General features: G+C 72.5%; 100 protein-coding genes and 2 pseudogenes (2 of these 102 only partly in view). 51 read left to right on the top strand and 51 right to left on the bottom strand.

The features are described 5' to 3' along the window. The 3 genes in view from ACGFWJ_RS21490 to ACGFWJ_RS21480 are tightly spaced (at most 49 nt apart) and all read left to right on the top strand, a layout consistent with a single transcriptional unit that may run on beyond the window. A protein-coding gene (locus ACGFWJ_RS21490) for a pyridoxal-phosphate-dependent aminotransferase family protein (protein ID WP_392951869.1) crosses the window boundary here: on the top strand, window positions 1-923 show its 3' portion. Its footprint begins 160 nt before the window's first position; 923 of the gene's 1,083 nt are visible here — the last part of the coding sequence; its start codon lies beyond the left edge, outside the window; its stop codon occupies window positions 921-923. A gap of 49 nt (window positions 924-972) precedes the next feature. Then, window positions 973-2,319 (top strand): AAA family ATPase, encoded by a 1,347-nt coding sequence (locus ACGFWJ_RS21485; protein ID WP_392951867.1) that lies wholly within the window; start codon window positions 973-975, stop codon window positions 2,317-2,319. Continuing rightward, complete coding sequence (locus ACGFWJ_RS21480; RefSeq protein ID WP_392951865.1) at window positions 2,316-3,035, top strand: hypothetical protein; 720 nt, start codon at window positions 2,316-2,318, stop codon at window positions 3,033-3,035. Before ACGFWJ_RS21485 ends, ACGFWJ_RS21480 begins: the two co-directional genes overlap by 4 nt. Window positions 3,036-3,048: 13 nt before the next feature. Here the strand turns inward: ACGFWJ_RS21480 and ACGFWJ_RS21475 are convergent, their stop codons facing one another. Further along, complete coding sequence (locus tag ACGFWJ_RS21475) at window positions 3,049-3,726, bottom strand: SMI1/KNR4 family protein (protein ID WP_392951863.1); 678 nt, start codon at window positions 3,724-3,726, stop codon at window positions 3,049-3,051. Window positions 3,727-3,866: 140 nt separating this feature from the next. Between ACGFWJ_RS21475 and ACGFWJ_RS21470 the strand changes: the two genes are divergently transcribed. Further along, window positions 3,867-5,447 carry a TauD/TfdA family dioxygenase gene (locus ACGFWJ_RS21470; RefSeq protein WP_392951861.1) on the top strand — a complete coding sequence of 527 codons (1,581 nt, stop codon included), beginning with the start codon at window positions 3,867-3,869 and terminating at the stop codon, window positions 5,445-5,447. 90 nt (window positions 5,448-5,537) lie between these two features. Continuing rightward, window positions 5,538-6,122: pseudogene (locus tag ACGFWJ_RS21465) on the top strand (phosphatase PAP2 family protein); the annotation flags it as partial. Window positions 6,123-6,263: 141 nt separating this feature from the next. Here ACGFWJ_RS21465 and ACGFWJ_RS21460 read toward each other — a convergent pair. The 3 genes from ACGFWJ_RS21460 to ACGFWJ_RS21450 all read right to left on the bottom strand — a co-directional run bounded on the left by ACGFWJ_RS21460 (window position 6,264) and on the right by ACGFWJ_RS21450 (window position 10,853). Further along, entirely contained in the window at window positions 6,264-6,968 is a 705-nt protein-coding gene (locus ACGFWJ_RS21460; RefSeq protein ID WP_392951858.1) for a response regulator, read from the bottom strand. A 51-nt stretch (window positions 6,969-7,019) separates the two neighbouring features. Continuing rightward, window positions 7,020-8,414 carry a sensor histidine kinase gene (locus tag ACGFWJ_RS21455; protein WP_392951856.1) on the bottom strand — a complete coding sequence of 465 codons (1,395 nt, stop codon included), beginning with the start codon at window positions 8,412-8,414 and terminating at the stop codon, window positions 7,020-7,022. 123 nt (window positions 8,415-8,537) lie between these two features. Beyond that, window positions 8,538-10,853 carry a SpoIIE family protein phosphatase gene (locus ACGFWJ_RS21450; protein ID WP_392951854.1) on the bottom strand — a complete coding sequence of 772 codons (2,316 nt, stop codon included), beginning with the start codon at window positions 10,851-10,853 and terminating at the stop codon, window positions 8,538-8,540. Between the two features lie 116 nt (window positions 10,854-10,969). Here ACGFWJ_RS21450 and ACGFWJ_RS21445 point away from each other — a divergent pair, with 116 nt between their 5' ends. Then, window positions 10,970-11,173 (top strand): hypothetical protein, encoded by a 204-nt coding sequence (locus tag ACGFWJ_RS21445; RefSeq protein ID WP_387646310.1) that lies wholly within the window; start codon window positions 10,970-10,972, stop codon window positions 11,171-11,173. Between the two features lie 36 nt (window positions 11,174-11,209). Here ACGFWJ_RS21445 and ACGFWJ_RS21440 read toward each other — a convergent pair whose 3' ends face one another. From ACGFWJ_RS21440 to ACGFWJ_RS21430, 3 genes are all read right to left on the bottom strand, one after another. Continuing rightward, complete coding sequence (locus ACGFWJ_RS21440; protein ID WP_392951851.1) at window positions 11,210-13,759, bottom strand: ABC transporter permease; 2,550 nt, start codon at window positions 13,757-13,759, stop codon at window positions 11,210-11,212. A gap of 271 nt (window positions 13,760-14,030) precedes the next feature. Continuing rightward, the gene (locus ACGFWJ_RS21435; RefSeq protein ID WP_392951848.1) at window positions 14,031-14,435 is read right to left on the bottom strand and encodes a RidA family protein; all 405 of its coding nucleotides are present in this window, start codon (window positions 14,433-14,435) and stop codon (window positions 14,031-14,033) included. Between the two features lie 43 nt (window positions 14,436-14,478). Next, the gene (locus ACGFWJ_RS21430) at window positions 14,479-15,246 is read right to left on the bottom strand and encodes a GntR family transcriptional regulator (protein ID WP_387646318.1); all 768 of its coding nucleotides are present in this window, start codon (window positions 15,244-15,246) and stop codon (window positions 14,479-14,481) included. Window positions 15,247-15,558: 312 nt separating this feature from the next. Here ACGFWJ_RS21430 and ACGFWJ_RS21425 point away from each other — a divergent pair, with 312 nt between their 5' ends. The 10 genes from ACGFWJ_RS21425 to ACGFWJ_RS21380 all read left to right on the top strand — a co-directional run bounded on the left by ACGFWJ_RS21425 (window position 15,559) and on the right by ACGFWJ_RS21380 (window position 22,789). Beyond that, on the top strand, window positions 15,559-16,725 hold the full coding sequence (locus ACGFWJ_RS21425) for an ABC transporter substrate-binding protein (protein WP_392951845.1): 1,167 nt from the start codon (window positions 15,559-15,561) through the stop codon (window positions 16,723-16,725). A gap of 8 nt (window positions 16,726-16,733) precedes the next feature. Next, window positions 16,734-17,714 carry an ABC transporter permease gene (locus tag ACGFWJ_RS21420; RefSeq protein WP_392951843.1) on the top strand — a complete coding sequence of 327 codons (981 nt, stop codon included), beginning with the start codon at window positions 16,734-16,736 and terminating at the stop codon, window positions 17,712-17,714. Next, a complete protein-coding gene (locus tag ACGFWJ_RS21415; RefSeq protein WP_387646325.1) occupies window positions 17,702-18,529 on the top strand; it encodes an ABC transporter permease in 828 nt (275 codons plus the stop codon). The genes ACGFWJ_RS21420 and ACGFWJ_RS21415 overlap by 13 nt, the downstream gene beginning before the upstream one ends. A 22-nt stretch (window positions 18,530-18,551) precedes the next feature. Continuing rightward, window positions 18,552-19,631: an ABC transporter ATP-binding protein gene (locus ACGFWJ_RS21410; protein ID WP_387646327.1), complete on the top strand. Its 1,080-nt coding sequence runs from the start codon at window positions 18,552-18,554 to the stop codon at window positions 19,629-19,631. Between the two features lie 225 nt (window positions 19,632-19,856). Beyond that, complete coding sequence (locus ACGFWJ_RS21405) at window positions 19,857-20,525, top strand: HAD family hydrolase (protein WP_392951838.1); 669 nt, start codon at window positions 19,857-19,859, stop codon at window positions 20,523-20,525. Beyond that, a complete protein-coding gene (locus tag ACGFWJ_RS21400) occupies window positions 20,525-20,845 on the top strand; it encodes a DMT family transporter (protein ID WP_392951835.1) in 321 nt (106 codons plus the stop codon). Before ACGFWJ_RS21405 ends, ACGFWJ_RS21400 begins: the two co-directional genes overlap by 1 nt. Window positions 20,846-20,962: 117 nt before the next feature. Then, window positions 20,963-21,088: a DUF6584 family protein gene (locus tag ACGFWJ_RS21395; RefSeq protein ID WP_392951832.1), complete on the top strand. Its 126-nt coding sequence runs from the start codon at window positions 20,963-20,965 to the stop codon at window positions 21,086-21,088. 53 nt (window positions 21,089-21,141) lie between these two features. Next, entirely contained in the window at window positions 21,142-21,699 is a 558-nt protein-coding gene (locus tag ACGFWJ_RS21390) for a DUF6584 family protein (RefSeq protein ID WP_392951829.1), read from the top strand. Window positions 21,700-21,712: 13 nt separating this feature from the next. Beyond that, window positions 21,713-22,264, top strand: coding sequence for a DUF6584 family protein (locus ACGFWJ_RS21385; protein ID WP_392951827.1), 552 nt, complete (start codon window positions 21,713-21,715; stop codon window positions 22,262-22,264). 33 nt (window positions 22,265-22,297) lie between these two features. Then, complete coding sequence (locus ACGFWJ_RS21380; protein WP_392951824.1) at window positions 22,298-22,789, top strand: DUF6584 family protein; 492 nt, start codon at window positions 22,298-22,300, stop codon at window positions 22,787-22,789. A gap of 18 nt (window positions 22,790-22,807) precedes the next feature. On the opposite strand, the gene ACGFWJ_RS21375 is transcribed toward ACGFWJ_RS21380, so the two are convergent. The 4 genes from ACGFWJ_RS21375 to ACGFWJ_RS21360 all read right to left on the bottom strand — a co-directional run bounded on the left by ACGFWJ_RS21375 (window position 22,808) and on the right by ACGFWJ_RS21360 (window position 26,723). Next, the gene (locus ACGFWJ_RS21375; RefSeq protein ID WP_392951821.1) at window positions 22,808-24,022 is read right to left on the bottom strand and encodes a glycoside hydrolase family 3 N-terminal domain-containing protein; all 1,215 of its coding nucleotides are present in this window, start codon (window positions 24,020-24,022) and stop codon (window positions 22,808-22,810) included. A gap of 139 nt (window positions 24,023-24,161) precedes the next feature. After that, a complete protein-coding gene (locus ACGFWJ_RS21370; protein WP_392951818.1) occupies window positions 24,162-24,842 on the bottom strand; it encodes a phosphonatase-like hydrolase in 681 nt (226 codons plus the stop codon). Between the two features lie 24 nt (window positions 24,843-24,866). After that, on the bottom strand, window positions 24,867-25,988 hold the full coding sequence (locus ACGFWJ_RS21365) for a TIGR03364 family FAD-dependent oxidoreductase (protein ID WP_392951815.1): 1,122 nt from the start codon (window positions 25,986-25,988) through the stop codon (window positions 24,867-24,869). Window positions 25,989-26,084: 96 nt separating this feature from the next. After that, window positions 26,085-26,723: a phosphatase PAP2 family protein gene (locus ACGFWJ_RS21360; RefSeq protein WP_392951813.1), complete on the bottom strand. Its 639-nt coding sequence runs from the start codon at window positions 26,721-26,723 to the stop codon at window positions 26,085-26,087. Window positions 26,724-26,912: 189 nt separating this feature from the next. Here ACGFWJ_RS21360 and ACGFWJ_RS21355 point away from each other — a divergent pair, with 189 nt between their 5' ends. From ACGFWJ_RS21355 to ACGFWJ_RS21345, 3 genes are all read left to right on the top strand, one after another. Then, window positions 26,913-27,281, top strand: coding sequence for a BlaI/MecI/CopY family transcriptional regulator (locus ACGFWJ_RS21355; protein ID WP_392951810.1), 369 nt, complete (start codon window positions 26,913-26,915; stop codon window positions 27,279-27,281). Then, window positions 27,278-28,264 carry a M56 family metallopeptidase gene (locus tag ACGFWJ_RS21350; RefSeq protein WP_387862804.1) on the top strand — a complete coding sequence of 329 codons (987 nt, stop codon included), beginning with the start codon at window positions 27,278-27,280 and terminating at the stop codon, window positions 28,262-28,264. Before ACGFWJ_RS21355 ends, ACGFWJ_RS21350 begins: the two co-directional genes overlap by 4 nt. 183 nt (window positions 28,265-28,447) lie before the next feature. Next, entirely contained in the window at window positions 28,448-29,782 is a 1,335-nt protein-coding gene (locus tag ACGFWJ_RS21345) for a GAF domain-containing protein (protein ID WP_392951807.1), read from the top strand. Here the strand turns inward: ACGFWJ_RS21345 and ACGFWJ_RS21340 are convergent. Then, window positions 29,701-30,198: an SsgA family sporulation/cell division regulator gene (locus tag ACGFWJ_RS21340; protein ID WP_392951804.1), complete on the bottom strand. Its 498-nt coding sequence runs from the start codon at window positions 30,196-30,198 to the stop codon at window positions 29,701-29,703. The two genes, ACGFWJ_RS21345 and ACGFWJ_RS21340, sit on opposite strands and share 82 nt — an antisense overlap. 274 nt (window positions 30,199-30,472) lie before the next feature. Here ACGFWJ_RS21340 and ACGFWJ_RS21335 point away from each other — a divergent pair, with 274 nt between their 5' ends. After that, window positions 30,473-31,378, top strand: a complete 906-nt coding sequence (locus tag ACGFWJ_RS21335; protein ID WP_392951802.1) for a hypothetical protein — start codon at window positions 30,473-30,475, stop codon at window positions 31,376-31,378. A gap of 189 nt (window positions 31,379-31,567) precedes the next feature. Here the strand turns inward: ACGFWJ_RS21335 and pepN are convergent, their stop codons facing one another. After that, window positions 31,568-34,060 carry an aminopeptidase N gene (gene pepN / locus ACGFWJ_RS21330; RefSeq protein WP_392951799.1) on the bottom strand — a complete coding sequence of 831 codons (2,493 nt, stop codon included), beginning with the start codon at window positions 34,058-34,060 and terminating at the stop codon, window positions 31,568-31,570. 139 nt (window positions 34,061-34,199) lie between these two features. On the opposite strand from pepN, the gene ACGFWJ_RS21325 reads away from it, so the two are divergent. Together ACGFWJ_RS21325 and ACGFWJ_RS21320 are read left to right on the top strand one after the other, a co-directional pair. Beyond that, window positions 34,200-35,318, top strand: a complete 1,119-nt coding sequence (locus tag ACGFWJ_RS21325; protein ID WP_392952014.1) for a TerD family protein — start codon at window positions 34,200-34,202, stop codon at window positions 35,316-35,318. Next, a complete protein-coding gene (locus tag ACGFWJ_RS21320; protein ID WP_392951796.1) occupies window positions 35,237-35,722 on the top strand; it encodes a barstar family protein in 486 nt (161 codons plus the stop codon). The genes ACGFWJ_RS21325 and ACGFWJ_RS21320 overlap by 82 nt, the downstream gene beginning before the upstream one ends. 68 nt (window positions 35,723-35,790) lie before the next feature. On the opposite strand, the gene ACGFWJ_RS21315 is transcribed toward ACGFWJ_RS21320, so the two are convergent. Both ACGFWJ_RS21315 and pruA read right to left on the bottom strand, forming a co-directional pair. After that, window positions 35,791-36,720: a proline dehydrogenase family protein gene (locus ACGFWJ_RS21315; RefSeq protein ID WP_387646368.1), complete on the bottom strand. Its 930-nt coding sequence runs from the start codon at window positions 36,718-36,720 to the stop codon at window positions 35,791-35,793. 92 nt (window positions 36,721-36,812) lie between these two features. Continuing rightward, window positions 36,813-38,441 carry an L-glutamate gamma-semialdehyde dehydrogenase gene (pruA, locus tag ACGFWJ_RS21310; RefSeq protein WP_387646370.1) on the bottom strand — a complete coding sequence of 543 codons (1,629 nt, stop codon included), beginning with the start codon at window positions 38,439-38,441 and terminating at the stop codon, window positions 36,813-36,815. Between the two features lie 282 nt (window positions 38,442-38,723). Between pruA and ACGFWJ_RS21305 the strand changes: the two genes are divergently transcribed. Beyond that, on the top strand, window positions 38,724-40,316 hold the full coding sequence (locus ACGFWJ_RS21305; RefSeq protein WP_392951792.1) for a PucR family transcriptional regulator: 1,593 nt from the start codon (window positions 38,724-38,726) through the stop codon (window positions 40,314-40,316). Window positions 40,317-40,453: 137 nt separating this feature from the next. Here the strand turns inward: ACGFWJ_RS21305 and ACGFWJ_RS21300 are convergent, their stop codons facing one another. From ACGFWJ_RS21300 to ACGFWJ_RS21290, 3 genes are all read right to left on the bottom strand, one after another. After that, entirely contained in the window at window positions 40,454-41,947 is a 1,494-nt protein-coding gene (locus ACGFWJ_RS21300) for an alkaline phosphatase PhoX (protein ID WP_392951790.1), read from the bottom strand. A 144-nt stretch (window positions 41,948-42,091) separates the two neighbouring features. Further along, window positions 42,092-43,198, bottom strand: a complete 1,107-nt coding sequence (locus ACGFWJ_RS21295; protein ID WP_392951787.1) for a hypothetical protein — start codon at window positions 43,196-43,198, stop codon at window positions 42,092-42,094. Between the two features lie 153 nt (window positions 43,199-43,351). Further along, window positions 43,352-44,938 (bottom strand): hypothetical protein, encoded by a 1,587-nt coding sequence (locus tag ACGFWJ_RS21290; RefSeq protein ID WP_392951786.1) that lies wholly within the window; start codon window positions 44,936-44,938, stop codon window positions 43,352-43,354. Between the two features lie 376 nt (window positions 44,939-45,314). On the opposite strand from ACGFWJ_RS21290, the gene ACGFWJ_RS21285 reads away from it, so the two are divergent. After that, window positions 45,315-46,640: an MFS transporter gene (locus tag ACGFWJ_RS21285; RefSeq protein ID WP_392951783.1), complete on the top strand. Its 1,326-nt coding sequence runs from the start codon at window positions 45,315-45,317 to the stop codon at window positions 46,638-46,640. 171 nt (window positions 46,641-46,811) lie between these two features. On the opposite strand, the gene ACGFWJ_RS21280 is transcribed toward ACGFWJ_RS21285, so the two are convergent. The 8 genes from ACGFWJ_RS21280 to ACGFWJ_RS21245 all read right to left on the bottom strand — a co-directional run bounded on the left by ACGFWJ_RS21280 (window position 46,812) and on the right by ACGFWJ_RS21245 (window position 53,606). Beyond that, entirely contained in the window at window positions 46,812-47,099 is a 288-nt protein-coding gene (locus ACGFWJ_RS21280; protein ID WP_051055973.1) for a metal-sulfur cluster assembly factor, read from the bottom strand. A gap of 126 nt (window positions 47,100-47,225) precedes the next feature. Further along, window positions 47,226-47,678 carry a Fe-S cluster assembly sulfur transfer protein SufU gene (sufU, locus tag ACGFWJ_RS21275; protein ID WP_073814843.1) on the bottom strand — a complete coding sequence of 151 codons (453 nt, stop codon included), beginning with the start codon at window positions 47,676-47,678 and terminating at the stop codon, window positions 47,226-47,228. 9 nt (window positions 47,679-47,687) lie between these two features. Then, window positions 47,688-48,950 (bottom strand): cysteine desulfurase, encoded by a 1,263-nt coding sequence (locus ACGFWJ_RS21270; RefSeq protein WP_387646387.1) that lies wholly within the window; start codon window positions 48,948-48,950, stop codon window positions 47,688-47,690. Beyond that, the gene (gene sufC, locus ACGFWJ_RS21265; RefSeq protein ID WP_387646389.1) at window positions 48,947-49,711 is read right to left on the bottom strand and encodes a Fe-S cluster assembly ATPase SufC; all 765 of its coding nucleotides are present in this window, start codon (window positions 49,709-49,711) and stop codon (window positions 48,947-48,949) included. The genes ACGFWJ_RS21270 and sufC overlap by 4 nt, the downstream gene beginning before the upstream one ends. A gap of 7 nt (window positions 49,712-49,718) precedes the next feature. After that, the gene (locus tag ACGFWJ_RS21260) at window positions 49,719-50,042 is read right to left on the bottom strand and encodes a non-heme iron oxygenase ferredoxin subunit (protein ID WP_380365196.1); all 324 of its coding nucleotides are present in this window, start codon (window positions 50,040-50,042) and stop codon (window positions 49,719-49,721) included. Further along, entirely contained in the window at window positions 50,039-51,271 is a 1,233-nt protein-coding gene (gene sufD / locus ACGFWJ_RS21255; RefSeq protein ID WP_392951778.1) for a Fe-S cluster assembly protein SufD, read from the bottom strand. Before sufD ends, ACGFWJ_RS21260 begins: the two co-directional genes overlap by 4 nt. 60 nt (window positions 51,272-51,331) lie before the next feature. Next, window positions 51,332-52,744 (bottom strand): Fe-S cluster assembly protein SufB, encoded by a 1,413-nt coding sequence (sufB, locus tag ACGFWJ_RS21250; protein WP_363480938.1) that lies wholly within the window; start codon window positions 52,742-52,744, stop codon window positions 51,332-51,334. Continuing rightward, window positions 52,737-53,606 (bottom strand): helix-turn-helix transcriptional regulator, encoded by an 870-nt coding sequence (locus ACGFWJ_RS21245; protein ID WP_392951776.1) that lies wholly within the window; start codon window positions 53,604-53,606, stop codon window positions 52,737-52,739. Before ACGFWJ_RS21245 ends, sufB begins: the two co-directional genes overlap by 8 nt. Window positions 53,607-53,730: 124 nt before the next feature. Between ACGFWJ_RS21245 and ACGFWJ_RS21240 the strand changes: the two genes are divergently transcribed. Both ACGFWJ_RS21240 and ACGFWJ_RS21235 read left to right on the top strand, forming a co-directional pair. After that, the gene (locus ACGFWJ_RS21240) at window positions 53,731-54,648 is read left to right on the top strand and encodes an ABC transporter ATP-binding protein (protein ID WP_392951773.1); all 918 of its coding nucleotides are present in this window, start codon (window positions 53,731-53,733) and stop codon (window positions 54,646-54,648) included. Then, on the top strand, window positions 54,645-55,415 hold the full coding sequence (locus ACGFWJ_RS21235) for an ABC transporter permease (protein WP_387862772.1): 771 nt from the start codon (window positions 54,645-54,647) through the stop codon (window positions 55,413-55,415). The genes ACGFWJ_RS21240 and ACGFWJ_RS21235 overlap by 4 nt, the downstream gene beginning before the upstream one ends. A 31-nt stretch (window positions 55,416-55,446) precedes the next feature. On the opposite strand, the gene ACGFWJ_RS21230 is transcribed toward ACGFWJ_RS21235, so the two are convergent. Beyond that, a complete protein-coding gene (locus ACGFWJ_RS21230; RefSeq protein WP_392951770.1) occupies window positions 55,447-55,602 on the bottom strand; it encodes an LPXTG cell wall anchor domain-containing protein in 156 nt (51 codons plus the stop codon). Between the two features lie 167 nt (window positions 55,603-55,769). On the opposite strand from ACGFWJ_RS21230, the gene ACGFWJ_RS21225 reads away from it, so the two are divergent. Next, a complete protein-coding gene (locus ACGFWJ_RS21225; protein WP_392951767.1) occupies window positions 55,770-56,735 on the top strand; it encodes a heme A synthase in 966 nt (321 codons plus the stop codon). A gap of 69 nt (window positions 56,736-56,804) precedes the next feature. On the opposite strand, the gene ACGFWJ_RS21220 is transcribed toward ACGFWJ_RS21225, so the two are convergent. The 3 genes from ACGFWJ_RS21220 to ACGFWJ_RS21210 are packed head-to-tail and all read right to left on the bottom strand — an operon-like array spanning window position 56,805 to window position 59,044. Beyond that, a complete protein-coding gene (locus tag ACGFWJ_RS21220; protein WP_387646406.1) occupies window positions 56,805-57,137 on the bottom strand; it encodes a hypothetical protein in 333 nt (110 codons plus the stop codon). Window positions 57,138-57,146: 9 nt separating this feature from the next. Further along, window positions 57,147-58,448 carry an FAD-dependent monooxygenase gene (locus ACGFWJ_RS21215; RefSeq protein ID WP_392951764.1) on the bottom strand — a complete coding sequence of 434 codons (1,302 nt, stop codon included), beginning with the start codon at window positions 58,446-58,448 and terminating at the stop codon, window positions 57,147-57,149. Continuing rightward, complete coding sequence (locus ACGFWJ_RS21210) at window positions 58,445-59,044, bottom strand: chorismate pyruvate-lyase family protein (protein ID WP_392951761.1); 600 nt, start codon at window positions 59,042-59,044, stop codon at window positions 58,445-58,447. Before ACGFWJ_RS21210 ends, ACGFWJ_RS21215 begins: the two co-directional genes overlap by 4 nt. Window positions 59,045-59,180: 136 nt before the next feature. On the opposite strand from ACGFWJ_RS21210, the gene ACGFWJ_RS21205 reads away from it, so the two are divergent. Then, window positions 59,181-59,825 carry a DUF2461 domain-containing protein gene (locus ACGFWJ_RS21205; RefSeq protein WP_392951758.1) on the top strand — a complete coding sequence of 215 codons (645 nt, stop codon included), beginning with the start codon at window positions 59,181-59,183 and terminating at the stop codon, window positions 59,823-59,825. A 28-nt stretch (window positions 59,826-59,853) separates the two neighbouring features. On the opposite strand, the gene ACGFWJ_RS21200 is transcribed toward ACGFWJ_RS21205, so the two are convergent. Beyond that, window positions 59,854-60,795: a heme o synthase gene (locus ACGFWJ_RS21200; protein ID WP_387862759.1), complete on the bottom strand. Its 942-nt coding sequence runs from the start codon at window positions 60,793-60,795 to the stop codon at window positions 59,854-59,856. A 402-nt stretch (window positions 60,796-61,197) separates the two neighbouring features. On the opposite strand from ACGFWJ_RS21200, the gene tkt reads away from it, so the two are divergent. The 5 genes from tkt (at window position 61,198) to pgl (ending at window position 67,942) form a co-directional block, all read left to right on the top strand. Further along, window positions 61,198-63,294, top strand: coding sequence for a transketolase (gene tkt / locus ACGFWJ_RS21195; protein WP_392951755.1), 2,097 nt, complete (start codon window positions 61,198-61,200; stop codon window positions 63,292-63,294). A gap of 97 nt (window positions 63,295-63,391) precedes the next feature. Then, window positions 63,392-64,525 (top strand): transaldolase, encoded by a 1,134-nt coding sequence (gene tal, locus ACGFWJ_RS21190; protein WP_392951752.1) that lies wholly within the window; start codon window positions 63,392-63,394, stop codon window positions 64,523-64,525. A gap of 68 nt (window positions 64,526-64,593) precedes the next feature. Then, on the top strand, window positions 64,594-66,153 hold the full coding sequence (gene zwf, locus ACGFWJ_RS21185; RefSeq protein ID WP_387646672.1) for a glucose-6-phosphate dehydrogenase: 1,560 nt from the start codon (window positions 64,594-64,596) through the stop codon (window positions 66,151-66,153). Continuing rightward, complete coding sequence (opcA, locus tag ACGFWJ_RS21180; RefSeq protein WP_392951749.1) at window positions 66,150-67,208, top strand: glucose-6-phosphate dehydrogenase assembly protein OpcA; 1,059 nt, start codon at window positions 66,150-66,152, stop codon at window positions 67,206-67,208. The genes zwf and opcA overlap by 4 nt, the downstream gene beginning before the upstream one ends. Next, entirely contained in the window at window positions 67,205-67,942 is a 738-nt protein-coding gene (pgl, locus tag ACGFWJ_RS21175) for a 6-phosphogluconolactonase (RefSeq protein WP_392951746.1), read from the top strand. The genes opcA and pgl overlap by 4 nt, the downstream gene beginning before the upstream one ends. A 163-nt stretch (window positions 67,943-68,105) precedes the next feature. Here the strand turns inward: pgl and ACGFWJ_RS21170 are convergent, their stop codons facing one another. From ACGFWJ_RS21170 to uvrA, 11 genes are all read right to left on the bottom strand, one after another. After that, window positions 68,106-68,441 carry an RNA polymerase-binding protein RbpA gene (locus ACGFWJ_RS21170; protein ID WP_073814874.1) on the bottom strand — a complete coding sequence of 112 codons (336 nt, stop codon included), beginning with the start codon at window positions 68,439-68,441 and terminating at the stop codon, window positions 68,106-68,108. Between the two features lie 127 nt (window positions 68,442-68,568). After that, entirely contained in the window at window positions 68,569-68,802 is a 234-nt protein-coding gene (gene secG, locus ACGFWJ_RS21165) for a preprotein translocase subunit SecG (protein WP_392951742.1), read from the bottom strand. Window positions 68,803-68,890: 88 nt separating this feature from the next. Beyond that, window positions 68,891-69,676, bottom strand: a complete 786-nt coding sequence (gene tpiA, locus ACGFWJ_RS21160) for a triose-phosphate isomerase (protein ID WP_387862754.1) — start codon at window positions 69,674-69,676, stop codon at window positions 68,891-68,893. Between the two features lie 7 nt (window positions 69,677-69,683). Continuing rightward, complete coding sequence (locus tag ACGFWJ_RS21155; protein ID WP_392951739.1) at window positions 69,684-70,889, bottom strand: phosphoglycerate kinase; 1,206 nt, start codon at window positions 70,887-70,889, stop codon at window positions 69,684-69,686. Window positions 70,890-71,047: 158 nt separating this feature from the next. Then, complete coding sequence (gap, locus tag ACGFWJ_RS21150; protein ID WP_392951737.1) at window positions 71,048-72,055, bottom strand: type I glyceraldehyde-3-phosphate dehydrogenase; 1,008 nt, start codon at window positions 72,053-72,055, stop codon at window positions 71,048-71,050. 232 nt (window positions 72,056-72,287) lie between these two features. Beyond that, window positions 72,288-73,268: a DNA-binding protein WhiA gene (whiA, locus tag ACGFWJ_RS21145; protein ID WP_043910002.1), complete on the bottom strand. Its 981-nt coding sequence runs from the start codon at window positions 73,266-73,268 to the stop codon at window positions 72,288-72,290. Further along, window positions 73,259-74,317, bottom strand: coding sequence for a uridine diphosphate-N-acetylglucosamine-binding protein YvcK (gene yvcK, locus ACGFWJ_RS21140; protein WP_392951733.1), 1,059 nt, complete (start codon window positions 74,315-74,317; stop codon window positions 73,259-73,261). Before yvcK ends, whiA begins: the two co-directional genes overlap by 10 nt. Before the next feature lie 62 nt (window positions 74,318-74,379). After that, window positions 74,380-75,258: an RNase adapter RapZ gene (gene rapZ / locus ACGFWJ_RS21135; protein WP_052509189.1), complete on the bottom strand. Its 879-nt coding sequence runs from the start codon at window positions 75,256-75,258 to the stop codon at window positions 74,380-74,382. Window positions 75,259-75,260: 2 nt separating this feature from the next. Continuing rightward, entirely contained in the window at window positions 75,261-77,264 is a 2,004-nt protein-coding gene (gene uvrC, locus ACGFWJ_RS21130; RefSeq protein WP_392951730.1) for an excinuclease ABC subunit UvrC, read from the bottom strand. A 43-nt stretch (window positions 77,265-77,307) separates the two neighbouring features. Next, window positions 77,308-77,718 carry a Rieske (2Fe-2S) protein gene (locus ACGFWJ_RS21125; RefSeq protein WP_392951727.1) on the bottom strand — a complete coding sequence of 137 codons (411 nt, stop codon included), beginning with the start codon at window positions 77,716-77,718 and terminating at the stop codon, window positions 77,308-77,310. Between the two features lie 162 nt (window positions 77,719-77,880). Next, window positions 77,881-80,757 (bottom strand): excinuclease ABC subunit UvrA, encoded by a 2,877-nt coding sequence (uvrA, locus tag ACGFWJ_RS21120; RefSeq protein ID WP_392951725.1) that lies wholly within the window; start codon window positions 80,755-80,757, stop codon window positions 77,881-77,883. Window positions 80,758-80,997: 240 nt separating this feature from the next. Here uvrA and ACGFWJ_RS21115 point away from each other — a divergent pair, with 240 nt between their 5' ends. Both ACGFWJ_RS21115 and ACGFWJ_RS21110 read left to right on the top strand, forming a co-directional pair. Further along, window positions 80,998-81,747, top strand: coding sequence for a maleylpyruvate isomerase family mycothiol-dependent enzyme (locus ACGFWJ_RS21115; RefSeq protein ID WP_392951722.1), 750 nt, complete (start codon window positions 80,998-81,000; stop codon window positions 81,745-81,747). Between the two features lie 46 nt (window positions 81,748-81,793). Next, window positions 81,794-82,447, top strand: coding sequence for an MBL fold metallo-hydrolase (locus tag ACGFWJ_RS21110; RefSeq protein WP_392951720.1), 654 nt, complete (start codon window positions 81,794-81,796; stop codon window positions 82,445-82,447). A gap of 51 nt (window positions 82,448-82,498) precedes the next feature. Here the strand turns inward: ACGFWJ_RS21110 and ACGFWJ_RS21105 are convergent, their stop codons facing one another. The 4 genes from ACGFWJ_RS21105 to zapE all read right to left on the bottom strand — a co-directional run bounded on the left by ACGFWJ_RS21105 (window position 82,499) and on the right by zapE (window position 87,676). Beyond that, window positions 82,499-83,479, bottom strand: coding sequence for a TerC family protein (locus ACGFWJ_RS21105; RefSeq protein WP_392951718.1), 981 nt, complete (start codon window positions 83,477-83,479; stop codon window positions 82,499-82,501). 269 nt (window positions 83,480-83,748) lie between these two features. Beyond that, the gene (locus tag ACGFWJ_RS21100; protein WP_387646460.1) at window positions 83,749-84,327 is read right to left on the bottom strand and encodes a TerD family protein; all 579 of its coding nucleotides are present in this window, start codon (window positions 84,325-84,327) and stop codon (window positions 83,749-83,751) included. A gap of 173 nt (window positions 84,328-84,500) precedes the next feature. After that, entirely contained in the window at window positions 84,501-86,591 is a 2,091-nt protein-coding gene (uvrB, locus tag ACGFWJ_RS21095; protein ID WP_387862743.1) for an excinuclease ABC subunit UvrB, read from the bottom strand. A 35-nt stretch (window positions 86,592-86,626) separates the two neighbouring features. Next, the gene (gene zapE, locus ACGFWJ_RS21090; RefSeq protein ID WP_387646466.1) at window positions 86,627-87,676 is read right to left on the bottom strand and encodes a cell division protein ZapE; all 1,050 of its coding nucleotides are present in this window, start codon (window positions 87,674-87,676) and stop codon (window positions 86,627-86,629) included. A gap of 273 nt (window positions 87,677-87,949) precedes the next feature. Between zapE and ACGFWJ_RS21085 the strand changes: the two genes are divergently transcribed. The 5 genes from ACGFWJ_RS21085 to ACGFWJ_RS21065 all read left to right on the top strand — a co-directional run bounded on the left by ACGFWJ_RS21085 (window position 87,950) and on the right by ACGFWJ_RS21065 (window position 93,429). Then, entirely contained in the window at window positions 87,950-88,726 is a 777-nt protein-coding gene (locus tag ACGFWJ_RS21085; RefSeq protein ID WP_392951714.1) for a pyrimidine reductase family protein, read from the top strand. A 131-nt stretch (window positions 88,727-88,857) separates the two neighbouring features. After that, a complete protein-coding gene (locus ACGFWJ_RS21080) occupies window positions 88,858-89,322 on the top strand; it encodes an indole-3-glycerol phosphate synthase (RefSeq protein WP_387646470.1) in 465 nt (154 codons plus the stop codon). Window positions 89,323-89,419: 97 nt separating this feature from the next. Next, complete coding sequence (gene murC / locus ACGFWJ_RS21075) at window positions 89,420-90,826, top strand: UDP-N-acetylmuramate--L-alanine ligase (RefSeq protein WP_392951711.1); 1,407 nt, start codon at window positions 89,420-89,422, stop codon at window positions 90,824-90,826. A gap of 29 nt (window positions 90,827-90,855) precedes the next feature. After that, entirely contained in the window at window positions 90,856-91,260 is a 405-nt protein-coding gene (gene msrB / locus ACGFWJ_RS21070) for a peptide-methionine (R)-S-oxide reductase MsrB (protein ID WP_387646473.1), read from the top strand. Between the two features lie 39 nt (window positions 91,261-91,299). Then, window positions 91,300-93,429, top strand: coding sequence for a restriction endonuclease (locus ACGFWJ_RS21065; protein WP_392951708.1), 2,130 nt, complete (start codon window positions 91,300-91,302; stop codon window positions 93,427-93,429). Window positions 93,430-93,612: 183 nt separating this feature from the next. On the opposite strand, the gene ACGFWJ_RS21060 is transcribed toward ACGFWJ_RS21065, so the two are convergent. Continuing rightward, on the bottom strand, window positions 93,613-94,527 hold the full coding sequence (locus tag ACGFWJ_RS21060; RefSeq protein ID WP_392951705.1) for a GNAT family N-acetyltransferase: 915 nt from the start codon (window positions 94,525-94,527) through the stop codon (window positions 93,613-93,615). 207 nt (window positions 94,528-94,734) lie between these two features. On the opposite strand from ACGFWJ_RS21060, the pseudogene ACGFWJ_RS21055 reads away from it, so the two are divergent. The 3 genes and pseudogenes from ACGFWJ_RS21055 to ACGFWJ_RS21045 all read left to right on the top strand — a co-directional run bounded on the left by ACGFWJ_RS21055 (window position 94,735) and on the right by ACGFWJ_RS21045 (window position 98,031). Beyond that, window positions 94,735-95,998 (top strand): annotated as a pseudogene (locus ACGFWJ_RS21055) (DUF692 domain-containing protein). 59 nt (window positions 95,999-96,057) lie between these two features. Continuing rightward, window positions 96,058-97,191 (top strand): TIGR04222 domain-containing membrane protein, encoded by a 1,134-nt coding sequence (locus ACGFWJ_RS21050; protein WP_392951702.1) that lies wholly within the window; start codon window positions 96,058-96,060, stop codon window positions 97,189-97,191. Window positions 97,192-97,266: 75 nt separating this feature from the next. Further along, on the top strand, window positions 97,267-98,031 hold the full coding sequence (locus tag ACGFWJ_RS21045; RefSeq protein WP_387646487.1) for a TIGR04222 domain-containing membrane protein: 765 nt from the start codon (window positions 97,267-97,269) through the stop codon (window positions 98,029-98,031). 52 nt (window positions 98,032-98,083) lie between these two features. Here the strand turns inward: ACGFWJ_RS21045 and hemQ are convergent, their stop codons facing one another. Together hemQ and hemG are read right to left on the bottom strand one after the other, a co-directional pair. Then, on the bottom strand, window positions 98,084-98,794 hold the full coding sequence (gene hemQ / locus ACGFWJ_RS21040) for a hydrogen peroxide-dependent heme synthase (protein ID WP_387646489.1): 711 nt from the start codon (window positions 98,792-98,794) through the stop codon (window positions 98,084-98,086). A gap of 29 nt (window positions 98,795-98,823) precedes the next feature. Beyond that, window positions 98,824-100,278, bottom strand: a complete 1,455-nt coding sequence (hemG, locus tag ACGFWJ_RS21035) for a protoporphyrinogen oxidase (protein ID WP_392951698.1) — start codon at window positions 100,276-100,278, stop codon at window positions 98,824-98,826. A 100-nt stretch (window positions 100,279-100,378) separates the two neighbouring features. On the opposite strand from hemG, the gene ACGFWJ_RS21030 reads away from it, so the two are divergent. Beyond that, on the top strand, window positions 100,379-101,338 hold the full coding sequence (locus ACGFWJ_RS21030; RefSeq protein WP_392951695.1) for a DUF4349 domain-containing protein: 960 nt from the start codon (window positions 100,379-100,381) through the stop codon (window positions 101,336-101,338). 126 nt (window positions 101,339-101,464) lie between these two features. Here ACGFWJ_RS21030 and ACGFWJ_RS21025 read toward each other — a convergent pair whose 3' ends face one another. Continuing rightward, on the bottom strand, window positions 101,465-103,336 hold the full coding sequence (locus ACGFWJ_RS21025; RefSeq protein ID WP_392951692.1) for an FtsX-like permease family protein: 1,872 nt from the start codon (window positions 103,334-103,336) through the stop codon (window positions 101,465-101,467). 134 nt (window positions 103,337-103,470) lie between these two features. On the opposite strand from ACGFWJ_RS21025, the gene ACGFWJ_RS21020 reads away from it, so the two are divergent. Then, on the top strand, window positions 103,471-104,742 hold the full coding sequence (locus ACGFWJ_RS21020; RefSeq protein ID WP_392951689.1) for a sensor domain-containing protein: 1,272 nt from the start codon (window positions 103,471-103,473) through the stop codon (window positions 104,740-104,742). Beyond that, entirely contained in the window at window positions 104,709-105,383 is a 675-nt protein-coding gene (locus ACGFWJ_RS21015; RefSeq protein WP_392951686.1) for a response regulator, read from the top strand. The genes ACGFWJ_RS21020 and ACGFWJ_RS21015 overlap by 34 nt, the downstream gene beginning before the upstream one ends. A gap of 4 nt (window positions 105,384-105,387) precedes the next feature. On the opposite strand, the gene hemE is transcribed toward ACGFWJ_RS21015, so the two are convergent. Next, a complete protein-coding gene (hemE, locus tag ACGFWJ_RS21010) occupies window positions 105,388-106,476 on the bottom strand; it encodes a uroporphyrinogen decarboxylase (protein ID WP_387646495.1) in 1,089 nt (362 codons plus the stop codon). Window positions 106,477-106,642: 166 nt separating this feature from the next. On the opposite strand from hemE, the gene ACGFWJ_RS21005 reads away from it, so the two are divergent. The 5 genes from ACGFWJ_RS21005 to ACGFWJ_RS20985 form a co-directional block, all read left to right on the top strand. Continuing rightward, the gene (locus ACGFWJ_RS21005; RefSeq protein ID WP_387646497.1) at window positions 106,643-107,296 is read left to right on the top strand and encodes a DUF3000 domain-containing protein; all 654 of its coding nucleotides are present in this window, start codon (window positions 106,643-106,645) and stop codon (window positions 107,294-107,296) included. 396 nt (window positions 107,297-107,692) lie between these two features. Then, window positions 107,693-108,424, top strand: a complete 732-nt coding sequence (locus ACGFWJ_RS21000; protein ID WP_387646499.1) for a LuxR C-terminal-related transcriptional regulator — start codon at window positions 107,693-107,695, stop codon at window positions 108,422-108,424. 202 nt (window positions 108,425-108,626) lie between these two features. Then, window positions 108,627-109,862 (top strand): HRDC domain-containing protein, encoded by a 1,236-nt coding sequence (locus ACGFWJ_RS20995; protein ID WP_392951682.1) that lies wholly within the window; start codon window positions 108,627-108,629, stop codon window positions 109,860-109,862. 254 nt (window positions 109,863-110,116) lie between these two features. Then, window positions 110,117-111,334, top strand: coding sequence for a thiolase family protein (locus tag ACGFWJ_RS20990; RefSeq protein WP_387646502.1), 1,218 nt, complete (start codon window positions 110,117-110,119; stop codon window positions 111,332-111,334). A gap of 2 nt (window positions 111,335-111,336) precedes the next feature. After that, window positions 111,337-112,627, top strand: partial view of a 3-hydroxyacyl-CoA dehydrogenase NAD-binding domain-containing protein gene (locus tag ACGFWJ_RS20985; protein ID WP_392951679.1) — the 5' portion only. It continues 836 nt past the right edge of the window; the window shows 1,291 of its 2,127 coding nt (coding positions 1-1,291); it begins with the start codon at window positions 111,337-111,339; its stop codon lies off the right edge, out of view.

Here is a 112,627-nt window from a genome sequence, read left to right as displayed (position 1 = left end):
CCGCGCTGAACGTGATCACCGGCCCCTACGGCCAGACCTTCGGCGGCTGGCTGCGCGACGCGGGCGCCAAGGTCGTCGACCTGGCCGCGCCGTTCGACGCCGCCGTCACCGCCGAGCAGGTCGCGGACGCGCTGCGCGCCAACCCGGAGATCGACTTCGTCTCGCTGGTGCACGCCGAGGCCGCCACCGGCAACACCAACCCGGTCGCCGAGATCGCCGCCGTGGTGCGCGAGCACGGCGCGCTGCTGATGCTGGACGCGGTGGCCTCGGTGGCCGCCGAGCCGCTGCTGACCGACGCCTGGGGCATCGACCTGTGCGTGATCGGCGGCCAGAAGGCGATGGGCGGCCCGGCCGGCGTCTCGGCCGTCTCGGTCAGCGAGCGGGCCTGGCAGCGGATCGAGGCCAACCCGGCCGCGCCGCGCCGCTCCTACCTCTCGCTGCTCGACTGGAAGGCCCGCTGGACCGACGCCGGCCGCACCCAACTGCCGCACGCCCCTGCCCAGTTGGAGATGCTCGCACTCGAGGAGTGCCTGGACGCGATCACCGCCGAGACCCTCGACGCAGTCATCGCCCGCCACCGCGCCGCAGCCGCCGCCACCCGCGCGGGCGCCACCGCCCTCGGCACCCTCACCCCCTACGTCCGCGCCGCCGAGCACGCCGCCCCGGTCGCCACCACGCTGCGCACCGCCGACGGCCTCGACGCCACCGAACTCGCCGCCGAACTTCGCCGCCACGCCCCCCAGTTGCCCGTCCAGGCCGGCGGCGGCGCCCTCGCCACCACCATGCTCCGCCTCAACCACTACGGCCCGGCCGCCACCGCCGAAACGGTCATCGCCACCCTGGAAGCCCTCGCCCAGGCCACCGACGTCTCGGCCGCGGCAGCGGTGGCGGCAGCCACCGGGGCCTGGGAGCAGGCGATCTGACGCTGCGCCACAGCCTGCGGCGGCGGTCCGGGACGACGAGGGAGCACGGATGTACATCACCAGAGTCCAGCTCAGGAACGTGAAGGGCTTCACCGGGAAGCGCGCCGTGGACCTGCCGCTGGCGGGCGGCAGCGGCTGGACCGTCCTGGCCGGACGCAACGGCTCGGGCAAGTCCACCGTGCTCCAGGCGATCGCCCTGGCCGTGAGCGGCCCGAGCGTCGCCCAGGCCCTGGTGCCGGACTTCACCGGGTGGGTGACCACCGGGGCCAGGCAGGGGGCGGTGGACATCGAGGTGACCCACAAATCGCCGCTGGACAGTTTCGCGGGAGCAGGCAAGACCCCGCAGGGACCCATCTCGCTGGGACTGCGCTGGACACCTCCGCCCGCCGATGCCGATCACCCCGCCCGCCCCGCCCTGAGCGCCTTCCCCAGCACGACGAAGAGCGGCTCCCGGGGGCCCTGGGCGGAGAACTCGTTCGGCTGGTTCTGCGCCGGCTACGGCCCGTTCCGGCGACTCACCGGTGGGTCCAGCGAGGCCCAGCGCCTGATGATCAATCAGGGGCCTCGAGGTCGCCTGGCCACGCTGTTCCACGAGGACGCCTCGCTGGCCGAAGGCGTGGCCTGGCTCATCGACCTTCGGCTGCGGGCGTACGAGGAGGAGGACCGGCCGGGCGGAGCGGCGGCACTGCTCGCAAAGGTGCTCGGCCTGCTCCAGGACGGGCTGCTGCCGGACCAGTACCAGATCCAGCGGGTGACGGCCGACGGGCTGTGGGTCCGCGAGCACGGCCGGAACGAACGGGGCTTCCCGCTGCGGGAGATGAGCGACGGCTATCGAACGGTGGTGGCGCTGGTGCTCGACATCGTGCGCCAACTCCACAGCACCTACGGCACCCTGCTCTCCCAGCCGATCCCCGGCGGAGGCATCGCGGTCCACCTGCCCGGCGTGGTGCTGATCGACGAAGTGGACGCGCACCTCCACGTCACCTGGCAGCGCAAGATCGGCGACTGGCTGCGGCAGCACTTCCCGGCGATCCAGTTCATCGTCACCAGCCACAGCCCCTACATCTGCCAGGCCGCCGACCCGGGCAGCCTGATCCGCCTCCCGGGCGTCGACGAGCAGCAGCCCGCAGCGGTCGTCGACGACGACCTCTACCACCGGGTCGTCTACGGCAGCGGCGACGACGCCGTGCTCTCGGAGCTGTTCGGCCTGGAGACGCCCTACTCGAACCGCGCCGAACGGCAACGCCGGCGGCTGGTCGCCCTGGAACGCAAGGTGTACGCCGAAACGGCCTCCGCCGAGGAGATCGCCGAGTACCAGGAACTCGGCGAGCGGCTCACGAGCTCACTGAGCAGCAGGGTGGCCGAGGTGTCCGCCAGGCTGGAGCCGGACCGGTGATCCCGCTCCCCCGCACACCCCTGCCGGCCGACTCCGCGCAGTTGCTGACCAAGTGGACCGGACGCGTGGCGGCGGCCGGCGGCGACTCGAAAACGGCCCGCGACCACTGGAAGCGGGCCGCGGCACCCAAGCAGCACATTCACCGAACCCTGGAACCGATGGCCCGCGGCAACCTCCGGTGCATGTACTGCGACGACAGCCGGGGCACCGGCATCGATCACTTCCAGCCGATCGACAGCGCCCCGCTGCGGGCGTTCGACTGGCCGAACCACCTCTTCGCCTGCTCCTTCTGCAACAGCAACGCCAAGCGGGACGCGTACCCGGTCGACACAGACGGCACCTGCCTGTTGATCGACCCGACCGCCGAGGACCCCGCCGACCACCTGGTGCTGTTCCTGAGGAGCGGCGAGTACGAACCGGTCGTCGGGTCCAGGAAAGGCCGGCGCACGATCGAGGTGTTCGGCCTCAACCGGGGCGACCTGGTCAAGGGCCGCCTGGACGCCTTCCACCGCGCCTGCTCCAACATCCGCGACTGGTTCACCCTGGTCCAGGACGGCGACCCGCACGCGGACGAGGTGGCGCGGGCCCTGCTGGACTCCCCGTTCGTCGATGTCGTCCACGCGATGACCGGGCTGAAGCCGACGCTGGCACCGACCGTCGTCGGGCAGCGGACGGTGCCCGCGCTCGACGCCTGGCGGCTGGCGCACCGCCTCTGACTCGGTGTTCGAGTCAGGGCGCCGCCGGGAGCTCGTCGCAGATCGCGTCCAGGGCCTCCTCGTCCACCGCGCGCACGGCCAGCCACGCCCCCTCCTGAATCATCAGCAGGGCGTCCAGACGCGCGAAGAACCGGGTGTCCACACCGGGTGCGTGCACGCGCGGCAACTCCGTCCAGCCGGTCAGGTCGTTCGGGTCGACCTCGGCCCCGTCCACGAACGCGCTGTCGTCGAACAGCGGCTCGGCCAGCAGGATGCCCAGGCACTCGGCGGAGAAGCCGGCCGTCCACGGGGTGAGCTCCACCTGCACGGACGGTGCGACGTCCGGCCAGGCGACGGTCGGCGGGTCGTCCTGGTCGAGGGCGGCGAGTGGGATGCCCCAGTAGGCGCAGGACTGGTTCTCCACGCGATAGACCAGGCAGTCCTGGTCGAGGTAGAGCTTGTCCGGTGGCAGCAGGGTGTCCTGGTTGCTGGTCAGGTCGGGCCGGTTGCCGATCAGCCGGTACGCCTCGCGCAGCGCGGCGGGCAGGCGCAGCCCCAACCGGGCCTCCGCGGCGTCGAGTTCGGCATCGGTGCAGCCGCTGTCCGGGATCAGCGGGGCACCCCAGAAGGCGGCCAGGTCGGCGATCAGCCGCCACGCGGCGGCGCGGTCGGCGAGGGCGGCGGGCAGGTCACGGGCAAGGTCCAGCGTCATGCCTCGCACGCTAGCGGCCCCCACGGACAGGGTTCGGCTTCCGGTGGCCGACCGTTCACCGCCTGGGCAACCGGTGTACGCAAGCGCGGACTTGGCTGAGCAGCCCCGCGAAGTTGTCTGTACAACCGGAGGCTGCTCCCATGTCCGTCCCCAACCCCTACTGGCTGCGCGACAACTGTCTGTGCACCGAGTGCCGCAACCCGCGCAGCGGGCAGAAGCGGTTCCAGATCGGCGACCTGCCGGACGACCTGACCGCCAGCGAGGCGCACCGGGACGAAACGGGGCTGCACGTGCTCTGGTCCGACGGCCACCGCTCGCACTACCCGACTGGCTGGGACGCGCCCGAGGACGCGGCCGGCGACCACCGCACCGAGCACGGCAAGCGCCTGTGGGAGGCCGCCGACTTCGCCCGCGGCCTGCCCGAGGCCGACTGGTCGAGCTACCTGTCCGACCCGGAGGAGAGGATCGCCGTCCTCTCCGCCGTCCGCCGCTCCGGCTTCGCGGTGCTCCGCGGCGTCCCGGTGGAGGAGCGTCAAGTCCTCGCCGTGGCACGGACGTTCGGGTATGTGCGGGACACCAACTACGGCGAGCTGTTCGACGTCCGGGTGGAGCCCGACGCGGTGAACTTCGCGTTCACCGACGCCGCCATCGCCCCGCACACCGACAACCCGTACCGCGACCCCGTCCCCACCCTCCAGCTGCTGCACTGCCTGCGCAACGAGGCCGCCGGCGGCGACTCGGGCCTGGTGGACGGCTTCCGCGCCGCCGCGCTGCTGCGCGAGGAGGACCCGAAGGCGTTCGCGCTGCTCGCCCGCACCCCGGTGCCGTTCCGCTACCGGGACCGCACCGCCGACCTGGCCGCCGAGCTGCCGATGATCGGGCTCGACCCGCGCGGCGCGATCCGCGAGATCCGCTTCAACAACCGCTCCATCGACACCCTGCGGACGCTCGACGGCGCGGAACTCGACGCCTTCTACGCCGCGTACCGCCGCTTCGCGGCGATCACCCTCCGCCCGGAACTCCGGCTCGAGTTCCGGCTCGGCCCGGGCGACTGCCTGATCTTCGACAACACCCGCCTGCTGCACGCCCGCACCGCCTTCGAACAGGCCGGCGGCCGCCACCTCCAGGGCTGCTACGCCGACCTCGACTCGCTCTCCTCGACCCTCTCCGTGCTGCGCCGCAACGTCGCCGCGCTCGACGAGCTGGAGGCCCTGTTCGCGGGCGAGGGTGCCGGCGAGTACCTCGGCGAGGCCGTCACCATGGCCGAACACATGCTCCAGGCGGGCCAGTTGGCCCGGACGGCCGGCGCCCCGCCCGCGCTGGTGGCCGCCGCGCTGCTCCACGACATCGGCCACTTCCACGGCAGCGGCCTGAAGCTGATGGCCGGCACCGACAATCGCCACGGCGACACCGCCGCCGGCTGGCTCTCCCGGTACTTCCCCACCGCCGTCACCGAGCCCGTCCGCCTGCACGTCCCCGCCAAGCGCTACCTCTGCACCGCCGAACCCGACTACTTCGCCAAGCTCTCCCCCGCCTCCGTCCACACCCTCGGCCTCCAGGGCGGCCCGATGACCCCCACCGAGGCCGAGGAGTTCGCCGCCGGCCCGTTCGCCACCGCCGCCGTGACCGTCCGCCGCTGGGACGAGGCCGCGAAGGACCCTGCGGTCGGCACCCCGGCGTTCGCCGAATTCCGGCCGCTGCTCCTGGAGTTGATGAGCTGACACGCCGGTGTCAACCCTGACCATCGTCAGGGGTGCCGGTTGACTTTCGGGCCGGGCCACACGGGCACCCCGGCTCGTACCGTCCGGACCATGACGTACACGCACAGGAAATCCGGGACGGGGGCCAGGCCCGTCCTCGCCGCGGCCGTGCTCAGCGCGGGGGCCGCGGCGGTGGCGCTGCTGGCACCGGAACAGGGCGGCGGAACGGAACCGGCGCGGTGGTCGGCCGACGGTTACCGCCGGGTGGCGGAGGCCATCGGCGACGCCCCGCACACGGTGGCCGCGCTGCTGGAGCCGGCCACCGAGGCCGGGCTGCTGGTGCTGGGGCTGCTGCTGACCTACTGCTGGTGGACGGCCCGGGCCCGCCGGGCCGCCGAGGTGGTCGCGGGGGTGGCGCTGGTCGGGCTCGGCACGGTGCTGGCCTACGGGACGAGCGAGGTGCTGAAGGTGCTCCTCGACGAGGAGCGGCCCTGCCGGGCACTGTCCGGGCTGCCCGGCACGGCGGTCGGCGACTGCCCGCCGCCCGGCGACTGGTCGTTCCCCAGCAACCACGCCACCCTGGCGGTCGCGCTGGCGACGGGGCTGGTGCTACTGCGCCCGCGCTGGGCGCTGCTGGCCGTCCCCGTCGGCGGGGCCACGGCCGCGCTGCGGGTGGCGGCGGGGGTGCACTACCCGCACGACGTGCTCGCCGGCGCCGCGCTCGGCGGAACGGTCACGGCGGCCGTGGTCCTCGCCCTGCGGCCGGCGGCCACCCGCGCCGTGTCGGCCCTGACCGGGGTGCCGGTGCTCGGGTGGCTGCTGTCCGCCCCGCCCGCCTCATTCCCGCGGACCGCCCGCGCAGTTCGCGCCGAGGGTCAGCCCGGCCTCGTGCGCGAGGACGGCGGCCGCCGCCCGGTTGGCCACCCCCAACCGCCCCAGGATGGAGCTCACATGGGCCTTCACGGTGCCTTCGACCACGCCCAGCCGGCGGGCGATCCGGCCGTTGGACAGTCCGGCCGCGATCAGCGTCAGCACGTCCCGTTCCCGGGCGGTCAGGGCGGCCACCTGTTCCCGGGCCCCGGCACGCCGGTCGGCGGGGCCACCGGCCCCGGTGGCGGCCAGGTGGGCGACCACCCGGGCGGCCACCTTGGGTGAGAGGTAGGCCGCCCCGGCGGCCACCGCGTGCACCCCGGCGAGCAGTTCCTCGGGCTCGCCGGACTTGATCAGGAAGCCGTTCGCGCCCCCGCTGAGCGCGCGCAGGATGTAGTCGTCCTCGCCGAAGGTGGTCAGCATCAGCACCCCGGTGGCCAGGCCGCTGCGACGGATCTCGGCGGCGGCCGCGATGCCGTCCGTCCCCGGCATCCGGATGTCCAGCACGGCGACGTCCGGCCGGTGACGCCGGACCAGCTCGACGGCCTCCCTGCCGTCCCCGGCCTCGGCGACGATCTCGATGCCCGGGTCGGTGGTGAGCACGGCGCGCAGCCCCGCGCGGATCATCGGCTCGTCGTCGGCGAGCAGCACCCGGATCGGTGCGGGTGTCATCAGCAACTCCTGTCGGTCGTTCAGCACGTATTCAGCACGTATGGGGGATGGTCAGGAGACGAGCACGTCGCGCGAGACCAGCCGGGAGTCCTGGAAGCACAGCCGGTACGCGTCGTCCGCCCGGTCCACGAACAGCTGCGCGGTGATGGCGTAGTGCACGCACGAAACGCCCTCCCCCGACGGCGGCGCGGGAGTCGACGGCCCGCTCGGCACCTGGTACGGCAGCCGGTGGCCCGGCAGCACCCGCTCGACCGAGGCCTGGTCCTGCCCCACCTGGAGGGTGGCGTACACCTCCGGGTCCAGCACCGACAGGCTGACCACGTACAGCGTCCACACCCGCAGCGCCACGGTCAGCAGCACGGCCGTCACCAGCGGGACGAGCACCACGGCAGCCAGCGTCCGGCCGACCCTGCGCCGGGCGCGCCGCAGTTCACGCACCGGCGACGGCGGGGCGGCGGGCCCCGGCGGAACGGGCCCGGCGGGACGGCGCGGCAGCTCGGCCACCACCTCGAACCCGCCGTCCGTTCCCGGACCGTGCGCGAAGCTCCCACCCGCGAGCCGGACCCGCTCCGCCAGCCCGACCAGGCCACGCCCACCGCCCGCCGCCGGCACTCCCGGGGCGACGGGCGCCGGGCCGTTGGCCACCCTGACCCGGGCACCCTCGGACGCGTACGCCACCTCCACGGTGACGCCCGCCCCCGGGGCGTGCTTGGCCGCGTTGGTCAGCGCCTCCTGCACCACCCGGTACGCGGCGTGCTCGGTGGCGCGCGGAAACCCGTCCGGCTCACCGGTGATCTCCGAACGGACGGCCAGGCCGGCCGCGGCCGCCTCCGCCACCAGGTGCGGAATGTCCGCGTCGGCCGGCCCGCGACCCGCGTCGCCCTCGTCCCGCAGGATCCCGATCACCTCGCCCAGCCGATCGACGGCAGCGGCCGCACCCGCCCGGATCTCCTGGGCCGCCTCCCGGTGGGGCTCCGCAAGGTCGGGGGCGAGCTTCAACACCCCGGCGCGCAGAGCGATCAGGCTGAGATCGTGCCCGAGGGCGTCGTGCATGTCCTGCGCGATCCGGGCCCGCTCCCGCAACCGCGCCTGCTCGGCAACCAACTGCTGCTCCCGCTCCAGCCGCTCCGCCCGCTCCCACCCGGCCCGCACCAATTCCTGCGACTGCCGCCAGAACCGGCCCAGCAACCACGGCCCCATCCCTGTGCACACGGCGAGCACGACGAACCGCAGCCCCAACAGGATCCAGGCCGGCACCGACCCGACCACCAGCACCCCGCCCGCCACCAGCACGGCGAACACCACCACCGCCGACCGCACCCGTTCCGTCCGCAGCCCCGCCAGGAACGACAACCCGACCGCCGGCAGCACCCACCACAGGCTCGTGACACCCAGCCCGACACACCCCGCCGCCACCACCGGCAGCGCCGCCCCACTCATCCGCATGCCCACGACCCTACGGGGGCCGCCCTCACCTGCGGATCTGTCGAAAGTCATGCCCGCCGAGAACCCGCCGGCCGACATCCCGGCGTTCGCCGAATTCCGGCCGCTGCTCAGGGAGTTGACGAGCTAATGCTCCCGAGGCCGCAGCTCGAACCACACCGTCCGCCCATCCGGCCGGAGCTCGGCCCCCCATCCGTCGGCGGACCAGGCCACCATCAGGAGACCGCGATCGGCCTCCTCGTCGAGCGGATCGACTGCCGTCAGGACGGGGAGCCGGTGGTGGTCGTCGGTGACCTCGACCAGCAGGCGATCGGTGTGCACCAGCCGCACCCCGACAGGTACTGTCGCCACCAGCACGGCGTCGGTGATCAGTTCACCGGCCAGCAGTTCGGCGAGGTCGAGGTCGATCTCCACGCCCCACTCGGCGATCCGGTCCCGGACGAACCGCCGGGCGGCCCGCACCTCCTGCTCCCACGGCACCAGTAGGTAGTGCGCCACCCGCTCCGCGGGGATGCCGTCGAGCCCCACCACCAGGAGGGCGAGGTCGTCCCGGCGGGCCGTCGCGGACAGTTCGTCCAGCAGGTCCGCGCAGACCTGGCCGGGTGTGGACTCCGGCCCGATCAGGTCGGCGCAGCGGTCGGCGAACTCCCCGAACCCGTCGTAGTCGTGCACCGGGAGCAGGCTGTCGGAGCCGAGCACCAGCATGGCTCCGTCCGGGACGTCCACCGTGATGGCCTCGAACGGCAGCCCCCCGGTCCCGACCGGAAGGTTGGAGGGCACGGCGAGCCACTCGACGCTGCCGTCGGGGTGGCGCAGCAGCGGGGGCGCGTGGCCGGCCGAGGCCATCTCGCAGCGCCGGGCGATCGGGTCGTACACCAGGTAGAGGCAGGTCGCCAGCTGGGCGACACCGAGCCGCAGGACCAAGTCGTCCAGGTGCCGCAGCAGTTGTGCGGGCGGTACGTCGAGCAGGGCGAAGGCCTGCACCCCCGCGCGGAGCCGGCTCATCGTCTGGGCGGCCTCCAGACCGTGGCCCATCACATCGCCGACCACCAGGGCGACCCGCTGGCCGGCCAGTTGGATGACGTCGAACCAGTCGCCGCCCACCCCGGCCTTGCGGTCGCCGGGCAGGTAGCGGTGTGCGGTCCGGACACCGGCGATCCTGGGCGGGTCGAGCGGGATCATCGAACGCTGCAGGGCCTCCGCCAGCCGCGCCTCCGCCTGGTGCAGCCGCGCACTGTCCAGCAGGAGCGCCCCGCGCTCGGCGAGTCCGCGCAGCAGCGGAACGTCGGCGGACTCGAACGGCACCCGGCTGGACATCCGCAACAGTTGCAGCACCCCGAACACCCGCCCCCGAACCGTCAGCGGGAGGGCCAGCACCGACGATTCCGGGCCGGGTTCGTGACCCTCGTCCACCAGCGTGAGGACGGGTTCGCCGCCCTGCAGGGCGCGGCCGAGAGGGGTGCTGGGCCCGATGCTCAGTACCGCGCCCATCCGCGGCGACAGCCCGAGCAGGCCGTCGCTGTCCCCGGCGTGACCGGCCAGCTGAAACCTGCTGTTCCGCCACGGCAGTTCGTCCTCCGGGTGGGAGCCGAAGACGAACTCGGTCCGCAGATAGACCGAGGCCAGGTCGGCCCAGCCCGGCACGAACACCTCGCACAGCTCGGTGGTCGTGGTGTCCAGGTCCACGGTGGTGCCAACCCTGCGGCCGAACTCCCGCGTCAGCACCGCCGCCGGCGACTCCAGCTCCGCCCGGTACCTGAACTCCCGCTCGTGGCGCGCCCGTTGCGTGGCCAGCGCGGCCTCTGCCGCCAGCAGCCGGGCCTCCAGGCGGACGCACTGCTCCTCCGCGTCGTGGCGCAGCGACTGGGCCCGCGCCAGCTCCGCCCGCAGCAGGTCCAACTCCCGTTTCAGCGACCGCAGTTCCTCCCGGGCGTGCTCGGTGTCCGGCCCGTCCGCCCACCGCTCCAGCTCGCCCGCCCCGTAACGCGCCGCGGCCCGGTCCGCCTCCAGCTGCCGGTAGCGCTGTTCGGCCTGCTGCGCCTGCGCCTCCGTCGCCTTCAGCGAGGCCAGCAGGTGCCGTTCCCGCACGTCCGCCAACTGCAACTCGCGTTCCGCGGCGCCCAGTCGGTCGCGCAGTTCCTCGACCTCGTGCCGGGAGGCGTTGCGCACCCGCAACGCCTCCATCCGCAGCCGGTGGACGTGCTCCTGCACCTCGGAAGTGACCGACTCCCCCGTGGTCTCGGCGATTTGACGCAGCAGCTCGTCCACGAAGTCCTTCGGAGCGATCCGCACCCCGCTGAAGTACCGCGAGACAGTGCCCTTGTCGTAGTTGCAGCGCGCCGCGTAGCGGGTGAGTGAGGTCCGCAGGGCCTGGAACAGCTGCCCCAGGAAGGCCGTGAAGGCAGCGACTTCCGGCTCGCCGCCCTGCGGTTCGAGCGTCATGGGCTCCCCTCCCCGGCCGTTGCCGGGAAGTGGCAACCCGTTGCGCCTGGTGCAACCCTCGGCCTGCGTCGAAGACTAGGAGAAACCCTCAACCCCCCGCAGCGAAAGGCGCATTGATGTTCACCGCAGTCGTCCGACAGCTGGCCGCCTGCCAGCGCGCAGTGGTCGTGGCCCTGGCCCTGCTTCCCATGATCCTGGTGACCGTGGCCTGCCTGCCCGCCGTCCTGCTCCTACCCGCCTTCCCGGGCGGAATACGCCGCCTCACGGCCCTGCTCACCCTGCTCCGCCGCTGGACGGACACCGTCCTGTCCCGAAGCTAGTGCCGGTGGTCCGTCCGGCCGTCAGGGACGGTCGGTTCAGGAGGCGTTGATGCTGTGCAGGATGTCCGTCCCGGCCGCCTGCCGGGCGGGCCAGAGGCCGGCGATGGTGCCCACCGCGCCGGCGGTGACCAGGAACAGGAGCAGGTCACCGAACGGCAGCACGGTGCTGATGCCGGGCAGTGGGACGGACAGGGTGCTGACCGCGGCCTTGGCCAGGTAGCTGCCGAGGGCCATGCCGACCACGGCGCCGAAGACCGAGACGACCGCCGATTCGAGTCGGACCATCCGCTTGATGCCGGCCCGGTCCAGGCCGAGTGCGCGCAGCAGGCCGATCTCGCGCTTTCGTTCGAAGACGGACATCGCCATGGTGTTGACCACGCCGAGGGCCGCGACCAGCACGGACATGCCGAGCATGACGTACAGGAGGCTCATCGTGGCGTTCACGGTGGAGCTGTAGTCGTCCGCCATGGCCTGCTTGTCGCGGATCACGATCACCGGGTTGTTCCCGGTGGCGGTGGCGATGGCCTGCTTGAGTTCCCGGGTCGGCCCGTTGGCGCCCTTGACCAGTGCCTGGACGATGAAGGGCTGCGGGTTGTGCGCGGCGATCACGGAGTTGGCGAGCAGGACCGGGGAGAGCAGCTGGTTGTTCTCGAAGACGCCGCCGACGGTCAGCGCGCTCTCCGTCCCGTCGGGGTTGCTCATCTTGACGGTCGAGCCGGCCTCGAGGCCCTCGCTCTTCGCCAGGCCGGCGTCGATCAGCAGCTGGCCCTGCTTCAGGGTGTCGGCGGAGCCGGCCGTCATGGACAGCTTGACCAACTGGTCGAAGGTGTCCGCGTCCAGGCCCTCGACGGTGTGCGGGTTGCCGTTCACCTTGGCGTTCATCGAGGTGACGGCGCTGACCGAGGTCGCGCCCGGCACCTTGGCGATGTCCGCGGGGATCTGGGCGGACAGTCCTCGGCCGTTGGTCACGGCGACGGCGAGGTCGGCCTTGACCGCGCCGTCCACGGATCGGGCGGTCACGTCGGTCACCGAGGCGCCGACCACGGTCATCGCGGTGACCAGGGTGAGGCCGATGGCGATCGCGCCGGCGGTGGCCGCGGTGCGGCGCGGGCTGCGTACCGCGTTCAGTGCGGCCAGCTTGCCGGGGGTGCCGAACAGCCGGACCAGGACCGGGCGGGCCAGGCCGATCGCCGGACGGGAGAGCAGCGGCAGCAGGATCAGGATCCCGATCGCGGCGAGCGGCGCACCCGGCCGGATGAACTGCTGCTTGCTGTGGTCGGACACGATGCCGAGCGTGATCAGCCCGAGGCCGAGGGCGGTGATCACCGCGCCGACGCTGTTGCGGATCAGCAGGCTCTTCGGGGTGGCCGGCCGGTCGCCGCTGCTCATCGCGGCCACTGGCGCGATTCGGGAGGCCCGGACGGCGGGCAGCAGGGCGGAGACCACGGTGACCAGCACGCCGACGGCGAGCACGGTGACGGTGGTGCCCGGTGAGACGACCAGCGAGCCGGTGGGCATGCCCCGGTTGACCGACTTCAGGCCCCACTGGAGGCCGGCGCCGACGCCGATGCCGACCAGCAGGCCGCCCGCCGCGGAGACCAGGCCGATCAGCGCGGCCTCGGCCAGCACCGACCCGGTGACCTGGGACCGGGCGGCACCGATCGCGCGCAGCAGCGCCAGTTCCTTGGTCCGCTGGGCGATCAGCATGGTGAAGGTGTTGGCGATGATGAAGATGCCGACGAAGAGCGAAACCGCGGCGAAAGTGAGGAGGACCTGCTCCAGGCTGTGGGTGCGGCGGGAGATCATCTCGGACTGGGCGGTCCGCAGCTGCTCGGCGGTCTGCACGGTGAACCGCTTGCTGTACGCCACCACCGGCGTGATCTGCTCGCGCAGCGCCTGGGCGGAGACGCCGGGCTCGGCGGTGACCTCGATGCTGCTGTACTGGCCGGGCGTCAGCAGCGCCTGCTGCGCGGAGGCGGTGTCCAGCAGGGTCAGTGAGCCGCCGCCGGCGACCATCGGGTCGGTGGTGGTGAAGATTCCGGTCAGCCGGGTGTCCACGGCCGGGCCGTTGGTGGCGATCCGCACGGTGTCGCCGACCTGGTAACCGCCGGACTCGGCGGTCTTCCGGTCGAGGGCGATCTCGCCGGTGGCGCGCGGGCCGCGGCCCTGGACCATCGGGTAGCGCGGGTCGTTGCCGGAGGCGTCCGGCACGAAGTTCGCGGACCTGGCGCTCCACGCCGGGCCGATCAGCTTGTTCTGCTTGTCGGCGACGCCCGTGAAGTCACTGACCACCGCCCGGGTCTTCGCCACCCCGGGGAGCGCCGCGACCTTGGCGACGGTCTCCTCGTTCAGCTGGGCGGGGCTCCGCGGGCCCCGGAAGCCGCCGGCGGCGTTCGCGGCGGGGTCGGTGACCATCACCGACAGGTCGTCGAAGCTCCGTGAGTAGCTGTTCCTGGTGGCCTGGTCGATGGTGTCGGAGAAGACCATGCTGCCGGCCACGAAGGCGGTCCCGAGCATGATGGCCAGCGCCGTCATCAGCAGTCGGCCCTTGTGGGCCAGCAGATTGCGCAGTGCGGTGCGGTACATGGGAGCTCTGTCCTGACCGAGGCGGGCGGCCGGGAAGCGGCCCGGACGGCGACAACTCCATCTTGCGGCTCCGGACCTGACGGCACGTCAGTCCACTGACGTAGCCGTGCGGGCGTACGCGGCAGCGTCCGGTCCACCCCCGGAACGACGCCCCGGGGGGTGAGCCCACAGCCACCCGGAACACGACAGTCGCCGCGACGCGTGCGAGCGGCCGCGCCACCAGCGCGAGGCGCCAGCGCCCGCGCCAGGACGAGGCCGCCGCGCCGGCTCGCTAGGGCAGCGCCGCCGTCAGGTCGATCTCCACCAACTGCCCGCGGTAGCCCAGCGCGGCGACGCCGAGCAGCGTGCTGGCGGTGGCGAACGCGGGGGCGAGCGGGCCGTCCTGCAGGTGCTTCCAGGCGGCCCCGAGCTCCTCGCTCCGGTCGCTGACGACGTAGATCACCGAGCGGACCACCCGCTCGGGGCCGACGCCGGCGGCGGCCAGGGCGACGAGCGAGTTGGCCACCACCTGGTCGATCTGGGCGAACAGGTCGCCCTCCCCGACCACAAGCTCGTCGCGGTCGAGCGGGCACTGCCCGGCCAGGTGCGCGGTGCGGCCGGTCTCGGTGATGGTGATGTGGGCGTAGCCGGCGGTGGGGTGGAGTTCGACGGGGCTGATGCGGGTGATGTCGGTCATCCGCCGATAGTGCCCCGCGAGCGGAGCCGCGGGCACCCGAATATCAGTCGTTCTCCCGCGCGTGCCGCGAAAGTGCCGACGAGGCAAGGGAGTTGTGGATGGAGAAGGCCACCGTCCCGGGCAGGTACCGGTCCTGCGACCATTCGACCGGCGTGCCGGTCGGGTCCGTGGTGCGGCGCTTCTCGCGCAGCAGCGGGCTGCCCCGCCGGCAGCCGAGCAGCCGGGCGTCGTCGGCGTTGGCGCCGACCACGTCGATGGTGTGGTCGGCGTCACTGAACAGGATGCCGTGTTCGCGCAGCGGTTCGGTGTGCGAGACGGCGTCGGGGGGCAGTTGGGCGACGAGTTCGCCGACCCGGGGCGGGTAGACGGTGCGTTCGACCATGACGGGGGTACCGGAGAGGGTGCGCAGGCGGAGCATCGCGTAGACCTCGGTGCCGGGTTCGAGGCGCAGTTGTTCGCGTTCGGCGGCGTCGGCGGGGCGGCGGACGATGGATTCCAGTCGGCCGCCGGGTTCTTCGCCCATGGAGCGGGCCCAGTGGGTGAAGGAGAGCAGTTCGGAGAAGGACTGCACGCGGGCGCTGCCGAGGACGACCCGGCGGGTGCCGCGGCGGGAGGTGACCAGTCCGTCGGCGCGCAGCAGGGCGAGGGCCTGCCGGACGGTGCCGCGGGAGACGCCGTACTGCTCGGCGAGGGCGCCCTCCGCCGGCAGTCGTCCGGCGTCGCCGAACGAGCCGGAGGTGATCGCTTCGCGCAGGTCGGCGGCCACCTTGCGGTAGAGCGAGCCGGCGGCGCTGTCCTGGTCGGATGCCACGTGCGTCGATTTCCCTTGCCTGGTAAGGAGATTGGGCCGTGTCCGCGCTGTGATCGCGCGTACACCATTGACTGTAACCGCTGTCACCGCACCGTCCGGCGCCGGGCGCGACCGTTCCGACAGCCGCCCCCTGCACTGGGCCGTCCGTTCACTTTCCCGTCACCGGCCTCGGGCGTACTTACCTCGGGCGACGGAAGTTGGCTGGCCAACTTGGCCAGGACCCGACACGTGTCACTACCCGACACATCCCGCGCCGCGCACCGAACACCTCTCGTGATCTCTGCAGCTCCACTTCCTTCAGGAGACCCTCCCGTGACCGTGCACCGCCACCGCGCCGCCGCCCTCGCGGCCGTGCTGACCGCTGCCGCGCTCTCCCTCTCCGCCTGCGGCTCCGCCGGCCAGGCCGCCAAGTCCGGTGACGCCAAGGGCGGTTCGGGCAACGCCAAGACCGCCACCTCGCTGGCCGACTTCGGCGGCATGGACGGTCTGGTGGCCGCCGCGAAGAAGGAGGGCAAGCTGCACGTCATCACCCTCCCGCGCGACTGGGCCAACTACGGCAAGCTGATGGACGACTTCAAGGCGAAGTACGGCATCGAGATCGAGGACGAGAACCCGGACGGCTCCAGCCAGGACGAGATCAACGCGGTCAAGTCCCGCAAGGGCCAGGACCGCGCGCCCGACACCCTGGACCTGGGTTCGGCGTTCGCGCTGTCCGCCGCCAAGGAGGGCATCCTCGCCCCGTACAAGGTCGCGTCGTTCGACAAGATCCCGGACACCATGAAGGACGCGGCCGGCCTGCGGGTCAACGACTACGGCGGCTACGTCTCGATCGGTTGCGACGCCAAGAAGGTCGCCAACTGCCCGAAGACCTTCGCCGACCTGCTCAAGCCCGAGTACAAGGGCCAGGTCGCGCTCAACGGCAACCCGACCAAGTCCGGTTCGGCGTTCGGCGGCGTGTACGCGGCGGCGCTGGCCAACGGCGGTTCGCTGGACAACGTCCAGCCCGGCATCGACTTCTTCGCCAAGCTGAAGCAGTCCGGCAACTTCAACCCGGTCGAGTCCACCCCGGCGACCGTCGAGAAGGGCGAGACCCCGATCTCGATCGACTGGTCGTACCTCAACGCCGGCTACACCGACGAGTTCAAGGGCAAGGGCGTCGACTGGCAGGTGTCGATCCCCTCGGACGGCTCCTACGCCCAGTTCTACAACCAGGCCATCAACAAGGACGCCCCGCACCCGGCGGCCGCCCGCCTGTGGATGGAGTACCTGTACTCCGCCGAGGGCCAGAACGGCTTCATGGGCGGCTACGCCACCCCGGCGCTGTTCGACGCGATGAAGAAGGACGGCACCCTGGACGCCGCCGCGGCGGCCAAGCTGCCGGTCGTCGAGAAGCCGTTCACCACCTTCCCCAGCTCGGAGCAGATCGACGCGGCCAAGAAGGTCGTGACCGAGAACTGGGCCAAGGCGATCGCGGGCTGATCACCGACATGACCACGGCTCCCACCCCGGTGCCGGCCCCGGCCGCCGCTGACCTCAGCGGCGGCCCGGTGGCCACCGACACCGCCACGACCTCCCCCGCCCCCACCCCGCTGAACTCCACCCCTGGGGCCGCCGGACGCCGCCTGCTGCGCGGCAAGTCCTGGCTGGCCACCGTCCCGCTGCTGGCCTTCTTCCTGATCGGCTTCGGCCTGCCGGCCGTCGCCATCGTCACGGGAGCGTTCACCGTCTCCAGCGACGCGGAGACCGGCGCGGGCTCGTTCACCACCGCGAACCTCACCGACTCGGTGCAGGGCGCCTACTGGACGGCGCTGGTCTCCAGCGTGAAGCTGTCCGCGCTCACCGCCCTGATCGCCACCGCGGTCGGCGTGCCGATCGCCCAGGCGGTGCTCACCTCCCGCTTCCGGGTGCTGCGCGAAGCGGTGCTGACCGCCTCCGGCGTGCTCGCCAACTTCGGCGGCCTGCCGCTGGCGTTCGCCTTCGTCGCCACCCTCGGCAACGCCGGCGAGCTGACCAAGATGTTCCACCTGACCGACCACGGCTGGTCGCTGTACAGCTTCACCGGCCTGACGGTCGCCTACCTGTACTTCCTGGTGCCGCTGATGGTGCTCACCATCACCCCCGCGCTGGAGGGCCTGCGGGTCCAGTGGCGCGAGGCCGCCCAGAACAACCGGGCCACCAGCCTCCAGTACTGGCGGCACGTCGCCCTGCCGATCCTGTTCCCGTCGCTGCTCGGCGGTTTCGTGCTGCTGTTCGGCTCGGCGTTCGCCGCGTACGCCACCGCCGCCGCGATGGTCGGCGCCACCGTGCCGCTGATCAGCCGCCAGATCGCCGACGCGCTGTCCGGCAACGTGCTGACCGGCCAGGGCAACCTGGCGCTGGCGCTCAGCCTGGACATGATCACCGTCGCCGTCCTGGTGATGGCCGTCTACCTGCCCCTCCAGCGCCGGAGTGCCCGATGGCTCAGCTGATCTCCCGTCTGCGGGTCTGGCGCGGGGCGGTCCTGCTGCTGGCCGGCCTGTACTTCCTGATCCCGATGGCCGCGTCGGTGTGGTTCTCCATCGACAACCGGGGCGGCATCACCTTCGACGCCTACACCGGCCTGCTGTCCGCCCCCGGCTTCACCGACAGCCTGCTGCTCACCCTGGAGCTCGCCGCCGTCACCGTGGTGGTGCTGCTGCTCCTGCTGGTGCCCGCGATGATCGCCGTCCGGCTCGGCTCGCCGAAACTCCGCCCGGTGCTCGAAATCGTCTGCACCCTGCCGCTGGTGGTGCCGCCCGTCGCGCTGACCGCCGGCCTGATCGGCGTGCTCCGCTGGGGCCCGGACTACCTGATGGAAACCCCGTTCTTCCAGACCTTCGTGTTCATCCAGCAGCCGGAGTTCCCGCTGGTCCTGGTGATCGCGTACGTGCTGATGGCGCTCCCGCTGGCCTACCGCGCCCTGGACTCCGGCCTGCGCGCCGTGGACGTCCGCACCCTGGTCGAGGCCGCCCGGAACTGCGGCGCGAGCTGGCCGCGGGCCGTCGTCCAGGTGATCCTGCCGAACCTGCGCGGCGCGCTGCTGAACGCCTCCTTCCTCACCCTGGCCATGGTCCTCGGCGAGTTCACCACCGCCTCGATCCTCGGCTACCAGCCCTTCGCCGTGTGGATCTACTCGGTCGGCAACAGCCAGGGCCAGATGTCCGTCGCGGTGTCCGTGCTCAGCTTGCTGATCACCTGGGTGCTGCTGCTCCTGCTGGCCGCCGCCGGCCGCGAGCGCCGCCACAAGACCGCCACCGCCTCCTGAGCCTCCCCGGAGACCACCACCCATGAGCACCGCCACCGCCGCCCCCACCGCAGCCACCGGCACCAGCGCCACCGTCGAATTCCGCTCGCTGCGGCGGCAGTTCGGCGCCACCACCGCCCTCGACGGCCTCGACCTCACGGTCAACCCGGGCGAACTCCTCGCCCTGCTCGGCCCGTCCGGCTGCGGCAAGACCACCGCGCTGCGCATCCTCGCCGGGTTCGAGACCCACGACTCCGGCGAGGTCCTGGTCGACGGCGAGGACATCACCCGGATCCCCGCCCACAAGCGCGACGCCGGCATGGTGTTCCAGTCCTACAGCCTCTTCCCGCACCTCACCGCCGCCGACAACGTCGCCTTCGGCCTCCGCATGCGCGGCGCCGCCAAGGCCGAACGCCGCAAGCGCGCCCACGAGTTGCTCGAACTCGTCGGCCTGCCGCAGCGCGCCGACCACTACCCGCACCAGATGTCCGGCGGCCAGCAGCAGCGCATCGCCCTCGCCCGCGCGCTCGCCCTCCAGCCGCGCGTCCTGCTCCTGGACGAGCCGCTGTCCGCCCTCGACGCCAAGGTCCGCCTCTCGCTGCGCGAGGAGATCCGCCGCCTCCAGCAGGAACTCGGCATCACCACCCTGTTCGTGACCCACGACCAGGAAGAGGCCCTCTCGATGGCCGACCGGGTCGCCGTCCTGCGCGCCGGCCGGCTCGAGCAGTGCGCGACGCCCTCCGAGCTGTACTCCCGGCCGGCCACCGCGTTCGTCGCCGAGTTCGTCGGCACCATGAGCCGCATCCCGTGCGTGCGCACCGCCGACGGCCAGGTCGAGGTGCTCGGCCGCCGCCACCCCGTCGACGGCACCCTCCCCGCCGACGGCGACCTGCACGTCCTGGTCCGCCCCGAGAACGTCCAGCTCACCCCCGCGACGGACGGCCCCGCCCAGGTCATCGCCGCCTCCTTCCTCGGCGCCGTCACCCGCCTCACCGTCCGCCTCCCCGACGGCACCGAAATCAAGTCCGACCTCCCCACCGAAACCGCCGCCACCCTCCCCCTCGGCACCCACGCCACCCTCACCCTCCCCACCCGCCCCGTCCTCGTCGACCGGGCGTCCTGACGCCCCGCCGGGGAATCGCTGCCCTCCGGGCAGGAAGCCCAGCACTCCGAAGTCCCGCACCGCGAATGTCAGCGCCGCTGAAATCCCGCGCCCCGCAGGGGCGCGGGGAACTGCGCGAGACGGAAGGCAACGAGCCGCAGCCGCCCGCCGACACCCACTTACCGCACCGCGTCGCCCCGCACCGCGTCACGTCGCGTTGCCCGATGAGCCACGTAAGGTACCGCCATGCCTGCAACCCACCCCGCCGCCGTCCTGTTCGACATGGACGGCACCCTGGTCGACACCGAGCACCTCTGGTGGCAGGCCGCGGCCGAACTCGCCGCCGAGCTCGACCTCACCCTCACCGACGCCGACCTGCCGGACGTCCTGGGCCAGGCCGTCGAGCACACCGCCGCCCACCTGCACCGCACCAGCCGCACCGCCCGCGCCGAGTCCGACCTCGTCGAGCACCTGAACAACACCTTCGCCGCCAAGGTCGAGGCCGAGATCGTGCCCCGCCCGGGCGCCCTCGCCCTGCTCGCCGCGCTCCAGGAGGCCCGGATCCCGGCCGCCCTGGTCTCCGCGTCCCCGCGCCGCGTCGTCGATCTCGTGCTGAGCGCTCTCGGCCCACACTGGTTCGCCACCACTCTCGCCGCCGAGGACACCCCCCGCACCAAGCCCGCCCCGGACCCGTACCTGGCCGCCGCCGAGCGTCTCGGCCTTGACCCGGCCGCCTGCGTCGCCGTCGAGGACACCCCGACCGGTGTCGCCTCCGCGCACGCCGCCGGCTGCGCCGTCCTCGCGGTGCCGTCCACCGTCCCGATCCCGGCCGGCGACGGCATCACCGTGCTGGACAGCCTGGAGCGCGCAGACCTCGCGCTCCTCGGTTCCCTCACCGCCGCCCCTGCGTCCTGATGCCGTATCTGCTGCTCGCCCTCGCGATAGCCAGCGAGGTCTGCGCCACCAGCCTGCTCAAGCTCACCGACGGCTTCTCCCGCCTGTGGCCGAGCCTCGCGGTCGCCGCCGGCTACGTGCTGTCGTTCTACCTGCTGGGCCGCGCCCTCAAGCACATACCGGTCTCCGTCGCGTACGCGGTCTGGTCCGGCGCGGGCACGGCCGCCGTCGCGGCCATCGGCGCCACCTTCTTCGGCGAGTCGCTGGGCCGTCTCCAGTGGTGCGGCATCGCCCTGGTGATCGTCGGCGTGATCCTGCTCAACCTGCGTTCCAGCCACTGACCGCCGCACCACCGCTCCCCGAGCACCCCCGCACCACCCGACCGACCCGCGGTCCACCCGCTGACCTGCAAAGAAACCGAGTTGACCGCCCCGCCGTCACTCGGCCAGCATCCCCTCATGCCCCTGCAAGCCACCCTCGCCCGCGCCGGCGCCGATCCGGCTGCCGGCCGCGTCCCGATGGCCCGGCAGCGGCTGCGCAGCCTGATCGCGAACCACCCGACCGACCTGCGGTCCACCCTCTGACCTGCAAAGAAACCGAGTTGACCACCCCGCCGCCACTCGGCCAGCATCCCCTCATGCCCCTGCAAGCCACCCTCGCCCGCGCCGGCGCCGATCCGGCTGCCGGCCGCGTCCCGATGGCCCGGCAACGGCTGCGCAGCCTGATCGCGGACCACCCGACCGACCTGACGGCGCGCCACCGGCCGGCCGCCGTGTACCGCCTGTACGGCGAGCCGGCCGAGGCGGGGGCGCTGGAACTTCCTGGACGAGTCCGCCGACCCGGCGGAGACCGCGGCGGTCGAGGCCCGCCACCCGGATCCGCCGCGCCGGACGATCGCCCTCTGCCGGCGCGCCCCCGAGGACCACGCCCCGACCGGGACGGCCCGCGCCCGCCTTGCCGCCCTCCGCGAGCCCGCCCTTCGCGAGTCCCCCCTCCGCGAGCCCGCCCTCCGCGAGTCCGTCCTCGGCGGCGACGGCGGCCCAGTCACCTGGACCGACCTGTACATCGCCCGGAGGACCGGGTCCCCGGGCCCGAACCCCGCGGCTTCCTGCTCCCCACCTGCCTGATCACCGCCGCCGCCCTCCTCTCCCTGGCCGTGATCGGCACGATCACCACCGTCCTCCGGTTCCTGTGAAAGCGTCCACCAAATGACCGAATCCACCCTGGCCAGAGCCGAGAAGGACGCCCGCGAGGGCCGCCCCGGCCTGGCCCGCCAACGTCTGCTCGGCCTGCTGACGAGCCGCCCGACCGACCTGGCGCTCCGCCGCCGCCTCGCCGAGCACTACCGCCGGATCGGCCACCTCGACGAGTCGGGCCGGTGGAGCTACCTGGACGAATCGCTCACCACGGACGAACTCCTCGCCTTCGAACGCCGCTTCCGCGCCCCGTCCCGCCGGCTGGCCGTCCTGCGCTGGCCCGATCCCACGCACAACCCGCCGCCGACCCCGCTCGCCCGCCGCCGACTCGCCGCCCTCCACCACCAGGCCACCGGCACCCCACCCACCTGGCCCGACCACCCGGACGACGCGGCGACGACGAACCCGTGCCCGATCCCACCCCAGCCCCAACAACAGCCGCCGCAGCCCGAGTTCGCGCCGCCCCCGCCCGGAATGCCGATGCACGTCGCCGCCTTCCGCCTGACGCTGCTCGTCGCCGCCGGCACGGCCCTGATCGCGCTGGTCCTGCACCAACTCGGTTGACCAGCCGCCCCCGGGGCGGCAATGATCCGGGCCGTGAGCATCGAGTCCACCCTGGCCAAGGTCGACACCGACCTGCGCGAGCACCGGGACGACTTGGCCCGGCGGCGGCTGCGCGGCCTGGTGTCGAGCTACCCGACCGACCTGACGATCCGCCGCCGTTTCGCCAAGGCGTACCACGACTGGATGCACGCGGCCCAGGTCGGCCGGTGGAACTTCCTGGACGACGCGCTGACCTGGCCCGAACTCGAAGCGTTCGAACGGCAGTTCCGCGACCCGGCGCGCCGCCTCAAGCTGCTGGTCTGGCCCGATCCCGAGCGCAACCCGCCGTCGACACCGACGGCGCGCCGCCGACTCGCCATCCTGCACCGCGAGGCAACCGGCCGTCTCCCTGCCTGGTCGGACCTTCCGGACGACAGCCGGGAGGAAATCCTTCCGGTCCCGTCCGCGCCGCTGGCCTCGGACGAGCAGCTCCGCGAGCTCCGCCGCCGCCTCGCAGCCGGACACCTGCCCTCGACCGAACGCTGAACCCGCCTACGCCGCCCGTTACTTGAGCGAGTCCCGCAGCGCGTCCACCCGGTTCGCGGAGGCGGTGAACGCGTCCCGGTCCAGGTTTCCGGAGTCCAGCGCGCCCGCCAGGGCCGTCGCGGCCTGGTCGCCCTGGTTGACGTCGCGGGCGGAGCACAGGATCAGGTCGACTCCGGCGTCCGCGACGGCGAGCGCACGCTTGTCGGTGCCGCCGACGGGGTCGAGTGCCTTGGCCTCCAGCGCGTCGGTGACGGTGACGCCCTGGAAGTGCAGGCGGTCGCGGAGTTCGTCGCGGACGATGGTGCCGGACATCCCGGCGGGGGTGCCGGGGTCGAGGGCCGGATAGATCGCCCAGGAGAGCATCACCAGTTTGACGTTGGCGGCGACCGCGTCCTGGTAGGGGCGTTCGTCGACGGTGCGCAGCTGGTCCGCCGAGACGTTCAGGGTGACGGGTTCCTCGTCGGTGTTGGCTCCGGCGGGGGCGCTGCCGAGGCCGGGGAAGTGCTTGGCGGTGGCGGCGACGCCGGCGCCCTGCTGGGCCTTGATGAACGCGGAGCCGAGCTTGCCCACGACCGCGGGGTCGGTGCTGTACGAGCGCTGGGCGCTGTCGGCGAAGTCGCCGGGGGTGCGGTAGACGTCGAGGACGGGCGCCAGGTTGAGGTTGAGTCCGAAGCCGGAGAGCGTCGCGGCGGCCTGGCCGCCGGTCGCGGTGGCGGCGGCGGTGGGGTTGGCGGCCCGGCCGACGTCCTTCGCGGACTGGGCGGGCCCGCCGGGCAGTCGCCGGACCAGGCCGCCTTCCTGGTCGGTCATCAGCAGCAGCGGCCGGGGGTGCGGGGCCTGCTGCTCGGCCTGCCGGAGCTGGCTGACGGCGGTGCGCAGCACGGACGGATCGTTGCCGACGTTCTCGGCGAAGAAGATCACTCCGGCCACCCGGCCTTCGCGGATGCGTTGCAGCAACGCGGCGGGCGGGGTGGTGCCGGGGTAGGAGTAGACGATCCGCTGCCCGGCGAGGTCGGCGGCGGCCGCCGACGGCTGGGCGGTCGGCGAGGCGGTCGGCGACGGCGAGGCGGTCGGCGAGAGCGACGGCGACGGGCTGGTGGGCTGCTCGTTCGTGGTCGGCTCGGCGCTGCCGGTCGCGGGGCTCGGGGACGGACTCTTGGCGGGCGATCCGCAGCCGGCGGCCAGCGCCAGTCCGAGCGTGAGCAGGCCGACCGACCTCAGTGAGAGCGACATACCGTCAGATAAGCACGCGAACAACCATCGGGCCATCCCACGCGCGCCCTCGGGCTGGCCCACCCGCGCCCCGGGGCGTCACCGCCCCGGGGCCACTGAACAGCACGTCAGCCGAGCAGCACGCCAGCCGTACCGCACCTCAGCCGAGCAGCACCCCCGGCAGCTCGGCGATCGAGCCGAGCACATGGGTGGCGCCGTCGGCGCGCAGCCGGGCCTCGTCGTGGGCGCCGGTGAGCACGCCGGCCACCACGGACGCGCCGGCCCGGGTGCCGGTGAGCATGTCGTAGCCGGTGTCGCCGGCCACCGCGATCTGCCGGACCGAGTCGGTGCGGGTGCGCAGCAGCGCGGTGAGCACCATGTCGGGGTAGGGGCGGCCGCGGCCCGCGTCGGCGGGGCACAGCGTCAGGTCGGCGACGGACTCCCAGCCGAGCGCAGCCAGGATGCGGTCCTGGGTGGTGCGGGAGAAGCCGGTGGTGAGGACGACCTTCCGCCCCTGCCCGCGCAGTTCGGTGATCGCCTCGGCAGCGCCGGGCAGCGCCTCGCAGCGGCCTTCGTCGACCAGGCTGTCGTAGCCGGCCTCGAAGGCCAGGTTGGCGGCCTGGGCGCGGTCCTCGTCGCCGAACAGGTGACGGAAGACCGAGATCTTGGACTCGCCCATGGTGGCGCGGACGTGCGCCAGCATGCCGGCGTGCTCGGGGCTGCCGGGTTCGACGCCCTGGGAGCGGGCGGCGGCGGCGAAGGCGAGCTCCACCAGGCCGTCGTCGGCGACGGTGGTGCCGGCCATGTCGAGCACCACCAGGGTCACATCGTGCGTGGTCATGTTCTGCCTATGCGATCGAAGGTGTCAGAGGCCGGCGAGGTCGGCGGTGGTCTCGGCGATGGCGGGCGAGCAGGTCATGCCGCGGCCGCCGGGGCCGGTGACCAGCCAGGTGCCCTCGGTGATCTGCTGGCGGTGCACCACCCGGGTGGTGTCCAGGCACTGGGCGTAGACGCCGGCCCAGCGGCGGCGGATCTTCGGCAGCGGACGGCCGAGCAGCGTCTCGGCGACCTCGGCGACGTGCTCGTAGGGGTCCTCGACCACGTCGAAGCCGAACGGCTGGTCGTACTCGTGGGTGTCGCCGATGGTGAGGCCGCCGTCCTTGCGCTGGACCATCAGCAGCTGCATCTTGTGCTCGGCGGCGACCGGCGGCTGCGGCTGGCCGGCGCGCAGCGCGTCCAGCTCGGGGCCGATGAAGGCGGGGTAGTAGCGGAACGAGTCGCCGTCGGCGACCGAGGTGGTGAGCGTCTCGCCCAGCGGGTCGGTCTGCATCATCTGCAGGCGCACCCGGCGCACCGGAAGGTCGGGGGCGAGTTCGCGGACCAGGCCGCCGAGCCAGGCGCCGGTGCACAGGATGACCTGGTCGCCCTGGTGCAGCTGCCCGTGGTCGTCGCGGACGGCGGCGGCGCCGACCACCTCGCGGACCTCGCGTCCGGGCAGGAAGGTGTAGCGGCCGGTGGCCTCCAGCGCGGCGCGCAGCGCGGGCTGGGCGACCCGGGATTCGACGGCGCCGTCCCGGGTGCAGTGCAGGCCGCCGAGGAAGTCGCCGCGCAGCGCCGGGTTGACGGCCCGGACCTGGTCGGCGTCGAGCAGCCGGTAGCCGCGGGCGGCGGCGTCGGGCAGCTTCACGGCGGCTTCGGCGACGGCGAGTTCGGCCTCGGTGCGGGCCAGCGTGAGCGAGCCGTTGGGGCGGAACCAGAGGCCGGGGACGCAGGCGCCGATCTGCTCCCAGAGTTCGCGGGCGCGCAGCGCGACCTCGAGTTCCTCACCGGCGGCGCGTCCGCTGACCCAGACCAGTCCGAAGTTGCGGACGGACGCGCCGCGCGCCTCGGCTTCGCGCTCGATGTGGACGACCTCGTGGCCGCGCTCGACGGCCTGCCAGGCGTGCATGGTGCCCAGCACGCCAGCTCCTACGACGATTACCTTCATGCGGACAGGCTCGGGCGCCGAGGTGGCCGCGGGTCGTCCGGCTCCCGTCGGGCAGGTGAACCGCCCGCAAGAGTTGTCCATACAACCTGCGAGAGGTCAGGCGGCTCCGGCTCCGAGAACGGGGCCCAGCGGGCCGGTTCGCAGGCGGTCGACCAGCGGTGCGGCCCGTCCGGCGAGCGCCGCCAGCGGGAGCGCCACCACGATGCCGACCACCGCGGCCACCGCCACGTCGTGCGGGTAGTGCGCGCCGACCCAGACCCGGGAGGCGCCCATCAGCACGGCGGCGACCAGGCCGATCCAGCCGAGCCGGCGGTCGGCGTACCAGAGCGCGGTGGCGGCGGCGAACGCGATCACCGTGTGGTTGCTGGGGAACGACCAGTCGCCGGGCGCCGGGCAGGCCTCGAGGGTGAAGCTGCCGGGAATCTGCTGGCAGGGCCGGTTCTCCTCGACGATCCCCTTGAAGACCGAGTTGACCAGGTACGCGCCGACCACGATCAGCGGCGAGGCCAGCACCCGGGCCATCACCACCGAGTCGGCGGCCCGGGCCCGCCACCAGCCCCACACCATCAGCAGCGCGAACACCGCGAGGCCGTACGCGGACCATTCCTTGGTCAGCTGGTCGAACCAGTGCGGGGCGGACTCGGCCCACCCGGTGACCCGGGTGTAGAGGCTGCCGTCGATGCCACTGCCGTCGTAGGCGAGCAGGCGGGCGGAGGGATGAACGTTCGGAGTCACAGGGACAACATGTACCAGAACGGACGCGGCGTGCGGCGTGCTCGCGGTTCCGAGGAGCAGTGACTGGGGCAAGGCTGGCGGACCTCCCGTTACCTTGGGGGGGTCCGGTTCCGGGCACCCCCTTGGCGTCTACAGTGGTGTAGACGTCGATCGACAGGACTGTAGACGAACGCCGGAGGTTCGCGCGACATGACGGACACGACCGCCCGTCGGCCGGCGGGAGAGCTCGAAGCCCAGGTGCTCGCCGTCCTCTGGGCCGCCGGCACCCCGCTCACGCCGCAACAGGTGCAGGACGCGCTCGACGCCGACCTGGCCCGCACCACCATCGCCACCATCCTGGCCAGGCTGCACGAGAAGGGCACCGTCGCCCGCACCAAGGCGGGCCGGGCCTTCGCCTACACCCCGACCGTCCAGGACGCCGACGGCCTCGCCGCCCGCCGGATGCGCACCGAACTCGAACGCGGCCGCGACCGCTCCACCGTGCTCGCCCGGTTCGTCTCCGACCTGTCCGGCGAGGACGAACGGCTGCTCCGCGAACTGCTCGGGGAGCAATCGTGACCTGGGCCGTCTGGATCCCGCTGCTGCTGCCGCTGCTCGCCGCCCCGCTGGCCCGCCGGCTCACCGAGCAGCTCGCCCCGCGCGCCGCCGCACTCACCCTGGCCAGCACCGCCGTCGTCCTCGGCACCGCCGCGCTGGGCTCGCTCGGCCTGCTCACCGTCACCGGCCTGCTGCACCTGCCGTACGTCGGCGCGCTCGCCCACTTCTCCCCCGCCCACGGCCTGCCCGACGCACTCTCCGGCACGCAGTGGGCGCCCGCCGCGGCCGCCGCCGCGCTCGCCCTGCTGGTGATCGGCGCACTCGCCGCCCGCACCGCCCACCACCAGCTGGCCGACCTGCGCCGCGCCCGCCGCGCCACCGGCGGCGCCCCCACCGGCCTGCGCGACCGGCTGCGCCGCACCGGCCCGGCCGCGCTCACCGTCCTCGACGACGACCGCGCCGACGCCTACGCGCTGCCCGGCCGCCCGCCCCGGATCGTCGCCACCACCGGCATGCTGGCCGCGCTCAGCGCCCCCGAACGGGCCGCGCTGCTCGCCCACGAGCGCGCCCACCTGGCCGGCCGCCACCACCTGCTGCTGGCCGCCGCCGAGTACGCCGCCGCCTGCCACCCCGCGCTGCGGCCGCTGCGCGGCTCGCTCGGCTACCACCTGGAGCGCTGGGCCGACGAGTGCGCCGCCGCCGAGGTCGGCGACCGGGCGCTCATCGCCCGGGCGATCGGCCGCGCCGCACTCGCCGCCGCCCGCGCCCCGGCCGCCCCGCGCCCCCGGCTCGCGCCCGCCGCCGCCGGTGGCCCGGTGCCCCGCCGGGTCCGCGCCCTGCTCACCCCCGGCCCCCCGCGCCACCGCCGCGCCTCCCGCGCCCTGGCCGCGCTCGCGCTGGCCGGCTGCCTGGCCGGCACCGCCGTCACCATCGCGGAGGCCGGTCACGACCTCCACCGGGCCGTCGAAACCGCCCAGGGCGAGCGCCCCGCACAGCACCGCTGACCGGGCGGAACCGGCCGGCGGGCGCCGCGTGCACGAGATCATTTCCCCGGTTCGGCGTGTCCACGCCGAACCGGCCTACGCTGACAGCCGACGTCGACACGGGGGGTACGCATGCAACACGGCAGCAGAGGCGTCCGGCCCCCGACCCGCGTGCACATCCCCGCCCGCGCATACGAACGGATCATGGCGGGCGAGCGGCCCGCCCCCGACGACGCCCACCCCGTCCGACCGGAGATCGAGGACTCCTGGGCCCGGCTGCGCCGCCTCGGCCTGGACCCGGAACGCCCCCGCGAGACCCACCGGCTGCCGCCCGCCGAACTGGAGGAACTGCGCCGCGCCACCGGCCTGGCCGCCGTCCTGCCGGTGCTGCGCTCCACCCTGTTCGCGCCCGGCGACTCCACCCCGCTGGTGCTCGCGGTCTCCGACCCCAAGGCCCGGGTCCTGTGGATGGACGGCGAGCAGCGGCTGCGCCGCGCGGTGGACTCGATCGGCTTCGAGCAGGGCGCGCTGTGGGCCGAGGAGGAGGTGGGCACCAACGCCATCGGCCTGGCCGCCCGCACCGGCCGGCCCGCCCAGGTGCACTCCGCCGAGCACTACCTGCGCAGCCACCAGAACTGGAGCTGCTACGGCGTGCCGATCCGCGACCCGCGCACCGGCCGCCCGGCCGGCGTGGTCGACCTGAGCGGCCCCGCCGCGGGCGACCGCCACTACCTGCGGCAGCTCGCGCTGACCGCCGCCCGCCTCGCCGAGACCGAACTGCGCGCCACCCACCTGGAGGCCCTGCACCACCTGCGCACCGTCGCGGTGCCGCTGCTGGCCCGCTTCGGCGGCCCCGCGCTGGTGGTCGACCCGGCCGGCTGGACGGCCGCCGCGGTCGGCGTCCCCGCCTCGCCCCGGCTGGCGCTGCCCGCCGAGAACTGGGAGGGCGGCGGGGTGCGCTGGGTACCGACCCTCGGCGAGTGCGTGGTGGAGCCGCTGGCCGACGGCTGGCTGATCCGCCCGTCCGCGCCGCGGCCCGCCGAGGACGCCGAGCACCCCGGCACCGGCCTGATCGAACTCGACCTGCGCCGCACCGACCGTCCCGAGCTGCGGGTGAACGGCAGCGCCGGCAGCTGGTCGCACACCCCGAGCCCGCGGCACACCGAACTGCTCCTGCTGCTGGCCCTGCACCGGGACGGCCTGAGCGCCGCCGAACTCGCCGAGGAACTGTTCGCCGACGCCGCCCGCACCGTCACCGTCCGCGCCGAACTCTCCCGCCTGCGACGGCACTTGGGCCCGCTGCTGGAGGCCCGCCCGTACCGGCTGGCGGCCTGCGCCCAGGTGACGGTGCTCGGCCCCGACGACCCGTACGACCTGCTGCCCGGCTCGGCCGCCCCGGCCGTGCGGACACTGCGGGCCGACCTGGCACACGGCGTACTGCGACTGCCCGGAGCGGCTCAGCCCCCGGCCAGCAGCTTCGCCAACTCCTCGTCGTCGGGCAGCAGTTCGTCCTCCTGGCCGTCCGGGACGATCCGGTAGCTGCGCTCCAGCCAGTCCTTCACCTGCGGCCGGGGCACCTCCAGCAGCGCACTGCCGTGCGGGGACTCCAGCGCCAGGTGCAGGGTGAGCCCGTGGCACGGGCAGTGGGTGGGCCACAACTTGACGTCGCCCTGGCCGGACAACGAATCCAGGCCGTCCCGCAGCAGATCGCGGGAGAACACCCAGTCCGCCTCGTCGGGACGCCCCGCGTGGAACGTCAGGCGCACCTCGTACGGCGCGGCGGCGTCGTAGCGGAACCGCGTCCGCACCTCGCCGACCTGCTCCTCGTCCAGCGCGATCCGCAGCACCAGCGTCTCCTCCAGCACCCGGGGCACGGCGGCTCCGGCCGGCTCGCCGCCCGTGGGGGTGGCGGCGAGCGGCTGGTCGGACGGGGCGGGCAACGGATCGCGCGGCATGGCTGTCTCTCCGGGGCGGCTGGGTGTCCGCCAAGCCTGCTCCCGCACACCGGCGCCCGCAACGGTTGCAGGGGGTTGCACGGGTGTCCGCTTCCGACCGGCGGGCGGCGGCCCGATTCGCACCCGGGTTCGGTCCGGAATCTGGCGGACCGTCAGGCCGCTGGTACTCTCGTCCTTCCTCCGCCGTTCGTCCGGGCACCCCCGGCGGCGCGGGATGCGGCGTGGCGTTCGGACCGAACGCCGGACGCGGACCAGACCCAGGAAGGGGAGCCCGGTGGCGCTCCGCGAGCACTCCCGGCCCGTCGCCGCCGGGCGAACCGGCCGGCACGGCCGCCCCCGGCCCTTCGGCGGACGGCTCCGGCTGCCCACCATCCGCTTCTCCGGCGCGGCGATGGCGATGTCCACGGTGGTCGGCATCAGCCTGGCCACCACCTGGCTGCTGAACGAACAGCAGCAGATCGGCCGCCGCCCCGGAGTCACCGTCGGCGGCCCGCCCGTCCCCAGCCCCGACGCCTCGCCCACGACCGACGCCACCCCCGTCGACGAGCCCACCGACACCCCGCCGCCCCCGCGCGGCTCCGCGACCGCCTCCCCCGTCCCGGGCCCGACCCGCACCGGAGCCCGCCCCGCAGCCGCCACCGGCCCGGCCGCACCCTCCACTTCGCCGAGCATCCCCGCCGCCCCGTCGACCCGGCCCTCGCCGTCGATCCCCGCCGGCCCCACCACGCCGTCCCCGACGCCGTCCCCGAGCGACACCCTCTCGCCCCTGAACCCCGCCGAGCCCTCACCGACGGCCGCGCCCGCCCCCTCGCAGCCGCTGAGCGGCACCGCCCGGGTCGACGCCCTGGGCCGCGCCGGCACCCGGCACGTCGTACAGATCCAGCTCGACGAAACGATGACGGCCCTCCAGGTCGAGTTCCGCCTCGCCCGCCCCGCCGCCCTCCCCGGCACCGTCCCCGCCACCGACCTGCCGGGCGCGGTCGCCACCATCGCCCTCGAACGCGACACCCTGATCTACCGCTTCACCACCCCGTCCCACCTCCAACTGCCCCCCGGCACCTACACCTTCACCGTCACCGGCGCCCTCCCCGCCCCCACCCCCACCACCCCGGAAACCTGGACCGCCTCCGCCTTCGCCCTCCCCACCACCCGCGCAGTCGCAGCCCGCGGCAGCTTCTGAGCCTTCGGCAGGGCGGAAGTAGAACCCCCGCCAGGGGCCCGGGGGTGCGCATTCAGGGGCCCGGGGAACGGCGGGGCCGTGCCTGCGGAGGATCAACAGGGCGCGGAGCGTTCCGCCGTTTCTGGCCCCCGTCTCTGACCCTCCGCAGCCACGGACAACCGCCGTCCCCGGGCCCCTGCTTTCGCGCCCCTACTCGAACGCCACCCGAATCGCCCGCGCCCGCCGCAAATCGTCCGCGCAGTCGGCCAGGTTCCGCCGCAGCCCGGGCGTCAACTCCGGCTCCGCGAGCGCGGCTTCGGCCGCGGCCACCACCTCGGGCGTCGCCTGGTCCGCCGGGAACAGCGTCCCCCCGAGCAAGTGCGCGACAATGTCGCCGCGGTCCGAGGCCTCCCCGATCCGTTCGAAGTACCGCAGCGCGTACGCGGCCTTCTCCTCCGGGTCACCGGAGGCCCAGAAACCACGCGCGGTGGCCTCCAGCAGACGGTTGGACATCGACTCGGGCGTGAACAGGACCTGCCACGCCGCGGCCTTGGCCGCACTCTCCGGCCGGGCCGCCCGGCACTGCGCGGCGCCGAACTCGGCCTCGGTGCCGGGCTCGCGGGCGAGCTCCGCAGCGATCTCGTCCTCGGAGAGTTCGCCGAGCGAGGCCAGTCGGGCCAGGCCCGCCCAGCGCAGCTCGGGACCGATCTCCAGCCCGGCGGGGACCCCGTCGCCGGCCAGCCAGCCGCGCAGTTCGGCGAGTTGCTGCTCGCCGCCGGAGGCCTCCACGGCGACCCGCAGCGCGGCCAGCCGGATGCCGTCGCCGGCGCCGCCGGTGACCAGCGCGCGGGCGGTGCGGCTGAGCGCGGCCAGGCCTTCGGTGCGGCGTTCGCCGGTCAGGTGCCGGCCGACGACGTGGAGGTGGGCGAAGGTGAGCACCGCCTCGACGATCGCGTCGGAGGTCTCGGCGGGCAGGTGCCGCTCCAGCAGGCCGAGGTAGGCGACCGGGTCGAGCTCGGCGTCCCGGACCAGGTCGCGGGCGTGTGCCCAGAGCACGGCGCGGGTGACGTCGTCCTCGACGGCGGACAGCGATTCGGTGACGAGCTGCCAGGAGTGCGCGTCCAGGCGGATCTTGGCCCAGCTGAGGTCGCCGTCGTTGGGGACGACCAGCTGCGCACCGGCCTCCACCAGGGCGGGCACGGCGACCCGGCGGCCGGGGGCGAGCTCGACGGCGGCGCGGCCGACGGGGACGACCCGGCCGTCCTCGATCCGGTAGCCGCCGACCTCGATCAGGTGCGGCCGCTCGCCCTCGTTGACCACGGTGAGCGCGGTCAGGGTGCCGTCTTCGGCGCGCTCGGTCTCGGCGCGCAGCGTGTCGACGCCGCTGGTGCGCAGCCAGCTCTCGGCCCAGGCGTGCACGTCACGGCCGCTGGCGGTGGCCAGCGCGGCCAGGAAGTCGGGCAGTTCGGCGTTGCCGTAGAGGTGGTCGGCGAAGTAGGCGTTCAGGCCGGTGAAGAACGCCTCGTCGCCGAGCCAGGCGACCAGCTGGCGCAGCACGGAGGCGCCCTTGGCGTAGGAGATGCCGTCGAAGTTGACCATCGCCTCGGCGACCGAGCGGGTGCCGTTGCCGGCCACCGGGTGGGTGGAGGCGCGCTGGTCGGCGTCGTAGCCCCAGCCCTTGCGCTGCACCGAGAAACCGGTCCAGGTGCCCGTGAAGCGGGTGGATTCGGCGGCGATCCGGTAGCCGAGCATCTCGGCGAACGACTCGTTCAGCCACAGGTCGTCCCACCAGCGCATGGTGACCAGGTCGCCGAACCACATGTGGGCCATCTCGTGGCAGACCACCATGGCGCGGCGCTCGCGCTCGACGTCGGTGGCCGGCGAGCGGAACAGCATCTCGTCGCGGAAGACCACGCAGCCGGGGTTCTCCATCGCGCCCCAGTTGAACTCGGGGACGAACGCCTGGTGATACTCGCCGAACGGGTAGCGCTCGTCGAAGAATTCGTGCAGCCGGTCGAACGAGGCGGCCGTCACCTCGAACAACTCGGGGGCCTCGCGGTCGAGTTCGGCGGCCAGCGAGCGGCGGGCGTGCAGGCCGAGCGGGATGCCGTCGTGCTCGCCGTACACCGAGTGCAGCGGGCCGGCCACCACGGTGAACAGGTAGGTGGAGATCGGCTTGGTGGCGACGAACTCCCAGTGCCCGCCCTCGGACTTGACCGGCGCCCCGTTGGAGACCAGGGTCCAGTCCTCGGGGGCGGTGGCGGTGAGGGTGATGGGGGCCTTCAGGTCGGGCTGGTCGAAGCAGGCGAACACCTTGGCCGCCAGGTCGGGGCCGCAGGTGGCGTACAGGTAGACCGCGTCGTCGGCGGGGTCGGTGTAGCGGTGCAGGCCCTCGCCGGTGCGCGAGTAGCGCATCTCGGCCTCGATCAGCAGCTCGTTCTCCGCGCGCAGTCCGGGCAGCGCGAGCCGGTTGCCGTCCAGGGCGGCCACGTCCAGCGGCTGCCCGTTCAGGACGGCCCGGTGCAGGGTGGCCGGCTCCAGGTCGACAAAGCTGTCGCTGCCGGGCTCGGCGCATCCGAACCGGATCACGGTGGTGCTGCCGAACCGGTCCGGTCCGCGGGTCAGGTCGAGGTCGACGGTGTAGCCGTGGACCGCCAACAGGCGGGCACGGACAGTTGCTTCGGCTCGTTGCAGTGCTGGCATGACTGCATGCTCGCCGAGCCCGCCCGGGACCGGCAAGCGGGTTCGACCCGGATTCGCTGGCGGCGTACCAGGGGCGGTCCGGGGAGTTGGCTAGGGTGTGTCGCGGCGGCGAGTCGAGGAGGAGCACGTGACGACAGTTCTGGTGCGGGGCGGCAATGCGTCGCTCGGCGCGAGCCGGGTCGTGGTGGAGGTCACCGCGCGCAAGCAGCTGGACGTGTCCGCGCTGCTGCTGACCCAGTCCGGCAAGGTCCGTTCGGACGCCGACTTCGTCTTCTTCAACGCCCCCACCGGCCCCGGTGTGACGCACCGTCCGGCCGCCGGCGGCAACCCCGACGCGATCACCGTCGACACCGCGGGCGTGCCCGCCGACGTCACCCGGATCGTGGTCACCGCCTCCCTCGACGACCGGCAGGCCACCTTCGCCGGCACCGAGCCCACCGCGACCGTCCGGGACGCCGACAGCGGCCGCGAACTGTTCGCCTTCACCCCGCCCCGGCTCGGCGGCGAGACCGCCCTGGTGGTGGTCGAGGTGTACCGGCGCGGCGCCGAATGGAAGATCCGCGCCGTCGGCCAGGGCTACGCCAACGGCCTGGCCGGCATCGCCACCGACTTCGGCGTCACCGTCGAGGACGCACCGGCCGCGGCCGCACCCCCCATGCCGTCCGGCTCCCCCGCCGTCGGCAAGATCACCCTCGACAAGGGCAAGGTCAACCTGGTCAAGGGCGGCTCGGTCTCCCTGGAGAAGGCCGGCAAGCCGTTCCTCGCCTCGATCCGGATGGGCCTGGGCTGGGAGCCCGCGCACCACGGCCGCGGCATCGACCTGGACGCCTCGGTGATCGCCTTCGACGCCCGGCGCGAGAAGATCGACACCGCCTGGTTCATGAAGCTCTCGGTCTTCAACGGCGCCATCGCCCACTCCGGCGACAACCTGACCGGCAAGGGCGGCGGCGACGACGAAGCCATCACCGTCCACCTCGAAGGCCTGCCGCCCGAGGTCTGCGGCCTGGTCTTCGTCGTCAACTCCTTCTCCGGCCAGAAGTTCACCGACATCAAGAACGCCTACTGCCGCCTGACCGACGCCGCCACCGGCGAGGAGCTCGTCCGCTTCGACCTCACCCACGCCGAACCCCGCACCGGCGTCGCCATGTGCAAACTCGTCCGCCAGTTCTCCGGCGAATGGGTCATGACCGCCCTCGGCGAATACGTCGACGCCAAAACCGCCCGCTCCATGGTCCAGCCCGCGGCGGCGATGCTCTGAGCGCCCCCGGGGTCACCCTGGTCGATCCGTCCGCGATCGGCCGGGCCGCAGCAGCCCGGGGCGCCGTCCTGCGCTACCGGGTCGACACCGCCGCGGCCGCCTCCCGCGCCGACTTCTTCGACGCCGTACGCGGCGCGCTCCCCATGGACCCGCCGCTGCTCGGCCGGCGCGGCTGGGACGCCCTCGCCGACTCGCTGTGGAGCGGCCTGCACGGGGCCCCCGGCGACACCGCCCTGATCGTCGTGACCGACCTCACCCTCCTGCACGACCGGGCCCCCGGGGAGTTCCGGACCGCCGTCGGCATCCTCACGGAACTCGCCGATACCCTCACCGACCCCTCCTTCACCGGGGGCCGCCCCACCTCCCTGCACTGTCTGATCGGCCTGCGCGGCGCGGCCGGCTGACGGCCCTCCGCACGCCGACGGGGCCCGTGGCGTCATGCCACGGGCCCCGTGCGGGAGTTGAGCCGACGTCAGCCGCGGGTGGCCATCGCCCGCAGGAAGAACGTCAGGTTCGCGGGGCGCTCCGCGAGGCGGCGCATGAAGTAGCCGTACCACTCCTGGCCGTACGGCAGGTACACGCGCATGGTGTTGCCGGCCTCGGCGAGGCGGAGCTGCTCCTCGGGGCGGATGCCGAACAGCATCTGGTACTCGAAGGAGGTGACGTCGCGGCGGTTCCACTCGGCCAGCTGGCCCGCGATCTTGATCATGTTGGGGTCGTGCGAGGCCACCATCGGGTAGCCCTGACCGGCCATCAGGACCTTCAGCGCGCGGACGTACGCGAGGTCGACCTCGTGCTTGCCCTGGAAGGCGACCGACTCGGGCTCCTTGTAGGCACCCTTGCAGATGCGCACCCGGGAGCCCTCGTGGGAGAGGTCTCGGCAGTCGGCCTCGGTGCGCCGCAGGTAGGCCTGCAGGACGACGCCGAGCCACGGGAAGTCGGCGCGCAGTTCGCGGGCGATGCCGAGGGTGGAGTCGGTGGTGGTGTGGTCCTCCATGTCGAGGGTCACCGTGGTGCCGGCGTCGGCGGCGGCCTGGCAGATCCGGCGGGCGTTCTCCAGCGCGATCTTCTCGCCGTCCACGGGCAGGAACTGGCCGACCGCGGAGAGCTTGACGGAGACCTCAGCGTTCGCGGCGAGGCCGGTCTCCTTGAGGGCGGTCAGCAGGTGCTCGTACGCCAGGGCGGTGCCGGCCGCCTGGGCGGCGTCCTTGGTGTCCTCGCCGAGGTGGTCGAGGGTGACCTTGCGGCCGCTGTTGACCAGCGTCTCGGTGGCGTCCACGCCCTGGTCGAGGCGGTCACCGGCGACGAAGCGCTCGACTATCGCGTGGGTGGGCGGGAACTTCTCGACCATGGTGCGCACCTGCGGGGAGCGCGAGGCGGCGAGGAGGGCGGAACGGAGCATCGGTACTCCCGGATCAAGGTTCAGCTGGTGGCGAGAGGTGGCGGGGCGGCCGGGGTGGCGGCCGCCCCGCCGAAGAGCACAGCGGGGCTGGGTCAGCCCATGTGCGGGTAGCGGTAGTCCGTCGGCGGGACGAACGTCTCCTTGATGGACCGGGTGGACGTCCAGCGCATCAGGTTCTGCTTGGCACCGGCCTTGTCGTTGGTGCCGGAGGCCCGGCCGCCGCCGAAGGGCTGCTGGCCGACGACGGCGCCGGTCGGCTTGTCGTTGATGTAGAAGTTGCCGGCGGCGTTGCGCAGCACGTGCATGGCGTGCTGCACGGCCTCGCGGTCCTGGGCGATGATCGAGCCGGTCAGGCCGTAGGACGACACCGACTCCATCTGCGCGAGCATCTCGTCGTACTTGTCGTCCTCGTAGACGTGCACGGAGAGGATCGGGCCGAAGTACTCGTCCTTGAAGTACTCGGCGGTCGGGTCCTCGCAGACCAGCACGGTCGGGCGGACGAAGTAGCCGACCGAGTCGTCGTACGTGCCGCCCGCCAGGACCTCGACCTTCGGGTCGGCCTGGGCGCGGTCGATCGCGGCCTTGTTCTTGGCGAACGCACGCTCGTCGATGACGGCGCCCATGAAGTTCGCCAGGTCGGTGACGTCACCCATGGTGAGCCACTCGACCTCGTCGCGGAAGTCGTCCTTCAGCTCGGCCCAGATCGAGGCCGGGACGTACGCGCGGGACAGCGCCGAGCACTTCTGGCCCTGGAACTCGAAGGCGCCGCGGGTCATCGCGGTCTTCAGGATCGCCTTGTCGGCGGACGGGTGGGCGACCAGGAAGTCCTTGCCGCCGGTCTCGCCGACGATCCGCGGGTAGGTGCGGTAGTTGGCGATGTTCTCGCCGACCGTGCGCCACAGGTGCTGGAAGGTGGGGGTGGAGCCGGTGAAGTGGATGCCGGCCAGCGCGGGGTGCTTCAGCGCGACCTCGGAGACGTCCAGGCCGTCACCGGTGACCATGTTGATGACGCCCTTGGGCAGGCCGGCGGCCTCCAGCAGACGCATCAGGTAGTGCGCGGCGAACTGCTGCGTCGGGGACGGCTTCCAGATCACCACGTTGCCCATCAGCGCGGGCGCGGTCGGCAGGTTGAGGGCGATCGCGGTGAAGTTGAACGGGGTGATCGCGTAGACGAAGCCCTCCAGCGGGCGGTGGTCCATGCGGTTCCACACGCCGTCCGAGGAGATCGGCTGCTCGGCCAGGATCTGCCGGGCGAAGTGCACGTTGAAGCGCAGGAAGTCGACCAGCTCGCAGGGGGTGTCGATCTCCGCCTGCTGGGCGGTCTTCGACTGGCCGAGCATGGTGGCGGCGGCCAGCGTCTCGCGCCACGGGCCGGCCAGCAGGTCGGCGGCGCGCAGGAAGATCGCGGCGCGCGAGTCGAAGGAGAGCGCCTGCCAGGCCGGGGCGGCGGCCAGCGCGGTGTCGATGGCCTCACGCGCGTCGTCCTGGGTGGCGTTGCGCAGCGTGCCGAGCTTCGCCGCGTGGTTGTGCGGCTGCACCACGTGGAACTCGGAGCCGCCGCCGAGGCGCTGCTCGCCGTTGATCGTCATGGTGAGCTGGATCGGCCCCTGGCCGCCCAGCTCCTTCAGCTTCGCCTCCAGGCGGGCCCGCTCGGGGCTCCCGGGGGCGTAGCTGTGGACCGGCTCGTTGACCGGCGCGGGGACCTGGGTCACAGCATCCATGGCGCACGCTCTCCTTCTCGTCATGGGACGCCGACGGGGTTCACACGTCGGCCATGTCACGAACGCTATTCCCCGTCCTGGCCGCCAACTGTTGGCCGCGCCGCCAAAGTCCCCCGCTCGCCGTTGTCCGCCCGGACGAACACCGTCACGTCCCGGTCACGGCCGCCGAATCCTGTCCGGCTCACTAAACTCGAGGCCGGGATGTTGTCCGCCCCGACGAAGACCCGACGGGCTCGACGGACCCCGCCAGACCCCGACAGTGACTCGACGAGGACCCCGCCCATGAACGGCCTGCCGCTGCGCCAGTTGCTGATGTCGCTCGGCGAACCCCTGGTCGAACTCCAGGCCGCGCCGGCCGGCCTGGACGTCCCGGTCCGCGACGTCGCCATCCTCGACCCGGAGGACCCGCCGACCGCCGCCCCGGGCGAACTCGTCCTGGCCATCGGCGCCCGCGGCCGCGCCGCCCTCCCCGCCCTGCGCGCCGCCGGCCGCGCCCGGGCCGCCGCCGTCGCCGTCAAGCTCGACGGACCCGGCCAGGCCGACGCGCTGCGCGAGGCCGCCACCGAAGCCGGCGTCGCCCTCCTCTCAGTACGCCGCGAAACCCGCTGGGAACACCTCGACTCGCTCGCCCGCGCCCTGCTCGCCGGACCCGACAGCGGAGAACCGGGCGAGGCCGACACCGGCGACCTCTTCACCCTCGCCCAGACCGTCGCCGTCCTCACCGGCGGCATCGTCTCCATCGAGGACACCTCCAGCCGGGTCCTCGCCTACTCCCGCACCTCCGACTCCGACGAGGTCGACGACCTGCGCCGGCTGTCCATCCTCGGCCGCCAGGGGCCCGAGCCCTACCTCGCCAAGCTCCGCGAATGGGGCGTCTTCTCCCACCTGCGCGGCTCCGACGGCGCGATCGAGATCGCCGCCCACCCCGAACTCGGCATCCGCCGCCGCCTCGCCATCGCGATCCGCTCCGGCGCCCAGCCGCTCGGCACCATCTGGGTCCAGGAGAGCACCCGCCCGCTCGCCCCCACCGCCGACCGCGCCCTGGTCGGCGCCGCCCGCGTCGCCGCCGGCCAACTGGTGCGCCGCCGCCGCGAGTTGTCGGCCGACGCCCGGCTCACCCAGACCCTGCTCACCGGCCTGCTGGAAGGCTCCACCGGCCCCCAGTCGCTCGCCACCCACCTCGGCCTCGACCTGCGCCGCCCCGCCACCGTCCTCGCCTACGCCCCGGCCGCCACCGCCGAACGCGACGCCGAACTCTCCCGCGACGAAGTCACCGGCCTGATCTCCGTCCACACCGCCGCCCGTCACCGCGGCGCCCTGCTCGCCCCCGTCGACTCCCGCATCTACGTCCTGCTGCCCGAACTCCCGCCCGCCCTCCCGCAGTCCACCCTCCGCGACTGGGCCCAGGAGACCGTCGACGCCGCCCGCACCCACCTCGCCATCCCCCTGCGCGCCGCCATCGGCCCCACCGTCCCCGGCCTCGCCGACGTCCCCTCCTCCCGCGCCCAGGCCGACCGCATCCTCGACGCCATGGGCCGCGGCGGCGTCGTCCCCGACGTCGCCGCCCTGCACGACGTCCAGGCCGAAGTCCTGGTCTCCGAAGTCCTCGCCCTCCTCCAGGACCGCCCCGAACTCCGCGACCCCCGCCTCACCGCCCTCACCACCTACGACACCCGCCACCACACCCGCCTCGCCGAATCCGTCCTCGCCTACCTCGAAGCCCTCGGCGAAGTCCGCGCAGCCGCAGACGCCCTCCACATCCACCCCAACACCCTGCGCTACCGAGTCCGCCGCGCAGAGCAGTTGACCGGCCTCGACCTGACCCAACCCCAACAACGCCTCCTGGCGATGCTCCAACTGCGCCTCTCCGACTGACGGTCCGCGCCCCGTCAGGGGCGCTGGGGGTCCCCCCAGCGGAGCGAGGGGGCGGAACTGCGCGAGCAACCACCCACAACGGCAAGGTCCGCCCAAGGGAGCGCAACACCCCTCCCCGGGCGGACCCACCAGTCACGTCACATCCGGTGCCACGGCCCCGTAATCGCGAGCATGATCCCCGGCTCCTGAATATTCGCGAACAACGTCCGCCCGTCCCGCGAGAACGTCACCCCGGTGAACTCGCTGAACTCCGGCTTCTCCGCCGTCCCCAGGTTGAGCTCGTTCCGCGCCAGCGCATACGTCCGCCCGTCCGAAGTCGCCCCGAACAGGTGCTGCAGCCCGTTGCCGTCCTCGGCGATGATCAGCCCGCCGTGCGGCGACACCGTGATGTTGTCGGGGCCGTCGAAGTTCCCCTTGTCCGTCCACACATCCGCGTTGACCCCGAGGATGACCTTCAGCGTCAGCGTCCGCCGGGCCGGGTGGTAGAACCAGACCTGCCCGTCGTGCTGCAGCGGCGACTCCTCGCGCGCGAACGACGACACGAAGTAGATGCCGCCGTCCCCCCACCACATGCCTTCCAGCTTGCGGGCCCGGGTGATCTCGCCGGCTGCGAACTGCTTGCGGATCGAGGTGGTGCGGGCGTCCCGGTCCGCGACCTTGACCCAGTCCGCGCCGTACGTGGTGCCGGGCTTGGTGGCGCGGGAGAGGTCGTCGACCAGCTTGCCCTGGGCGTCGAACGCCTTCAGCGCCTCCAGCGCGCCCGCGTCGGCGGCCAGCGTGCGCAGCTTGCCTTTGCCGTGCCGGAAGCCGGCCGGCGGCGTCCAGCGGTAGAAGAGGCCGTTGGGCTTGGCCGCGTCCTCGGTGAGGTAGGCATGGCCGCGCTTCTCGTCGATGACGACGGCCTCGTGCGGGAACCGGCCGAAGGCCTTGATCGGCTGCGGGTTCCGGTTGGCGTCCTGGTCGTGCGGGTCGACCTCGAAGACGTAGCCGTGGTCCTTGGTGAAGCCGTTGGTGCCGGCCTTGTCCTCGGTCTCCTCGCAGGTCAGCCAGGTGCCCCAAGGGGTGGCCCCGCCGGCGCAGTTGGTGGCGGTGCCGGCGATGCCGACCCACTCCCGCACCCGCCGCTTGCCGTACCCGTGCCCGCGACCGTGATCGTCGCCGTCCTCCTGAGCATGACCGCGCCCGGACACCTCCACGACCGTGCACCCGCCGGCCGCCGCCGGGTCGTACACGTAGCCGTCCAGCAGCGGCACGGGGTGCGGCCAGTTCGCCCGCGGGCCGGCCAGTTCGTGGTTGTTGACCAGCAGGGTCGCGCCGTGGCGCCCCTCGAACGCGGCGGTGCCGTCGTGGTTGCTGGGGGTGCTCTCGCCGGTCAGCAGGGTGGTGACGCCGGTGCGGGTGATGATCTCGTAGGAGAAGCCCCTGGGCAGTGCCAGGATGCCCTCGGGGTCGGACACCAGCGCGCCGTAGCCGACCGCGGCGTGCCCGGCCCCGGCGAGGGCGGCCTCGCCGCCGGAGGGAGCGGCGATCGCCCCGGGCGCGGTGGCGAGGACCTCCGCGCTTCCGGCGATCAGGACGCCTGCGCCGAGCACGGTCGAACGGTTCACGAAGTCCCGGCGGGACAGCGACATGACGGTCACTCCTCAGCAGAAGGAGACGGATCGGTGACCGTCAGAGTCCGGCCCGCGCGTGAACCGGGCGTGAATCGGACGCTACGTCAAAGCGCCGATCCACCGACCGTTTTGCCAACCGGAGACGACCCCATGACCGGGCCTTTACCACTGGTTCCGGTGCTGGGTACGCTCGACGCGCCACTGCTCCCAGGCGGTCAGCCAGGCGTCCTCCGTGCCGGACGGCAGCTCGGGCGTGCCCCCGGCCCACAGGCGTTCCCAGGCGCGCTGCGCGGGCAGGCTCGGCACCTCACTGGCGAACACGGTGTACCGCACCACTTCCTCGGCGGCCGCGGCGCCCTCCGCGGTGCCGGTCAGCCAGTCCACGTGGTGGGCGAGCCGGCCGAGGTGGTTGACCATCGAGGTGACGGCGCTGTCCGCCTCCTCCTCGGTCTCCGAGGCGAGCCACATCTGCTGGCGCACCACGGTCTCCCAGCGGGCCTTGCGGTCCGCACCGCGCAGGTGCCGGGGCAGCCTCGCGCTGCGGCCGGCCCGGAGCTGGGTGACCATCGCGGTGGCCCGGGCGATGCCGTGCTCGACGAGTTCGCGGTGGGCGGTCAGGCCGAGTTCGGCGGGTGTCGGTTCGGCCGCGGGCTCGGGCACGGTGGTCCGGCGGGCGGCCAGGGTCCGCAGCAGCGCGGTGCGGCCGATGATGTACTGCTCGAAGTCGGCGATTCCGCGCAGTTCGATCGCGCCGGGCGGCACCCCGCGTCCGGTGACGGTGACGGTGGTGCCGTCCATCCACAGCCGGCCGGCCCAGACGGTGCCGGCGCCGGGGCGGCGGTCCTCGTGGATCTGCAAGGCGCGCGGGTCGCCGTCCACGGTGATCCACTCGCGCAGCGCCCGCACGCCGCCGGGGGTGTCGCCCTCGTCGATGCCGAGCTGCTCGTACACCCGGTCGCGCTCGTCCTCGACCACGTCCTCCAGGTCGGGCAGCGGTTCGGTGAGTTCCGCGCCGGGCCGGTAGGTGCGGACGGTCACGTACGGACCGTCCGCACGGTTCCAGTCACCGGAGCGGACCTCCACCCAGCCGAGTTCGCCGTTGTCGACCTGGTACTCGGCGAGGACGTCCCGCCCGGGCAGGCCGCCCGCGCGGTGCTCCCAGCCGAACACCGGGAACCCGGCCCCGGCCATCAGCCGCCGGCTGTACGCCTCCTGGTCCGCGTAGACCTCCTCGATCTCCCACGGCCCGCTCGCGTGCTGCCTCTTCATTTCTCGCCGCACCCCCGGCACTCGCCACACCGTTCTGCTGCCGGGCGGGCCCGGCACGGCGACCACCATACGGCCCGGGGAACCTGTCGATCCATCAGCTTCGCGGTGGTCTTCCGCCAGGGTGACGCGGCGGGAACCCGCCCGGGTTGCCCGTCAGCGCTGCGCCCTCAGCGAACGGGCCTTGATCGCGGCCCGCCGCGCCTCCTTGGCGACCTTGCGGTCCAGGTGGAGCGCGCCGATGACCTCCAGCACCTCGGGCGTCAACGGGTGCGGCACCCGCCACACCTCGCCGAAGTAGCTGGCCGGGTTGTCGGTGACCGGCAGGTCGGCGACCAGCGCCTGCAGGCGGCCCCCCTCACCGGCGGTGAGCAGCAGCACGGCGGCCACCGAGTCGACCACCCGCCACAGCGCGTCGGGGCGTTCGGCGGCCTCGACGTCCTCGCCGCGGGCGCGCAGCCACTCGCGGGCCAGGCCGCCCAGCTCGGGGTCGTCGACGACCTCCCGGACGGCGGGGACGGCGTCCTCGCCGAGCTCGCCGAGCGCGAACCCGCAGTAGTAGCGGCGCACCGGCGACTGCACGTCGCGGCCCCGCCCGCCGGACAGCAGCGCGCGGGCGGCGTCGGTGGCGTCCTCCCGGGCGGCCAGCCAGGCCCTGAGCTCGGGCTCGGCGAAGGTGTTGCCGTTCTCGGCGAGGGCGCGCAGCAGGGCGGGGCCGTCGAGGTCGGCGAGGTCACCGATCAGCGGGGCGTCGAAGCCGTCGGCGATCAGCCACTCGCGGACGGCGTACTGGCCGAGCGGGGTGAGCCGGACGGTGCCGAAGCGGGCGGCGTCCTCGTCGGTCAGCGGGTGCTCGGGCTCGGCGGCGGCGGCGTCGTCGTCCTCCTCCTCGAACAGTTCGGGGTCGATCGGCGTGTGCTCGACCAGGCCGAGTTCGGCGAGGTCGCCGAGCATCGGGTCGAGGACGACCATCAGGTCGGTGATCTCGCCGAGCATCTCCTCGTCGGGCTCCTCGCCCTCGGGGACGACCAGCAGCGCGGCCAGCACGCCCAGCGGGACGGTGGTGTCGGCGCCGGGCTCGGCGAACGCGGTGGACTCGTACAGCACGTGCAGCGCCTCGTCGAGGATCTCGGCGGCCTGGTCCCGGGCGTCCTCCACCTCGGCCAGGCCCTCGGGATCGTCCCGCTCGCTGCCCTCGACCACGTCCGGGTCCACCGACTCGGCCTCGGCGGCGAGTTCGCGGACCAGTTCGGCGGCCTCGAACCACAGGCCGAGCACGGCCGCCGGCTCGCCGGCCTCGACGGCGGGCAGGTCGGCGCCGGGGACGGCGATGTGGGTGCCGCCCTCGGTGGTGCCGGTCTCCACCGCGCCGAGGTCGCAGGCCAGCGCCCAGGCGCGCATCGCCTCGACGACGTCCTCCTCGTCCGGGTCCTCGATGCCGAGCATCCGGGCGGCCCGGATCCGGTCCTCGGGGCCGAGGTCGCCGTGCTCGTCGACGTCGCGGTGCGGGTCGACCCAGCGGGCCAGCGCGACCACCTGGGCGATCAGCGGGACGGCGAGCGCCGCGTCGGCGAGTTCCCGGTCCGAGGGCAGCACGATCGGCGGGATCAGCACCGCCGTGTCGTCGGGGTCCTCGTCGCCGCTGCTGGAGCCGTACAGCTCCGCGAGGTCGTAGTCGGCGGGCAGCAGGCCCTCGGCGTCGGACGGCTGCTGCTCAGGGGTCTTACGGCTTCGTCCGGCCATCGCGCGCGAACTCCCGCTGTTCGTCGGAGGTAACCGCCGCCCGGTGGGCGGTCCGACAAAGGGGCGGACGCCGGGGCATCGGCGGCGCGGACCGGTGTGTCGGCCCGTCAACCCAGCGTATCGGCCGCCACCACCGAAAGCGTGAGCCGCCCGGGCGTCCCCCCGAACGAGTGGGACGGTGCGGCCGAACGAGTGCCCGGGTGCACGTATCCTTCGGTGGGCGCCGCGCACCACCCCCGCGCGTGCGTCCCCGGAGCGACGGAGCTCCGAACCCCAAGAACCACGTGCACACCCGCGCCGACCGGGCCAGTCCGCCATGCCACCACTCCCCGGCCTGGCCACGCCCGGCGGCGCCCGGCCACAGGAGACCCCTGCCATGGCGGACCTCTCCCCCGCCGGCCCCGGCCTGAGCACCGCTCAGTACGCCGGCCGCCGACTGTCGGAGGCCCTGCTTCCACTGGAACTCGCCCCTCGCAAGCAGCTCCAGCTCTCCGCGATCAGCCGATGGAACGCGCTGCGCGGCATCCGGGTCGGCCTGGTCGCCGCCGGCCTGCTGCTGATGCTGATCGGCGCCAACCTGGTCACGCCGCTCTACCCCGCGCTCCAGCAGCGGCTCGGCCTGACCCCGCTCGACACCACGATCCTGTTCACGGTCTACGTGTTCGCCCTGGTCCCGGTACTGGCCGCGGTCGGCCACTGGTCGGACCACCTCGGGCGACGCGCCATGATCCTGCCCGCGGTCGCGCTGTCCGCCGCCGGCGACGTCGTCTTCGCCACCGCCGGCTCCTTCTGGCAACTGGCCGCCGGACGCGCCGTCCAGGGCATCGCCGTCGGCCTGTCCACGGGCGCGGCGGGCGCCGCCCTCGGCGACCTGCTGCCCGACCGGCCCACCCTCGCCGCCAAAATCACCCTGGCCTGCTCGGCCGGCGGCGTCGCACTCGGCCCGCTGGTCGGCGCGGCCATGGCCTCGGGTTCGAACCCGCTGCCGGGCCTGTTCCTGACCCACGCCGTCGCGCTGCTCGCCCTCTGCGTACCCCTCGCCCTGGTGCACCCGCGGATGCCCGGCTCGGTCCGCCCGCCGGCCTCCCCGCCGCGCATCACCACCCCCACACAGCTGCGCCCGCAGCGCCTGCGACTGCCCCGCTCCGGGCGCCGCGAGTTCCTGCTCGCCTCCGGCGCGGGCTTCGTCTCGTACGCGGTCTTCGGCGTCTACCTGGCGCTCGCCCCGGCGTTCTCCAGCACCCTGCTGCACACCGACTCCAAGATGGCGGGCGCCGCCGTCGCGGCCCTGCTGCTCGGCTCCTCGGCAGCCGCCCAGCTCCTGGTCCCGCCCACCTCCGACCGCGTTGTGGTCGCCGCCGGCCTGACCGGCCTGGCCACCGGCCTCGGCCTGCTCACCGCGGCCGCCGCCACCGGCACCCCCGCACTCCTCTTCATCGGCAGCGTGGTCGCCGGCGTCAGCCAGGGCATCGCCTTCCGCTCCCTGTTCACCGCCGCAGTGGCCGCCCTCGACCCCGCCCGCCGCGGCAGCGAACTCTCCACCCTCTGGGTGATCGTCTACCTCGGCTCCTCCGCCCCGATCATCGCCGTCGGCGCCCTCACCCGCGCCTACGGCCTGATCCCCGCCATCACCACCTTCGCCGCCCTCGCCGCCACCGCCTCCCTGGCCCTGGCCGCCGCCGTCCTGCGCCGCAAGGACTGACCCCCACCGCGAGGCGGACATCGGCTACTGCCGGCCCGGCTGCCCGACCGTCCGCGGTCGGGCCCGGTCCGCCGGGTGGCGGCGGCGCTGCGGGAGGCAACGATCAAGTGAGCACACGCAACAGGGGCGGAACCCGAAGGTCCCGCCCCTGCCAGAAGTACTACTGACCGATCAGACGTTGAAGCCGAGCGCGCGCAGCTGGTCGCGGCCCTCGTCGGTGATCTTGTCCGGGCCCCACGGCGGCATCCAGACCCAGTTGATCCGCAGGTCCTTGACCAGGCCGTCGGTCGCGGTCCGGGCCTGGTCCTCGATCACGTCGGTGAGGGGGCAGGCCGCGGAGGTGAGGGTCATGTCGACGGTGGCGGTGTCGTCCTCGTCGATGTGCAGGCCGTAGATCAGGCCCAGGTTGACGACGTCGATGCCCAGTTCGGGGTCGACGACGTCCATCAGGGCCTCCATGAGGTCCTCGGTGGTGACGGTCCCGGCGGTGGTGAACGCACCGGGGCTGTCGGACACCGCGACCTCGGCCGTGGCGGCCTCGGGGGTCTCGTTCTCGCTCATGAATTCAGTGTCCTTACCGGAACGTCAGTCGGAAATCTCGGGGTGGCCGGCCAGCGCCTTGGCGGTGGCGTCCTTCCAGGCCATCCAGCCGAGCAGGGCGCACTTGACCCGGGCCGGGTACTTGGAGACCCCGGCGAACGCGACGGCGTCCTCCAGGATCTCCTCGTCGCCCTCGGACTGGCCCTTGCTCTGCATCAGCTCCAGGAACGCCTCCTGGACCTGCTGCGCCTCGCCGACCGTCTTTCCGACCACCAGGTCGTTGAGCACGGAGGCGGAGGCCTGGCTGATCGAGCAGCCCTGCGACTCGTAGGAGACGTCCGCGACGACCGCGCCGTCGAGCTTCACCCGCAGGGTGATCTCGTCGCCGCACGTCGGGTTGACGTGGTGCACCTCGGCGTCGCCGTCCCGCAGCCCCTTGCCGTGGGGGTTGCGGTAGTGGTCCAGGATGATCTCCTGGTACATCGAGTCGAGCTTCATGCGACCACCTCAGCCGAAGAAGTTGCGGACGTGGTGGAGGCCGTCGATCAGCGCGTCCACCTCACCGGGCGTGGAGTACAGATAGAACGACGCCCTGGTGGTCGCCGGAATTCCGTACCGCAGGCAGACCGGCCGCGCGCAGTGGTGGCCGACCCGGACCGCGATGCCCTGCTCGTCGAGCACCTGGCCGACGTCGTGCGGGTGGATGTCGCCGAGCGTGAAGGAGATCGCCGCGCCGCGGTCCACGGCCGTGCGCGGGCCGATGATCCGCAGGTCGGGGACGTCCAGCAGGCGCTCGATGGCGTACTCGGTGATCGCGTGCTCGTGCGCGGCCACGCGGTCCATGCCGATCGCCGACAGGTAGTCGATGGCGGCGCCGAGGCCGACGGCCTGGGCGATCGGCGGGGTGCCGGCCTCGAACTTGTGCGGCGCGGGGGCGTAGGTGGACGAGCCCATGGTGACGGTCTCGATCATCTCGCCACCGCCGAGGAACGGCGGGAGGTCCTCGAGGAGCTCCTGGCGTCCCCACAGCACGCCGATGCCGGTCGGGGCCAGCATCTTGTGGCCGGTGAAGGCGACGAAGTCGGCCTCCAGCGCCTGCACGTCGAGGACGGCGTGCGGGGCGGCCTGCGAGGCGTCGATGGCGACCAGCGCGCCGACCGACTGCGCCTTGCGGACGATGGTCTCCACCGGGTTGATGGTGCCCAGCAGGTTGGACACCAGGGTGACGGAGACGATCTTCGTCTTCTCGGTGATCAGCTCGTCGATGTTGGACAGGTCGAGCCGGCCCTCGTCGGTCAGCCCGAACCACTTCAGCTTCGCGCCGGTGCGCTGCGCGAGCAGCTGCCACGGAACGATGTTGGAGTGGTGCTCCATCTCGGTGATCACGATCTCCGAGTCGGCGTCCACCCGGTACGGCTCGTCGGCCCAACCCAGCATGTTGGCAACGAGGTTGAGCGACTCCGAGGCGTTCTTGGTGAAGATCACCTCGTTCCGGCTGGGCGCGTTGATGAACGCCGCGACCTTGTCCCGGGCGCCCTCGTACAGCGCGGTCGCCTCCTCGGCGAGCACGTGCACGCCGCGGTGGACGTTGGAGTTGTGCTGCTCGTAGTAGGCGTTCAGCGCGTCCAGCACCTGGCGCGGCTTCTGCGAGGTCGCCGCGTTGTCCAGGTACACCAGCGGCTTGCCGTCGTGCAGCACCCGCGACAGGACGGGGAAGTCCTTGCGGATCGCGTCGGTGTCCAGGAGTCCGGTCAGATGGGAGTGGGTCACTCGGAAGCGCCGCCCTTCACGTAGCTCTCGTAGCCCTCTTCCTCCAGCTTGTCGGCGAGCTCGGCACCGCCGGACTCGACGATCCGGCCGCCCGCGAAGACGTGCACGTAGTCGGGCTTGATGTAGCGCAGGATGCGGGTGTAGTGGGTGACCAGCAGGGTGCCGACCTCGCCGGTGGAGCGGACCCGGTTGATGCCCTCGGAGACGATCCGCAGCGCGTCGACGTCCAGGCCGGAGTCGGTCTCGTCGAGGATCGCGACCTTCGGCTTGAGCAGCTCGAGCTGGAGGATCTCGTGACGCTTCTTCTCACCGCCGGAGAAGCCCTCGTTGACGTTGCGCTCGGCGAACGCCGGGTCCATCTGCAGGGCGGCCATCGCCTCCTTGACCTCCTTGACCCACAGCCGCAGCTTGGGGGCCTCGCCGCGGACGGCGGTGGCGGCGGTGCGCAGGAAGTTGGAGACCGAGACGCCGGGGACCTCGACCGGGTACTGCATGGCCAGGAACAGGCCGGCCTTGGCGCGCTCGTCGACCGACATCGCCAGCACGTCCTCGCCGTCCAGCAGCACCTCGCCACCGGTGACGGTGTACTTGGGGTGGCCGGCCAGCGAGTAGGCCAGGGTGGACTTGCCGGAGCCGTTCGGACCCATGATCGCGTGGGTCTCGCCCTGCTTGACCGTCAGGTCGACGCCCTTGAGGATCTGGCGGGGGCCGCCCTCGGCGTTGACGGAGACGTGCAGGTCGCGGATTTCAAGCGTTGCCATGGGGTACTCAGTTCTCCTGGTTGACGGAGACGAGCACATCGTCCCCTTCGATCTTTACGGGGTAGACGGCGACCGGCCTGGTCGCGGGCAGCCCGGACGGCTTTCCGGTGCGCAGGTCGAAGCTGGAGCCGTGCAGCCAGCACTCGATCATGCAGTCCTCGACCTCGCCCTCGGAGAGCGAGACGTTGGCGTGCGAGCAGATGTCGTTGATCGCGAACACGCCCTCGTCGGTGCGGACGATCGCCACCGGGACGCCGTTCAGCTCGACCTTCTTGGGCACGTCCTCCTGCAGCACGCTCAGCGCGCAGGCACGCAGGTAGCCGGCGCTCATGCGACCGTCTCTTCCAGCTCGGCCTCGATCTTCTCCATCAGGCGGTCCTGGATCTCGGCGACGCCGATCTGCTGGACCAGCTCGGCGAAGAAGCCGCGCACCACCAGGCGGCGGGCCTCGTCGGCCGGGATGCCGCGGGACTGCAGGTAGAACAGCTGCTCGTCGTCGAAGCGGCCGGTGGCGGAGGCGTGGCCGGCGCCGACGATCTCGCCGGTCTCGATCTCCAGGTTGGGGACCGAGTCGACCCGGGCGCCGTCGGTGAGCACCAGGTTGCGGTTGAGCTCGTAGGTGTCGGTGCCGACCGCGGCCGCGCGGATCAGCACGTCGCCGATCCACACCGCGTGCGCGTCCTCGCCCTGCAGCGCGCCCTTGTAGGCGACGTTGGAGCGGCAGTGCGGGGTGTCGTGGTCGATGATCAGGCGGTGCTCGAGGTGCTGCCCGGCGTCCGCGAAGTACAGGCCGAACAGCTCGGCCTCGCCGCCGGGGCCCGCGTAGGAGACCCGCGGGTGCAGGCGCACCACGTCGCCGCCGAAGGTGACCACCACGGACTTGAAGGTGGCGTCCCGGCCGACCAGCGCATTGTGCTGGGCGGCGTGCACCGCGTCCCGCTCCCAGTCCTGGACGGAGACGAAGGTCAGCTTGGCGCCGTCGCCGACCAGCAGGTCGACGTTGGCGGCGCGGGTGCCGGTGCCGGAGTGGTTCAACACCACGACGGCCTCGGCGAACGGCTTGACCTCGATCACCACGTGGGCGAAGCGGACCCCGCCCTCGCCGTGCACGTCGATCCGGACCGGCTCGGTCAGCACCGTCTCCTTGGGGACGGTCACCACCAGGGCCTGCTCGAAGGCGCTGAACGCCTGCGCGGCGATCCGGTCCACCGGGGTGCCGGCCTTGCCGACGCGGGCGTCGTCGCGGCCGACCAGCTCGGAGGTGACACCCTCCGGCAGGCCCAGCTCGATCTTGTCCTCACCCTTCACGGCATCGACCGCAGTGCCGTCGTGCAGCCCGGCGAGGCGGTGCATCGGCGTGAAGCGCCAGTCCTCCTCGCGGCCGGTCGGCACCGGGAAGTCGTTCACGTCGAAGGACGGCTTGACCGCGACGCGGGCGTCGATCGGCTGCCGGACGCTCTCGCGGCCGGTGCCCGGACCGGCGAGCTGCGCGCCGGCGCCGGCGGTGCCCACCTCGATCGAACCGGCGGTGGTGGAGCCGGGAGTGTTCTGCTCAGCCATGGCTGTTCGTGTTGCTCTCTTTCGGAAATGGTCGACGGACGGGCGGGGGCTGACGGCGCGTCAGCCGACCGCGCCCTCCATCTGCAGCTCGATCAGCCGGTTCAGCTCCAGCGCGTATTCCATCGGCAGCTCGCGCGCGATCGGCTCGACGAAGCCTCGGACGATCATCGCCATCGCCTCGGTCTCGGTCAGGCCGCGGCTCATCAGGTAGAAGAGCTGGTCCTCGGAGACCTTGGAGACCGTCGCCTCGTGGCCCATCGACACGTCGTCCTCGCGGACGTCCACGTACGGGTAGGTGTCCGAGCGGGAGATGGTGTCGACCAGCAGCGCGTCGCACAGCACGTTCGACTTGGCGCCGTGCGAGCCCTCGCCGATCTCGATCAGACCGCGGTAGGAGGTCCGGCCGCCGCCGCGCGCCACCGACTTGGAGACGATGTGCGACGAGGTGTTCGGCGCCATGTGGACCATCTTCGCGCCGGCGTCCTGGTGCTGGCCCTCGCCGGCGAACGCGATCGACAGCGTCTCGCCCTTGGCGTGCTCGCCCATCAGGTAGACGGCCGGGTACTTCATGGTGACCTTGGAGCCGATGTTGCCGTCGACCCACTCCATGGTCGCGCCCTCGTACGCCACGGCGCGCTTGGTGACCAGGTTGTAGACGTTGTTCGACCAGTTCTGGATGGTCGTGTAGCGGCAGCGGCCGCCCTTCTTGACGATGATCTCGACCACCGCGGAGTGCAGCGAGTCCGAGGAGTAGATCGGCGCGGTGCAGCCCTCGACGTAGTGGACGTAGGCGTCCTCGTCGACGATGATCAGCGTCCGCTCGAACTGGCCCATGTTCTCGGTGTTGATCCGGAAGTAGGCCTGCAGCGGGATGTCCACGTGCACGCCCTTCGGCACGTAGATGAACGATCCGCCGGACCACACCGCGGTGTTCAGCGAGGCGAACTTGTTGTCGCCCACCGGGATGACGGTGCCGAAGTACTCCTTGAACAGCTCCGGGTGCTCGCGCAGCGCGGTGTCGGTGTCCAGGAAGATGACGCCCTGCTCCTCCAGGTCCTCACGGATCTGGTGGTAGACGACCTCGGACTCGTACTGGGCGGCGACACCGGCGACCAGGCGCTGCTTCTCCGCCTCCGGGATGCCCAGCTTGTCGTACGTGGCCTTGATGTCGGCGGGCAGGTCCTCCCAGGACTCGGCCTGCTTCTCGGTCGAGCGCACGAAGTACTTGATGTTGTCGAAGTCGATGCCCGACAGGTCGGAGCCCCAGGTCGGCATCGGCTTCTTGCCGAACAGCTTCAGGCCCTTGAGGCGAAGGTTGAGCATCCACTCGGACTCGTTCTTCTTCGCCGAGATGTCGCGGACGACGTCCTCGCTCAGGCCACGCTTGGCGGCGGCACCGGCCGCGTCCGAGTCGGCCCAGCCGTACTCGTACGTGCCGAGACCTTCGAGCTCGGGGTGTGCGATGTCAGTCATGCGAGGTTCCTCCGCGCGGTGGAGCCGGTTTCGTCGGACGTTCGATGGAGGTACCGGCAGTCGGCACGGCACCGGGCGTCCCGGAGGACGACGGTGCGGCACCGGATGCCGGCACATACGTGGTGCAGACCCCGTCGCCGTGGGCGATGGTGGCCAGCCGTTGCACATGGGTGCCCAGGAGCTGCGAGAAGACCTCGGTCTCCGCCTCGCAGAGCTGCGGGAACTGCTCGGCGATGTGCGCGACCGGGCAGTGGTGCTGGCACAGCTGGGCGCCGGCCGGGGCGGCAGGCGCCGGGGCGGCGGACGGGACGGGCCGCACCGTGGCAGCGTACCCGTCGGCGCTCAAGGCCCGAGCGAGCGCCTGGGCCCGCTGCGGGGCGTCGGCCTGTTCGACCTCACCCTGGTACTTCCGGCCCTGCTTGGCGAGCCGGGCCCGGGCGAAGGCGGCGACCGCCTGCTCGCCCGCCTCGCCGCCACCGGCGGCCTCCGAGATCCAGCGCAGCGCGTCTGCGGCGAGCTGGTCGTAGGCCTGGTAGAAGGCGTCCCGCCCGCCGTCGGTCAGGGCGAACACCTTGGCCGGACGGCCCCGGCCGCGGCTGCCGTAGACCCGCTGCTCGCGGGACTCGACCAGCCCGGCGGCGGTCAGGCCGTCCAGGTGGCGGCGCACCGCGGCGGTGGTCAGGCCGAGGCGGCCGGCCAGGTCGGCGGCCGAGGACGGCCCGTGGTCGAGGATCGAACGGGCGACCCGGTCCCGGGTCGCCCGGTGGCCCTCGGCGGCGAGCGCCTCCGCCGGAGTCGCGGGCACGGCACAGTCGGGAGCCTCGGGCTCCCGCTGAGCGTCATGCTCGCGAATCTTTTTCACAACACGATTGTTGCTTAATTCGTCCGCGGGAAACAAGCCGTGACCCCGGTCTCACCGGTGGCCTCCATCACGGAAGGCATGCCTTACCTGATGAGGGCCGTGAACTGCTCCTACACTCGCCGGTATGCATGCAGACCCCGCCGTCGAGGTGACCGGACTGGTCAAGCGGTACGGCGACAAGACCGCCGTGGACGGCCTCGACCTGGCCATCGCGCGCGGAACCGTCACCGCGGTGCTCGGCCCCAACGGCGCGGGCAAGACCACCACCATCGAGACCTGCGAGGGCTACCGCCGCCCCGACGCCGGCACCGTCCGGGTCCTCGGCCTGGACCCGGTCGCGCAGGCCGGGCAGCTCAAGCCGCGGATCGGCGTGATGCTCCAGTCGGGCGGCGTGTACGCCGGTGCGCGCGCCCTCGAAATGCTCCAGCACACCGCGAAGCTCTACGCGAACCCGCTGCCCGTCGGCCCGCTCGCCGAACGCCTCGGCCTGGACTCCTGCGGCCGCACCCCCTACCGCCGGCTCTCCGGCGGCCAGCAGCAGCGCCTGGCCCTCGCCATGGCCGTGGTCGGCCGCCCCGAACTGGTCTTCCTGGACGAACCCACCGCCGGCCTCGACCCGCAGGCCCGCCGCGCCACCTGGGACTTGGTCACCGAACTGCGCACCGCCGGCGTCACCGTCGTCCTCACCACCCACCAGATGGACGAGGCCGAACAGCTCGCCGACGACGTCGCCGTCGTCGACCGCGGCAAGGTCATCGCCCAGGGCTCCCCCGACGAGCTGCGCGGCCCCGACGCCCAGCTGCGCTTCGACGGACCCCCCGGGCTGGACCTGGCCGGCCTGCGCAAGGTCCTCCCCGACACCGCCCTGGTCGCCGAGCCCTCCCGCGGCTCCTACCGCGTCGAGGCCGCCCTGGACGCCGCCCTGCTCGCCGCCGTCACCGGCTGGTGCGCCGAGGCCGGGGTGATGCCCGACAAGCTCGCGGTACAGCGCCGCAGCCTCGAAGACGTCTTCCTCGACCTGACCGGACGGGACCTGCGATGACCGCCACCGACCTCACCCCCCGCCCGGGCGCCGCGCCGGTCGGCCGGATGCTGCTCGCGCAGACCGCCCTGGAGACCAGGATGCTGCTGCGCAACGGCGAGCAGCTGCTGCTCACCGTGGTCATCCCCACCGTGCTGCTGGTGCTGTTCTCCGCCGTCGACGTGGTCGCCGTGGACGGCCCCGGCAAGCGCGTCGACTTCCTCGCCCCCGGCCTGCTGGCGCTCGCCGTGATGTCCACCGCCTTCACCGGCCAGGCCATCGCCACCGGCTTCGAGCGCCGCTACGGCGTCCTCAAGCGGCTCGGCGCGACACCGCTGCCCCGCTGGGCGCTGCTCACCGCGAAGACCGGCTGCGTGCTGGTCACCGAACTGCTCCAGGTGCTGCTGCTCTCCGGCATCGCGCTGGCCCTCGGCTGGTCGCCGCACGGCAACCCGCTGGCGGTCCTGCTCCTGCTGGTGCTCGGCACCGCCGCATTCTCCGGCCTCGGCCTGCTGATGGCGGGCACGCTGCGCGCGGAGGCCACCCTGGCCGGCGCCAACCTGGTGTTCATCCTGCTGCTGCTGGCCGGCGGCGTGGTGGTGCCGCTCGCCAAGTTCCCGGACGCGGTGCGCCCGGTGCTGGAGCTGCTGCCGATCTCGGCGCTCTCCGACGGCCTGCGCTCGGTGCTCCAGCTCGGCCACGGCATGCCCTGGTCCGACCTCGGCATCCTGGGCGTCTGGTCGGTGCTCGGCCTGGCCGCGGCCGCCCGCTTCTTCCGCTGGGAGTAGCCCCCGCTGCCCTCGGGGGCCGCGTCCGGGCTCAGAAAGCGGCGCCGGCCTTCTTGCGGCGTGCCGCGTAGACGATCCCGCCGCCCACGCCGAGCACCGCCGCGCCGCCCACGGTCAGCGCCAGCAGGCCCTCCGACCCGGTGAACGGACTCCACGGGTGGAGAAGGGCAGGGAGAGATGAGCCCAACCTGTGAAAGGTCTGGACCAAGTCGCACCCTTTCGGCCACTCGCCAGCAGGTCAAGACCAACGCACCGACACGCTCGATCCGCCCGTTTTGTCCGCGCGCCCCTCGCGAGGCCCGCTGCCGCACCCGCGACGCCGGACCACCGTGTAAGCCCGCCTACGATGGTCCGGTGACCAACCCGTTCTCCCTCCTCGCCGAGCGCTGGCACCCGAGCGCGCAGCACGTCCGCCGGGCGGCCATGGCCGCCCTGGTGATGAGCGTGGTGATCGTGGTCACCGGCGGCGCCGTCCGGCTGACCGCCTCCGGTCTCGGCTGCACCACCTGGCCGCGCTGCACCGCCGAGAGCCTGACGCCGACGCCCGAGATGGGCATCAACGGCGTCATCGAGTTCACCAACCGGATGCTCACCTACGTGCTGTGCGCGGCCGTCGGCTGGGCGATCCTGGCGGCCCGCTGCGCCAAGCCGTGGCGGCGCTCGCTGACCAAGCTCGGCTGGGCCCAGTTCTGGCTGGTGATGAGCAACGCGGTGATGGGCGGCATCACCGTCCTGACCGGCCTGAACCCGTACATCGTGGCGGCGCACATGGTCGCCGCGCTGGCCCTGGTCTGGGTCGCGGTGGTGCAGTGGGAGCGCACCCGGGAGGGTGACGGCTCGCCGCGGGCCCTGGTCGCGGAGCCGATCCAGCGCCTCGCCCAGGTGCTGGTGCTGACGATCAGCCTGCTGGTGGTGGCCGGTACAGCGGTCACCGGCGCGGGCCACCACCCGGGAGCCTCGTCCAAGGACGGCAAGCCGGTGTACCGCATCCCGATCGACTACGACCGGCTCGTCCAGGCCCACGCCGACCTGGTGTTCCTCTCGGTCGGCCTGACGCTGGCGGCGCTGCTGGTGTTCGCCGCCGTGAAGGCCCCGCCGGCCGCCCGGGCCCGGGTCCGCGAGCTGTTCGGCCTGCTGATGATCCAGGGCGTGCTGGGCTTCGTCCAGTACTTCACCGACGCCCCGGAGATCATGGTCGGCGTGCACATGCTGGGCTCGGCCCTGATCCTCGGCGCCGCCGTCCGCATCCCGCTCGCCCTGCGCACCCGCGCCGAGATCCCGGCCCAGGCCACCGCCCCGTCGACCGAGCTGGTCGCCTGAGCGACACCCCGAACGCGGAAAAGGAGCGCGGACAGCTGTCCGCGCTCCTTTTCCGTCCGCCGGGGCGGACTAGATCTGGATGCCCGCCATGCGCTTCCACTCGTACGAGCTGGTCTTCACCTTCAGGCCCAGCTCGCCCTCGAAGTCGTCGTGCAGGGTGAGCCCGGCGAGCTCGGCGGCCCGGCGGCCGATCGCGTAGGTCGGCGCGACCTGGTCGCCCCAGGTGCCGTCGGCGCCGACCACGACGATCCGGGTGGCGGTGCGGCCGACGTACTCGACGACACCGTCCGCGTGGCCGCCGTGCTGCTTGGCGAAGCTGCTCAGGTGCTTGGCAATGCGCTTGGCACGACGCTCGACGCGGGCGTCCGGCGCGGCGGTGGTGGCGGTCTCTGCGCTGGTCATGCCCGCATGCTACCGACCGGTAGCGCCGCTGGCGACGGCACCGCCCTGTGCCGACGGCCACATGGCGGGCAGCCGCAGCTCACCGGCCCCGGCGTAGGCCAGCGCGAAGGCGGCGCCCTCCGGCCCGGGAGCGGCGATCCGGCGGATCCGCTCCAGCCGCAGCCGCAGCGCGAACTCGCGCTGCCCGGGCGGCAGGCCGGCCGGCAGGTGCAGCAGGTCGAGCAGCTGCTCGGAGAACTCCTGGGTCTGCCAGGCGGCGTCCAGCCGTCGCCGCTCGTAGCCGTCCAGCCCAGTGCCGTCCAGCCCGGTGCTGTCCAGCCCGGTGCCGTCCAGCCCAGTGCCGTCCAGCCCGGTGCCGTCGCCGTCGCGCAGCTCGGCGATCAGCGCAGCCGCCAGGTCGGCGGCGTCGGCGACCGCCGAGTTGAGGCCCTTGGCACCGGACGGGGTGACGGTGTGCGCGGCGTCCCCGGCCAGCAGCAGCCGCCCGGCCCGCATCCGGCGGGCGACCTTGCCGCGCATCCGCAGCATGCCGGTCTCCAGCAGCGCGCCGAGCGCGGGGTCCTCGCCGTCGAGCTCCAGCCGCCGTTCGAGTTCGGCGCGGATCCGCCGTTCGCCCCAGCCGGCCGGGTCCTCCCCGGCGGGCACCTCCAGGTAGAACCGTCCGACGTCGGCGGTGCGCGGCATCATCCCGGCGAACCCGTCGGCGTGCACCGCGTAGCGGATCTGCTCGACCGGCCGGGAGATCCGGGCCAGCACCGTCAGCCAGTCGTACGGGTAGCGCCGCCCGGGCCCGTCGGCGCCGTCGGGGAAGGCGGCGGCGACCACGCTGTGCGCGCCGTCGCAGCCGATCACGTACTCGGCGGTGAGCGGGCCGTCGGCGGTGTTCAGCTCGGGGCGGCCGTCGGCGCCGACCGTGACGGACTCCACCGGCCGCTCGAACGCGATGCTGCCGCCGTCCGCCAGGTACGCGGCGATCAGGTCGCGCAGCAGCAGCTGCTGCGGGTACACCCAGTGCCGGATGCCGCCGGACAGCGCGCCGTAGTCGACCAGCACGTTCTCGCCGAGGCAGGTGATCTCGCACCGTCCGTGCCGCTCGCCCTCGGCGGTCAGCCGGTCGGTGAGGCCCAGCGCGCGCAGGTACTCCACCACCCGGTGCTCCAGCACCCCGGCCCGGGCGGCGCTCTCGACGGCGGCCCGGGAGAGCCGCTCGTGGACGGTGACGGTGATCCCGGCCCGGTGCAGCACGTGGGCGAGCACCAGCCCGGCGGGCCCGGCGCCGACGATCGCGACGGTGGTGGTTCGGCGGGTCATCGACGGCCTCCGACGGCGAGCAGATCGGCCCCGGCCACGGCGGCCACGGCGGGCACCAGCGCGGGGTTGAACGTTTCCGTGACGGCGGCCAGCGGCTTCGGCCCGTGCCACATCAGGTAGGTCTTGTACGCGGCGTCCGCCCCGTCCCAGTCGCGCACACCGGCGTCCAGCACGGTGCGCCGGTAGCCGGTGCCGGTGGCCTGCAGGGCGGCGCCGATCGGCGCGGCGGTGTCGGTCAGGCACTGCTCGGCGGTGGCGGACAGTACCGGCCGGGCGACCACCACGTTGCGCGACAGCTCGCCGCCGTCACCGCCGGTGAGCACCGAGCGCCGGACGATCAGCTCCTCGTCGTCGCCGGCCAGCAGCAGCGCGGCCGCCCCGGCGGGCGCCTCGGCGGCCGACACCCGCCGGTGGTCGGCGTGCCCGACCCGCACCGGCCCGCGGGTCCAGGCCGACAGCAGGGTGGTGGTGAGCCCGTCCGCGCCGAGCAGTATCCGGGTGGGCGGGTCGGCGAAGGCCCCGATCAGCCCGGCGAGCTCGGCCGGTTCGCGGGCCAGGAACAGGTGTCCGGACAGGACGATGGGCTGGAGCGGCATTCTTTCCCCCGAAAGGCGACGACAGGATCGCAAACGGTGGCCGACCCTACTGGAGAACTGTTTCCGCTGACGAAACGTCACCCCATGCGCGCGCAAAGCCGGCGGTCCGCGCCGCCGCGGCGTGAATACTGGCCCCGTGAACGATTTCCGTGGCTGGCCCGCCGAGGCCCTGGAGTTCTACGAGCACCTGGAGGCCGACAACTCCAGGACCTTCTGGACGGAGCACCGCGCCCAGTACGAGGAACAGGTGCGCGCCCCGATGGAGGCGCTGCTGGCCCGGCTGGAGCCCGAGTTCGGTCCGGGGAAGATCTTCCGGCCGAACCGGGACGTCCGGTTCTCGGCCGACAAGTCCCCGTACAAGACGCACATCGGCGCGGTGCTGGAGTCCGGCGGGTACGTGCAGCTGTCCGCCGAGGGCCTGGCCTGCGGGCTCGGCTACTACCACCTGGCCACCGACCAGCTGGCGGCCTACCGCACCGCGGTCGCCGAGGACCTGCCGGGCGCCGAGCTGGAGCGGGTGGTGGCGGCGGTGCGCGCGGCCGGGCCGGAGGTGGTCGGCCGGGACAGTCTGAAGACCGCGCCGCGCGGCTACCCGAAGGACCACCCGCGGATCGAGCTGCTGCGCCACAAGGGCCTGATCGCCTGGCAGCGGTGGGAGCCCGCGCCCTGGCTGGGCACCGCGAAGGCGTACGGCCGGGTCACCGGTTTCCTGCACGCGGCGGCCCCGCTGCACGAGTGGCTGGAGAACCACGTCGGCCCCAGCGGGCTTGCGCCGCGCTGAGGCCGAGGGGTTCGGAATACGGGGGGTGTCAGCCCACGAACGGGTCGATCGCGACTTCCAGGAACAGCAGCGTCAGGTACGTGATCGACCAGTGGAACAGCCGCATCTCCTTGAGCTTGGCGCCCACGATGCCGGCCTTGGCGCGCGACTGGAGCGCGTACGCCTCCTTCATCCACAGCACGCCGAGCACGCCGGCGGTGATCGGGTACAGCCAGCTGGTGTGCGCGACCGGCCACAGCAGCATCGAGGTCGCCACCATCACCCAGGAGTAGATGACCACCTGCTTGGCGACGCCGATGTTGCCGCGGATCACCGGCAGCATCGGCACGCCGGCCCGGGCGTAGTCGTCGCGGACCTTCATCGACAGCACCCAGGTGTGCGGCGGCGTCCAGAAGAAGACCACCAGGAACAGCAGCAGCGCCGACCAGGACAGCGAGTTGGTGACGGACGCCCAGCCGACGAACACCGGCATGCAGCCGGCGATGCCGCCCCAGACGATGTTCTGCGCGGTGCGGCGCTTGAGGCCCAGCGTGTAGACGAACACGTAGAACAGCAGCGCGCTGCCGGCCAGCGCCGAGGACAGCCAGTTGACCAGGAGGCCGAGCCAGACGGTGGAGATCACGGCCAGCGAGATGCCGAAGACCAGCGCCTCGCGCGGCGAGACCATGCCGGTGACGATCGGGCGCCGCTCGGTGCGGGACATCACCGCGTCGATGTCGCGGTCGATGTACATGTTGAGCGCGTTGGCACCGCCGGCGGACAGGTATCCACCGACCACCACCGCGAGCACCCGCCACAGGTTGGGCACACCGCCCTGGGCCAGGAACATCACCGGCACCGTGGAGATCAGCAGCAGCTCGATGATCCGGGGTTTGGTGAGGGCGACGAAAGCCCCGATGCGGGCCCCGAACGGCCGGCGCGCGGTGCTCGTCCCTACCACCCCGGCGGGGCGGGATTCGACGGCGGTCACGGACACCTCAACAGTCGATGAACTTCCACAGGCGCCCGGAGAACCCGCAGGGTGCCCACCGTCCGCGCTGCGCGTACCACGCAACGATAGACGCTCCATATCTCCCGATCCGCCCCGGGGTCCCCCGGCGAGCCGTGCGCATGCGCGTCTTACGCCTTGGACGGGCAAACCCTCCCCGGACGGGTGAATGTAGGACAGAGGAGTTGACGCCCCGACAGGGGAATGCGACGCCGCAGATCCTGGTTGCCCGGCACGCAGGGTGAGGTGCCCCGCAAACGGTAGGCTCGCACAGAGAAGCGGGATCAACCCTCCGTGATCGGCACCAGCCACAGCGGCGTGGCCGACCGGTCCCCTTCACGGGGTGACACTTCTACAAAAATCCGGAAGGAGCCCTGAGTCAGGGTGAGCACGACGCCGAACGTATTCGAGTGGAGCGAGCTGGACCAGCGGGCCGTTGACACGGCCCGGGTCCTGGCCATGGACGCCGTGCAGAAGGTGGGGAACGGGCACCCCGGCACCGCCATGTCGCTGGCCCCCGCGGCCTACCTCATCTTCCAGCGCTTCCTGCGCCACGACCCGACCGACCCGACCTGGGTCGGCCGCGACCGCTTCGTGCTCTCGCCGGGGCACACCTCCCTCACGCTGTACACCCAGCTGTTCCTGTCCGGTTACGGACTGTCGCTGGACGACCTGAAGGCCTTCCGGGTCGCGGGCAGCCGCACCCCGGGCCACCCCGAGCACGGCCACACGGCCGGCGTCGAGACCACCACCGGCCCGCTGGGCCAGGGCATCGGCAACGCGGTCGGCATGGCGATGGCCGCCCGCTACGAGCGCGGCCTGTTCGACCCGGACGCGCCGGCCGGCACCTCGCCGTTCGACCACACCATCTGGGCGATCGTCTCCGACGGCGACCTCCAGGAGGGCATCTCCGCCGAGGCGTCCTCGCTGGCCGGCCACCAGAAGCTGGGCAACCTGGTCGCGCTGTACGACGACAACCACATCTCCATCGAGGGCGACACCGCCACCGCGTTCTCCGAGGACGTGCTGGCCCGCTACGAGGCGTACGGCTGGCACGTCCAGCGGGTCGTCCCGAAGTCGGACGGCGACATCGACGTGGTCGCGCTGGCCGCCGCACTGGAGGCCGCCAAGGCGGAGACCGGCAAGCCGTCGATCATCGCGATGCGCACCATCATCGCCTGGCCCGCGCCGAACGCCCAGGACACCGCCAAGGCGCACGGCTCGGCCCTCGGCGACGCCGAGATCGCCGCCACCAAGAAGGTGCTGGGCTTCGACCCGCAGAAGACCTTCGAGGTGACCGACCAGGTCGTCGCGCACGCCCGCGAGGTCGTGCAGCGCGGCCAGGCCGCCCGCACCGCCTGGGAGGAGCAGCTGCGCGAGTGGCGCGCCGCCAACCCGCAGCGCGCCGCCGAGTTCGACCGGATCCAGATCGGCGAGCTGCCCGACGGCTGGGAGAAGGCCCTGCCGGTCTTCCCGGCCGGCAAGGACGTCGCCACCCGCAAGGCCTCCGGCGACACCCTGAAGGCCGTCGGCAAGCTGATCCCCGAACTGTGGGGCGGCTCCGCGGACCTCGCCGAGTCGAACCTGACCACCATCGACGAGGAGTCCTCCTTCCTTCCGGAGGGCAACTCGCTCAAGAGCGCCTCGCCGTACGGCCGCACCGTCCACTACGGCATCCGCGAGCACGCCATGGGCTCCGTGATGAACGGCATCTCGCTGCACGGCCGCACCCGCATCTACGGCGGCACCTTCCTGGTGTTCTCCGACTACATGCGCCCCGCGGTCCGGCTCGCCGCGCTGATGAAGCTGCCGGTGGTCTACGTCTGGACGCACGACTCGATCGGCCTCGGCGAGGACGGCCCGACCCACCAGCCGGTCGAGCACCTGGCCGCGCTGCGGGCCATCCCGGGCCTCGCGGTGGTCCGCCCGGCGGACGCCAACGAGACCGCTGTGGTGTGGCGCACCGTCCTGGAGCGGCACACCAGCCACCCCGGCCCGGTCGGCCTGGTGCTGACCCGGCAGGGCGTGCCGACCTTCGACCGCGAGGTGTTCGGCTCCGCCGAGGGCGCGGCCAAGGGCGGCTACGTGCTGGCCGAGGCCGAGGGCGGCGAGCCCAAGGTGATCCTGCTCGGCACCGGCTCCGAGGTGCAGCTGGCGATGCAGGCCCGCGAGGCGCTGCAGGCCGAGGGCACCCCGACCCGCGTGGTGTCGATGCCGTCGGTGGAGTGGTTCAACGAGCAGGACCAGGCGTACCGCGACAGCGTGCTGCCGCCGAACGTCCGGGCCCGGGTCTCGGTCGAGGCGGGCATCGCCCAGGGCTGGCGCGAGCTGGTCGGCGACGCCGGCCGGATCATCAGCCTGGAGCACTTCGGCGCCTCCGCCGACTACAAGGTGCTCTACCAGGAGTTCGGCATCACCGCGGACGCCGTCGCCAACGCGGCCCGCGCCTCGCTGCGCACGGTCGAGGCCGTCTCCCGCTAGCGGTCACGCCCGGCCCGGGGGACCGCACTCCCCCGGGCCGGGCCCCCGGACTCCACCGCAGACGTACGAAGAACAGAAGAAGAGGGACTGAAGCACCATGACCGACGCATTGAACCGCCTCAGCGAAGAAGGCGTGGCGATCTGGCTGGACGACCTCAGCCGGGAGCGCCTGAACTCGGGCAACCTGGCCGAGCTGGTGCAGGAGAAGCACGTCGTCGGCGTCACCACCAACCCGACCATCTTCCAGAAGGCGATCGCCGGCAACGGCGCCTACAACCGCCAGCTGGAGGACCTCGCGGTGCGCAAGGTCACCACCGACGAGGCCGTCCGCATGATCACCACCTCGGACGTCCGCGACGCCGCCGACGTGCTGCGCCCGGTGTACGACGCCTCCAACGGCCGTGACGGCCGGGTCTCCATCGAGGTCGACCCGCGCCTGGCCCACGAGACCGCCGCGACCATCGCCGAGGCCAAGCAGCTGTGGTGGCTGGTCGACCGCCCGAACGTGCTGATCAAGATCCCCGCCACGCTGGCCGGCCTGCCCGCGATCAGCGCGGTGCTCGCCAAGGGCATCAGCGTCAACGTCACGCTGATCTTCTCGCTGGAGCGCTACAAGGCCGTCATCGACGCCCACCTGACCGGCCTGGAGCAGGCCAAGGCCGCCGGCCTCGACCTCTCGCAGGTCGAGTCGGTCGCCTCGTTCTTCGTCTCCCGGGTGGACACCGAGATCGACAAGCGCCTGGACGCGCTCGGCGGCGAGGCCAAGGACCTGCGTTCCAAGGCCGCGCTGGCCAACGCCCGCCTCGCCTACCAGGCGTACGAGGAGGTGTACGGCTCGGTCGACGGCAACAAGCCCGCCTCGGCCCGCTGGGCGGCCCTGGAGGCGGCCGGCGCCAAGCCGCAGCGCCCGCTGTGGGCGTCCACCGGTGTGAAGGACCCGAGCCTGCCGGACACCCTGTACGTGACCGAGCTGGTCGCCCCGGGCACCGTCAACACCATGCCCGAGGCCACCCTGGACGCCACCGACGACCACGGCGTCATCACCGGCGACACCATCACCCCGAACTACGCGGACGCCAAGGCCGTGCTGGACGCGATCGCCACGGCCGGCGTGGACTACGACGACGTCGTGCGGGTGCTGGAGGAGGAGGGCGTGCAGAAGTTCGAGGTCTCCTGGAACGAACTGCTCGACACCGTCACCGCCGCGCTCCAGTCGCACGGCGACAACTGACTCCCGCTCACGAAACCGAACGGAAAGCGGAGCACACCACAGTGAGCAACACCCAGCCGTACCCGGACGTGGAGGGCACGGAGCCGGTCGGGGGAGACACCCCCGACCAGCCCGTCAACCCGCTGCGGGACCCTGCCGACCGCCGGCTCCCGAGGATCGCCGGCCCGTCCGGCCTGGTGATCTTCGGCGTCACCGGTGACCTGTCGCGCAAGAAGCTGATGCCGGCCGTCTACGACCTCGCCAACCGCGGCCTGCTGCCGCCGGGCTTCTCGCTGATCGGCTTCGCCCGGCGCGAGTGGGCCGACGAGGACTTCGCGCAGGTGGTGCACGACGCCGTCAAGGAGCACGCGCGCACCCCCTTCCGCGAGGAGGTCTGGCAGCAGCTCGCCAAGGGCATGCGCTTCGTCCAGGGCGACTTCGGCGACGACGACGCCTTCGCCACCCTGCGCCGCACCATCGAGGAACTCGACCAGGCGCAGGGCACCAGCGGCAACTTCGCGTTCTACCTGTCGGTGCCGCCGAAGTTCTTCCCCACCGTGGTCCAGCAGCTGAAGAAGCACGGCCTGACCGACCCGGCGCCGGGTTCCTGGCGGCGCGCGGTCATCGAGAAGCCGTTCGGCCACAACCTGGAGAGCGCCCAGGAGCTGAACCGGATCGTCCACGAGGTCTTCCCGCGTGACGAGGTCTTCCGGATCGACCACTACCTGGGCAAGGAGACCGTCCAGAACATCCTGGCGCTGCGTTTCGCCAACCAGATGTTCGAGCCGATCTGGAACCGGTCGTACGTCGACCACGTGCAGATCACCATGGCCGAGGACATCGGCATCGGCGGCCGCGCCGGCTACTACGACGGCATCGGCTCGGCCCGGGACGTCATCCAGAACCACCTGCTCCAGCTGATGGCGCTGACCGCCATCGAGGAGCCGGCGTCCTTCCACCCGAAGGCGCTGGTCGCCGAGAAGCTGAAGGTGCTCAGCGCCGTCAAGCTCCCCGCCGACCTGGGCAAGCACACCGTGCGCGGCCAGTACACCTCCGGCTGGCAGGGCGGCGAGGAGGTGCGCGGCTACCTGGACGAGGACGGCATCAACCCCGAGTCCAAGACCGACACCTACGCGGCCATCAAGCTGGAGATCAACAACCGGCGCTGGGCGGGCGTGCCGTTCTACCTGCGCACCGGCAAGCGGCTGGGCCGCCGGGTCACCGAGATCGCGGTGGTCTTCCAGCGTGCCCCCTACCTGCCGTTCGACTCCTACGCCACCGAGGAGCTCGGCCAGAACGCCCTGGTGATCCGCGTCCAGCCGGACGAGGGTGTCACCGTGCGCTTCGGCTCGAAGGTCCCCGGCACCGCGCTGGAGGTCCGGGACGTCACCATGGACTTCGCGTACGGCGAATCGTTCACCGAGTCCAGCCCCGAGGCGTACGAGCGCCTCATCCTGGACGTCCTGCTGGGCGACGCCAACCTCTTCCCGCGGCACCAGGAGGTCGAACTGTCCTGGCAGATCCTCGACCCGATCGAGCAGTACTGGGACGCCAACGGCAAGCCCGCGGAGTACCCGGCCGGCACCTGGGGCCCGGTCGAGGCGGACGAGATGCTCGCACGAGACGGCAGGAGCTGGCGCCGGCCATGAAGATCGACCTGACGAACACCACGTCGAGCAGGATCAACGCTGCCCTGATGGACGCCCGCCGGGCCAGCGGTTCGACCGCCGCCGGCATGGTGCTGACCCTGGTCATCGTGACCGACGAGGGCAGCGCCTACGACGCCCTGAAGGCCGCCAACGACGCCTCCCGCGAGCACCCCTCGCGGACCCTGGCCGTCATCAAGCGGGCCGGCCGCTCGCCCCGCGCCCGGGCCGAGACCCGGCTGGACGCGGAGATCCTGGTCGGCAGCGACGCCGGCAGCGGCGAGACCGTCATCCTGCGCATGCACGGCGAACTCGCCTCGCACGCCCAGTCCGTGGTGCTGCCGCTGCTGCTGCCCGACGCCCCCGTGGTGGTCTGGTGGCCGGACAACGCGCCGCTCAACCCCGCCCAGGACCCGCTGGGCGCGCTCGCCCAGCGCCGGATCACCGACGCGGTGACCGCCGAGTCGCCGGTCGGCCAGCTCGCCCAGCGGGCCGCCGGCTACACCCCCGGCGACACCGACCTGGCGTGGACCCGGATCACCGGCTGGCGCTCGATGCTGGCCGCCGCGCTCGACCAGCGCGACGTCACCATCACCGCCGCGGTGGTCGAGGGCGAGTCGTACAACCCCAGCGTCGAACTGCTCGGCCTGTGGCTGCACAACCGCCTGCGGGTGCCGGTCGAACGGGTCGTCACCGGCGGCCCCGGCATCACCTCCGTCACGCTGCGCACCAAGGACGGCAACATCGTCCTGGACCGCCCCGACGGCCTGCTCGGCACCCTGTCGATGCCCGGCGCGCCCGACCGCATGGTCGCGCTCAAGCGCCGCGACACCGCCGAACTGATCGCCGAGGAACTGCGCCGCCTCGACCCCGACGACATCTACGCCACCGCCGTCCGCACCCCCGTGGACCGGCTGCGCGAGCGGATCGCCGGAGTCGAGCACGCGGGCCCCGGCGGCACCGTCGAGGGACAGGTCGCCGAGCCCAGGGCCGACGAGCCCGAGGAGCCCGCCGCCAACGGCAAGAAGGCCGCCACCCGCAAGCGGAGCGCCCAGTGAGCACCGAGACGGTTCTGGTCCACCGCGACCCGGCGGTGCTGGCCGAGGCGGTCGCCGCCCGGCTGATCACCACCGTGGTCGACGCGCAGGCCGCCCACGGCTCCGCCCACGTGGTGCTCACCGGCGGCCGCAACGGCAACGCCCTTCTCGCCGCGCTCGCCGCCCACCCGGCGCGCGACGCGGTGAACTGGGCGCAGGTCGAGCTGTGGTGGGGCGACGAGCGCTACCTGCCGGCCGGCGACCCGGAACGCAACGCCGTACAGGCCGCCGCGTTCCTGGACGCCGTCCGGCCGCTCGGCGCCCGGGTGCACGAGATGCCCGCCGACGACGGCTCCTCCGCCGAGGACGCCGCCGCCCGGTACGCCGCCGAACTCCGCGCGGCTGCCCCCAACGGCGCGGACCTGCCGGTCTTCGACGTCCTGCTGCTCGGCGTCGGCCCGGACGCGCACGTCGCCTCGCTGTTCCCCGGCCACCCCGGGGTCAAGCAGACCGAGGGCACCGTGATCGCCGTCCACGACTCCCCCAAGCCGCCCCCCACCCGCATCTCCCTCACCCTCCCCGCGCTCCGCACCGCCCACCAGGTCTGGCTCCTCGCCGCCGGCCCCGACAAGGCCGACGCCGTAGCCCTGGCCCGCACCACCCCCACCCCCGAAACCGCCCCCGCCGGCGCCGTCACCGGAACCGCCCGAACCCTCTGGTTCCTCGACACCACCGCCGCCGGCAAGCTCCACTGACGCCCCCTCACCCCCGCGCCCCGTCAGGGACTCGAAGAAACCGCGCTCAACCCCCGCGCCCCGCCAGGGGCGCGGGGAACTGCGCGAAGGGGAACGCCACGAACGCGAAAGCCGCCCACCCGGAGAACTCCCCAGGTGGGCGGCTTTCGCGTTGCCGTACGGCTCAGATCTCGCCACGCAGCTTGGCCAGCGCCTCAGCGAGAATCGCCTCGCCGTCCGCGTCCGTCCGACGCTCCCGCACGTACGCGAGGTGGGTCTTGTAGGGCTCGTTGCGGGCCGGGGCGGGCGGGTTGTGCTCGTCCTGGCCGGCCGGGAACCCGCAGCGGGGGCAGTCCCAGGTGTCCGGGATGGCCGCCTCCGCGGCGAAACTGGGGCGCGTCTCATGCTTGTTGGCGCACCAGAAAGAGATCCGGTTGCGGGGGGCGGACTCGCCGCGCTCCGCTTCTCCCATCGGGCCGGCACCGACTCTGCTGCCTCGGATCGCGTTGCCACTTGCCACGGTCTGACTCCCCTGCGTGCTGGTGCCGTCCGGCCGCGGCTGGGCGGACGGTGGCGAAGTCGTCCTAGTGTAAGCGGCGGTTAAGGCTGTGCCACCATCGCCGCCGACTTCACGTCAGTTGTCGGTGTCAGCTGCTCTTCAGCAGCAGGCCGAGCACGATGATGCAGGCGAACCAGGCCAGGCCGATCACGACGGTGATGCGGTCGAGGTTGCGCTCGGCCACCGCGGAGCCGCCACCGGTGGACATCGCGCCGCCGCCGAACATGTCGGACAGGCCGCCGCCCTTGCCCTTGTGCAGCAGGACCAGCATGATCATCAGCACACTGAGAATGATCAGAGCAATCTCGAACCCGAGAACCACGACGGGACCAACTCTCTCGAATCTTCGGCGAAGGGGCCGGGCCCGCTCCACGCGGTCCGGCCCCAAAGCCTACGTTGCTGCGGCGGCGTTAGCCTACTGCCTGGTCACGGTACCGCACGATCTTGACGAACTCCTCGGCGTCCAGCGAGGCGCCGCCGATCAGTCCGCCATCGATGTCGGGCTTGGCCATCAGGCCGGCCGCCGACGAGGACTTCACCGAACCGCCGTACAGGACGCGGACCTTGTCGGCCAGCTCGGTGCCGTACAGCTCGCCGAGCCGGGCCCGGATCGCGCCGCACACCTCCTGCGCGTCCTCGGGCGTGGCAACCTCGCCGGTGCCGATCGCCCAGACCGGCTCGTACGCGACCACGATGCTCTCCGCGTCGCCGGCCGGAACGCCGTCCAGCGCGCCGTCCAGCTGCGCGAGGGTGTACGCGACGTGGGTGCCGGCCTTGCGGATCTCCAGCGGCTCGCCGATGCACAGGATCGGGGTGACCCCGCTGCGGTAGGCGGCCTTCACCTTGGCGTTGACGATCTCTTCGTTCTCGCCGTGGTACTGGCGGCGCTCGGAGTGGCCGATCACCGCGTAGGTGCACTTCAGCTTCGCCAGCATCGGGCCGGACACCTCACCGGTGTAGGCGCCGCCGTCGTGCTGCGAGATGTCCTGCGAGCCGTACTTGAGCTTCAGCTTGTCGCCGTCGACCAGGGTCTGCACGGAGCGCAGGTCGGTGAACGGCACCAGGACGGCGACCTCGACGGCCTTGTAGTCCTTGTCGGCCAGCGAGAACGCCAGCTTCTGGGTGTGCTGGATGGCCTCGAGGTGGTCGAGGTTCATCTTCCAGTTGCCCGCCATCAGCGGGAGACGCTCAGTCATTGTTCTCTCAGTCCTCCAGGGCGGCGAGACCGGGGAGGGTCTTGCCCTCCAGGTACTCGAGGCTCGCGCCACCGCCGGTCGAGATGTGTCCGAACTTCGCCTCGTCGAACCCGAGGGTGCGCACCGCTGCCGCCGAGTCGCCGCCGCCGACCACCGTGAACGCCTCGGAGTCGATCAGCGCCTGGGCCACGGCCCGGGTGCCGTCCGCGAACGCCGGGTGCTCGAACACGCCCATCGGGCCGTTCCAGAACACGGTCTTCGCGTCGGCGATCTTCTCCGCGAACAGCTGCGCGGTCTTCGGGCCGATGTCCAGGCCCAGCGCGCCGTCCGGGATGGCGTCCACGTCGACCACCGCGAAGTCGTCCACCGGGGCACCGGTCTTGACGTCCGGGAACGAGCCGGACACCGCGGTGTCCAGCGGGATCACGAACTCCACGCCCTGCTCGGCGCCGCGCTTCAGGTAGTCCTGGACGACCGGGATCTGGTCCTCCTGGAGCAGCGAGTTGCCGACGCCGTGGCCCTGGGCGGCGATGAAGGTGTACATCATGCCGCCGCCGATCAGGATCCGGTCGGCCTTGCCGAGCAGGTTCTCGATCACGCCGACCTTGTCGGAGACCTTGGAGCCGCCGAGCACCACCACGTACGGGCGGGCCACGTCCTCGGTGAGGCGCTTGAGCACGCCCACCTCGGTGGCGATCAGGTCGCCGACGGCGTGCGGCAGGCGGGCCGGCAGGTCGTAGACGGAGGCGTGCTTGCGGTGCACCGCACCGAAGCCGTCGCCGACGTACAGGTCCGCCAGGGCGGCCAGCCGGTCGGCGAACGCGCCGCGCTCGGCGTCGTCCTTGGAGGTCTCGCCGGCGTTGAAGCGCAGGTTCTCCAGCAGCGTGACCTCGCCGTCGCCGAGTGCGGCGACGGTGGCCTTCGCGCTGTCCCCGACCGTATCGGTGGCGAAGCTCACCGGGCGGCCGAGGATCTCGCCGAGGCGGACCGCCACCGGCGCGAGAGAGAACTTCGGGTCCGGCTCGCCCTTCGGGCGGCCCAGGTGCGAGGCGACGACCACCCGGGCGCCGCGCTCGACGAGCTTGGCGATGGTCGGCGCGACGGCGCGGATCCGGCCGTCGTCGGTGATGGTGTCACCGGACAGCGGCACGTTGAGGTCGGCGCGGACGAACACCCGCTTGCCCGAGACCTCCAGGTCTTCGATCGTCTTCACGGTCTTGCTCCTCGATGGATGGATCGGCAGGCGGCGACACGGGGCAGCGAGTCACCGGGATGGGTAGGACGGACGAGGTGGGCGCAGCGGCAGGGCCCGGTCGGCGGTGACAGCCGTCCGGGCCCTGCCCCTTACGTCACGTCAGCTACCGCTGGGAGTCAGAGCTGCTCGCCGATGATGGCGACCAGGTCGACGAGGCGGTTCGAGTAGCCGAACTCGTTGTCGTACCAGCCGAGCACCTTGACCTGGTTCCCCTGAACCATCGTCAGTTGGGAGTCGAAGATGCAGGAGTGCGGGTCGTTCACGATGTCCGAGGACACGATCGGGTCTTCGGTGTACGCCAGGATGCCCTTCAGCGAGCCCTCCTGGGCGGCCTTCTGGAACGCGGCGTTGACCTCGTCCTTGGTGACCTCGCGCTCCAGGGTGACCACCAGGTCGGTGATGGAGCCGGTCGGGACCGGGACGCGCAGCGAGGTGCCGTCCAGCTTGCCCTTCAGCTGCGGCAGCACCAGGGCGGTGGCCTTGGCGGCGCCGGTCGAGGTCGGAATGATGTTCTGCGAGGCGGCGCGGGCGCGGCGCAGGTCCCGGTGCGGGAAGTCCAGGGTGACCTGGTCGTTGGTGAAGGCGTGCACGGTGGTCATCAGACCCTTGACGATGCCGAAGTTCTCGTCCAGCACCTTCGCCATCGGCGCCACGCAGTTGGTGGTGCAGGAGGCGTTCGAGATGATGTGGTGCGCGGCGGCGTCGTACTTGCCGTCGTTGACGCCCAGCACGATGGTGATGTCCTCGCCGGAGGCGGGCGCCGAGATGACGACCTTCTTCGCACCGGCCGCCAGGTGCTTCTTCGCACCCTCGGCCTTGGTGAAGATACCGGTGGACTCGACGACGATGTCGGCGCCCAGCGCGGCCCAGGGGAGGTTGGCCGGGTCACGCTCGGCGGTGACCTTGAAGGTGTGGCCGTCGACGGTGATGCTGTCCTCGGTGTGCGAGACCTCACCGGGGAAGGTACCGAGGGTGGTGTCGTACTTGAGCAGGTGAGCGAGCGTCTTGGTGTCCGTCAGGTCGTTGACACCGACGATCTCGATGTCCGCGCCCTGGGCCTTGACCGCACGGAAGAAGTTGCGGCCGATGCGGCCGAACCCGTTGATGCCTACCCGGATCGTCACGAACCGATCTCCTCTTAGGTACGCCGGGCCGGAGCCCGACGGGGGTGAAATTTTGGGTTTTCCCCGACCACTGCTGACCCTACCTCTCCCAAGTGTGGCAAGGCACATCGCCTCACCGGTAGGCCGCAAGGGCCCAGATGGCCGAAAGGGGCGTGCGGGCTTGTCCGCGGCAGATGCCGCGTCATGCTCCGCACGCCCCTCCGGGGTTGCGTTCCGGGAGGCTGATGACCCGTCAGTTCAGGGCCATTTCCTCCGTCAGGTTGGCCTCGGTGTTGGGCAGGCCGAGTTCGGCGGCGCGCTTGTCGGCCATCGCCAGCAGGCGACGGATCCGGCCTGCGACCGCGTCCTTGGTCAGCGGCGGGTCGGCGAGCGCGCCGAGCTCCTCCAGCGAGGCCTGCTTGTGCTGCATGCGCAGCGCGCCGGCCGCCGCCAGGTGCTCGGGCACCTCCTCGCCGAGGATCTCCAGGGCGCGGGCCACCCGGGCGCCGGCCGCGACCGCGGCGCGGGCCGAGCGGCGGAGGTTGGCGTCGTCGAAGTTGGCCAGCCGGTTGGCGGTGGCGCGCACCTCGCGGCGCATCCGGCGCTCCTCCCAGGCCAGCACGGACTCGTGCGCGCCGAGGCGGGTGAGCAGCGCGCCGATCGCGTCGCCGTCGCGGATCACCACCCGGTCGACGCCGCGCACCTCGCGGGCCTTGGCCGGGATGCCGAGCCGGCGGGCCGCGCCGACCAGGGCGAGCGCCGCCTCCGAGCCGGGGCAGGTGATCTCCAGGGAGGAGGAGCGGCCGGGCTCGGTGAGCGAGCCGTGCGCCAGGAACGCGCCGCGCCAGGCGGCCTCCGCGTCGCAGGTCGCGCCGGAGACCACCGCCGGGGGCAGGCCCCGGATCGGTCGTCCGCGTCCGTCCACCAGCCCGGTCTGCCGGGCCAGCAGCTCGCCGTCCTTCACCACCCGCACCACGTACCGGCTGCCGCGACGCAGCCCGCCGGGGGCCATCACCACCAGATCCGAGGAGTGTCCGAAGATCTCCAGGAGGTCCTTGCGCAGCCGCCGTGCCGCAATGCCGGTGTCCAGCTCCGCCTCGATCACGATGCGGCCGCTCACAATGTGCAGTCCGCCCGCAAAACGCAGGATCGCCGAGACCTCCGCCTTGCGGCAGCAGGCACGGGTGACGGGAAGCCGGGAGATCTCGTCTTTCACCGCTGCCGTCATCGCCATGGGCCGATCCTTCCATGAGTCCGGAAAATCCGGTCGTACGCCGCGGCCAAGAGCTCCGGGTCGTGTCGCGGGGTGCCGTCGGCGCGGGCCACCTGGTCGAGCACCAGTGCGGCGCCCATCCGTTTCGCGGCCTGCTCCAGGCCCGTCAGGTCGGCGAGCCCGAAAGCTCCTCCGCTGACGGCCCGCTCATCCACCAGGATCGCATCCACCGCGAGGTCCGGAGCGTGGTCGGCGATCACCTCCAGGTGGCGCTGCGGGGTGAAGCCCTCGGTCTCGCCGGGCTGCGGCGCCAGGTTGAGGGTCAGCAGGCGGCGGGCCCGGGTCTCGACGAGGGCCTTCGCCAGGTCCGGCACCAGCAGGTGCGGCAGCACGCTGGTGAACCAGGAGCCGGGGCCGAGCACCACCCAGTCCGCCTCCCGTACGGCCTGCACGGCCTCGGGGACGGCGGGGGGCTCGTCCGGGAGCAGCCGGATCGACAGCACCGTGCCCGGCGTCACCGCCACCGCGGCCTGGCCGCGCACCGCCGAGACCTCGCCCGGCTTCAGCGGGTCGTGGCCGCGCACCTGCGCCTCGATGTCCAGCGGCACGGCGGACATCGGCAGTACCCGGCCCTGCACGTTCAGCAGCCGGCCCACCCAGTTCAGCGCCTCCACCGGGTCGCCGAGCTTCTCCCAGAGCGCCACGATCAGCAGGTTGCCGACCGCGTGGCCGCCGAGCTCGCCGTTGCCGGTGAAGCGCTGCTGGATCACCTCGGACCAGGTGCGGCCCCAGTCGTCGTCCCCGCACAGCGCGGCCAGCGCCTTGCGCAGGTCGCCGGGCGGCAGCACGCCGAGCTCGGCGCGCAGCCGCCCGCTGGAGCCGCCGTCGTCGGCGACGGTGACCACGGCGGTCAGCTCGGTGGTCAGCCGGCGCAGCGCGGACAGCGACGCGGACAGGCCCTGGCCGCCGCCCAGCGCGGCGATGCGCGGGGCCCCGGGGCGGGGCCCCGGGGCGGCCCGCTCGGCAGGTCTGGTCCGGATCTGCTGCCGTGCTGGCACGTATCCCGTCACGCCGACCCCATGTTCCTGTCTCGTGCTCGGCCGGGGCGGCGGTTACGGGGGGTTCCCGGCCGCTACTCCCGGCCCATGTCCCGGTGGACCAGCACCGTCTCGACCCCGTCCGCGATCAGACGCTTCGTCAGCTGCTCGGACATCGCGACGCTGCGGTGCTTGCCTCCGGTGCAGCCTACGGCAAGCGTCATGTAGCGCTTCCCCTCGCGGCGGTAACCCTCGGTGATGATCCGCAGCAGCTCGGTGTAGCCGTCCAGGAACGGCTGCGCGCCGGGCTGCTGGAACACGTACTCTGCCACGTCCGGATCGGTTCCGGTACGGGCCCGCAGCTCCGGGACCCAGTGCGGGTTCGGCAGGAAGCGGCAGTCCACCACCAGGTCGGCGTCGACCGGCAGGCCGTACTTGAAGCCGAACGACATCACGGTGGCGCGCAGCTCCGGCTCGTCCTGGCCGGCGAACTGGGCGTCCATCTTGGCGCGCAGCTGGTGCACGTTGAGGTTCGAGGTGTCGACCACCAGGTCGGCCTCGCCGCGCAGTTCGCGCAGCAGCTCGCGTTCGCGGGCGATGCCGTCGACGATCCGGCCGTCGGCCTGCAGCGGGTGCGGGCGGCGCACCGACTCGAAGCGGCGCACCAGGGCGTCGTCGGAGGAGTCCAGGAACACCACCCGCAGGCGGACGCCGCGCTTCTCCAGCTCCTCCAGCGAGGTCAGCAGGTCGTCGAAGAAGGTGCGGCCGCGCACGTCGACCACCACGCCGATCCGCGGTACCGCGCCCTGCGAGCGGGCCCCCAGGTCGACCATGGTGGGAATCAGCGCCGGCGGCAGGTTGTCGACCACGAACCAGCCGAGGTCCTCCAGGCACTTGGCGGCCGTGGAACGGCCCGCCCCGGACATGCCGGAGATGATCACCAGCTCGGGGGTGCTCTCTCCCCCGTTGGACACAGTCACGTCTCTTCCCCGCTTCTCGGTACTGCTGTGGCGGTGCTGTCTTCGATGATCTCGCCGGTCGCGGTGTTGACCGCGAATGCGGCAGGTGTACGGGAGGCCAAGGCTGTGGCAACAGTCTCGGCGGTCCGGCGCCCGATCCCGGGGACTTCGCACAGCTCGTCGATGGTGGCCGCGCGAAGCTTCTTCAGCGAACCGAAGTGCTTCAGCAGGGCCCGGCGGCGAGTCTCTCCGAGCCCGGGAACGGAGTCCAGTTCCCCCGCCGTGAGCCGCTTGGCCCGCTTCGAGCGCTGATAGGTGATGGCGAACCGGTGCGCCTCGTCGCGCACCCGCTGCAGCAGGTACAGGCCCTCGCTGGAGCGCGGCAGCACCACCGGGTCGTCCTGGCCGGGCAGCCACACCTCCTCCAGCCGCTTCGCCAGGCCGCACACCGCGACATCGTCTATGCCGAGCTCGTCCAACGCCCGCTTGGCGGCGGCGACCTGGGGCTGTCCGCCGTCGACCACCAGCAGCTGCGGGGGGTAGGCGAAGCGCTTGGGGCGGCCGCTCTCGTCGGTGAGCGACTCCTCACTACCGGCGGGTTCCTCCGGGACGGCCCACTCGCCGGTCTCCTCGCGCTCCTGGAGGTAGCGGCGGAACCGGCGGGTGATCACCTCGTGCATCGAGCGGACGTCGTCCTGGCCCTCGAAGCTCTTGATCTGGAACCGGCGGTACTCGCTCTTGCGCACCAGGCCGTCCTCGAACACCACCATGGACGCCACCACGTCCTCGCCCTGCAGGTGCGAGATGTCGAAGCACTCGATCCGCAGCGGCGCCGAGTCCAGCTCCAGCGCCTCGGCGATCTCCTGCAGCGCCCGGCTGCGGGTGGTCAGATCGGAGGCGCGCTTGGTCTTGTGCAGCGCCAGCGCCTGCTGGGCGTTGCGCTGCACCGTCTCCATCAGGTCCTTCTTGTCGCCGCGCTGCGGCACCCGCAGGTCGACCTGGGCGCCTCGCAGGCCGGACAGCCACTCGTGCACGGCCTCGTCCGGCACCGCCGGGACGAGCACCTCGCGCGGCACCTGCTCGGTGCCCGCGCCGTACAGCTGCTGCAGCGCGTGCTCGACCAGGCCGGCCGTGTCCACGTCCTCGACCTTGTCGGTCACCCAGCCGCGCTGGCCGCGCACCCGGCCGCCGCGGACGTGGAAGATCTGTACGGCGGCTTCGAGTTCGTCCTGGGCGACCGCCAGCAGGTCCGCGTCGGTGCCGTCGCCGAGCACCACCGCGTTCTTCTCCATCGCGCGGCGCAGCGCCCCCAGGTCGTCGCGCAGCCGGGCCGCCTTCTCGTACTCCATGTCGGCGGCGGCCTCCTGCATCTGCGCCTCCAGGCGGCGCAGATAGTTGCCCGTCCGGCCGGCCATGAAGTCGCAGAACTCCTCGGCGAGTTCGCGGTGCTCATCCGCGCTCACCCGGCCCACGCAGGGCGCCGCGCACTTGCCGATGTAGCCCAACAGGCAGGGGCGGCCGACCTGTTGGGCGCGCTTGAACACGCCGTTGGAGCACGTCCGGACCGGGAACACCCGCAGCATCAGGTCGACCGTCTCGCGGATCGCCCACGCGTGCCCGTACGGGCCGAAGTAGCGCACGCCCTTCTTGTGCGCCCCGCGCATCACCTGGACCCGCGGGAACTCCTCGTTCAGGGTGACCGCCAGCTCCGGGTAGCTCTTGTCGTCCCGGTACTTGACGTTGAACCGCGGGTCGAACTCCTTGATCCAGGAGTACTCCAGCTGCAGCGCCTCGACCTCGGTGGACACCACCGTCCACTCCACCGACGCCGCGGTGGTGACCATCGTCGCGGTGCGCGGGTGCAGGTTCGCGACGTCCTGGAAGTACGAGGACAGCCGCTGGCGCAGGTTCTTCGCCTTGCCGACGTAGATGACCCGGCCGTGCGCGTCACGGAACTTGTACACCCCGGGCGAAAGCGGGATCGCCCCCGGAGCCGGACGGTAGGTGGACGGGTCAGCCATGCCCCTACCGTACCGACTGACGCCGACACCTCGGAGCGGGAAGTTACTTGGTGACCTGGAGTTGACCGTTCTGCACCGCGACCTTGTACTCCGGCAGCGGCTTCGGCGCCGGGCCGTCCAGCACCGCGCCGTCGGTGATCGCGAAACGGCTGCCGTGGCACAGGCACTGGATCTGCTCCTTGGCCACGCCGTTGACCAGGCACCCGGCGTGCGTGCACTTCGCGCTGAACGCCTTGTACTCGCCCGCGGCCGGCTGCGTCACGACGACGGCCTGCTCGCGGTACACCTTGCCGCCGCCGACGGGGACGTCGGAGGCCGCGCCGAGGTCGACGGGGCCGGAGGAGGCTTCGGTCTTGTTGTCCTTGGACGAGGAGCAGCCCGCGGCCGTGGTACCGGCCAGCGCAACGGCTGCGCAGCAGAGGACGGTTCGGCGGGAAGCGACGGGCTCGGACATGAGGAACTCCTCGGTGCGGGGAAGGGCGCCAGCAACGTAGCACGCACAACGCGGGCCGCCCGGGGAGCCTGGTGCTCTCCGCGGGCGGCCCGCGTTGACGTTCGCCTCGCGCTTCGCGCAGTTCCCCGCGCCCCTGGCGGGGCGCGGGGGTTGGGGAGGGAACTACTTCTTCTTGCGCTTCACGGGCATCGCATCGGAGACACCCGGCAGGATGTCCCGGAGGAACTTGCCGGTGTGGCTGATCGTCGAGGCGGCGACTTCTTCCGGGGTGCCTTCGATGACCACGCCGCCGCCGCCGGCGCCGCCCTCGGGGCCCATGTCGACCAGCCAGTCGGCGGTCTTGATGACGTCGAGGTTGTGCTCGATGACGATGACGGTGTTGCCCTTGTCGACCAGGCCCTCCAGGACCTTGATCAGCTTGCTGATGTCCTCGAAGTGCAGGCCGGTGGTGGGCTCGTCGAGGACGTAGACCGTCCGGCCGGTGGAGCGCTTCTGGAGTTCGGCGGAGAGCTTGACGCGCTGGGCCTCGCCGCCGGAGAGGGTGGTGGCGGGCTGGCCGAGGCGGACGTAGCCGAGGCCGACCTCCTTGAGGGTGCGCAGGTGGCGGGCGATCGCGGGGACGGCCTCGAAGAAGTCGAGGCCCTCCTCGATCGGCATGTCCAGCACCTCGGCGATGGACTTGCCCTTGTAGTGGACCTCCAGCGTCTCCCGGTTGTAGCGGGCGCCGTGGCAGACCTCGCAGGGGACGTAGACGTCCGGCAGGAAGTTCATCTCGATCTTGATGGTGCCGTCGCCGGAGCAGTTTTCGCAGCGGCCGCCCTTGACGTTGAACGAGAACCGGCCGGGCAGGTAGCCGCGGACCTTGGCCTCCTGGGTCTCCGCGAACAGCCGCCGGACGTGGTCGAAGACGCCGGTGTAGGTGGCCGGGTTGGAGCGCGGGGTGCGGCCGATCGGCGACTGGTCGACGTGCACCACCTTGTCGACCAGGTCGGTGCCGGTGATCCGGGTGTGCCGGCCCGGGACGCTGCGGGCGCCGTTCAGCTCGCGGGCCAGGTGCGAGTAGAGGATGTCGTTGACCAGCGTCGACTTGCCGGAGCCGGAGACGCCCGTGACCGCCGTGAAGGTGCCCAGCGGGAAGGCGACCGTGACGTCCTTCAGGTTGTGCTCGCGGGCGCCGTGCACCACGAGCTGGCGCTTCTTGTCGCGCGGGCGGCGGGCGGCCGGGATCGGGATGCTGCGCTTGCCCGCCAGGTACTGGCCGGTGAGCGACTCGGGGTTCTTCAGCAGGTCCTTGAGCGAGCCGGAGTGCACCACCTTGCCGCCGTGCTCGCCGGCGCCGGGGCCGATGTCGACGATCCAGTCGGCGGTCTTGATGGTGTCCTCGTCGTGCTCGACGACGATCAGGGTGTTGCCGATGTCCCGCAGCCGGACCAGGGTCTCGATCAGGCGGTGGTTGTCGCGCTGGTGCAGGCCGATGGACGGCTCGTCCAGCACGTACAGCACGCCGACCAGGCCGGAGCCGATCTGGGTGGCCAGCCGGATGCGCTGGGCCTCGCCGCCGGAGAGGGTGCCGGCGGCGCGGTTCAGCGACAGGTAGTCGAGGCCGACGTCGACCAGGAAGCGCAGCCGCTCCAGGACCTCCTTGAGGACCCGCTCGGCGATCTTCTTGTCGCGGGCGTCGAGGCGGAGGGCGCCGAGGAAGTCCGCGCAGTCGCTGATCGACATGGCGGAGACCTCGGCGATGGACCTGTCCATCACGGTGACCGCGAGGACCACCGGCTTGAGCCGGGTGCCCTTGCAGGTCGGGCAGGGCACCTCGCGCATGTAGCCCTCGAAGCGCTCGCGGCTGGAGTCGCTCTCCGACTCGGAGTGCCGCCGCGTCACGAACGGGACGGCGCCCTCGAACGCGGTGGTGTAGGAGCGCTCGCGGCCGTACCGGTTGCGGTAGCGCACCTCGACCTGAGTCTTGTGCCCGTACATCAGGGCCTTGCGGGCGCGGGCGGGCAGCCCGGCCCACGGGATGTCGGTGCGGAAGCCGAGCTCGCCGGCCAGCGCGTTGACCAGCCGCTGGAAGTACTCCTTGGTGGCGCCCTGCGACCACGGGTGGATGGCGCCCTCGTCGAGCGACTTCTCCGGGTCGGGGACCAGCAGCTCCGGGTCGACCTCCATCCGGTTGCCCAGGCCCGAGCAGTCCGGGCAGGCGCCGAACGGGGAGTTGAAGGAGAACGACCGCGGCTCCAACTCCTCGAAGGAGACGTCGTCGTAGGGGCAGTAGAGGTGCTCCGAGAACATCTTCTCGCGCTCGGGGTCGTCCTCCGGGAGGTCGACGAAGTCGAGCACCACCATGCCGCCGGCCAGCTTGAGGGCCGTCTCCACCGAGTCGGTGAGGCGGCGCTTGGCGCTGGATTTCACGGTGAGGCGGTCGACGACCACCTCGATGGTGTGCTTCTCCTGCTTCTTGAGCGTCGGCGGCTCGGTCAGCTGGACGGTCTGGCCGTCCACCCGGGCCCGGGCGTAGCCCTTGGACTGCAGGTCGGCGAAGAGGTCGACGAACTCGCCCTTGCGCTCCCGGACCACCGGGCTGAGCACCTGGAACCGGGTGCCCTCGGCCAGCGACAGCACCTTGTCGACGATGGCCTGCGGCGACTGCCGGGCGATCGGGCGGCCGCAGTGCGGGCAGTGCGGCTTGCCGATCCGGGCGAACAGCAGGCGCAGGTAGTCGTACACCTCGGTGATGGTGCCGACGGTGGAGCGCGGGTTCCGGCTGGTGGACTTCTGGTCGATCGAGACGGCCGGGGAGAGACCCTCGATGAAGTCGACGTCCGGCTTGTCCATCTGCCCGAGGAACTGCCGGGCGTACGAGGACAGCGACTCGACGTATCGCCGCTGGCCCTCGGCGAAGATCGTGTCGAAGGCGAGCGAGGACTTGCCGGACCCGGAGAGGCCCGTGAAGACGATGAGGGAATCCCGGGGCAGGTCGAGCGAGACGTTCTTGAGGTTGTGCTCGCGTGCACCGCGGACGACGAGGCGGTCTGCCACAGCTACTGGCGCCTTTCTCCGGGTCGAAATGTGTGAGGTCTGCTTCTTCCAGGATGCGCCCGCCAGCGTACTAGCTCATCTGTTCGAATCTCGAACCGTCCAGCGGGGTCCACCCGTACGAGTGAACGGCACCCGCGCCCGACGGTAGCGTCAACGACTGACAACCGCCCCCGGCAACGGCCCGGGGCGGTCGAGTACCGCCCGGAACCGCTCCACCCGACCGTCGAAAGGCACCGCCCGATGAGCGACGCGACCACCGCAGCCGAGCAGCTGCGGGCTACTGTCGAGAGCACCGCCGAACTGCTGCACACGCTGTCCGAGCTGAAGCCCGAGGAGGTGTTCGAACCGTCCTCGCTGCCCGGCTGGACCCGCGGCCACGTACTGGCCCACATCGCCCGCAACGCCGACTCGCTGGTCAACCTGCTGGACGGCGCCCGCACCGGCCAGGACATCCCCCAGTACGCCAGCTCGGCCGCCCGGGACGCCGGCATCGAGGCCGGCGCGGGCCGGCCGCTGGAGGTGCAGCTGGCCGACGTCCGCGACAGCCAGCAGCGCTTCGTGGACGCCGCCCGGCAGCTCGCGCCCGAGCACTGGCAGGCCACGGTCCGCCACCGGGCCGGCTACACCTTCCCGGCCTGGCAGCTGCCCGGGAAGCGGCTGGCCGAACTGGAGTACCACCACGTCGACCTGAACGCGGGCTACACCCCGGCGCACTGGCCCGAGCAGTTCGCGATCGCCGAGTTCCGGCGCCTGGGCACCCACTTCGGCGCCCTGGACGGCCTCCCGGTGGTCCGGCTGATCGCCGAGGACGCCGCGACGGAGGCCCGGCTCGGCGGCGCGGGCGAGCCGGAGCTGACCGTCGAGGGCCCGGTGCGGGCGCTCACCGGCTGGCTGTCGGGCCGCTCCGACGGCGACGGCCTGCAGGTCCACCGCGCCGGCCACCTGGTCGACGCGCGCAGCTCGCTGCCCGAGCTCCCCCCGATGGGATGATGGTGCCGATTGACGGGGAACCCCAGCAGCAGCGAGGAGCGACGTGATGACGTACCACGGAACGGTCAAGGTCGGCGGCGCGCCCGACGTCCGGGAGCTGGCCCACCTGATGATCACCAAGGTGGCGGTCGGACCGTACGACAACAACGCCTACCTGCTGCGCTGCCGGGCCACCGACGAGCAGCTGCTGATCGACGCGGCCGCCGACGCGCCGGTGCTGCTGGAGACCGTCGGCAGCCGGCTGGCCATGGTGGTCACCACCCACCGGCACCACGACCACTGGGGCGCGCTGGCCGAGGTGGTCGCCGCCACCGGGGCACGCACCGCGGCCGGGCGGGTCGACGCGGAGGGCATCGAGGTGCCCACCGACGTCCTGCTGGAGGACGGCTCGGTGCTCCGGGTCGGGCAGGTCGAGCTGACGGTCCGCCACCTGGTGGGCCACACCCCCGGCGCGATCGTGCTGGTCTACGACGACCCGCAGGGCCACCCGCACCTGTTCACCGGCGACTGCCTGTTCCCGGGCGGGGTGGGCAACACCTGGGGCGACCCGGCCGCCTTCGACTCGCTGTTCCGGGACGTCAACGAGAAGATCTTCGACGTCCTCCCGGACGAGACCTGGGTCTATCCGGGCCACGGCAACGACACCACGCTGGGCGCCGAGCGCCCGTCCCTGCCGGAGTGGCGCGAACGCGGCTGGTGAGCGGAGAGCACGAGGGCCCCCGCCGAGGCGGGGGCCCTCATGTGTGTGCGCTCAGGCGTCGATCTTCTCCGGCTTGTTGGACTCGTCCTGCTTCCGCGAGGCGATCAGGCTGGTGGCGGTGGTGACCGCCAGGGTCAGCAGGATGAAGCCCAGCGACACCGGGATGCTGATTTCCGGGACGTGCACGCCGGCCTCGTGCAGCGCGTGCAGCACCAGCTTCACGCCGATGAAGCCGAGGATCACCGACAGGCCGTAGGACAGGTGGACCAGCTTCTTCAGCAGCCCGCCGATCAGGAAGTACAGCTGCCGCAGACCCATCAGCGCGAAGGCGTTGGCGGTGAAGACGATGTACGGGTCCTGGGTGAGGCCGAAGATGGCGGGGATCGAGTCCAGCGCGAAGAGCACGTCGGTGGTGCCGATCGCGATCATCACGATCAGCATCGGCGTCATCAGCCGGCGGCCGTTCTCCCGGACGAACAGCTTGGTGCCGTGGTACTGGCCGGTGGACGGGATGCGCTTCTGGACGGCCTTGAGCAGGCGGTTCTCCTCGAAGTCCTCCTCGCCCTCCTCCTCGGCCCGGGCCTCCTTCAGCAGCTTCCAGGCGGTCCAGATCAGGAACCCGCCGAAGATGAAGAACACCCAGGAGAAGCTGGAGACCAGCGCCGCGCCGCCGGCGATGAACACCGTCCGGAGAACCAGGGCGATGATCACACCGAACATCAGCACGCGCTGCTGGTAGATCTTCGGCACCGCGAACTTGCCCATGATCAGAATGAACACGAACAGGTTGTCGACGCTGAGCGACTTCTCGGTGATGTAACCGGCGAAGAACTCCCCGGCCGGCTCTCCGCCGCCGTACCACCAGAGGAACCCGCCGAACAGCACGGCCAGCACGACCCAGACCGCGGTCCAGATCCCGGCCTCCTTGAGGGAGACCTCGTGCGGCTTGCGGCCGCCGATGAAGAAATCGGCGGTGATCAAAAGGGCCAGCACCACGATGGTGCCGGCCCACAGGCCTGCGGAAACGTCCATGACTGCTCCTCCGGCAGTTAGGCGAACATCGTCACTGCTGGAGGTCTCTTCCGCCGCGCGGCACACCCATTGGTCGGCGCCGCACGGCCAGCGCCCCGGGATGCCGCGACGGGCATCCGTGATGACGGGGTCACTGAACGGGGAATACTCCCCTCCGCTCCCGTCGAGAGTAACAGGGGAACCAAGGGAAGGTAAAGAAGGTAAAGAGATGCGTGATCGGGTAAAGCCCGGGCCGCCCCTGCGCGGAGCCGCTCACAGGGCGGAGCCGCTTACAGGAAGGGCTCGATGAACGGCAGCATGTCCCGGAAGGTGCGGCCCGTCGCGGGCGCGCCGATCGCGGTCATCTTCCAGCCCGCGCCGTCCCGCTCCACCTTGGCCATGATCTGACCGGTGTGGGTGCCGCCGCCGGCGAGCTCGTAGCGGGCCAGCTCCTTGTTGGTGGTCTCGTCGACCAGGCGGCAGTGCGCGTTCTGCACCTCCTGGAAGTTCTGGCCGCTGTACGAGCTGACGGTGAACACGATCTGGGTGACCTTGCGCGGCACCTTGGTCAGATCGACCAGGATGCTCTCGTCGTCCTCGCCGCCGACGCCGCCGACCAGGTTGTCGCCGGTGTGCTGCACCGATCCGTCGTTGCTGACCAGGTGCGAGAAGAACACCACGTCGCTCATCGTCTTGCCGTCGTACAGCAGGGCGGACGCGTCCAGGTCGATGTCCTTCGGGCGGCGGCTGAAGAAGCCGCGCTTGCCCGGCGCCGACTTCCAACCGAGGCCCATCCGGACCACGCTCAGGGTCTCGCCACTGGACTTCAACAGGCTGACGCTCTGACCCTTGGCCAGGTTCACCGACACGCCACCACCCCTTCCTCCGGGTCGCCCCGGCTTCTCGCCCGTGACCGGCCGCGACAGGAGCGTCCTGCCCCCATGCCGGTCCGCACCACCCTACGCCGCCGCCCCGCCGCCCCGGTCCGGGACGGCGAGACTGTGGCAGAACTACGACACAGCGGCTGTTTCGGACAGCCGGATCAGGCCATGCCGGCCTCGCGCATCTGGCGCAGCTCGCGCTTGAGCTCCTTGACCTCGTCGCGCAGCCGGGCCGCCACCTCGAACTGCAGCTCGGCGGCGGCGGTGTGCATCCGGTCCGTCATGTCCTGGATCAGCTCGGCGAGTTCGGCCGCCGGCAGGTTCTTCGCGGGCTTGCGGTCGATGCCCAGCGACGGCACCGCGGCCTTGCCCTTGCCCTGCTGGCGGTAGCCGGTGGCGAGCAGCTCCTCGGTGTCGACGTCCTCGCCGGCCATGGTGGAGAGCAGGTCGCCGATCTTCTTCCGCAGCGGCTGCGGGTCGATCCCGTGCTTCTCGTTGTACGCCTGCTGGACGGCGCGCCGGCGGTTGGTCTCGGAGATCGCCAGGTCCATCGCCGGGGTGATCTTGTCGGCGTACATGTGCACCTGGCCGGAGACGTTACGCGCGGCACGGCCGATGGTCTGGATCAGCGAGGTGCCGGAGCGCAGGAAGCCCTCCTTGTCGGCGTCCAGGATGGCCACCAGCGAGACCTCGGGCAGGTCCAGGCCCTCGCGCAGCAGGTTGATGCCGACCAGCACGTCGTACTCGCCGGCCCGCAGTTCGCGCAGCAGCTCGATCCGGCGCAGCGTGTCCACGTCGCTGTGCAGGTAGCGGACCCGGATGTCCAGGCCGAGGAAGTAGTCGGTGAGGTCCTCGGCCATCTTCTTGGTGAGCGTGGTGACCAGGACCCGCTCGTTCTTCTCCACCCGCTGCCGGATCTCGTGCACCAGGTCGTCGATCTGGCCCTCGGTCGGCTTGACGATCACCTCGGGGTCGATCAGGCCGGTCGGGCGGATGATCTGCTCCACCTGCCCGTCGCCGCGCGCCAGTTCGTACTTGCCGGGGGTGGCCGAGAGGTAGACGGTCTGGCCGATCCGCTCCTGGAACTCCTCCCACTTCAGCGGCCGGTTGTCCATCGCCGAGGGCAGCCGGAACCCGTGCTCGACCAGCGTGCGCTTGCGCGAGGCGTCGCCCTCGTACATCGCGCCGATCTGCGGGACCGTCACGTGCGACTCGTCGATGACCAGCAGGAAGTCCTCGGGGAAGTAGTCGAGCAGGGTGTTCGGCGGCGAGCCGGGCTCGCGGCCGTCGAAGTGCATCGAGTAGTTCTCCACGCCCGAGCAGGTGCCGATCTGGCGGAGCATCTCGATGTCGTAGGTGGTGCGCATCCGCAGCCGCTGGGCCTCCAGCAGCTTGCCCTGCTTCTCCATCCGGGCGAGGGTCTGCTCCAGCTCCCGCTCGATGTCGTTGACCGCCCGCTCCATCCGCTCCGGGCCGGCCACGTAGTGCGAGGCGGGGAAGACGTACACCGAGTCGTCCTCGCTGATCACCTCGCCGGTCAGCGGGTGCAGCGTGTACAGCGCCTCGATCTCGTCGCCGAACATCTCGATCCGGACGGCGAGTTCCTCGTACACCGGGAAGATCTCGATGGTGTCGCCGCGCACCCGGAAGGTGCCGCGGCTGAACGCCAGGTCGTTGCGGGTGTACTGGATGTCCACGAAGCGGCGCAGCAGTGCGTCCCGGTCGACCTCCTCGCCGACCTTCAGCTGCACCATCCGGTCCACGTACTCCTGCGGCGTGCCGAGGCCGTAGATGCACGACACCGACGCCACCACCACGACGTCCCGCCGGGTGAGCAGGCTGTTGGTCGCGGAGTGCCGCAGCCGCTCGACCTCCTCGTTGATCGAGGAGTCCTTCTCGATGTAGGTGTCCGTCTGCGGGACGTACGCCTCGGGCTGGTAGTAGTCGTAGTACGAGACGAAGTACTCGACCGCGTTGTTCGGCAGCAGCTCGCGGAACTCGTTCGCCAGCTGCGCGGCCAGCGTCTTGTTCGGCGCCATCACCAGGGTGGGACGCTGCAGCTTCTCGATCATCCACGCGGTGGTGGCGGACTTGCCGGTACCGGTCGCGCCGAGCAGGACGACGTCCTTCTCCCCCGCGCGGATCCGGCGCTCCAGCTCGGCGATGGCCGCCGGCTGGTCACCATTGGGCTGGAAGGGGCTGACGACCTCGAAGGGCGCCACGGACCGCTCAATACTCGTGATGGGACGCACGACTCCACCGTACGACCGGCCACCGACAGTCCGAGTTACTTGGCGGAATCCCGGGCCAGCGCGACCAGGCGGGAGACGGCCCGCAGGTACTTCTTGCGGTAGCCGCCGTGCAGCATCTCCTCGGTGAACACCTGGTCGAACGGCACGCCGGACGCGGTGATCGGCAGCTCCCGGTCGTACATCCGGTCCGCCAGCACCACCAGGCGCAGCGCGGTGGACTGGTCGTCGACCTGGCGCACGCCACGCAGGAAGACCGCGCCGATGTCGTCCAGCAGCGCGCCGTAACGGCTGGGGTGCACCTCCTTCAGGTGCTCCAGCAGCGTGTCGAAGTCGTCCAGCGAGGCGTTCGGGGCGGTGGCCGCGCGGGCCGTCACCTCGGCGTCGGTGTACGGCGGCGGCGCGGCCGGGAGGCCGCGGTGGCGGTAGTCCTGGCCGTCGATCCGCACTGGGCGGAAGTGCGAGGACAGGCCCTGGATCTCCCGCATGAAGTCCGCGGCCGCGAACCGGCCCTCACCGAGCTTCTCCGGCAGCGTGTTCGACGTCGCGCAGAGCTTGACGCCGTTCTCCACCAGCCGGCTCAGCAGCGTGGACACCAGCACGGTGTCGCCCGGGTCGTCCAGCTCGAACTCGTCGATGCACAGCAGCCGGTGCGAGCTCAGCGTCCTCACCGCGCCCTGGAAGGTCAACGCGCCGACCAGGTTGGTCAGTTCGACGAAGGTGCCGAACGCCTTCGGCCCCGGCACCGCATGCCACAGTGACGCCAGCAGATGCGTTTTTCCTACGCCGTACCCGCCGTCCAGGTAGATCCCCGCCGGCCCGCTCGGCGCCGGCGCGGACCGCCGGAACCACCCACGCTTGACCGGCTCCGCACCGCCGTTCAGGCTCGCCGCGAAACCCTCCAGGATCTGCACGGCCTCGTACTGGCTCGGCTGCGACGAATCCGGCAGGTAACTGCCGAAACTCACGCCGGAAAAACGCGGCGGCGGCACCATCTCGGCCACCAGCCGCTCGGCCGGGACCACCGGCCGCCGGGAGGCGAGGGCTGTCGCGGTACGGATTTCGGACTCCGAGGCAGGTGCAGACACGAGAAACCAGCGTACGGGGGCGGGCAGACGGGTGCGAAACCGGGGGCGCTGGGGGTACCCCCAGGCGAAGCCGAGGGGGCGGAACTGCGCGAAGCGGAAGGCGCCGAACCGCAAGATCGCGACGCAGGACGGTGACTTGCACGTGGACGCGACCTGACCGTGGGAGCGGCGCTTGTCGCGCAGTTCTCCCCCAGCCCTAGCGGGCCGGGAGGTACCCCCACGCGCCCCTGGTTTCGCGCCCGCCTGCGTTCGCCTCGCTGCGAGACTTGAGCCATGGAACAACTGATCGGCAACACCCCCGGCACCCCCGGCACCCTGGAGTGGCTGGCCCAGGCGTACGCGTACCCGTCCGAAGGCCCGTGGCTGCGGGCGAACATGGTGGCCTCGCTGGACGGCGCGGCCCGGCTGGACGGCCTCTCGGACGGGCTGTCGAGCGCAGCGGACAAGCGGATCTTCGGGGTGCTGCGCGCGCTGTGCGACGTGGTGCTGGTGGGTGCGGAGACGGTGCGGGCGGAGGGTTACCGGCCGGGGCGGGCCCGTAAGGAGTTCGCGGAGCAGCGGGCCGCCGCGGGTCAGTTGCCGGCGCCGGTGATCGCGGTGGTGACGCGGAGCCTGGACCTCGATCTCTCGGCGCCGCTGTTCACCGAGCCGCTGGTCCCGACGGTGGTGATCACCACTTCCGACGCGCCGGCCGACCGACTCGCCCGGACCGGCGAGGTCGCCGAAGTGATCATCGCGGGAACGGGCTCGGTCGACCTCCCCCGCGCCGTCGGGGCGCTCACGGAGCGTGGTTGGCGCCGCCAGCTCTCGGAGGGTGGCCCCCGCCTGCTGGGGCGGCTCGCGGCGGACGGTCTGCTGGACGAGCTGTGCCTCTCGGTGGCCCCTCTGGTGACGGGCGGTGATTCGCCGCGGATCGTCAACGGGCCGCAGGTTGCGGACGTCCGGCGGATGCGGTTGGCGTCCCTGATCGAGGAGGAAGGTTTCCTCTTCACCCGCTATCTGCGGCCGACCGATCCGGACCGGTCCCCGAGCGACCCCGCGCTCACCTGAGCCACTTCCTGACCGATGTGGACCACGTGTTCCATGTGGCGCGTGTGCAGCGTGAGGAATCCTTCCTCCGGGCACTATGAAGGAGGGGATGAAAGCCGGACCCGGGGGCCCGTACCAGCGAAGGGACTCACGTGTTCAAGACCGTACTGATGATCGAAAAGGCACTCTCCGACGCCGACGTGGAGCTGGTCACCACCCTCCACGGCGACGAACAGGTGTCTTTCGTCGTCCTGATGCAGCCGCGCGGTCGGCAGGACGAACTGCTGCGCGCCCTGGACGATGTGGCCCTCGGCCATCTTGACCAGGCGGTGCACGAGCACGACGAGCGCGACGGCGACGGGCCGACGCTGGCCGGCGAGTCCCTGGAGCACAGCCTGCGACACCTGCGGCGGGCCGGCGCGGAGGCGGTCGGCGAGGTGGTCGAGCAGCAGCCGCTGGTGCGCCTGCGCGAGGTGGTGGAGGAGAACCGGGCCGACGAGGTGCTGGTCCTGACCTCACCGCACTTCGTAGAGGAGTTCTTCCACCGCGACTGGGCGTCCCGCGCGCGGCACGAGGTCGGCGTCCCCGTACTCAAGCTGTTCGCCAGCGACTCCTGACCGCCCTCCCGATTAGGGCAGAATCGTCCCGTGCGCTCCGGTAGCTACAGAGCGCACGGGACGACCCTTTTCCGACCCCGCCCGTACGGAGCCAGCCTTGAACGACGCCGCGCACGACCTGCACGCCCCGCACTTCATCGGCATCGGCGGCGCCGGAATGTCCGGTCTGGCGAAGATCCTCGCGGTGCGCGGCGCCACCGTCTCGGGCAGTGACGCCAAGGAGTCGGAGACCGTGCGGGCGCTGCGCGAGCTGGGCGCGACGGTGTTCGTCGGCCACGCGGCCGAGCACCTGCCGGCCGGGACCAGCAGCGTGGTGGTCTCCAGCGCGATCCGCGCCGACAACCCGGAGCTGGTGGCGGCGCAGGAGCGCGGCGTCCCGGTGGTGCACCGTTCGGACGCGCTGGCGGCGCTGATGGGCGGCCGTCGGGCGCTCGCGGTGGCGGGCACCCACGGCAAGACCACCACCACCTCGATGCTGGCGGTCAGCCTGGGCGAGCTGGGCCTGGAGCCCTCGTACGCGATCGGCGGCGACCTGGACCTGCCGGGGTCGAACGCGCACCACGGCGCGGGCGAGATCTTCGTCGCGGAGGCGGACGAGAGCGACCGCAGCTTCCACAAGTACGCGCCCGAGGTGGCGATCGTGCTGAACGTGGAGCTGGACCACCACGCCAACTACGCGTCGATGGAGGAGATCTACGAGTCCTTCGAGACCTTCGTCGGCCGCATCGTCCCCGGCGGCACCCTGGTGGTGTCGTCCGACCACGAGGGTGCCCGTGAGCTGACCCGCCGGGTCGCCGGGCGCGAGGGCCTGAACGTGGTGACGGTCGGCGCGGCCGAGGACGCGGACGTGCGGGTGCTGTCGGTGGTGGCGCGCGGCATGACCAGCGAGGTGACGGTCGAACTGGGCGGCGAGCAGCTGACGTTCACCGTCTCGGTGCCCGGCCGGCACTACGCGCACAACGCGGTGGCGGCGCTGGCCGCGGGCGTCGCGCTGGGCGTTCCGGCGGACGGGCTGGCGAAGGCGCTGGGCGCGTACACCGGGGTGCGGCGGCGGCTGCAGCTGAAGGGCGAGGCCCGCGGCGTGCAGGTGATCGACTCGTACGCGCACCACCCGACCGAGATGGCCGCCGACCTGGAGGCGATCCGCGAGGCGGCGGGCGACGGCCGGGTGCTGGTGGTGTTCCAGCCGCACCTGTTCTCCCGCACCCAGCAGCTGGCCGAGGAGATGGGCCAGGCGCTGGCGCTGGCCGACGGCTCGGTGGTGCTGGACATCTACCCGGCCCGCGAGGACCCGATCCCGGGCGTCACCGCCGAGCTGATCATCGACTCGGCCCGCCGGGCCGGTGCGGACGTCCGCGCCGAGCACGAGTTCGCCGCCGCACCCGCCGTGCTGGCCGCGCTGGCCCGCCCCGGCGACCTGGTGCTGACCATGGGCGCGGGCGACGTCACCAACCTGGGCCCGGAAATTCTGGCCGCCCTGGCGGACGTTGCACCTGCTGTCTGATCCGACGGCCGAGCCCTGGAGAGTGCGCCGTGAGCTACGAGGTCCAGAAGTCCGACGCCGAGTGGCGGTCCGAGCTGACGCCCGAGGAGTACCACGTGCTCCGCGAGGCCGGCACCGAGCGGCCGTTCGTCGGCGAGTACACGGACACCAAGACGGTCGGCGTGTACAGCTGTCGGGCGTGCGGCGCGGAGCTGTTCAGCAGCGAGACGAAGTTCGATTCGCACTGCGGCTGGCCGTCGTACTACGCCCCGCTGGCCGGGGACTCGGTGGAGTACCTGGAGGACAGCACCCTCGGGATGCGCCGGGTCGAGGTGCGCTGCAAGAAGTGCGGCAGCCACCTCGGGCACGTTTTCGAGGGTGAGGGCTACGGGACGCCGACCGACCAGCGGTACTGCATCAACTCGATCTCGCTGAAGCTGAAGCCGGTCGAGTAGGAGGCGCGGGCGCCCGCCCCCGTGGAAGACTGATCGCTCTTGATCGGTCTGGATGTGGGTGGGGCGGGCGTGGCGCGGCGGCGGTCTTCCGGGGTGTGGTCGGTACTGGCGGAGGCGCAGCGCGCGCAGCACCAGCGCGCGGAGGCGCAGCGAAAGGCGGCGGCCGCGCAGCAGCGGGACAACGAGCGGGCGCAGCGCGAGGCGCAGCGAGCAGCCGCGCGGGGTGAGCGCGAGGCGCTGAAGGCGTACCAGCAGCAGCGGGATGCGGACGCGGCCCGGCGGACGGCCGAACTGGACCACCGGGTCGCCGAGTTGCGCGGGGTGCTGGCGGCGGGGCTGGCCGGTCCGGGGTTCTCGCTTGCGGAGCAGAGCCGGGGCGGGCAGGGCGCGGTCCCGCCGTTCGACCCGGGTCCGCTGGGTAATCCGGTGCCGATGCCCGATCAGAACTGGTACCTGGTCCCGCCGTTGACGGGCGCCCAGGCGTACAACCCGGCCGCCCGCCGCCAGTGGGAGGAGCAGGCCGCGCACGCCCGGGCCAGGTTCGAGTACGACTGGCATGCGGCAGGGGCGGCCGAGCAGCAGCGGCAGCGTCAACTCGCGGACTACCGCGCCCAGTACGACGCGTGGGCGGCCGAGCGGCACCGGCTGCTGGCCGGGCAGAGCACCCAGGCCGGGCAGCTCGCCTCCCGGCTGCGGGCGGGCGACGCGGCAGCCGTGGCCGAGTACTTCGAGGCGGTCATCGACTGGCGGGAGGACTGGCCGGACGGCTTCCCCACCGACGGCGAGGCCTCCTGGGACGCGGACACCCGCCGGCTGGTGGTGCGCTGGGAGCTGCCGGCGTTCGATGTGGTGCCGACGGTCGGCCGGTACCGCTACGTCCGGTCCGACGACCGCGAGGACGAGGTGGCCCGGCCCGCCACCCAGCGCAAGGAGATCTACCGCGAGGTGCTGGCGCAGTGCGCGCTGCGCGTGCTGGCCGAGGTGTTCCGGGCCGACACCGACCACCTGATCGCCTCGGTCGGCCTGAACGGCGTCGTGGTGGCCCCGGACCCGGCGACCGGCCAGGAGGGCGACCGCTGCCTGCTCGCGGTGGAGGTCGACCGGGAGACCTTCGCCGGGCTCGCCCTGGACCGGGTCGCCCCGCTGGACTGCCTGCTCGACGGGCTCGCCGGACGGCTGTCCAACCGACCGGAGAAGGCCGACACGGTCGCCCCGATCCCGGCCGCCGCGACCTCCGCCGGGGACGGCGAGGAGCCCGACCTGTTCGCGATGGACCCGATCGAGTTCGAGAAGCTGATCGCCGAACTGTTCCGCCGCCGCGGCTTCCGCACCAGCACCACGGCCCGCAGCGGCGACGAGGGCGTGGACGTGCTCGCCGAGGACCCGGACCCGATCACCGGCGGAAAGATCGTCATCCAGGCCAAGCGCTACCGGCACACCGTCTCCCCCAGCGCCGTCCGCGACCTCGAATCCACCATGCGCCGGCAGGGCGCCAACCGCGGCATCCTGGTCACCACTTCGGGCTTCGGCCCCGGCTCGCGCAAGCACGCCGAGGGCCAGCCGCTCACCCTGGTGGACGGCCCGATGCTGCTCACCCTGCTCCGCGAACACGGCCTCCCCGGCCGCCTCGGGCCCGCCCCCGTCCCCGCCCAACGGGCCGACGAGACACCGGCGGTGGAACTGATGCCCGGCCAGAACACCGCCCTCCCGGACGGCGAGGTACGGGTCCGCTTCCGGGCCGGCGGCGCGGAAGCCGATCTGACGCTGCTGCTCCTCGGCCCCGACGGCAAGGTGCGCGCCGACGAGGACTTCGTCTTCTACCACCAGCCGACCGCGGCCGACGGCGCCGTCATCCTGGAACCCGGCGACGGCAGCGCGATCGTCCGCACCGGCCAACTGCCGGACGCCATCCGCCGCGTCGTGATGTCGGTCAACCTCGACACGGACGGCGACGCCACCTGCGCCGACCTGATCGACCCCGCCGTCGAACTCGCCTCCGGCGCCGGCCGCTGGGTCTTCCACCCGCCGACCGACCCCGCCATCTCCGCCATGCTGGTCGCCGAGCTCTACCGCCACCCGTCCGACGGCTGGAAACTCCGCGCCATCGGCCAGGGCTGGGCGGACGGCCTGGCCGGCCTGGCCCGCGACCACGGGGTCGACGTCGAGTAGGAGGGCGCGAAACCAGGGGGAGCACAACCGGGGGCGCGGGGAACTGCGCGAAGGGGAACGCACCCGACCGCAAGATCGCGACGCAGGACAATGACCTGCACGTGATCGCGACCTTGCGGACGGGCTTTGCGCTTGTCGCGCAGTTCCCCGCGCCCCTGATTTCGCGCCCAACCGCTCGCGCAGCTAGAGCGTCCGGCTGTGCTTCCACTCCTCCGCGCAAACCCCGTACCCGAACCAGTCGTTGATGGCGAGCATCGGCGCGTTCTCCCCGTCGTTGTGCGTGTACGCGGCAGCCAACCCCCGGTCCTGCGCGCGCCGAAGCGCATGCGCTTTGGCGAGCTTGGCGAGGCCTCGGCCGCGGTGGGTGGAGCGGGTGGCGGTGAACGCCGACCAGTAGTGGCGGCCGTCGGTCTGGGCGGCGGAGAAGGCGACGGCCTCGCCGTGGTCGAGGGCGACGGTGGTGAGGGTGTGGTCCTGGTCGGGGCGCTGCCAGATCTCGGCGAGCCAGCCTTCGTACGACTGGTCGTCGAGGACGAGGTCGCCGGGTTCGGAGCGGGTGGCGTCGATGTCGACCAGGTAGATCGGGTGCGGGTCGTCCAGGAAGTCGGCGGCGGTGCGCAGTTCGATGCCGGGCGGGGTGGGCGGCAGTGGCGGCAGCGGGACGGTGAGGTCGAGGCCGGCGTACTGGGCGCGGCGGCCGCGCCGGTAGCCGCGGGCGGCGGCAAAGCCGAGTGCTTCGGGTGTGCCGTCGGCCCAGCCGTGGGCGTCGCGGACGCCGAGCGCGGCAAGTTCGCGTTCGGCGGCGGTGAGCAGCGCGGTGCCGATGCCGGCGCCGCGGTGTTCCGGCATCACGCTGACGTTCAGGAAGCCCTGGTCGGGGGTGGTGCTCTCGGTGACCGGGCCGAACCTCGCGGAGCCGACGACCTGTCCGCCGCGTTCGGCGACCAGCAGGTTGAAGTGCGGCAGTCCGACGAGCCAGTTGGTCACCTCGGGTGTGACGACCAGGTGCGGCCGGCCGGCCCGGTAGGCCTCGGTGGCCCCGGCGGCGTCTTCGGGTGCGAACGGGCGGATGTGGTACGGCATAGAAGTCATAGGCATGTCACGTTAGTCAATCGTTCGCCTGCGCGCTGCTGAATTTCCCCCACCTGCGGGCCGGTCGGTTCAGTGAGTGGGAAACCTCAAGTTCAGCTCTGAGTTTCCGGTGTCCTGCTTGGCACCGGCTCCGTCCGGATACACCCTCGGCATGGGGGAGGCGGGGCCGTCGAAAGGCCCGGCGGGAAGGGGTGTTTTGTGTCCTCGCACGGAATTCCGCAGCTGGGTACGGGGCTCGGCTGGCGCCCCGAGATCGACACCGCCGTGGAGCGGCTGCCCGGTCTGGACTGGGTGGAGGTGGTCGCCGAGAACGTCTGCGCCGACCATCTGCCGCCTTCGTTGACCGCGCTGCGCGAACGGGGCGTCACCGTCGTTCCGCACGGCGTCTCGTTGGGGCTCGGTGACGCCACCGAACCCGACCCGGCGCGGCTGGCCCGGCTGGCCTCGGTCGCCGAGGCGCTCGGTGCGCCGCTGGTCAGCGAGCACTTGGCGTTCGTCCGGGCGGGCGGCCTGGAGGCCGGGCACCTGCTGCCGGTGCCGCGCACCCGGGAGGCGCTGCGGGTGGTGGCCGCCAATGTGCGGATCGCCCAGCGCGAACTGCCGGTGCCGCTGGCGCTGGAGAACATCGCCGCCCACCTGGCCTGGCCGGGCGACGAGTTGACGGAGGCCCAGTTCCTCGCCGAACTCGTCGAACGCACCGGCGTGCACCTGCTGGTGGACGTCGCCAACCTGCACACCAACCGGGTCAACCTGGGCATCGACCCGGCCGCCGAACTCGACCGGCTGCCGCTGGACGCGCTCGCCTACGTGCACGTCGCCGGCGGGGTGGAACGCGACGGCGTCTGGCACGACACCCACACCCACCCCGTCACCGCCCCCGTGCTGGACGTGCTCGCCGCGCTGTGCGAACGCACCGACCCGCCCGGGGTGCTGCTGGAACGCGACGGCGCCTACCCGCCGCCCGCCGAACTGTCCGCCGAACTCGACGCCATCCGCCGGGTCCACCGCACGGCCCGCGACCACCGGGAGGAGCCCGACCGTGTCCGAACTGGACGAATATCTGATCCGTGACCGCGCCGACGCCGAACTCGCCCTGGCCCGACACCAATTGGCCGCCCGCCAGGAACAGTTGCTGGCCGCCCTGGTGGCCGGCGGACCCGCCCCGGCCGGATTCGACCCCGCGCAACTGCGCACCCAGGCCGAGGGCCTGATCGCCAAGCGCCGGGAGACCGTCGGCCACCTGATGCCCGAACTTCCCGAACTGCTCGGCGCGGACTTCGCGCCGCTGTTCCGCCGCTACGCCGCCGACCACCCGCTCACCGGCGGCTACCGGGCAGACGCCCGCACCTTCGCCGGCTGGGCCCTGGACGCCGCACCCACCGCACCCTGGCACCCGGCGCTGCACCACCTGCTCCACCCGGCCACCCGCCGCTGGGCCCGCCTGCTGCCGCGCCGCGCCGTGAAGGCACACCGGTAACCACCGCAGCACCACGCTGCCGCCGCACCGATCCATCGCACGAAAGGACACACGGGGGAATGTGGAACAGCCTGTTCTTCGTGGCCCTGGCCCTGGTCGCCGTGACCATGGTCGCCGCCACTGTCTTCAACCACCGCTGCCGCCGGGTCACCGAACCGCAGGGCCTGCCCGGACGCGGCATGCCGCTGCTGAACGCCGCCTTCCTGGCCGGCGGCCCGGCCCGGGCGGTGGACACCGCGCTGGTCCGGATGGAACGTGAGGGCCGCGCGGTGATCTCCCGCGCCCACCGGGTGACGGTCACCGACGTCGCACCGCGCGACGCCGTCGAGCAGGTGCTGATCACCGCCGTCGGCGGCCGCACCGGACGGGACCTGTCGGTGCTGCGCGCGTCCGTACTGGGCAGCCCGGACGTGCAGCGGATCGGCGACGCGCTGGCCGCCCGCGGCCTGATGCGCCACCCGGCCAAGCTCAAGGCGGCCTGGCGCGCCCGCAGGATGGAGGTGTTCGCGCTGTGGACGGCCCTGGGGCTCGGGACGATCTCCACCTTCCACTGGCTGCACGCGCCGGATCGGGACACCAGCACTCCCCCGTTCTTCGCGTTCGGGGCACTGGTCCTGGTCGCCGCCGTGCGCCTGATGGTCGGACGGCCACCGAAGGCGCGGATCACGCCCGCCGGGGAGCGCCAGCTGGAGCTGGTGCGGGGCAGCAGCCCGTGGCAGCCGCGCGAGGTCGACCGGCAGTACGCGGCCGTGGTCGGCGCGTTCGCGCTGGACGGGTCCGCCGCACTGACCGACCCCGCCGACCAGCCGCTGCGCGAGGCGCTCGACGGCACCACGGCCGGACCGGTCCGGCCGGTCCGGATGGCGAAGTCGAAGCGTTCGACGCACGCGTTCAGCACCTCGGACACCACGGCGGCGGCCACCACCGGGGCGTGGTGCGGGAGCACCGCCGTCTCCTGCGGGTCGTCCGGCTCCTCGGGGCACTCCGGCCACTCCGGCCACTCGGGCGGGCACTCCGGCGGATCCTCGCACTCCTGCGGGTCCTCGCACTCCGGCGGATCCTCGCACTCCTGCGGGTCGTCGCACTCCTGCGGGTCGTCGCACTCCTGCGGATCCTCGCACTCCTGCGGGTCGTCCAGTTCGTGCGGTTCGTCCAGCTCCTGCGGGTCGTCCAGTTCGTGCGGCTCGAGCTGAGGCCGTGTCACAGTTCGGTATCGCGGCAGGTGGATCCATTCCACTTGCCGCACACCCAGGACTAGAACAAACATCATGTGGGTGTTGCTGCTGATCCCGACCTGTGCCGCCGCGGTGCTGTCCTGTCTGCACCTGGTCCGGGTCGCCGCGATCGCCGACGCCCTCGCCGAGCATCTGCCGGCCGCCGACCGGGCCGCCGGGATCGGCCTGTACGAGACCGCGTACCTGGCGGGCGGACCGGGCCGGGTGGTGGAGCTGGCGCTGGTCCGGATGGCCGGGCTGGGCAGGCTGCACCTCGCGCACACGGGGTGGACGACGGTGGTCGATCCGCAGGGCCGGGGCCGGCTGGAGCGGGCGCTGATCAGCGCGATCGGGCCCGAGGGCCAGTGCCGCACCGCCCAGTTGAAGGCGGCGCTGGCCGCCCACCCCACCGTCCGGGACATCGGCGACCGGCTGGCGCTGGCCGGGCTGGCGACACCGGCGGTGATCCGGGACCGGGCCCGGCGGGCGGTCCGGCAGGTGCGCTGGGCGCTGCTCGCGGCGGTCGCGATGCTGCTGCTCACGATCGTCCTGACCGCCGACGGCCAGGCGGCCCGGACGGCCCTCGCCTGGTACGCCCTGCCCCTGGTCCTGACGGGCGGCACCCTGCTAATGGCCCGCGTCGACGTCCACGCCTACACCGCCTGGGCGGCCCCCGCCGGCCAGCGCCTGCTCCGCACCCTCCGCTGGCCCCACATCTGCCGCACCGGCACCACCGACGACCTGCTCACCGCCGTCGCCATCCGCGGCCCCGAAGCCGTCCAGGACCCGCGCCTGCGGGCCGCGTTGGGCCACCGCTAGCAAAAAACGCCGCCACCGCGCAGGAGCACGGCGGCGGCGTCCGGTCTGCGGGTCAGAACAGTCCGGCGACCAGGTCGCCGACCGACTTGCGGCGGCCGGTGAAGAACGGCACCTCCTCGCGCACGTGCAGGCGCGCGCGGGACGGGCGCAGGTCGCGCATCAGGTCGACGATGCGGTGCAGTTCGTCGGCCTCGAAGGCCAGCAGCCACTCGTAGTCGCCGAGCGCGAACGAGGCGACGGTGTTGGCGCGCACGTCCGGGTAGCCGCGGGCCATCTGGCCGTGCTCGGACAGCATCGCCCGGCGCTCCTCGTCGGGGAGCAGGTACCACTCGTAGGAGCGGACGAACGGGTAGACGCACACGTACTCGCGGGGGCGCTCGTCGGCGAGGAACGCGGGGATGTGCGACTTGTTGAACTCGGCGGGGCGGTGCAGCGCCATGTTCGACCAGACCGGCTCCAGGTGGCGGCCCAGCTCGGTGCGGCGGAAGCGGTTGTACGCCTCCTGCAGGTCGTCCGAGTTCTCGGCGTGCCACCAGATCATCAGGTCGGCGTCGGCGCGGAGGCCGGACACGTCGTAGGTGCCGCGGATGGTGACGTCCTTGGCGGCGAGCTGCTCGAAGAGGGCGTCCACCTCGGCCACCAGGGCGGAGCGGTCCTCGGGGAGGCCGTCCTTGAGCTTGAACACCGACCACATGGTGTAGCGGATCACCTGGTTGAGGTCGCGGGCCTTCTTCTTCACGGGCTGCTCAGTGCTTTCGGTCATGAGCCCATTGTCCCTTCTGTGCGGGTGGTTCAGCTGACGGGGTGGACGGCTTCGGCGGCCTTGCGGGCGCTCGCGACGACGGCGGGGATGCCCACGCCGTCGTAGGCGGCGCCGCACACGGTGATCGCGCCGAGCGCGTCCAGCTGGGTGCGGATCCGGGCGACCCGGTCGAGGTGTCCGACCGGGTACTGCGGGAGGCCGTCGGTCCAGCGGGTGACGGCGTGGTCGTAGGGGGTGGCGGTCAGGCCGACGGCCTCGTGCAGGTCGGCCAGCGAGCGGGCGACGATTTCGGCGTCGTCCAGCTGGAGCGCGGCGTCCTCGCGGTGCCGGCCGAGCGAGGTGCGCAGCAGGAAGGTGTCGGGCGCGGAGCGCTCCAGCCAGCCCCACTTGTTGCTGGAGAAGGTGGACGCCTTGATGTTGCGGCGGTCCACCGGCGGCACCAGGAAGCCGCTGCCGGTGAGCGGGCTGTCGGCCAGGTCCGCGCGCCGGAAGGCCAGCGTGACCAGGGCCATCGAGGCGTACTCGATCTCCCGTAGCTCGGCCGCGGCACCGGGCGCGTCGGCGGCGAGCAGCGCGGCGGCGTACGGGGCGGGGACGGCCAGCACCACGGCGTCGGCGTGCAGTTGCTGTCCGCCGGTGGTGACCTGCCAGCCGTCGGGGGTGCGGCGCAGCGCCTCGACGGGGTGGCCGGTGAGCAGTTCGGCGCCGTGCGCGCGGTCGTGGGCGGCGATGGCGTCGGGGAAGGTCCCGAGGCCGCCGCGCAGGCCCTGGAAGACCGGGCCGGTGGCGGTGGAGCGGCCGGTGAGCTCGCGGACGGCCTCGGTCAGCGAGCCTTCGCGCTGGGCGAGCGCCAGCAGTTGCGGGACGGCGGCGCGGATCGAGATCTCGTCGGCGTGCCCGGCGTACACGCCGCCGAGCAGCGGTTCGACCAGGCGGTCGACGACCTCGCGGCCGAGCCGGGCGGCGATGTAGCCGCCGATCGCGGCGTCGTCGCCGATCTCGGCGGGCTGCTCGTTCGCGGCCCGCTCCAGCCCCTCGGGGGTGAGCACGCCGGAGGCCTTGAGGGCGTCCAGGTCGCCGGGCACGCCCATCAACTGGCCGCCGGGCATCGGACGCAGGCCCTCGCGGGTCCAGATCGACGCCTTGGCGGTGGTGGGCGGCTCCAGCTGCTCGCCGAGACCGACCTGCCGGGCCAGTTCGACGGCTTCGGGGCGGCGGGCCAGCATCGACTCCGCGCCGAGGTCGACCCGGACGCCGCCGACCTCCCCGCCGAGCAGTTTGCCGCCGAAGCGGTCGGATGCCTCCAGCACGGTGACCCGCACCGGCCGGTCACTGAGGAAGGCGGCCGCGGCCAGGCCCGCGACGCCGCCACCGATCACCACGACGTGAGGTTTCGCCATGCCTCGAAGTCTTCCAGCCCTTATCCCGAATCCCGAACCGGCCCACTGGGCGCCGAGACCGCGGTGACGCCGAGGCGTGATCATTCCGGTACCGCCGGCCCGGGTCCGGTCCGCGGGCCCACGCGTCACAGTGCTGACGGGGCGGGCGAGCGGCCCGCCCGCGACCCGGGGAGGGGACACGGGCATGGGAGTACGGGTGCACAGAGCGGGGGCCGTCGGCGTACTGGCGGCGGTGCTGCTGCTGGCCGGATGCAGCGCGAACGAGGGCAGTTCGGCGTCCAAGGCGGCGGACCAGGCGGCCGCACCGGCGGCAGCGCCCGGTGACGGCAAGGCGGCGGTCGCCGCTGCCGGGGCGGGCGGAACGGCGGCCCCGCCCGCCGGGGCGAGCGGCCAGCCGACGAACCGTCAGATCGCCTACCAGGCCAGGATGACCGTCCGGGTGGACGCCCTGGAACCGGCCCGGGACAAGGCCGTGGACCTGGTCGGGCAGGCCGGCGGCTACGTGGCGACCGAGAGCCGGCGCGGCGCGGGCGACGGCGCCGAGGCCACCCTGACGCTGAAGGTGCCGTCGGAGTCCTACCAGAAGACCGTCGACGCGCTCGGCGGGCTGGGCCAGCGACTCGCCATGACCAGCCAGTCCGACGACCTGACCGGGCAGATCGCCGACGTGGACAGCCGGATCAAGTCGATGCGGGCCAGCGTGGACCGGGTCCGGGCACTGATGGCGGAGGCCAAGACACTCTCCGAAGTGGTGTCACTGGAAAGCGAGTTGACCCGCCGCGAGTCCGACCTGGAAGCGCTGGAACGCCAGCAGCAGCAGCTCACCTCCCGGACGTCGCTGTCCACCGTGACGCTCGACCTGCTGACGGACGCCCAGCGGCCCACCGGCGCCGTGCCCAAGCACAAGGACGGCTTCTGGGCCTCGGTCGGCAAGGCCCTCACCGGCGGCTGGCACGCCCTGCTCGCCGTCCTGCACGGCCTCCTGGTGGTCCTGGCCGCCGGCGCCCCGTTCCTCCTGGTCGTGGCCCCCGCCGCCTGGCTCCTCCGCCGCCACTACCGCACCCGCCCCCGCCCGACGACCCCTTCCTGGAAGAACCCGCCCGCACCCCCGCAGCACCCGCCGACGACCGAACCGGAGGACTGACCCTCACCGCACCACCGCCGACGACCCGGCCAGCCGGCACCACCCCGCGACCGGCCGGGCCCACACCGCGCGAACCACGGCGACCACCGCGCTCGGCGCCAACACCCGGCCCTCGGGCCCGATCGCTCAGCGCAGCGCGATGATCGGCCGCGCCCGCACCGCGTACAACGCCGCCGCGCTCGCGCAAGCCGTCGCGATCGCCGCGCACAGCAGCGCCGTCACCCCCAGCGCCCGCCACGGAACGGTGAGCGGGGCGGCGGCGCCGAGCAGGCGCAGCGCGGTCTGCATGGCGCCTAGTCCGGTGGCGGTGACGGCGGCGCCGAGCAACGCGCCAGCGGCGACGACGGTGACGGTCTCGGCGGCGACCAGGCCCACCACCTGGGCGCGGGTGGCGCCGGCCAGCCGGAGTTGGGCGAGTTCGCGTCGCCGGTCGGCGGTGGTGGTGAGGACGGCATGGGCGAGCGCGATCGCGGTGTAGAGGAGTGCGAGGCCGAGAACGCCGGCGATCCGCCGGATCCGCATCGGGTCGTCGGTGGGGTACCGCGCGGCCAGCCAGTCGGCGCGGGTGGCGAGCGTCGCGCCGTGGGCCCGGGCGAGGTCCCGCAGCAGGTCCTCGGCGCCGGGGGCGAGCCGCAGGTCGATCCGGTCGATTTGCACACCGGAGGCGTTGCACACCGAGAGGTAGACGGGGTTGTCGCCGGTGCCGTCGCGCAGCACGGCGGCGACCCGCAGGGTGCGGCGGGTGCCGTCGGCGAGCACCACCGGCACCTGGTCGCCGACCGCCGGGTGTCCCCATTCCTCGGCGAGCACCACGCTGTCGTCGCCGAGCGTGGTGACGTCCCCAGCCGCCACGGAGAGCCGGGTGACGGCGGCCAGCGCGGCGGGGTCGGCGACGGCCCGGCCCTGGGCGCGCACGGCGGTGCCGTCGGGTTCGACCACGGCGAGGCCGGTGGTGGCGGTCGGCGAGACCACCGCGCCGGGCAGGTCGCGCAGCGCGGCGGCAAGCGTGTCGCCGTCGCCGGCCCGGGGCGTGAGCAGGTGGTCGGCGGCGGTCCGGGTGCGGGCTTCGGCGGCGCGGGCGGCGGCGACGGTGGCGGGTGCGCCGGTCAGCGAGCCGGCCAGCGCGACGGCCAGCAGGACGGGCGCGGTGACGGCGCCGGTCCGGCGCACGCCGGTGAGCGCCCCGCCACGCACCAGCCGTCCGAGCAGGCGGCGGGCGGTGAGCAGGCGCAGCAGCGGCCGGGCCAGGACGGGGGCGAGCAGCGCGGCGGCGGAGATCAGCACCATCGGCTGCAGCGTGTACGTCTTGCGGTGCAGCAGGTCGGCGGGGTCGCCGAGCAGCGCGGTGCCGGTGAGAGCGGCGGCGGTGCCGAGCAGGGCGAGGCCGCACAGCCACCGGCCGGGGGTCATCACCCGGGTGTCGAGGTCGGCCTCGCGCAGTGCCTCCAGCGGGCGGACCCGGCCGGCTCGCCAGGCGGCGACGGCGACGGCGGTGAGCGCGACCGGCGGGCCGGTGCAGAAGGCGGTGACCAGCGGCCAGGCGGGGGTGCCGATCCGGAAGCCTTCGGGGGCGAGTTCGGCGGCGGTCAGCAGCCGGGCGAAGAGCGGGGTGCCGGACCGGGCCAGGACGGTGCCGGTCGCGGCGGCGAGCAGGCCGAGCAGCGCCGCCTCGGCGAGCACGCTGCGCCGTACCTGGCCGCGGGTCGCGCCGGCCAGCCGGAGCAGGCCTAGTTCGCGCCGTCGCCGGGCCACCGCGTAGGCGTAGCTGGACGCGACCACGAACCCGGCGGTGAAGACGGCGACACCGCAGCCGGTGCCGAGCTGCGCGATCAGCGCGGTCCGGTCGTCGCCGGGCGGCAGGGCGGTGCTCGCGGCGAGGCCGAGCAGGGTGATGGCCATCAGCGCCACGCCGAGGGCGAGGGCGGTGAAGGGGGCGAGCAGGGCGGGGCCGCCGGCCCGCAGCGAGCGGGTGGCGAGCCTGATGGTTCCGGTCGTCATGGGCCTCAGCCAACCGGGGCGGGCCCGCGCGCACAGCGGTGCTGTCTCCACTGCGAAGGGTAGAGCCCGCTCTACCGCGCGGGGTGGCGGCCCGGTCCTAGGGTTGCAGGATCCGGCGACGACAAGGGGCACCGATGGCTGCGGACTGCTGGCAGGCGCTGCGCCGGCCGGGTTTCCTGCGGACGGCGTGGCCGTGGCGCTCGGCGGCCTACCTGCTGGCGAGCGGCCTGTCCGGGCTGCTGCTGTGCGTGCTGCTGCTGGTGTGGACGGCGGCCGGCACGGCCCTGTCGCTGCTGTTGGTGGGCCTGCCGCTGGTACTGGCGCTGCCGCTCGCGGGGCTGCCGTTCGGGGCGTGGGAGCGGCGGCTGCTGCGGCTGATGGGCGGGAAGCCGCCGGCGGATCCGCATCGGCTGCCGGACGGTCCGGGGGTGCGGGCGTGGCTGCGTACCCGCCTCTCCGAGGGGGCGACCTGGCGGGAGCTGGGCGGCGCGGTGCTGTCGGCGTTCCTGCTGTGGCCGCTGGACCTGCTGGCGGTGGCGGGGGCGCTGGCGCCGGTCGCGCTGCTGGCCACGCCACTGCTGCTGGCGCTGGACGGCGGGCAGGTGAACGTGCTGAAGGCGTGGCAGGTGCAGACGTTCGGCCCGGCCTGGGCGCTGGCCGCGGCGGGCGCGGTGCTGCTGCCCGCGGCAGGGTACCCGCTGACGGTGCTGGCGGGCGCCCGGGCCGCGCTGACGCGGATGCTGACGGGTGCCCAGGAGCAGGTCGGTGAGCTGGTGCGCTCACGGGCCCGGTTGGTGGACACCTTCGAGGCGGAGCGCCGCCGGATCGAGCGGGACCTGCACGACGGCGCGCAGCAGCGGCTGGTGGCGCTGTCGATGGTGCTCGGCATGGCCCGGCTGGACGCCCCGGCCGACGGCCCGCTGCGGGAGCGGCTGGCGGCGGCGCACGCCGAGGCGGACCGGGCACTGGCGGAGCTGCGCGAGCTGATCCACGGCATCCACCCCAGGGTGCTCGCCGACCGCGGCCTGCCGGACGCCTGTGCGGACCTGGCGGACCGTTCGCCGCTGCCGGTGGACGTGGACGTCGCCCTGCCGGGCCGGCTGCCCGCGGCGGTGGAGTCGGCGGGCTACTTCGCGGTGTGCGAGGCGCTGACGAACGCGGCCCGGCACAGCGGCGCGTCCCGGCTCGGGGTGGCGGGCCGCCGCGAGGGCGGGCTGCTGGTGCTGGAGGTGTCCGACGACGGCCGGGGCGGCGCGGACCCGTCCCGCGGCACGGGGTTGACGGGGCTGGCCGACCGGATCGCGGTGGTGGACGGCAGACTGTCCGTCAGCAGCCCGCCCGGCGGGCCGACCCTGCTGCGTGTGGAGATCCCGTGCCCCCTGCTGCCCGACGCCCGCTCCGCCTAGTACTGGCCGAGGATTCCGTCCTGCTGCGGGAGGGCCTGGTGGGCCTGCTGGAACGTTTCGGCCACACGGTGATCGCGGCGGTCGGCGACGCCCCGTCCCTGCTGGCGGCGGTCGCCGGGCACCGCCCCGACCTGGTGGTCACCGACGTCCGGATGCCACCTGGCCTGGCCGAGGAGGGCCTGCGCGCGGCGATCGCCCTGCGCACCGAACGGCCAGGCCTGCCGGTGCTGGTGCTCAGCCAGTACGTGCAGCGCTCGTACGCGACGGAGCTGCTGGCCGGCGGCGACGGCTCGGGCGTCGGCTACCTCCTGAAGGACCGGATCGGCCACGTCGAGGAGTTCCTGGACGCGGTGGACACGGTGGCCTCCGGCGGCACCGTGGTCGATCCGGAGGTGGTGCGCCGACTGCTGGCCCACCGCCGGGACCCGCTGGAGCGACTGACGCCCCGTGAGCGGGAGGTGCTGGAGCTGATGGCCCGGGGCTGTTCGAACGCGGAGATCTGCCGCCGGCTGGTGGTGTCGGAGGCGGCGGTGGCCAAGCACATCGGCAACATCCTGCTGAAGCTCGACCTGCCGCCCGCCGAGGACACCCACCGCCGGATCCTGGCGGTCCTGGCGTTCCTCGGCGGCGACAGGCCGTAAGGCCTCAGCGGGCGCTGGCCTCGTGGACGAAGGCGACCAGGCGGGTCAGCGCGTCCGGGTCCATGGTCGGCATGACGCCGTGGCCGAGGTTGAAGATGTGGTGGCTGCCGCCGAGCGCCTGGGCGGCGTGCAGCACCTCGCGGGCCTTGGTCTCCACCACGTGCGTGGGGGCGTACAGCACGGCCGGGTCGAGGTTGCCCTGCAGGCCCTTGCCGGGGCCGACCCGGTTGGCGGCCTCGTCCAGCGGGACCCGCCAGTCGACGCCGACGATGTCCGCGCCGGCCTGGCCCATCAGGCCGAGCAGCTCGCCGGTGTTGACGCCGAAGTGGATCCGCGGCACCCCGTACGGCGCGACCGCGTCGAACACCTTGGCGCTGGCGGGCATCACCGAACGGCGGTACTCGTCGGGCGCGAGTGCGCCCGCCCAGGAGTCGAACAGCTGGATCGCCGAGGCACCCGCCTCGATCTGGATCTTCAGGAACGCCGAGGTGATCTGCGAGAGCCGGTCGACGAGCTCCGCCCACAGCTCGGGCTCGCCGTACATCATCGCCTTGGTGTTCTCGTACGACTTCGACGGGCCACCCTCGATCAGGTAGCTGGCCAGCGTGAACGGCGCGCCGGCGAAGCCGATCAGGGGGGTGGCGCCGAGCTCGGCGACCAGCAGGCCGACCGCCTCGGTGATGTACGGCATGTCGTCCGGCTCCAGCGGACGCAGCCGCTGCAGGTCGGCCTTGGTGCGGATCGGGTCGGCGATCACCGGGCCGACGCCGCCCTTGATCTCCACGTCGATGCCGACCGCCTTGAGCGGGACGACGATGTCGGAGAAGAAGATCGCGGCGTCCACCTTGTGCCGGCGCACCGGCTGCATGGTGATTTCCTTGACCAGGTCGGGCCGCATGCAGGAGTCGAGCATCGAAATGCCCTCGCGGACCTTCAGGTACTCGGGCAGCGAGCGGCCGGCCTGCCGCATGAACCACACGGGGGTGTACGGCACCGGCTCGTTGCGGGCGGCGCGCAGGAAGACGGAGTCGTACGCGGCGCCGCGGGGCCGCTGACCGGACTGGGCTGCGGGGGTCTCACTCACGTCCCACATCCTCGCACGCGGGCGCTCCCGTCCCGGCCGCCCACCAGGCAAAACGGACACCTCGGACACCCGTGGCGCGCACAGCGGTCCCGGCCTGGCCGATTTCCGGAATTTCGGCACGCCGGAGGTACGAAAGTGCTCGGATTGCGGGCCCGCGCCACCTAGGCTTCCGCACATGGCAGCGGTCGGCGGGCAATCCGCACAGGGTGGAGGAACGGGCAGGGAGTCGGTGCCGATCGAGTTCCGCGAGGCGGTCGAGGCGCTGACCGGGGCGCGGCTGCGTCCCGAGGTGCAGCTGTCCCCTCGGCCCGCCCCCCGCCGGCTGGCCCCGCACGCCTTCGCGCTGTCCGCCTCGGTCGAGGTGGACGGCGAGGAACTGGCCGACGGCACCCTGGTCCTGCTGCACGATCCGGCCTCTCCGGAGGCCTGGAACGGCGAGTTCCGGGTGGTCACCATGACCCGGGCCGAGCTGGAGCCGGAGATGGCCGGCGACCCGCTGCTGTCCGAGGTCGGCTGGAGCTGGCTGATGGACGCCCTCCAGGCGCACGGCGCCCGGTTCGCCGAGCCGGGCGGCACCGTGACCAGATGCCACTCGCAGTACTTCGGGGCGCTGGCCGAACGCGGCGCCTCCACCGAGATCGAGCTGCGCGCGTCCTGGACGCCCGCCGACCGCCGCTTCGACCGTCACCTGGCCGCCTGGGCCGAGCTGCTGTGCGTGTGCGCCGGGCTGCCGCCCGCCCCGTCCACCCCGCCGCCGGCCGCCGACTCCGGCGCCCTCGGCGGCGTGGTGCCGATGCCTGCCCGCCGCCGGCCGCGCAACCCGCACTGACCGCCACCCGCCCGTTCCGGCCCGGCGCCACCGTCACCCCCGCGCTCGCACAGCCGTCCGCACCCCCCGTGCCGTAGACACCCCGGGGGGACCGTCAGCCGTCCCGGTGCGCGACCACCCGCAGGGCTGACGAAGTGTGACTTCGTGGACGCTCCCGGTCGGTTACCCGACCGTTCATGATCACCGCACTGCCGAAATCGATCGGATCTGTGCGATTTCCGGGCAGGTCGTACCGGTCGCCTGCTCGATTTGTCCGTATTGTTACTCACCAGATCGTGATCACTTGCTAAAGCCGGTCACGGTTGATGCCGAAGGTGTCAGTGACCCTTTCCAGATGCGGAACACTCCGACCGCCCCCTCGGGGTTCCGTCCGCCACTCCCCGCAGGAGGCCCCAGGTGTCGGTCCTTCTTGAGCACCCAGCAAACGTGGTCGCCTACCGTCCGACGAAGCCCACCGCCATGGTGGTCATCGCTGATCCCCGGGTCCGGAACACGGTGACCCGGCATCTATGGGCGCTCGGCGTCCGTGACGTCATCGAGGTCTCCTCGATCGCCGAGGCCCGACCCCGGATCTCCAACCCGCGAGACATCTGCATCGCCGATGTCCACCTCCCCGACGGCTCCGGCCTGACCGTCCTGGCCGAGACCCGCGCCGCGGGCTGGCCGAACGGCCTGGCACTGTCCGCCGCCGACGACATCGGCGCGGTCCGCTCGGCCCTGGCCGGCGGCGTCAAGGGATACGTGGTCACCGGTACCCGCACCGGCATGCCGATGCCGGGCCGTCCCGGACTGCCGATCGGTGCCGGCCTGGCCGGCCGGATGCGGCGCCCCGGGATCCCCGGCCACCACCACCCCGGCATGCACGGCGCGCCGGGCCAGTCCGGCGCCGCCCCCGGCGCTCCCGGTGCGCCCGGCGCGCAGCCCTCCGCCTACCGGGAACTGTCCGGCCGCGAGGTCGAGGTGCTTCGGCTGGTCGCCGAAGGCCAGTCGAACAAGGCGATCGGCGTCGCGATGGGCCTGTCCGCGCTCACCGTGAAGAGCCACCTGGCCCGCATCGCCCGCAAGCTCGGAACCGGCGACCGGGCCGGGATGGTCGCCGTGGCGCTGCGCACCGGAATCATCCACTGATCCGCATCGTCCCTGGTGGCGGCCCGGAGGAACGTTTCCTCCGGGCCGTTCCCGCGCCCCCTCCCGACGGCCCGTCACCCCTCCCCCACCGCCCCGCTCCGACCTCCGGAACGACCCGCCCGCCCCGGACGGCCCGGGTCCGAACATGGTCCGACCAGTCGGACAACACTCCCGGCGGCGGCACACGACGTACCCTTGGGGGGTGACCGACGCCGTAGCCTCCATCCCAGAAGAGATCGCCCCGGTTCCGCTCCTCGAACCCAGGGACGGACTCCCACCGGTGGTGTCGGACCCAGCGGCACTCGCCGCCGTCATCGCGGCCTTCCGCGCCGGCACCGGCCCCGTCGCCGTCGACGCCGAACGCGCGTCCGGCTACCGCTACGGCCAGCGCGCCTACCTGATCCAATTGCGCCGCAAGGGCGCGGGCACCGCGCTGATCGACCCGATCGCCTGCCCCGACCTGTCCGTGCTGGACGAGGCCATCCACGACACCGAGTGGGTCGTGCACGCCGCCACCCAGGACCTCCCGTGCCTGTTCGACGTCGGTATGCACCCCGGTGTGCTGTTCGACACCGAACTCGCCGGCCGGCTCGCCGGCTTCCCCCGGGTCGGCCTCGGCCCGATGACCGAGAACATCCTCGGCCTCTCGCTCGCCAAGGAACACTCCGCGGTCGACTGGTCCACCCGCCCGCTGCCCGAGCCCTGGCTGCGCTACGCCGCGCTCGACGTCGAGGTGCTGGTCGACCTGCGCGACGCGCTGGAGACCGAACTCGACCGGCAGGGCAAGCTCGACTGGGCCCACCAGGAGTTCGCCGCCCTCGCCGCCGCCCCCCGCCCCGCACCCCGGGTCGACCCCTGGCGGCGCACCTCCCAGCTGCACAAGGTCCGCCGCCGCCGCCAGCTCGCCGTGGTCCGCGAGCTCTGGCTGACCCGCGACCGGATCGCCCGCGAGCGCGACGTCTCCCCCGGCCGGGTGCTGGCCGACACCGCGATCGTCAACGCGGCCCTCGCGATGCCGCTGAACGCGCCCGCGCTGATCGCCGTCCAGGGCTTCGGCCCCCGGGTCAACCGGCGCCAGCTCGAGCAGTGGCTGGGCGCGATCGAACGCGCCCGGGAGATCCCGGAGAACGCGCTGCCCTCCGCGACCGCCCCGCACGACGGGCCGCCGCCGCCGCGCGCCTGGGCCGAGAAGGACCCGGTCGCCGCGGCCCGCCTCACCGGCGCGAGGGCGGCTGTCGCCGCGCTCGCCGAGCAGCACCACCTGCCCGCGGAGAACCTGATCACCCCCGACCTGGTCCGCCGCGTCTCCTGGGAGCCGCCGGCCCGACCCGACGCGACGTCGATCGCCGACGCGCTGCACGCCCTGGGGGCCCGCGCCTGGCAGACGGAGCTGGTCTCGCCGGCGCTCGCGGAGGCGTTCAGGACGGCGGAGGGCTGAGCGCTCAGGGGCGCGGGAACTGCGCGACAAGCGCAGGCCACGTCCGTAGGGTCGCGAGCACGTGCAAGGCACTGCCCTGCGTCGCGATCTTGCGGTCGGGTGCCTTCCGCTTCGCGCAGTTCCCCGCGCCCCTGGTTGCGCATCCCACTTCTTCGGCTCCTTGCCCACCGTTGTTACTCGTGGGTAGATTGGTCGCGTAGCAGCGTCGCTGATTTGCGCGCTCGCCCCGCCATCCCCCTGGGAGGAGAGCCCCCGTGCCTCGTACCGCGAGGGACGTCGTCTTCGTCGACGGCGTCCGCACCCCGTTCGGCAAGGCCGGCCCGAAGGGCATGTACCACGAGACGCGGGCGGACGACCTGGTCGTCAAGTGCATCCGCGAGCTCGTGCGTCGCAACCCGAACCTGCCGGTCGAGCGGATCGACGAGGTCGCCGTCGCGGCGACCACCCAGATCGGTGACCAGGGTCTGACCATCGGCCGTACCGCCGCGCTGCTCTCGGGTCTGCCGAAGTCCGTTCCGGGCTACGCCATCGACCGGATGTGCGCGGGTGCGATGACGGCCGTCACCACCACCGCGGGCGGCATCGCGTTCGGCGCGTACGACGTGGTCGTGGCCGGCGGCGTGGAGCACATGGGCCGGCACCCGATGGGCGAGGGCGTGGACCCGAACCCGCGGTTCGTCTCGGAGAAGCTGGTCGACGAGTCCGCCCTGTTCATGGGTATGACGGCGGAGAACCTGCACGACCGCTTCCCGCACCTCACCAAGGAGCGCTGCGACGCGTTCGCGGTGCGCTCGCAGGAGAAGGCCGCGAAGGCGTACGCCAACGGCGACATCCAGCCGGACCTGGTGCCGATCGCGATCCGCAACACCAACCCCGAGATCGGCGAGACCGGTTGGGGCCTGGCGACCACGGACGAGCCGATGCGCCCGGGCACCACCATGGAGTCGCTGGCCGGCCTGAAGACCCCGTTCCGTCCGCACGGCAACATCACCGCGGGCAACGCGGCGGGCCTGAACGACGGTGCGACCGCCTCGCTGCTGGCCGCCGAGGACGTGGCCCGCGAGCTGGGCCTGCCGATCAAGATGCGCATGGTGAGCTTCGCGTTCGCCGGCGTCGAGCCCGAGGTGATGGGCATCGGTCCCGTCCCGGCGACCGAGAAGGCGCTGGCCAAGGCCGGTCTGACCATCGACGACATCGGCGCGTTCGAGGTCAACGAGGCGTTCGCCGTCCAGGTGCTGGCGTTCCTGGACCACTACGGCATCGCGGACGACGACGAGCGGGTCAACCCGTACGGCGGCGCGATCGCGTTCGGCCACCCGCTGGCCTCCTCCGGTGTGCGTCTGATGACCCAGCTGGCCCGCCGCTTCGAGCAGCGCCCGGACGTCCGCTACGGCCTGACCACCATGTGCATCGGCTTCGGCATGGGCGGAACCGTCATCTGGGAGAACCCGCACTTCGAGGGTGGTAAGTGACCATGAGCACCACTGAGATGCTGCAGCGCGCCGCCGAACTGTTCCCCGGCGAGGTCGTCACCACCGCGCACGTGCGCCACCTGGACCTGCCGCTGCAGGCCGGCAAGCTGGCGCTGATCACCCTGGACAACGGCTTCGACCACACCAAGCCGACCACCTTCGGCCCGGGCTCGCTGGCGAAGCTGTCCGAGGCGCTGGACCAGGTCGAGGCCGAGGCCGCCGAGGGCAAGGTGGTCGCCGTCGCGATCACCGGCAAGCCGTTCATCTTCGCGGTCGGCGCCGACCTCAAGGGCGTCGAGGTGCTCAAGGAGCACGCGGACGCGCTGGCCATCGGCAAGGGCGGCCACGACGTCTTCAAGCGGATCGCCGCGCTGCCCGTCCCGTCCTTCGCGTTCTACAACGGCGCGGCGATGGGCGGCGGCGTCGAGGTCGGCCTGCACTGCTCCTACCGCACCGTCAGCGCGGGCGTCCCGGCGTTCTCGCTGCCCGAGGTCTTCCTCGGCCTGGTGCCCGGCTGGGGCGGCTGCACCCTGCTGCCGAACCTGATCGGCCCGGCCAAGGCCGTCAAGGTCATCGTCGAGAACTCGATGGCCCAGAACAAGCAGCTCAAGGGCAAGGACGTGTTCGAGCTGGGGATCGCGGACGCGATCTTCGAGCCGGCCGACTTCCTGGAGCAGTCGCTGCTGTGGACCGCGAAGGTCCTCAAGGGCGACGTGGTCGTCGAGCGCGAGGAGTTCGACCGCGGCAAGGCGTGGGACGACGCCGTGCTGTGGGGCCGCTGGGTCGCCGACGCCAAGGTGCACGGGGCCGCTCCGGCCGCGTACAAGGCGCTCGACATCATCCAGCAGGTCAAGGACGGCGACCTGCAGGCCGGCTTCGACGCCGAGGACGCCGCGCTGGCCGACCTCATCATGAGCGGTGAGCTGCGCGCCGGCCTGTACGCCTTCAACCTGGTGCAGCGCCGCGCGAAGAAGCCGTTCGGCGCGCCGGACAAGTCGCTGGCCCGCCCGGTCACCAAGGTCGGCGTGGTCGGCGCCGGTCTGATGGCCTCCCAGCTGGCGCTGCTGTTCGCGCGCCGCCTGGAGGTGCCGGTGGTGCTCACCGACATCGACCAGGAGCGCATCGACAAGGGCGTGGGCTACGTCCACGGCGAGATCGACAAGCTGCTGGCGAAGGGCCGCATCGGCGGCGACAAGGCCAACAAGCTCAAGGGCCTGGTCTCCGGCCACCTCGACAAGGCCGTCGCGTTCGGCGACGCGGACTTCGTCATCGAGGCCGTGTTCGAGGAGATGG

The sequence above is a fragment of the Kitasatospora sp. NPDC048407 genome (assembly GCF_043200475.1).
In the GTDB taxonomy this organism is placed as follows: domain Bacteria; phylum Actinomycetota; class Actinomycetes; order Streptomycetales; family Streptomycetaceae; genus Kitasatospora.
This window is presented reverse-complemented; position numbering and strand designations above follow the sequence as displayed.

What these genes read in the sequence shown, in the direction of transcription:
- ACGFWJ_RS21485 (WP_392951867.1), top strand. Translation starts at nt 973, where the DNA reads ATGTACATCACCAGAGTCCAGCTCAGGAACGTGAAGGGCTTCACCGGG.
- ACGFWJ_RS21475 (WP_392951863.1), bottom strand. Translation starts at nt 3,726, where the DNA reads ATGACGCTGGACCTTGCCCGTGACCTGCCCGCCGCCCTCGCCGACCGC.
- ACGFWJ_RS21470 (WP_392951861.1), top strand. Translation starts at nt 3,867, where the DNA reads ATGTCCGTCCCCAACCCCTACTGGCTGCGCGACAACTGTCTGTGCACC.
- ACGFWJ_RS21460 (WP_392951858.1), bottom strand. Translation starts at nt 6,968, where the DNA reads ATGACACCCGCACCGATCCGGGTGCTGCTCGCCGACGACGAGCCGATG.
- ACGFWJ_RS21455 (WP_392951856.1), bottom strand. Translation starts at nt 8,414, where the DNA reads ATGCGGATGAGTGGGGCGGCGCTGCCGGTGGTGGCGGCGGGGTGTGTC.
- ACGFWJ_RS21450 (WP_392951854.1), bottom strand. Translation starts at nt 10,853, where the DNA reads ATGACGCTCGAACCGCAGGGCGGCGAGCCGGAAGTCGCTGCCTTCACG.
- ACGFWJ_RS21445 (WP_387646310.1), top strand. Translation starts at nt 10,970, where the DNA reads ATGTTCACCGCAGTCGTCCGACAGCTGGCCGCCTGCCAGCGCGCAGTG.
- ACGFWJ_RS21440 (WP_392951851.1), bottom strand. Translation starts at nt 13,759, where the DNA reads ATGTACCGCACCGCACTGCGCAATCTGCTGGCCCACAAGGGCCGACTG.
- ACGFWJ_RS21435 (WP_392951848.1), bottom strand. Translation starts at nt 14,435, where the DNA reads ATGACCGACATCACCCGCATCAGCCCCGTCGAACTCCACCCCACCGCC.
- ACGFWJ_RS21420 (WP_392951843.1), top strand. Translation starts at nt 16,734, where the DNA reads ATGACCACGGCTCCCACCCCGGTGCCGGCCCCGGCCGCCGCTGACCTC.
- ACGFWJ_RS21415 (WP_387646325.1), top strand. Translation starts at nt 17,702, where the DNA reads ATGGCTCAGCTGATCTCCCGTCTGCGGGTCTGGCGCGGGGCGGTCCTG.
- ACGFWJ_RS21410 (WP_387646327.1), top strand. Translation starts at nt 18,552, where the DNA reads ATGAGCACCGCCACCGCCGCCCCCACCGCAGCCACCGGCACCAGCGCC.
- ACGFWJ_RS21405 (WP_392951838.1), top strand. Translation starts at nt 19,857, where the DNA reads ATGCCTGCAACCCACCCCGCCGCCGTCCTGTTCGACATGGACGGCACC.
- ACGFWJ_RS21400 (WP_392951835.1), top strand. Translation starts at nt 20,525, where the DNA reads ATGCCGTATCTGCTGCTCGCCCTCGCGATAGCCAGCGAGGTCTGCGCC.
- ACGFWJ_RS21395 (WP_392951832.1), top strand. Translation starts at nt 20,963, where the DNA reads ATGCCCCTGCAAGCCACCCTCGCCCGCGCCGGCGCCGATCCGGCTGCC.
- ACGFWJ_RS21390 (WP_392951829.1), top strand. Translation starts at nt 21,142, where the DNA reads ATGCCCCTGCAAGCCACCCTCGCCCGCGCCGGCGCCGATCCGGCTGCC.
- ACGFWJ_RS21385 (WP_392951827.1), top strand. Translation starts at nt 21,713, where the DNA reads ATGACCGAATCCACCCTGGCCAGAGCCGAGAAGGACGCCCGCGAGGGC.
- ACGFWJ_RS21375 (WP_392951821.1), bottom strand. Translation starts at nt 24,022, where the DNA reads ATGTCGCTCTCACTGAGGTCGGTCGGCCTGCTCACGCTCGGACTGGCG.
- ACGFWJ_RS21370 (WP_392951818.1), bottom strand. Translation starts at nt 24,842, where the DNA reads ATGACCACGCACGATGTGACCCTGGTGGTGCTCGACATGGCCGGCACC.
- ACGFWJ_RS21365 (WP_392951815.1), bottom strand. Translation starts at nt 25,988, where the DNA reads ATGAAGGTAATCGTCGTAGGAGCTGGCGTGCTGGGCACCATGCACGCC.
- ACGFWJ_RS21355 (WP_392951810.1), top strand. Translation starts at nt 26,913, where the DNA reads ATGACGGACACGACCGCCCGTCGGCCGGCGGGAGAGCTCGAAGCCCAG.
- ACGFWJ_RS21345 (WP_392951807.1), top strand. Translation starts at nt 28,448, where the DNA reads ATGGCGGGCGAGCGGCCCGCCCCCGACGACGCCCACCCCGTCCGACCG.
- ACGFWJ_RS21340 (WP_392951804.1), bottom strand. Translation starts at nt 30,198, where the DNA reads ATGCCGCGCGATCCGTTGCCCGCCCCGTCCGACCAGCCGCTCGCCGCC.
- pepN (WP_392951799.1), bottom strand. Translation starts at nt 34,060, where the DNA reads ATGCCAGCACTGCAACGAGCCGAAGCAACTGTCCGTGCCCGCCTGTTG.
- ACGFWJ_RS21320 (WP_392951796.1), top strand. Translation starts at nt 35,237, where the DNA reads ATGGGTCATGACCGCCCTCGGCGAATACGTCGACGCCAAAACCGCCCG.
- ACGFWJ_RS21315 (WP_387646368.1), bottom strand. Translation starts at nt 36,720, where the DNA reads ATGCTCCGTTCCGCCCTCCTCGCCGCCTCGCGCTCCCCGCAGGTGCGC.
- pruA (WP_387646370.1), bottom strand. Translation starts at nt 38,441, where the DNA reads ATGGATGCTGTGACCCAGGTCCCCGCGCCGGTCAACGAGCCGGTCCAC.
- ACGFWJ_RS21305 (WP_392951792.1), top strand. Translation starts at nt 38,724, where the DNA reads ATGAACGGCCTGCCGCTGCGCCAGTTGCTGATGTCGCTCGGCGAACCC.
- ACGFWJ_RS21300 (WP_392951790.1), bottom strand. Translation starts at nt 41,947, where the DNA reads ATGTCGCTGTCCCGCCGGGACTTCGTGAACCGTTCGACCGTGCTCGGC.
- ACGFWJ_RS21295 (WP_392951787.1), bottom strand. Translation starts at nt 43,198, where the DNA reads ATGAAGAGGCAGCACGCGAGCGGGCCGTGGGAGATCGAGGAGGTCTAC.
- ACGFWJ_RS21290 (WP_392951786.1), bottom strand. Translation starts at nt 44,938, where the DNA reads ATGGCCGGACGAAGCCGTAAGACCCCTGAGCAGCAGCCGTCCGACGCC.
- ACGFWJ_RS21285 (WP_392951783.1), top strand. Translation starts at nt 45,315, where the DNA reads ATGGCGGACCTCTCCCCCGCCGGCCCCGGCCTGAGCACCGCTCAGTAC.
- ACGFWJ_RS21280 (WP_051055973.1), bottom strand. Translation starts at nt 47,099, where the DNA reads ATGGAGGCCCTGATGGACGTCGTCGACCCCGAACTGGGCATCGACGTC.
- sufU (WP_073814843.1), bottom strand. Translation starts at nt 47,678, where the DNA reads ATGAAGCTCGACTCGATGTACCAGGAGATCATCCTGGACCACTACCGC.
- sufC (WP_387646389.1), bottom strand. Translation starts at nt 49,711, where the DNA reads ATGGCAACGCTTGAAATCCGCGACCTGCACGTCTCCGTCAACGCCGAG.
- ACGFWJ_RS21260 (WP_380365196.1), bottom strand. Translation starts at nt 50,042, where the DNA reads ATGAGCGCCGGCTACCTGCGTGCCTGCGCGCTGAGCGTGCTGCAGGAG.
- sufD (WP_392951778.1), bottom strand. Translation starts at nt 51,271, where the DNA reads ATGGCTGAGCAGAACACTCCCGGCTCCACCACCGCCGGTTCGATCGAG.
- sufB (WP_363480938.1), bottom strand. Translation starts at nt 52,744, where the DNA reads ATGACTGACATCGCACACCCCGAGCTCGAAGGTCTCGGCACGTACGAG.
- ACGFWJ_RS21240 (WP_392951773.1), top strand. Translation starts at nt 53,731, where the DNA reads ATGCATGCAGACCCCGCCGTCGAGGTGACCGGACTGGTCAAGCGGTAC.
- ACGFWJ_RS21235 (WP_387862772.1), top strand. Translation starts at nt 54,645, where the DNA reads ATGACCGCCACCGACCTCACCCCCCGCCCGGGCGCCGCGCCGGTCGGC.
- ACGFWJ_RS21220 (WP_387646406.1), bottom strand. Translation starts at nt 57,137, where the DNA reads ATGACCAGCGCAGAGACCGCCACCACCGCCGCGCCGGACGCCCGCGTC.
- ACGFWJ_RS21215 (WP_392951764.1), bottom strand. Translation starts at nt 58,448, where the DNA reads ATGACCCGCCGAACCACCACCGTCGCGATCGTCGGCGCCGGGCCCGCC.
- ACGFWJ_RS21210 (WP_392951761.1), bottom strand. Translation starts at nt 59,044, where the DNA reads ATGCCGCTCCAGCCCATCGTCCTGTCCGGACACCTGTTCCTGGCCCGC.
- tal (WP_392951752.1), top strand. Translation starts at nt 63,392, where the DNA reads ATGACCGACGCATTGAACCGCCTCAGCGAAGAAGGCGTGGCGATCTGG.
- opcA (WP_392951749.1), top strand. Translation starts at nt 66,150, where the DNA reads ATGAAGATCGACCTGACGAACACCACGTCGAGCAGGATCAACGCTGCC.
- tpiA (WP_387862754.1), bottom strand. Translation starts at nt 69,676, where the DNA reads ATGACTGAGCGTCTCCCGCTGATGGCGGGCAACTGGAAGATGAACCTC.
- whiA (WP_043910002.1), bottom strand. Translation starts at nt 73,268, where the DNA reads ATGGCGATGACGGCAGCGGTGAAAGACGAGATCTCCCGGCTTCCCGTC.
- uvrC (WP_392951730.1), bottom strand. Translation starts at nt 77,264, where the DNA reads ATGGCTGACCCGTCCACCTACCGTCCGGCTCCGGGGGCGATCCCGCTT.
- ACGFWJ_RS21125 (WP_392951727.1), bottom strand. Translation starts at nt 77,718, where the DNA reads ATGTCCGAGCCCGTCGCTTCCCGCCGAACCGTCCTCTGCTGCGCAGCC.
- ACGFWJ_RS21115 (WP_392951722.1), top strand. Translation starts at nt 80,998, where the DNA reads ATGAGCGACGCGACCACCGCAGCCGAGCAGCTGCGGGCTACTGTCGAG.
- ACGFWJ_RS21110 (WP_392951720.1), top strand. Translation starts at nt 81,794, where the DNA reads ATGACGTACCACGGAACGGTCAAGGTCGGCGGCGCGCCCGACGTCCGG.
- ACGFWJ_RS21105 (WP_392951718.1), bottom strand. Translation starts at nt 83,479, where the DNA reads ATGGACGTTTCCGCAGGCCTGTGGGCCGGCACCATCGTGGTGCTGGCC.
- ACGFWJ_RS21085 (WP_392951714.1), top strand. Translation starts at nt 87,950, where the DNA reads ATGGAACAACTGATCGGCAACACCCCCGGCACCCCCGGCACCCTGGAG.
- ACGFWJ_RS21060 (WP_392951705.1), bottom strand. Translation starts at nt 94,527, where the DNA reads ATGCCTATGACTTCTATGCCGTACCACATCCGCCCGTTCGCACCCGAA.
- ACGFWJ_RS21050 (WP_392951702.1), top strand. Translation starts at nt 96,058, where the DNA reads ATGTGGAACAGCCTGTTCTTCGTGGCCCTGGCCCTGGTCGCCGTGACC.
- ACGFWJ_RS21045 (WP_387646487.1), top strand. Translation starts at nt 97,267, where the DNA reads ATGTGGGTGTTGCTGCTGATCCCGACCTGTGCCGCCGCGGTGCTGTCC.
- hemQ (WP_387646489.1), bottom strand. Translation starts at nt 98,794, where the DNA reads ATGACCGAAAGCACTGAGCAGCCCGTGAAGAAGAAGGCCCGCGACCTC.
- hemG (WP_392951698.1), bottom strand. Translation starts at nt 100,278, where the DNA reads ATGATCACGCCTCGGCGTCACCGCGGTCTCGGCGCCCAGTGGGCCGGT.
- ACGFWJ_RS21030 (WP_392951695.1), top strand. Translation starts at nt 100,379, where the DNA reads ATGGGAGTACGGGTGCACAGAGCGGGGGCCGTCGGCGTACTGGCGGCG.
- ACGFWJ_RS21025 (WP_392951692.1), bottom strand. Translation starts at nt 103,336, where the DNA reads ATGACGACCGGAACCATCAGGCTCGCCACCCGCTCGCTGCGGGCCGGC.
- ACGFWJ_RS21020 (WP_392951689.1), top strand. Translation starts at nt 103,471, where the DNA reads ATGGCTGCGGACTGCTGGCAGGCGCTGCGCCGGCCGGGTTTCCTGCGG.
- hemE (WP_387646495.1), bottom strand. Translation starts at nt 106,476, where the DNA reads ATGTGGGACGTGAGTGAGACCCCCGCAGCCCAGTCCGGTCAGCGGCCC.
- ACGFWJ_RS21005 (WP_387646497.1), top strand. Translation starts at nt 106,643, where the DNA reads ATGGCAGCGGTCGGCGGGCAATCCGCACAGGGTGGAGGAACGGGCAGG.